At 35.8% G+C, this 104,323-nt stretch carries 79 protein-coding genes, 2 tRNA genes and 3 pseudogenes; 4 read left to right on the forward strand and 80 right to left on the reverse strand.

Annotation, left to right across the window (positions count from 1 at the left end; all coding sequences use genetic code 11):
• Positions 1 to 102: 102 nt before the first annotated feature.
• The 19 genes from HMPREF1495_RS02440 to HMPREF1495_RS02530 form a co-directional block, all read right to left on the reverse strand.
• Complete coding sequence (locus tag HMPREF1495_RS02440) at positions 103 to 1,164, reverse strand: radical SAM/SPASM domain-containing protein (RefSeq protein ID WP_034211755.1); 1,062 nt, start codon at positions 1,162 to 1,164, stop codon at positions 103 to 105.
• 41 nt (positions 1,165 to 1,205) lie between these two features.
• Positions 1,206 to 3,536: an ATP-binding cassette domain-containing protein gene (locus HMPREF1495_RS02445; protein WP_034211756.1), complete on the reverse strand. Its 2,331-nt coding sequence runs from the start codon at positions 3,534 to 3,536 to the stop codon at positions 1,206 to 1,208.
• Between the two features lie 50 nt (positions 3,537 to 3,586).
• Entirely contained in the window at positions 3,587 to 4,939 is a 1,353-nt protein-coding gene (locus tag HMPREF1495_RS02450; RefSeq protein WP_242832837.1) for a radical SAM protein, read from the reverse strand.
• 635 nt (positions 4,940 to 5,574) lie between these two features.
• Positions 5,575 to 7,284: an alpha-amylase family glycosyl hydrolase gene (locus HMPREF1495_RS02455; RefSeq protein ID WP_034211758.1), complete on the reverse strand. Its 1,710-nt coding sequence runs from the start codon at positions 7,282 to 7,284 to the stop codon at positions 5,575 to 5,577.
• 9 nt (positions 7,285 to 7,293) lie between these two features.
• Positions 7,294 to 8,217, reverse strand: a complete 924-nt coding sequence (locus HMPREF1495_RS02460) for an adenylyl-sulfate kinase (RefSeq protein ID WP_034211759.1) — start codon at positions 8,215 to 8,217, stop codon at positions 7,294 to 7,296.
• 137 nt (positions 8,218 to 8,354) lie between these two features.
• On the reverse strand, positions 8,355 to 9,230 hold the full coding sequence (locus HMPREF1495_RS02465; RefSeq protein ID WP_034211760.1) for an Rpn family recombination-promoting nuclease/putative transposase: 876 nt from the start codon (positions 9,228 to 9,230) through the stop codon (positions 8,355 to 8,357).
• A gap of 221 nt (positions 9,231 to 9,451) precedes the next feature.
• Entirely contained in the window at positions 9,452 to 13,192 is a 3,741-nt protein-coding gene (gene rpoC / locus HMPREF1495_RS02470) for a DNA-directed RNA polymerase subunit beta' (protein ID WP_034211762.1), read from the reverse strand.
• Positions 13,193 to 13,295: 103 nt separating this feature from the next.
• Positions 13,296 to 17,198 (reverse strand): DNA-directed RNA polymerase subunit beta, encoded by a 3,903-nt coding sequence (gene rpoB / locus HMPREF1495_RS02475; protein WP_034211764.1) that lies wholly within the window; start codon positions 17,196 to 17,198, stop codon positions 13,296 to 13,298.
• A 329-nt stretch (positions 17,199 to 17,527) separates the two neighbouring features.
• Positions 17,528 to 21,976 (reverse strand): hemoblobin-interacting domain-containing protein, encoded by a 4,449-nt coding sequence (locus tag HMPREF1495_RS02480; protein WP_034211766.1) that lies wholly within the window; start codon positions 21,974 to 21,976, stop codon positions 17,528 to 17,530.
• Positions 21,977 to 22,322: 346 nt separating this feature from the next.
• Positions 22,323 to 23,468: a cation diffusion facilitator family transporter gene (locus HMPREF1495_RS02485; RefSeq protein WP_034211768.1), complete on the reverse strand. Its 1,146-nt coding sequence runs from the start codon at positions 23,466 to 23,468 to the stop codon at positions 22,323 to 22,325.
• 160 nt (positions 23,469 to 23,628) lie between these two features.
• Positions 23,629 to 24,384, reverse strand: a complete 756-nt coding sequence (locus HMPREF1495_RS02490; protein WP_034211769.1) for an aminoglycoside phosphotransferase family protein — start codon at positions 24,382 to 24,384, stop codon at positions 23,629 to 23,631.
• A 73-nt stretch (positions 24,385 to 24,457) separates the two neighbouring features.
• Positions 24,458 to 27,058 carry a bifunctional acetaldehyde-CoA/alcohol dehydrogenase gene (gene adhE, locus HMPREF1495_RS02495; RefSeq protein WP_034211770.1) on the reverse strand — a complete coding sequence of 867 codons (2,601 nt, stop codon included), beginning with the start codon at positions 27,056 to 27,058 and terminating at the stop codon, positions 24,458 to 24,460.
• Positions 27,059 to 27,371: 313 nt separating this feature from the next.
• Positions 27,372 to 27,914, reverse strand: a complete 543-nt coding sequence (locus HMPREF1495_RS02500) for a ClbS/DfsB family four-helix bundle protein (RefSeq protein WP_007595900.1) — start codon at positions 27,912 to 27,914, stop codon at positions 27,372 to 27,374.
• A 12-nt stretch (positions 27,915 to 27,926) separates the two neighbouring features.
• Positions 27,927 to 28,541 (reverse strand): GyrI-like domain-containing protein, encoded by a 615-nt coding sequence (locus HMPREF1495_RS02505; protein WP_034211771.1) that lies wholly within the window; start codon positions 28,539 to 28,541, stop codon positions 27,927 to 27,929.
• A 63-nt stretch (positions 28,542 to 28,604) separates the two neighbouring features.
• A complete protein-coding gene (locus tag HMPREF1495_RS02510) occupies positions 28,605 to 29,504 on the reverse strand; it encodes a helix-turn-helix transcriptional regulator (protein WP_034211773.1) in 900 nt (299 codons plus the stop codon).
• A 271-nt stretch (positions 29,505 to 29,775) separates the two neighbouring features.
• Positions 29,776 to 30,807 (reverse strand): sugar kinase, encoded by a 1,032-nt coding sequence (locus tag HMPREF1495_RS02515; RefSeq protein WP_034211775.1) that lies wholly within the window; start codon positions 30,805 to 30,807, stop codon positions 29,776 to 29,778.
• Between the two features lie 24 nt (positions 30,808 to 30,831).
• Positions 30,832 to 31,482 (reverse strand): bifunctional 2-keto-4-hydroxyglutarate aldolase/2-keto-3-deoxy-6-phosphogluconate aldolase, encoded by a 651-nt coding sequence (locus HMPREF1495_RS02520; protein WP_009663817.1) that lies wholly within the window; start codon positions 31,480 to 31,482, stop codon positions 30,832 to 30,834.
• Between the two features lie 93 nt (positions 31,483 to 31,575).
• The gene (locus HMPREF1495_RS02525) at positions 31,576 to 32,331 is read right to left on the reverse strand and encodes an IclR family transcriptional regulator (protein WP_034211778.1); all 756 of its coding nucleotides are present in this window, start codon (positions 32,329 to 32,331) and stop codon (positions 31,576 to 31,578) included.
• Positions 32,331 to 33,809 carry a UxaA family hydrolase gene (locus tag HMPREF1495_RS02530; RefSeq protein ID WP_034211780.1) on the reverse strand — a complete coding sequence of 493 codons (1,479 nt, stop codon included), beginning with the start codon at positions 33,807 to 33,809 and terminating at the stop codon, positions 32,331 to 32,333. The genes HMPREF1495_RS02525 and HMPREF1495_RS02530 overlap by 1 nt, the downstream gene beginning before the upstream one ends.
• A 158-nt stretch (positions 33,810 to 33,967) precedes the next feature.
• On the opposite strand from HMPREF1495_RS02530, the gene HMPREF1495_RS02535 reads away from it, so the two are divergent.
• Both HMPREF1495_RS02535 and uxaC read left to right on the forward strand, forming a co-directional pair.
• The gene (locus HMPREF1495_RS02535; protein ID WP_034211782.1) at positions 33,968 to 34,975 is read left to right on the forward strand and encodes a LacI family DNA-binding transcriptional regulator; all 1,008 of its coding nucleotides are present in this window, start codon (positions 33,968 to 33,970) and stop codon (positions 34,973 to 34,975) included.
• 89 nt (positions 34,976 to 35,064) lie between these two features.
• A complete protein-coding gene (gene uxaC, locus HMPREF1495_RS02540; RefSeq protein ID WP_034211784.1) occupies positions 35,065 to 36,468 on the forward strand; it encodes a glucuronate isomerase in 1,404 nt (467 codons plus the stop codon).
• Between the two features lie 141 nt (positions 36,469 to 36,609).
• On the opposite strand, the gene HMPREF1495_RS02545 is transcribed toward uxaC, so the two are convergent.
• The 26 genes from HMPREF1495_RS02545 to HMPREF1495_RS02670 form a co-directional block, all read right to left on the reverse strand.
• Positions 36,610 to 36,683 (reverse strand) — tRNA-Met (locus tag HMPREF1495_RS02545).
• Positions 36,684 to 36,714: 31 nt separating this feature from the next.
• Positions 36,715 to 36,787: transfer RNA gene (locus tag HMPREF1495_RS02550), tRNA-Val, on the reverse strand.
• A gap of 122 nt (positions 36,788 to 36,909) precedes the next feature.
• On the reverse strand, positions 36,910 to 37,929 hold the full coding sequence (locus HMPREF1495_RS02555) for a glycosyltransferase family 2 protein (RefSeq protein ID WP_034211785.1): 1,020 nt from the start codon (positions 37,927 to 37,929) through the stop codon (positions 36,910 to 36,912).
• Positions 37,929 to 38,717 carry a CPBP family intramembrane glutamic endopeptidase gene (locus tag HMPREF1495_RS02560; protein WP_034211787.1) on the reverse strand — a complete coding sequence of 263 codons (789 nt, stop codon included), beginning with the start codon at positions 38,715 to 38,717 and terminating at the stop codon, positions 37,929 to 37,931. The genes HMPREF1495_RS02555 and HMPREF1495_RS02560 overlap by 1 nt, the downstream gene beginning before the upstream one ends.
• A gap of 105 nt (positions 38,718 to 38,822) precedes the next feature.
• Complete coding sequence (locus HMPREF1495_RS02565; protein ID WP_034211789.1) at positions 38,823 to 40,001, reverse strand: ABC transporter permease; 1,179 nt, start codon at positions 39,999 to 40,001, stop codon at positions 38,823 to 38,825.
• Positions 39,985 to 40,689, reverse strand: a complete 705-nt coding sequence (locus tag HMPREF1495_RS02570) for an ABC transporter ATP-binding protein (RefSeq protein ID WP_034211791.1) — start codon at positions 40,687 to 40,689, stop codon at positions 39,985 to 39,987. The genes HMPREF1495_RS02565 and HMPREF1495_RS02570 overlap by 17 nt, the downstream gene beginning before the upstream one ends.
• Entirely contained in the window at positions 40,689 to 42,425 is a 1,737-nt protein-coding gene (locus tag HMPREF1495_RS02575) for an efflux RND transporter periplasmic adaptor subunit (RefSeq protein ID WP_034211793.1), read from the reverse strand. The genes HMPREF1495_RS02570 and HMPREF1495_RS02575 overlap by 1 nt, the downstream gene beginning before the upstream one ends.
• Positions 42,426 to 42,436: 11 nt before the next feature.
• Positions 42,437 to 43,543 (reverse strand): S-layer homology domain-containing protein, encoded by a 1,107-nt coding sequence (locus HMPREF1495_RS02580; protein WP_034211795.1) that lies wholly within the window; start codon positions 43,541 to 43,543, stop codon positions 42,437 to 42,439.
• Between the two features lie 303 nt (positions 43,544 to 43,846).
• Positions 43,847 to 45,382: a 2,3-bisphosphoglycerate-independent phosphoglycerate mutase gene (gene gpmI, locus HMPREF1495_RS02585; protein WP_034211798.1), complete on the reverse strand. Its 1,536-nt coding sequence runs from the start codon at positions 45,380 to 45,382 to the stop codon at positions 43,847 to 43,849.
• Between the two features lie 230 nt (positions 45,383 to 45,612).
• Positions 45,613 to 46,443, reverse strand: a complete 831-nt coding sequence (locus HMPREF1495_RS02590) for a metal ABC transporter permease (RefSeq protein ID WP_034211799.1) — start codon at positions 46,441 to 46,443, stop codon at positions 45,613 to 45,615.
• Positions 46,440 to 47,111, reverse strand: coding sequence for a metal ABC transporter ATP-binding protein (locus tag HMPREF1495_RS02595; protein WP_034211801.1), 672 nt, complete (start codon positions 47,109 to 47,111; stop codon positions 46,440 to 46,442). Before HMPREF1495_RS02595 ends, HMPREF1495_RS02590 begins: the two co-directional genes overlap by 4 nt.
• Positions 47,112 to 47,122: 11 nt before the next feature.
• Positions 47,123 to 48,199, reverse strand: a complete 1,077-nt coding sequence (locus HMPREF1495_RS02600) for a metal ABC transporter substrate-binding protein (RefSeq protein WP_034211802.1) — start codon at positions 48,197 to 48,199, stop codon at positions 47,123 to 47,125.
• Positions 48,200 to 48,208: 9 nt separating this feature from the next.
• Entirely contained in the window at positions 48,209 to 48,616 is a 408-nt protein-coding gene (locus HMPREF1495_RS02605) for a Fur family transcriptional regulator (RefSeq protein ID WP_007595857.1), read from the reverse strand.
• 182 nt (positions 48,617 to 48,798) lie between these two features.
• Entirely contained in the window at positions 48,799 to 50,013 is a 1,215-nt protein-coding gene (locus tag HMPREF1495_RS02610) for an iron-containing alcohol dehydrogenase (RefSeq protein WP_034211803.1), read from the reverse strand.
• A gap of 132 nt (positions 50,014 to 50,145) precedes the next feature.
• Positions 50,146 to 50,943, reverse strand: coding sequence for a hypothetical protein (locus tag HMPREF1495_RS02615; RefSeq protein ID WP_034211804.1), 798 nt, complete (start codon positions 50,941 to 50,943; stop codon positions 50,146 to 50,148).
• Positions 50,930 to 51,403: a low molecular weight protein-tyrosine-phosphatase gene (locus HMPREF1495_RS02620; protein WP_007595835.1), complete on the reverse strand. Its 474-nt coding sequence runs from the start codon at positions 51,401 to 51,403 to the stop codon at positions 50,930 to 50,932. Before HMPREF1495_RS02620 ends, HMPREF1495_RS02615 begins: the two co-directional genes overlap by 14 nt.
• Before the next feature lie 225 nt (positions 51,404 to 51,628).
• On the reverse strand, positions 51,629 to 52,843 hold the full coding sequence (locus HMPREF1495_RS02625; RefSeq protein ID WP_034211805.1) for a site-specific integrase: 1,215 nt from the start codon (positions 52,841 to 52,843) through the stop codon (positions 51,629 to 51,631).
• Between the two features lie 101 nt (positions 52,844 to 52,944).
• Positions 52,945 to 53,175, reverse strand: coding sequence for an excisionase (locus tag HMPREF1495_RS02630; protein WP_034211806.1), 231 nt, complete (start codon positions 53,173 to 53,175; stop codon positions 52,945 to 52,947).
• 521 nt (positions 53,176 to 53,696) lie between these two features.
• Positions 53,697 to 54,026 carry a helix-turn-helix transcriptional regulator gene (locus HMPREF1495_RS02635; RefSeq protein WP_034211808.1) on the reverse strand — a complete coding sequence of 110 codons (330 nt, stop codon included), beginning with the start codon at positions 54,024 to 54,026 and terminating at the stop codon, positions 53,697 to 53,699.
• A gap of 427 nt (positions 54,027 to 54,453) precedes the next feature.
• On the reverse strand, positions 54,454 to 54,870 hold the full coding sequence (locus tag HMPREF1495_RS02640; RefSeq protein ID WP_034211810.1) for a sigma factor-like helix-turn-helix DNA-binding protein: 417 nt from the start codon (positions 54,868 to 54,870) through the stop codon (positions 54,454 to 54,456).
• Between the two features lie 243 nt (positions 54,871 to 55,113).
• Positions 55,114 to 56,850 (reverse strand): ABC transporter ATP-binding protein, encoded by a 1,737-nt coding sequence (locus HMPREF1495_RS02645; protein ID WP_034211812.1) that lies wholly within the window; start codon positions 56,848 to 56,850, stop codon positions 55,114 to 55,116.
• Positions 56,847 to 58,565 (reverse strand): ABC transporter ATP-binding protein, encoded by a 1,719-nt coding sequence (locus HMPREF1495_RS02650; RefSeq protein ID WP_034211814.1) that lies wholly within the window; start codon positions 58,563 to 58,565, stop codon positions 56,847 to 56,849. The genes HMPREF1495_RS02645 and HMPREF1495_RS02650 overlap by 4 nt, the downstream gene beginning before the upstream one ends.
• Positions 58,552 to 59,979, reverse strand: coding sequence for an ABC transporter ATP-binding protein (locus HMPREF1495_RS02655; protein ID WP_034211816.1), 1,428 nt, complete (start codon positions 59,977 to 59,979; stop codon positions 58,552 to 58,554). The genes HMPREF1495_RS02650 and HMPREF1495_RS02655 overlap by 14 nt, the downstream gene beginning before the upstream one ends.
• A 2-nt stretch (positions 59,980 to 59,981) precedes the next feature.
• Positions 59,982 to 60,650, reverse strand: coding sequence for an energy-coupling factor transporter transmembrane component T family protein (locus HMPREF1495_RS02660; protein WP_034211818.1), 669 nt, complete (start codon positions 60,648 to 60,650; stop codon positions 59,982 to 59,984).
• Positions 60,651 to 61,262 carry an MptD family putative ECF transporter S component gene (locus HMPREF1495_RS02665; protein ID WP_034211821.1) on the reverse strand — a complete coding sequence of 204 codons (612 nt, stop codon included), beginning with the start codon at positions 61,260 to 61,262 and terminating at the stop codon, positions 60,651 to 60,653.
• Positions 61,263 to 61,384: 122 nt separating this feature from the next.
• Positions 61,385 to 62,005 carry a TetR/AcrR family transcriptional regulator gene (locus HMPREF1495_RS02670; protein WP_034211872.1) on the reverse strand — a complete coding sequence of 207 codons (621 nt, stop codon included), beginning with the start codon at positions 62,003 to 62,005 and terminating at the stop codon, positions 61,385 to 61,387.
• Between the two features lie 298 nt (positions 62,006 to 62,303).
• Here HMPREF1495_RS02670 and HMPREF1495_RS02675 point away from each other — a divergent pair, with 298 nt between their 5' ends.
• Entirely contained in the window at positions 62,304 to 62,654 is a 351-nt protein-coding gene (locus HMPREF1495_RS02675; RefSeq protein WP_034211823.1) for a plasmid mobilization protein, read from the forward strand.
• A 5-nt stretch (positions 62,655 to 62,659) separates the two neighbouring features.
• Positions 62,660 to 63,991, forward strand: a complete 1,332-nt coding sequence (locus tag HMPREF1495_RS02680) for a relaxase/mobilization nuclease domain-containing protein (RefSeq protein WP_034211825.1) — start codon at positions 62,660 to 62,662, stop codon at positions 63,989 to 63,991.
• 12 nt (positions 63,992 to 64,003) lie between these two features.
• Here the strand turns inward: HMPREF1495_RS02680 and HMPREF1495_RS02685 are convergent, their stop codons facing one another.
• The 35 genes and pseudogenes from HMPREF1495_RS02685 to HMPREF1495_RS02845 form a co-directional block, all read right to left on the reverse strand.
• Positions 64,004 to 64,504 carry a TIR domain-containing protein gene (locus HMPREF1495_RS02685; RefSeq protein ID WP_051402799.1) on the reverse strand — a complete coding sequence of 167 codons (501 nt, stop codon included), beginning with the start codon at positions 64,502 to 64,504 and terminating at the stop codon, positions 64,004 to 64,006.
• Positions 64,505 to 65,911 carry an SIR2 family protein gene (locus HMPREF1495_RS02690; protein ID WP_034211827.1) on the reverse strand — a complete coding sequence of 469 codons (1,407 nt, stop codon included), beginning with the start codon at positions 65,909 to 65,911 and terminating at the stop codon, positions 64,505 to 64,507. It lies immediately after the preceding gene.
• A gap of 7 nt (positions 65,912 to 65,918) precedes the next feature.
• Entirely contained in the window at positions 65,919 to 66,839 is a 921-nt protein-coding gene (locus HMPREF1495_RS02695; RefSeq protein ID WP_034211829.1) for a BsuBI/PstI family type II restriction endonuclease, read from the reverse strand.
• Positions 66,832 to 68,325, reverse strand: coding sequence for an Eco57I restriction-modification methylase domain-containing protein (locus tag HMPREF1495_RS02700; RefSeq protein WP_008754300.1), 1,494 nt, complete (start codon positions 68,323 to 68,325; stop codon positions 66,832 to 66,834). The genes HMPREF1495_RS02695 and HMPREF1495_RS02700 overlap by 8 nt, the downstream gene beginning before the upstream one ends.
• Positions 68,312 to 68,527, reverse strand: coding sequence for a helix-turn-helix domain-containing protein (locus HMPREF1495_RS02705; RefSeq protein ID WP_034211834.1), 216 nt, complete (start codon positions 68,525 to 68,527; stop codon positions 68,312 to 68,314). The genes HMPREF1495_RS02700 and HMPREF1495_RS02705 overlap by 14 nt, the downstream gene beginning before the upstream one ends.
• Positions 68,528 to 68,677: 150 nt before the next feature.
• Entirely contained in the window at positions 68,678 to 69,496 is an 819-nt protein-coding gene (locus HMPREF1495_RS02710) for a single-stranded DNA-binding protein (protein ID WP_034211836.1), read from the reverse strand.
• 42 nt (positions 69,497 to 69,538) lie between these two features.
• A complete protein-coding gene (locus HMPREF1495_RS02715) occupies positions 69,539 to 78,658 on the reverse strand; it encodes a helicase-related protein (RefSeq protein WP_034211837.1) in 9,120 nt (3,039 codons plus the stop codon).
• A 76-nt stretch (positions 78,659 to 78,734) separates the two neighbouring features.
• On the reverse strand, positions 78,735 to 79,583 hold the full coding sequence (locus HMPREF1495_RS02720) for a hypothetical protein (protein ID WP_034211839.1): 849 nt from the start codon (positions 79,581 to 79,583) through the stop codon (positions 78,735 to 78,737).
• Positions 79,584 to 79,788: 205 nt separating this feature from the next.
• Positions 79,789 to 81,495, reverse strand: a complete 1,707-nt coding sequence (locus HMPREF1495_RS02725; protein ID WP_034211840.1) for a DNA topoisomerase 3 — start codon at positions 81,493 to 81,495, stop codon at positions 79,789 to 79,791.
• Between the two features lie 93 nt (positions 81,496 to 81,588).
• Positions 81,589 to 82,437, reverse strand: a complete 849-nt coding sequence (locus tag HMPREF1495_RS02730; protein ID WP_034211842.1) for a CD1107 family mobile element protein — start codon at positions 82,435 to 82,437, stop codon at positions 81,589 to 81,591.
• On the reverse strand, positions 82,415 to 82,651 hold the full coding sequence (locus HMPREF1495_RS02735; protein WP_034211844.1) for a hypothetical protein: 237 nt from the start codon (positions 82,649 to 82,651) through the stop codon (positions 82,415 to 82,417). Before HMPREF1495_RS02735 ends, HMPREF1495_RS02730 begins: the two co-directional genes overlap by 23 nt.
• A 17-nt stretch (positions 82,652 to 82,668) precedes the next feature.
• Complete coding sequence (locus tag HMPREF1495_RS02740) at positions 82,669 to 84,840, reverse strand: C40 family peptidase (protein WP_034211846.1); 2,172 nt, start codon at positions 84,838 to 84,840, stop codon at positions 82,669 to 82,671.
• Positions 84,841 to 84,844: 4 nt separating this feature from the next.
• Positions 84,845 to 87,295: a VirB4-like conjugal transfer ATPase, CD1110 family gene (locus HMPREF1495_RS02745; protein WP_034211848.1), complete on the reverse strand. Its 2,451-nt coding sequence runs from the start codon at positions 87,293 to 87,295 to the stop codon at positions 84,845 to 84,847.
• Positions 87,207 to 87,596, reverse strand: coding sequence for a PrgI family protein (locus tag HMPREF1495_RS02750; RefSeq protein ID WP_009526168.1), 390 nt, complete (start codon positions 87,594 to 87,596; stop codon positions 87,207 to 87,209). Before HMPREF1495_RS02750 ends, HMPREF1495_RS02745 begins: the two co-directional genes overlap by 89 nt.
• Before the next feature lie 3 nt (positions 87,597 to 87,599).
• The gene (locus tag HMPREF1495_RS02755; protein ID WP_021003069.1) at positions 87,600 to 87,872 is read right to left on the reverse strand and encodes a hypothetical protein; all 273 of its coding nucleotides are present in this window, start codon (positions 87,870 to 87,872) and stop codon (positions 87,600 to 87,602) included.
• A 10-nt stretch (positions 87,873 to 87,882) separates the two neighbouring features.
• Positions 87,883 to 88,746, reverse strand: a complete 864-nt coding sequence (locus HMPREF1495_RS02760; protein ID WP_034211851.1) for a VirB6/TrbL-like conjugal transfer protein, CD1112 family — start codon at positions 88,744 to 88,746, stop codon at positions 87,883 to 87,885.
• 10 nt (positions 88,747 to 88,756) lie between these two features.
• Entirely contained in the window at positions 88,757 to 88,972 is a 216-nt protein-coding gene (locus HMPREF1495_RS02765) for a Maff2 family mobile element protein (RefSeq protein ID WP_006268811.1), read from the reverse strand.
• 1 nt (position 88,973) lies between these two features.
• Complete coding sequence (locus tag HMPREF1495_RS02770) at positions 88,974 to 89,285, reverse strand: single-stranded DNA-binding protein (protein WP_034211853.1); 312 nt, start codon at positions 89,283 to 89,285, stop codon at positions 88,974 to 88,976.
• 225 nt (positions 89,286 to 89,510) lie between these two features.
• Positions 89,511 to 90,308, reverse strand: a complete 798-nt coding sequence (locus HMPREF1495_RS13425; protein ID WP_051402800.1) for a hypothetical protein — start codon at positions 90,306 to 90,308, stop codon at positions 89,511 to 89,513.
• Between the two features lie 86 nt (positions 90,309 to 90,394).
• Positions 90,395 to 91,981, reverse strand: a pseudogene (locus HMPREF1495_RS02780) (VirD4-like conjugal transfer protein, CD1115 family); the annotation flags it as partial.
• 191 nt (positions 91,982 to 92,172) lie between these two features.
• Entirely contained in the window at positions 92,173 to 92,658 is a 486-nt protein-coding gene (locus HMPREF1495_RS02785) for a PcfB family protein (RefSeq protein WP_034211877.1), read from the reverse strand.
• A 24-nt stretch (positions 92,659 to 92,682) separates the two neighbouring features.
• Positions 92,683 to 92,808, reverse strand: a pseudogene (locus HMPREF1495_RS13975) (DUF6017 domain-containing protein); the annotation flags it as partial.
• A 66-nt stretch (positions 92,809 to 92,874) separates the two neighbouring features.
• Complete coding sequence (locus HMPREF1495_RS02790; protein ID WP_034211856.1) at positions 92,875 to 93,156, reverse strand: CD1845 family protein; 282 nt, start codon at positions 93,154 to 93,156, stop codon at positions 92,875 to 92,877.
• Complete coding sequence (locus tag HMPREF1495_RS02795) at positions 93,153 to 93,422, reverse strand: hypothetical protein (protein WP_034211858.1); 270 nt, start codon at positions 93,420 to 93,422, stop codon at positions 93,153 to 93,155. The genes HMPREF1495_RS02790 and HMPREF1495_RS02795 overlap by 4 nt, the downstream gene beginning before the upstream one ends.
• A complete protein-coding gene (locus HMPREF1495_RS13980) occupies positions 93,403 to 94,536 on the reverse strand; it encodes a DUF6017 domain-containing protein (RefSeq protein WP_242832838.1) in 1,134 nt (377 codons plus the stop codon). The genes HMPREF1495_RS02795 and HMPREF1495_RS13980 overlap by 20 nt, the downstream gene beginning before the upstream one ends.
• Positions 94,537 to 94,538: 2 nt before the next feature.
• The gene (locus HMPREF1495_RS02805; protein WP_034211860.1) at positions 94,539 to 95,426 is read right to left on the reverse strand and encodes a ParB/RepB/Spo0J family partition protein; all 888 of its coding nucleotides are present in this window, start codon (positions 95,424 to 95,426) and stop codon (positions 94,539 to 94,541) included.
• Positions 95,419 to 96,198, reverse strand: a complete 780-nt coding sequence (locus tag HMPREF1495_RS02810; protein WP_034211862.1) for a ParA family protein — start codon at positions 96,196 to 96,198, stop codon at positions 95,419 to 95,421. Before HMPREF1495_RS02810 ends, HMPREF1495_RS02805 begins: the two co-directional genes overlap by 8 nt.
• Before the next feature lie 23 nt (positions 96,199 to 96,221).
• Positions 96,222 to 96,398 carry a hypothetical protein gene (locus tag HMPREF1495_RS13830; protein WP_008754293.1) on the reverse strand — a complete coding sequence of 59 codons (177 nt, stop codon included), beginning with the start codon at positions 96,396 to 96,398 and terminating at the stop codon, positions 96,222 to 96,224.
• Between the two features lie 29 nt (positions 96,399 to 96,427).
• A complete protein-coding gene (locus HMPREF1495_RS02815; RefSeq protein WP_034211864.1) occupies positions 96,428 to 96,871 on the reverse strand; it encodes a DUF6075 family protein in 444 nt (147 codons plus the stop codon).
• 491 nt (positions 96,872 to 97,362) lie between these two features.
• Complete coding sequence (locus HMPREF1495_RS02820) at positions 97,363 to 99,381, reverse strand: RNA-directed DNA polymerase (protein ID WP_034211866.1); 2,019 nt, start codon at positions 99,379 to 99,381, stop codon at positions 97,363 to 97,365.
• Between the two features lie 131 nt (positions 99,382 to 99,512).
• Positions 99,513 to 100,850, reverse strand: a complete 1,338-nt coding sequence (locus tag HMPREF1495_RS02825; RefSeq protein WP_034211867.1) for a hypothetical protein — start codon at positions 100,848 to 100,850, stop codon at positions 99,513 to 99,515.
• Positions 100,844 to 101,146 carry a type II toxin-antitoxin system RelE/ParE family toxin gene (locus tag HMPREF1495_RS02830; protein ID WP_156912974.1) on the reverse strand — a complete coding sequence of 101 codons (303 nt, stop codon included), beginning with the start codon at positions 101,144 to 101,146 and terminating at the stop codon, positions 100,844 to 100,846. The genes HMPREF1495_RS02825 and HMPREF1495_RS02830 overlap by 7 nt, the downstream gene beginning before the upstream one ends.
• Positions 101,136 to 101,423 (reverse strand): annotated as a pseudogene (locus HMPREF1495_RS14315) (type II toxin-antitoxin system RelB/DinJ family antitoxin). Before HMPREF1495_RS14315 ends, HMPREF1495_RS02830 begins: the two are co-directional and overlap by 11 nt.
• Positions 101,424 to 101,557: 134 nt before the next feature.
• The gene (locus HMPREF1495_RS02840; RefSeq protein ID WP_034211869.1) at positions 101,558 to 102,358 is read right to left on the reverse strand and encodes a nucleotidyltransferase domain-containing protein; all 801 of its coding nucleotides are present in this window, start codon (positions 102,356 to 102,358) and stop codon (positions 101,558 to 101,560) included.
• Positions 102,348 to 103,370, reverse strand: coding sequence for a nucleotidyltransferase domain-containing protein (locus HMPREF1495_RS02845; RefSeq protein ID WP_034211870.1), 1,023 nt, complete (start codon positions 103,368 to 103,370; stop codon positions 102,348 to 102,350). Before HMPREF1495_RS02845 ends, HMPREF1495_RS02840 begins: the two co-directional genes overlap by 11 nt.
• Positions 103,371 to 104,323: the final 953 nt, after the last annotated feature.

A 104,323-nucleotide genomic window follows, 5' to 3' on the forward strand; every position in this document is an offset into this window, starting at 1 on the left:
GAATTAAGTTTAAAGATTTATAGCACGGTACTTAATATAAATATTACACCGTAAATAATTCAGGATAAATAATATATATTTTTTCAGAGTATTAATCATGAATTAGTGATTACTTATATGCTTTTCTTTGAATTCTTTTAAAGCCTTAAATGAATAATTCTTCCAAAGTACGGGACATCCACCATAGCATATATCCAAATGTTCACAATTAACACAATCTTCAGATGGTAACTTACGTATTTTATTCATTGTTTTGCCATAGTTATCTTTTTCAATTAATTTTAAAAAGTCTCTATATGATGAAAAATCTCTACCAAATTTAGCCGTTTTTTCATATATGTACATATCACATGGTAATAATTCCATTTTTGTGTTGAATGTAACAGCATTCTTTAAATGTATTTGACATGGTGATGCAAGTCTACCCTTTAATATTTGTAATTGTTTTTCTGTATACATACATATAGGAAAACTATATTCTATCCACCACTCATCTGTAATGGCATTTAATTTATCAATCTGTAATATAAAATCGTTTATCATCTTTATTGGATTATTTTTTTCCAAATAAACTAAATCTTTTTCATTAACACCATAATCATTATCAATAATAAATGTAAATGAAAACTGTCTCGCACCATTATTTTTAGCTACTCTAACAGCTTCACAAATTGACTCAATATTACTTGATGTTATAACCATCGAACAAGTAAAATCAATCTCTAGTAATGACAAATTATGAATAGCCTGACATTGATCATCATATCCATCATACCCCGTAACTTCACGCCACTCCCAAGGTTTATTACCTTTCATAGATATATCTATGTATCCGATACCACTATCAATCAAATCTCTACATAAACTAACATCCTTAAGTAACACACCGTTTGTAGCAACTGCAGTTAATATTTTATGAGATTTTGATTTGATATATTTTAAAATATCTACAAGATATGGATATGTAAGAGGCTCACCTCCTGTAAAAAAAATATATTTAACTTCTGCTTCACAACAAAAATCGACAATCTTTTTTAGACTATCATACTGTATCATATCATTTTTTGCATAACCTGCACTCTTAGCATAACAAAAATTACATCTTAAATTACAATCTCTTGTTAATACAACAGAGCACTGATCAATATTACCTTCCGTATACATTCATCCTCCTATTATTACAAAGCTATAAAACTTCTAATTATTTATTTAATCAAATTATATAATGACGAATTTTTATTATTGAATACTTCATTTGGATAACCACTGACAACGATTTTTCCCCCCTCTTTACCACTCTTTAATCCAAAATCAATAATATAATCTGCAACTCTAGAAATAAACTCAATGTTATGTTCAATAATTATTATAGTATCTTGACCTTGTTGCAACGAATGTAAGACATTAATAAATTTATCTATATCTATATCATTTAATCCAGATGTAGGTTCATCCAAAACATATAATTTTCTCCCCCTACATGATGAACTTAATGCCTTTGCTAATTTTATTCTTTGCGCCTCTCCACCGGATAAGTTCATGGACATTTGTCCTAATTTCAAATATCCAAGTCCCAATTCAATCATATTTTTTAAAGTATTATAAATTTTTTTATTTTCAGCAAATATATTTATAATACTATAAACCGGTGTCTCTAAAATTTCATAAATATTTTTTCCACTATATCTAATAGAAAGGACTTCTTCATTAAATCTTTTTCCTTCACATTCAGGACATTTAATATATGAACTAGGCAGATAGTTTAATTCTATTTTTTGTAGACCTGTACCTTGACAGCATTCACAACGTCCACCCTTAATATTCATACTAAATTTATAGGCATCAATTTTCATATGTTTAGCCTCTTCCGTAGCTGCTAGTAATTTCCGAATCTCATCAAATATTTCCAAATAAGAAATTACTGTTGATCTAGGTGTCTTTCCTATAGGACTCTGATCAACTTGTATAACTTGTCTAATTCTATCATCTCCCTCAAGAATACCATAAGTATTTTCATCTTTTCTAGTAAAACATCTTACTACAGCATATGCCAACGTTGATTTACCGGAACCAGAAACGCCAGTTATACACGTTATCTTACCTATCGGAAAACTAGCATTTTGTTTATATATATTTCTAAAATTTATATTTTTAATATTGAAAAATTTTAGATTTTCAGATATCTGTTTAAATTCTAAATTATACCTGATATCCTGTGGAACACCCAACTTTTTAATCAAATATCCTCCATCTGGCCCTCCAACAGGACCAAGTTCAATTATATTATCTGAAGAACCTATGTATTGTTTATTATGTTCTATTGCAATTACCGTATTTTCACGATAAGTCAGATTCTTAGTTGCCGCTATAATCTTTGGTACATCTCTGTAGTGCAAGCCTTTACAAGGTTCATCTAAAATATATATTAAACTTTTTAATGAACATGTGAGTTGTGTAGCAATTCTAACTCTCTGTCTCTCACCATCTGATAAGGTTGGGATTGACCTCTTAAGACATAGATAGTCAACACCAAGTTCAATTAGTGTATCTAATTTAAAAAGAATGGTATCTTTGATTTGTTCAATTAAGTCAATTTTTGAACAAGTAATTCTATCATCTTTAAAGTTTCTAATCCACGAACTTAATGATATCAACTCCATACTCTCTACTTCATTGTAATCAAACTCACCAACCTTATACTCTAATATCTCCTTTCTAAATCTAGTACCACAGCATACATGGCATCGTACCTCTTCCATATATTTATTGTATGCTCCTGAAGATATAGACGGTTCTGAACCTGATAATCTACTCAATATATCAGGGATAACTCCTCTAAGTGTTACATGATGCTGCTTTCTCTTTTTTCCAACCTTGTACACTAATTTATGCCTAATCTGATCATCAGAATACATAAGATTATTAACTTCATCATTACTAAGTTCTGAAAATTTTTTATCTATGTCAATATTATAATATTCACATAAAGCTTGTAGAATTTTTTGTTCCTTTCCCTCTGATGTACCTTTAAAATAAAGAATCGCACCATCTCTTAATGTGACATTTCTGTCCGGAACTAAAAGAGATTCTGATACAACTGTCTCTACTCCTAATCCCATACATTTAGGGCAAAATGAATTAGGATTATTTGCAGAAAATACTTTTTCTGAAACTGTTGTAACCTGATTACTATTTACAATAGAAAATAATGACCTAATGTAATATGATATTTCTGTAGTTGTTCCAATTGTAGACCTTGGATTAACATTATAACAGTTTTGAGAGATATTTATAGTCGGTCGTAAATTTTCTATTGATTCCACATGTGGCTTATCCATCAATTTTTGTCCATAAATATTTCCAGTCATTCCTTCTAGAAAAGCTCTCTGGCTTTCTGCATATATTGTATCATATACTAATGATGATTTTCCACATCCTGAGCAACCAGTAACACAAGTAAACTTATTAAGTGGAATTTCCAGATCTAAATGCTTTAAGTTGTTTTCATATGCATTTTTTACTATTATTTTTTCCATAACACTTTATATAACCCCTATACTTTAAATATACAAATAACTAACTGTACTTAGAGTTCCCATTTATTGTACCCAAATAGAGCCTCCTTTACTCTCTCATGAGTTAATTCTGCTACCTTACAACGATACTCACTAATATCGAATGGATTTCCACTCAGGCTTTCATTTGAATTCCACATCATACAAACAGTGCAATAACCTCTATCTTTACAATAAGTACACTTCGAAAATTTCCCCCTACTTATACTCCTTAACTCTTGTACCTTTTTAGAATTTTCCCAAACTTCCTTAATGCTTTGGCAGCTTAAATCTCCTATTAAATTATTTTGCCACCCTTCACATGGATAAACATTTCCATTTGTATCCACACAAAAACTATATCTACAAACAGAACATATTGGGTCATTCGCTTTTAATTTCTCCTTATATTCAGCTGTCCTATATATTTCATTAGCATATCCCTCTTTCATTTGCATATTCAATATAATATCTATATCTTCTATTATTAATCTATTTTCAAGATTATTACCTGAATGATCATATGTAGCAAATATCATTGGTTCTATAGATACAGCAATATTATGTGACCAACCCCAATGTAGAACATCAACACAAGTTTCTCTATTCTGCTTAATAATAGGACAAGAAATTTGTACTGGTATTCCTTCATCACACAATCTAATAATTCCGGATTTTGTTTTTTCAAAGCTACCATTTAACTTTGTTATAGAATCATGCACTGAAGCATCCATCGAATAAAGTGACGCTTGAACTGAAAGAAGAGGGTTTTTTTTCATTTCTAGTATAATATCTTCTGTTAATAAAGTTAAATTTGATAATATATTTACAGATAAATCAGCTTCTCTGCATTTTTTCAAGAAATTTACTATATCCTTATGAATAAGAGGTTCACCACCAGATAATGTAATATGTATAATATTCATATCTAAACCTTCTTCTATTATTCTGTAAAATAAATTTGAGTCAATTGTACTATTTTTACATTCATTTGGAATATAACAATGAACACAACGTTCATTGCATTTATCAGCTACCTCAATGTGAATACTTCTAAGTAATTCATTTTGATTTGTATCTCCATTAATATGTTCTATTTGCGTATAACAATCTTTTAATTTATTACTTTTAAATTCATCAAAGTATTTATCGTTACAACTCTCTATAGTTTCTCCATATACTATAAATCCTTCATTTGCAAATATATTAAAAAATTCTATAGTATCTTTTTTTAACACCACATATTCTACTCCTATAAAAATTTGCACCAACTCATCAAGTATTTCCTCTATATGTCTAGGAACCTTTTTTAACATACTTAACATTACAGCTCCGCTAATAGAAACATACTTTTCACCTGGATATTTTCGCTTATCATCTAACATACGATATCCATATTCTGAATTATCTGTGATGTACCCATAACCATTATATTTTCTAAATAATATGTTATCTCTAATCTTATAATACATACAAATCAGCTCCACTTACATTATATATCTTTAATTTTGATATTGACTAAATAAAAAGGGTGTAAAAGCAATAGCGCTTTCCACCCTTAACTTAAATATCATAGTAATTTTTAAGACTTAACACCACTAGGTCTTCCACATGGACCACCACCACATTTTGCTGTATTTACAGCTATAGTGTTAATAACTGTTGGCTTATCATAATTCATAACCATACCTCCTTCCCATATTTTAATACATTTTATTTACTAAAAATATATATTTTATCTGTAGTTATGTTATCACAAGCAATAATAAAGTGTCAATGATTTTCTAGACTTCACTATGATGATTAAATCAATTATTTATGTACAATAATATTGATATTTTTTTAATTAATAATCATTATAATTTCAACAAATTAAAACTTTCAATTCTTCACAACTATACTTATAAAATATATTATTGATAACACTCTTTCTAAAACTTTACATATCTATGACACCAACTTCCATATCAAATATACAACATTCTTGCATGTCATCTAAAAAAATATTTCAATAAAATTATTATTTATATTGATAAATTTTCTCACCATTTTTTTCCGCAATAATATCAAAATTAAAATCTGATAGATCGGCTTTTAGTACCGCTCTTTCCTCTTTATTCTTCCATTCCATAAAAATCTTACTCCCGCTACATTTCATACTAAATTCACTCTCATTTGAAAATACAGGGAATGTATTGCGGAATCTAAGCATTTCAAGCTGCTTTAAAACGATATCTCTTTGTAATCCGGCTTCCATCTCTTTAGTAGTCAGATTTGTACGGTTGATTTCCTTATGTCCTCCGGCCCCTGCTCTCTTTACCGCTTCATGATCATTCTTTCCTGCAAAAAGATCCAAATACCACACTTGTGGCTTTCCTGGCATAAAGATTTGAATAGCTCTGGCAAGAAGCATTCTCTTATCCTCTTCGCCCAATGCACTGTAGTAAGTTGCATTTACCTGATAATATACATTCTTTTGACCATGCAGATCCTTTACATATCCGCCTCGTTTTACAACTGTATCTATGACGGATTGAATCCTTTCCTCACTGATAAGTCCCTTTAAATCAAGTAGAGGTATTCCGTCATGGCAACCGAGCATATTTACGACTTGTATCTTCTTTTCCACAAGTTCATCCGCCCATTTTTTTAAGACTTCACCTGATTGCTGTTCAAAAGCATCTATAATAAGTCCCGGAAGGAAGAAATCATAAGTCATATAACCCTTATTTGCTATCTTCTCATAGATTTTTTCCTCATAGCTTGCGTGAATCTCAGGTAGTAGTCTCACATTGTATTTATCAGCCAATTCTCTCACCTTTGTAAGTACATCCCAGGTGGCAGGCTCATTTAAGAAATTCTTCTCACCTACCTCTTTCGGAGCATAGGCAAAAGCATCCAATCTGACTATCTTAGCACCGTAATCTGCCAATGTCTTTAAAGTATTATCATAAAACTCCCAAACAAGAGGAGATTTTATATTAAGATCCATCTGTCCAAGATATTTTCTCTCACACTCCAGCTTCTCACAAAGTTCTTTCTTTTGATCATCACTAAGTTTATTGCTGTAGATATTTGACTCGTTTAAAATCTTTTCAGGTGATTTACCCTCACAAAGCCCCTTATTTAATAGATTTGCCAATCCGTCCGCTATACCGTACTGTACTCCTGTAATATTTCTGATATCCACAGCATCCAAAGTCGGATATCTTACTTCCTGATAAAATGTATTCCAATAAGGAACTTCTTTTCCGTCAGGAAATCTAACCATCAGTATGGGCATGCCCGGTTTTCTAAAGAACATATCCTTTATAAGCTCATGTTTTGGCTGTATATAACCTGACTCAGTCATCTCGCCGCAGCCATCCCAAAATTTATTCCAATCAATGAAAAAATCTCTGTACTTTGACTTCTCACCGTTTTTAATAATATCCTGAAACTGTTTGGAAAGCACCGAAGCATGATTCAGTATAAAATCAAGCTTTAAATCAACTCCAAGCTCATCAAGCTTTTCCAAATCCTCTTTTTTTGCAAAAAGCTCATTTAAAGAATAATCAATTACTGAAAAGCCTCTGTCAAGATCCGTATGGAAGAGACTTGGCAGTATGTAAAATGATGAAAATACATCCTTTAGCTCGTTTTTACTGAGGAAATTTACAATATCACTTAAGTTCCCACCAAGACTGTCAGGATATGCATTAAGCATCGGACCGTTATTATTTTTATTCACACTACCCACCTACATTCCTATATATTTACAATATTCTTCATAGCTTAGTCTGTCACCGCTTGGAGTAATAATTATCTTTGCCTTATGTGCCTGATTTATCAGTGATTCCTGCTCTATATCAAGTACCATGGTTGTAAACGGACTGTCAATTCCGCAGTCACGATTCCTTAAAAGTCTGTATTTCAAAGTTTCTGCCGGAGTATTGTGTATAAGTATTGGAATATCGACTCCATTGAAGCAATCACTGTTTCCATGTGTCCATTCAATTAAAAGGACACCTACATCCTTAAAATCCACATCATCATACCATATCTGTGTATTGCTTCTTCCCATTCTCTTTAACCAGATTTTTTCCGCTCCTGCTTTAAATTGGTCAACAACATCCTCAACTTCTTTAAATGCAAGCTCATTGCCTGTACCGAGATACTCCTTAAGTGCATTACGTCCACCGTTTATATATGACTTGTACCATGGATATTTTTTTATATTTTCAGGATCTGCATCATTACCCTCTTCTTGCAGTTTATGAACTGTTTGAAAACGTTCTTTATTGTACTCTTCGTCCTTTACCAGACCTTTTAATCCGCCTTCTCTAAAAATATGTAGGCGCTCTGCATCATTGTACTCAGGGATTCTTCGTGGATAATTGTCTCCACCCAAAATATAGCTTCCTATTCCTATATCATTTAAATAATAAGAAAGTACTGCAGCTATTCCTGATTTTCCCACACCTGAACAACCTGATACGGATACAACAACCTTTCCGTTACCGTTTTTACTCTTAACTTTTTCAATCTCCTCAAGCAAATCAGGGAAAATCCTGCCTGCTCTGTCAATATGATACTCTGTTATAACAACCTTGCTTCCCGGTACATCAGCCTGATCTATCTCCTTAGGCAGTACCGGAGGCTTCCAATTTTTAAACTCTTGCATAAGTATTCACCTCATATACTTAACTGTACTTATTTTGGGTTTTTATACTAATCTTTCCCCAAAAACAAGCACTCCATATGAAAACTGTTTCATATGGAGTGTAACATAATATTGAGCTATTTTCTATGTATTTATTTTTACATGTTTGTATACTTTTTAAATTCTGCAACGCTCATACCTGCTCTTTTTGCCGCATCCGAAATACTTAGAATTCCGTCCTTTACCAGAGAAATAAGTACATTTACAGTACCCTCTTTAATGCCTTCTTCTCTTCCTTTTGCTATTCCCCTTGCTTCTACTCTGTCTAGTACCTCACACATAGTTACATGCTCCTTTCCTTTCACCTCGTTTATGGTCTCTTCAAATCTGTAATCATTCGTCATCGCAGACATCAGCATTAACAGTTCATCTACATGCTCAATTACCATATCACCGGCTACATATTTTTTATTTACACGCATCTGATACAAATAATCGGCCAGTATCCGAAAATCACTTTTGAACATATCTATCTTTTCTCTGTCAAGATATGCTATTTCAAATAGATTTATTTTGAAATCATTAACATATGGTTTGATCCTTTCATCTATTTCCAAAAGTTCAAATAAGCTCTTTGGCTGATTCCATCTACTATTATACCCGAAATATAATACCAATGTAATCACAGGATAAAGTACTTCTTTGTTATTCTCTTTTTTGGCCTGCTTGACATACTCTGTTCCGTCATATCCAAAGACCCTAAGCGGCATTCTCTTTTCCGGTTTTGTCTGATTCTCCAATCCGAACATTGATAATTTTATCTTACTGTTATGCCAATATTTTGCAATATCCCTATACTGTGTCCTTATCCTGCCGTCCATCTTTAAAGTACTTCCCGGCAGTGCATCTGTCAAGCTGTCTTCCGTTACCACTCTCTCACCGTTAAACAGTAACACATTTATAATATCTGCAAACACATCATTATACCTTTCAAGTGTCTTTTGTGTAATATCTTTTTCTTTGTTGCCCTTCATACGACCTCCGTTAATGCGACTGATTTGATTTCATAGAAATTGTTTTAAGAAATAAAATTTGAAAATAAAAACAGAAATAAGTTCCTTTCACTTGGCTTTATTTTATGATGAATGTAAATATTTTTCAATAACAATATTCTTAAATCGTCCTTCCGGAACTTAAAGTATGACAACAAAGAACCAAAAAAGAGACCGCCACACCGGCAGTCTCCCTTCTATCTTTATTCTTCATCGCTCTGAGCATCCGCTTCTTCAGTATCAGAACTCTCTTCACCTTCTGTAACCTCTTCAGCATTCTCCATCTCAAGAGCCTTTTCTTCCGACTCCAAAGCTTCCTTTGCATCAGCTATCAGCTCTTCTTTTATATCAAGAAGTGCAGGATCGTCCTCACTTAAGATGATTTCATCATCATCCCCGATGAATTCGTCTGTATTCAGAGTTACACTTCTGTATCTCTTCATACCTGTACCTGCAGGTATCAGCTTACCTATAAGTACATTCTCCTTAAGTCCTATAAGATGATCCACTTTACCGTTGATAGCGGCTTCTGTAAGAACCTTTGTAGTCTCCTGGAATGATGCCGCTGAAAGGAATGAATCTGTAGCAAGAGATGCCTTTGTAATACCGAGCATTACCTGCTTACCTTCTGCAGGAGTCTTTCCTTCTTCAATAAGCTTTTCATTCATATCATTGTAATCCAGAACATCCATTGAATTTCCCGGAAGTACATCTGCATCATTGTTTTCTTCTATTCTTACCTTCTTAAGCATCTGACGAACGATAACCTCTATATGCTTATCGTTGATCTCAACACCCTGAAGTCTGTAAACTCTTTGAACTTCACGAAGCATGTAGTCCTGAACCGCACGAACACCTTTTATCTTAAGGATATCATGTGGGTTTACACTACCTTCTGTAAGCTCGTCACCGGCCTCCAAAACGTCTCCGTTTCCAACCTTTATTCTTGAGCCGTACGGAATCAAATATGTCTTTGATTCACCTGTTTCATTGTTTGTAACAATGATCTCACGCTTTTTCTTGGTATCCTTAAGTTCTACAACACCACCGAATTCTGTGATGATTGCAAGTCCCTTAGGTTTTCTTGCCTCGAAAAGCTCCTCGACTCTAGGAAGACCCTGTGTGATATCTCCACCGGCAACACCTCCGGTATGGAAAGTACGCATAGTAAGCTGTGTACCCGGCTCACCGATTGACTGAGCGGCAATAATACCTACGGCCTCACCTACCTGTACAGCCTGTCCTGTAGCCATGTTCGCGCCATAGCACTTAGCACAGATACCTGTATGTGATTTACATGAAAGTATTGTTCTTATCTTTACGCTGTCTCTTCCAAGCTTTTCAAGCACCTTCATTACCGCAGCGGCTCTCTTTGGAGTACACATATGATTTGCCTTAACTACAACTTCTCCCGTATCAGGATCTGTTATAGTCTCCGCAATATATCTTCCTGTAATTCTCTCCTCAAGACTCTCAATAACTTCCTTACCGTCTGAGAATGCTTTGATTTCCATAAACGGAATTTCCTTGCCTTCGCAGCAGTCCGTTTCTCGAACTATTAAGTCCTGTGAAACGTCTACAAGTCTTCTTGTAAGGTATCCTGAATCGGCTGTACGAAGAGCAGTATCTGAAAGTCCCTTTCTGGCACCGTGAGCTGAGATAAAGTACTCCAAAACGTCAAGACCCTCTCTGAAGTTTGACTTGATAGGAAGCTCGATAGTATGTCCTGTTGTATCCGCCATAAGACCACGCATACCTGCAAGCTGCTTTATCTGCTTATCAGAACCTCTCGCTCCGGAGTCGGCCATCATAAAGATGTTGTTATATGCATCCAGTCCGTCAAGCAGGTCTCTGGTAAGCTGCTTATCTGTCATATCCCAAGTCTTTATAACTTCTTTGTATCTCTCTTCTTCAGTAATAAATCCACGGGCATAGTTCTTTGCAATTCTGTCAACTGTGGCCTGCGCATTCTTTATAAGTTCAGGCTTACTCTCAGGTACTGTCATATCTGAAATGGAAACAGTCATAGATGCAATAGTTGAATACTTGTATCCGATTGCCTTTATATCATCCAGCACTTCCGCCGTTCTTGAAAGTCCGTGTACATTGATAACCTTCTCTAATATCTGCTTACACTGCTTTTTCTTTACAAGGAAATCAATCTCAGGCTTTAACTCATTTCCCGGAATACTTCTGTCTACAAATCCGAGATCCTGAGGTATTATTTCATTAAATAAAAGTCTACCCACTGTTGATTCAACAGTGTCTGATATAACTTCTCCGTTTTCAAGCTTTTTGCTTATTCTGACCTTGATTTTGGAATGTAATGTAACAATCTTGTTGTCATATGCAAGAATCGCCTCATTTACACTCTTAAAGAACTTACCTTCTCCCTTTGCTCCCGGTCTCTCCTGTGTAAGATAATATATTCCGAGAACCATATCCTGTGAAGGAACGGCAACAGGTCCACCGTCTGAAGGCTTAAGAAGGTTATTCGGTGAAAGAAGCAAGAATCTACACTCAGCCTGAGCCTCAACTGAAAGCGGCAAATGGACAGCCATCTGGTCACCGTCAAAGTCGGCATTAAACGCTGTACATACAAGCGGATGAAGCTTGATAGCCTTACCCTCTACAAGTACAGGCTCAAATGCCTGAATACCCAGTCTATGAAGTGTAGGCGCTCTGTTAAGCATTACAGGATGCTCTTTGATTACTTCCTCAAGAATATCCCACACGTCATTTTGCATTCTCTCTACCATCTTCTTGGCAGATTTTATATTATGAGCTGTTCCCTTTTCTACAAGCTCTTTCATTACGAAAGGCTTAAAGAGCTCTATAGCCATCTCCTTTGGAAGACCGCACTGATAAATCTTAAGCTCGGGTCCTACTACGATAACAGATCTTCCCGAATAGTCAACACGCTTTCCGAGAAGGTTCTGACGGAAACGTCCCTGCTTACCCTTTAACATATCTGAAAGTGATTTAAGCGCTCTGTTTCCCGGACCTGTAACAGGTCTTCCTCTTCTACCGTTATCTATAAGAGCATCTACAGCTTCCTGTAACATTCTCTTCTCGTTTCTGATAATGATATCGGGAGCACCAAGCTCCAAGAGTCTTGCCAAACGGTTGTTTCTGTTTATAATTCTTCTGTAAAGATCATTCAAATCACTGGTAGCGAATCTACCACCGTCAAGCTGTACCATAGGTCTGATATCAGGCGGTATGACAGGTACATTTGTGAGTATCATCCACTCAGGCTTATTTCCCGAACTTCTGAAAGCCTCTACAACATCAAGTCTTTTAATGATCTTTGCTCTCTTTTGTCCTGTAGCATCTACCAATGCTTCTTTTAATTCCACCGACTCTTTTTCAAGATCGATATTGCTTAATATTTCTAAAATGCTCTCTGCACCCATACCTGCTCTGAATGAACCGTAGCCATAGGTTTCGATTGCATCTCTATACTCTCTTTCTGAAAGCACCTGCTTATAGTTGAGGGCAGTGTCTCCACCGTCCAATACTATATATGATGCAAAGTATAATACTTTCTCCAAGATACGAGGTGCAATATCCATGATAAGACCCATTCTTGAAGGAATTCCTTTAAAGTACCAGATATGAGATACAGGCGCAGCCAGTTTGATATGGCCCATACGTTCTCTACGCACACTGGACTTTGTTACCTCTACTCCACATCTGTCACAGACAGTGCCTTTGTAGCGGATTTTCTTATATTTACCACAGTGACATTCCCAGTCCTTGCTCGGTCCGAATATTCTTTCACAGAAAAGACCGTCTCTCTCAGGCTTTAATGTCCTGTAGTTGATAGTCTCAGGCTTTGTAACCTCACCATGAGACCACTGCAGTATTTTTTCAGGAGAAGCCAAACCAATCTTAATTGCATCAAAAGAAATTGGCTGATAAGCATCATTGTTTTCAGGCATAAAATTTGCTCCCTTCTATATAAAACGATAAATCGACTTCATTGATTTTTTCGCAGATGCCAAAAAAGGCATCTGCTGTATAAGTATTCACTCCACTTTCAGATTATTCTTCAAAATTATCTGTGTCATCAAATGAATCTTCGTCATAGGAGGAATCATCCCCCGAATCTATATCACCATCATAGTCAGCATCGGCATTCTGCATATCGGCCACATCGTCCGAAACGGATACAAACTCCCCGTCCTTTACTTCCTGCTCACTATAACCTGCAGACTTGAAATCTTCTCTTCCATGGTGTCTGCTCTCACCCTCTATAATAGAGTGAATACTGAGATCTGCATATTCCGTATTCTCTTTAAGTTCCACTTCTCTTCCGTCTTCTCCAAGTACACTTATATCAAGTCCCAAAGACTGAAGCTCTTTTAAAAGTACTTTGAATGACTCAGGTATACCTGCATCAGGTATGTTTTCGCCCTTAATAACGGCCTCGTATGTCTTAACACGTCCTGTAACATCATCGGATTTTACTGTCAGGATCTCCTGCAATGTGTATGATGCACCATATGCCTCAAGAGCCCAAACCTCCATCTCTCCGAATCTCTGTCCACCGAACTGTGCTTTACCTCCAAGCGGCTGCTGAGTAACGAGTGAGTATGGTCCTGTCGATCTTGCATGAATCTTATCGTCTACCATGTGGTGGAGCTTCAAATAATGCATGTGACCTATGGTAACAGGGCTGTCAAAGTACTCTCCGGTTCTACCGTCACGAAGTCTTACCTTACCGTCTCTTGAAAGAGGAACACCTTCCCAAAGTTTTCTGTTCTCAAGATGTGAACCGAGATATTCTACAACTCCCGGATCGAGTACATCTTTATATTTATTCTCGAAGTCGTCCCAATCACCGTTTACATAGTCATTTGCAACCTCAAGCATATCCATAATGTCATTCTCGTTTGCACCGTCAAAGACAGGAGTAGCCACATTAAAGCCAAGTGCCTTTGCCGCAAGTGAGAGGTGAATCTCAAGTACCTGTCCGATGTTCATACGTGAAGGCACACCCAGAGGGTTAAGCACAATATCAAGCGGTCTTCCGTTTGGAAGGAATGGCATATCTTCTACAGGCAACACTCTGGAAACAACACCCTTGTTACCGTGACGACCGGCCATCTTATCACCGACTGAGATTTTTCTCTTTTGTGCTATATAAATTCTTACATTCTGTGTAACGCCCGGAGCCAATTCATCTCCGGCTTCTCTTGTAAATACCTTCGCATCAACAACAACACCGTAAGCACCATGTGGTACCTTAAGTGAAGTATCTCTTACCTCTCTTGCCTTCTCACCGAAGATTGCACGAAGAAGTCTTTCTTCCGCTGTAAGCTCCGTCTCTCCCTTTGGAGTAACCTTTCCTACAAGTATATCACCGGCCCTTACTTCCGCACCGATTCTGATAATACCTCTCTCATCAAGATCTTTAAGAGCATCATCACCGACTCCCGGTACATCTCTTGTAATCTCTTCAGGTCCGAGCTTAGTCTCTCTTGCCGCACATTCGTATTCCTCAATATGAATAGATGTATATACATCATATTCCACAAGTCTCTCGCTAAGGAGTACGGCATCCTCGTAGTTGTATCCTTCCCATGTCATGAAACCGATAAGCGGATTCTTTCCAAGGGCTATCTCACCATTGTATGTTGAAGCACCGTCTGCAATAACCTCACCGGCATTTACATGGTTGCCCTTAAATACTATAGGCTTTTGATTATATGAGTTTGACTGGTTACTTCTTGCAAACTTAATAAGCTTGTAAGTATCAAGTACCGCATCATCATCTCTTTTAATAACAATCTTATCTGATGAACACTCAATTACAGTTCCTGAATTCTTGGCAACAACGCAAACACCAGAGTCTACTGCCGCCTTGGTCTCCATACCCGTACCAACTACAGGTGCATCAGTGATCATAAGAGGCACTGCCTGTCTCTGCATGTTTGAACCCATCAGCGCACGGTTCGCATCGTCGTTTTCAAGGAAAGGAATCATACTTGTAGCCACTGAGAATACCATTCTCGGTGATACGTCCATCAAATCTATATTTTTCTTTTTAAACTCTGAAGTCTCATCACGGTAACGTCCTGAAACATTGTTGTTTACAAAATGTCCTTCGGCATCAAGCGGCTCGTTCGCCTGTGCTACAGTAAAATTATCCTCTTCATCGGCTGTTAAGTATACTACTTCTTCGGTAACTCTCGGATTCTCAGGGTCCTGTGACTTATCCACAACACGATAAGGCGCCTCTACAAATCCGTACTCATTTACTCTTGCAAAACTTGCAAGTGAGTTGATAAGTCCGATGTTAGGTCCTTCAGGTGTCTCGATAGGACACATTCTACCATAGTGGGTATAGTGAACGTCTCGAACCTCGAATCCGGCTCTTTCTCTTGAAAGACCTCCCGGTCCCAAAGCTGAAAGTCTTCTCTTATGTGTAAGCTCTGAAAGAGGGTTGTTTTGATCCATGAACTGGCTCAGCTGTGAACTTCCGAAGAACTCCTTAACAGCGGCAGTTACAGGCTTAATATTTATAAGTGATTGAGGTGTAATAGACTCAATGTCCTGAGTGGTCATTCTTTCTCTTACAACTCTCTCCATTCTTGTAAGACCGATACGGTACTGGTTTTGTAACAGCTCTCCTACCGCTCTTATTCTTCTGTTTCCTAAGTGGTCGATATCATCCTTGCTTCCGATATGCTCTTCTATATGCATATTGTAGTTTACTGTAGCGAAAATATCTTCCTTGGTGATATGCTTTGGAATAAGCTCATTGATATTCTTCTCAATAGCCTTTATAAGCTCTTCACCCTCATTTTCTTCCATTAACTTCTGAAGTACGGGATAATATACCTGCTCTGTAACTCCGATAGACTTAGGGTCCGTAAGCTCAGGTACATAGCTTTCGATATCTACCATCATATTTGAGAGAACTTTTACTTCACGTTCTACTCCTTTTATCCATACGGCAGGAATAGCTGCATTCTGTATTTCTGTTGCAGTCTGAGCATCAACTACGGTATCCGCCTGCGCCAATACTTCACCTGTATTCTCATCCACTACATCTCTTGCGAGAGTATGTCCCTTTATTCTGTTCTTAAAATGGAGTTTCTTGTTGAATTTGTATCTTCCTACTTTTGCCAAATCATATCTTCTGGCATCGAAGAACATTGCTTTAAGCAAACCTTCGGCACTGTCTACTGAAAGCGGCTCACCCGGTCTGATCTTCTTGTATAATTCAAGCAAACCGTCCTGGTAATTTTCAGACGGATCTTTTGCAAAACTCGCCATAATCTTCGGCTCCTCGTCGAACATATCTATAATCTGAGTATTTGTTCCAAGACCGAAAGCACGCAAAAGTACTGTGATAGGAACTTTTCTTGTTCTGTCCACTCTTGCATAAAAGATATCGTTAGAATCTGTTTCGTATTCAAGCCATGCACCTCTGTTAGGTATGACCTGAGACATAAATAGCTCTTTACCTATTTTATCGTGATCTATTGTATAATAAATACCCGGTGAACGGACCAACTGGCTGACTATAACTCTCTCCGCACCGTTTATTACAAACGATCCGGTATCTGTCATCAGTGGTAAATCTCCTAAAAAGATTTCATGCTCGTTTATCTCATCCTTATCCTTATTGGTAAGTCTGATTTTCACCTTTAACGGAGCTGCGTATGTTGTATCTCTATCCTTACACTCTTCTATGGAATATTTAACTTCATCTCTTGCCAATTTAAAATTGACAAAATCGAGGCTAAAATGTCCCGCAAAATCTTCTATAGGAAATATATCCCTAAAAACTTCTTTTAGGCCTGCATCCAGGAACCATTGATATGAGTCTTTTTGTATCTCTATCAGGTTAGGCATTTCCAGAACTTCTTTTTGTGTTTGGAAACTCATCCTCATGCTCTTTCCGGAAGTTATCGGATGCATCTTGCTTCTATCCATTGACGTTTCACCCCTGTATATTTTTTATTCTATGAATTTAGATTTTTCTATGTTATAATTAGAGCAATCTATTCAATTTGTTTAGCCGTTAGGCAAGTTACATTGGACATTTTCACGTCCAAACACCTCTAAAAGGGCACAAAAATCCCTACAATAGTGCAACTTTCATCTTACAAAAATAAAGTCAACATGTCAATACGGAACATATGTTCATTTATTTTCAATTTTCCACATATCTAAAATGCCTCCTTATAAAGTAATAAGTATTTTTCACTCATTTGCTCTAAAAGGAGGCATAATCAATCAAATATAATATTTAATTTTTAATCTTATCGTATTACCGCATTTGATGATGTAGCGGTTTCTACTGCACTTAAGTCTCTTCTTGATCTTGTTCTGCCTGCTGCGGAAGCATTTTCAGCTATCTCTACATTAAATCTGATAGTCTCAAAATTCTCAGAGCTTATTGCCACTTCATTATTTACCTGATTAAATCCGTCAAGTGAAAGGTCTATAAACTGAGTATATCCGAAAGCCATATTTGCTGTAAGCTTATATGTAGCGGCATTTCTGAGATTATATCCTTTATTGTAAGTAACACCGTTTACGGTAACTGTTGCCTTACCCGAACTTATAAGTTCTGTAAATCTCTTAAGCCCTACTCTATCCGTATCATCAAATGTCAATCTTACAAAATTATCATATCCCTTCTTAATCTCTGAACCTGTAATAGCAGGTGTAGCTATCTGTGAAGATGTAGTATAGACTAAATCATCCATACCCTCTCCCTTAAATACAAGTTTGTCTGCAAATCCCTTTATCTTTCTTGATTTTATGTAGATTACATTATCGTTGTCTACTGCAAATAAATCTCTGCTAAGTGTTGATATTCTACCTTCTTCAACCTTTACACCGTTTACTTCTACAGCATTAAGCTTCTCTATAAACTCATTAATCTTTGCAGTATCGCCTTTTAGTGTAACGGCATATACTTCGGCATTATTATACTTTTTAAATTCAACCTTATCAACTTCCACAGCATTAACTGTAGGAACTACCGGTGCCGGTGCAACACTTTCCGCTATACTTCCGTCTGCATTCATTGTAAATGTAAGGTCCTTATATCCATCCGCCTTTACAACAAAATCAAACTTATTATCTGTAAAGCTGCTTGCCTTTACAGATAACTGACTTATTTTGCCGCCATAAGTTGAATCATTATGCGCCCTAAATTCTTTTGTATTTCCATATCCGAAACCTATAATACCTGCTTTAGTATAATCCTCACCGTTTACAGTGACACTTGTAACCGCTTTAAGATATTTCTCAAGGTCGGAATCATTCATGCCCTCAAATTTCACTGTAAGCATATTGTAGAATAACAAATTCGACTTTTTGCCGGTCTTTGCCTTAGGTGCATCCTTGCCCTCTTCCACTGCAGGTGGGGTTACAGGAGTAACCGGTGTTACAGGTGTTACCGGAGTCACGGGTGTAACAGGAGTTACAGGTGCTGTATTTGCTTTCTCAGTTATATTTACTTTTATAGACTTAACAGCATAGTTTCTGTCGCTTGACTGCAGATAGATAATATATTCGCCTGCATTTTTAAACAATCCGCCGCGAAGTGTAACTTTTCCGTCCGCAACAGTATAAACCGAATTTGAAGTATAACCGCCTGCAGATGCGGATATTACGTCCCTGAGTGTACCGTCAGGATTTTGAACCATTACTCTGCCAAGCTTACTGAGGAAATCTCCCTTCTTGGCATCATCATCCTTAACAGCCTTTATAACTATCTCAGAATCTGTCTCATGCTTTTCACTTACATCACTAAGTTCCACTTCTTCCAAAGTATCTGTGATTGTAAGGTCAAGTTCTATCTTCTCAAAACCTATAGAATTAAGAGCAAGTTTATGTGTTCCTACTATAGGAGCAAGATATCTGTTGAATGCACTCTTATAAAGTGTGATACTCTTATAATCTGCACTTACTTCATACTGCTTCAAATATTTGTCGCCTCTAAGTGGTGATGAACCGTCAAGTATAACAGACTCAAGATTCTTTAAGAAATCTGCGTTATCGGTTGTTATTGTAAAGCTGTCAGCATTTGCCTGCACAAGACCTTCAAATGTAGGTGCAGCCTCTCCTACAAGATTACCGTAACGATAAATAGTTCCAAGCTTGCCGTTTTCAAGTACGTTCTTTACATTTCCGACAATATTTCTTGTTACTGCATCCTCAGACTTGATGTAGTCCTCAAATGTCAGAGCCTTTCCTTCAAGTCTTGCATCCTTATATGCATCTACAAAGTTGTTAAGAAGATATAATTTACTCTTATCTTCTCCAACAATCGCCTCAGGAGACTGCTCAAGCCACCAGTTCATTACGGCATCCGAATCCTTGCTTCTAAGTCCGATTTCATTTAAAATCATTGCATTTGCAAGCAGATCATAATCATACATAAGGTATGAATTTATCATCATGCTTCCGCTTGCACCGGATGTAGCATCAGCCTTACCGCCTGTCTTACCTGTAGCGCCTGATACAGAATCAGCCTTCTTTCCTGAGCCTGAAGATGCAGAACTTCCTCCACCTACAAGAACCTTTGTAATTGTTGAAGACTCTCTGTTTCCTGCATGATTTTTACCTACTGTAGGAGAAGATATAGCATCCACAGTCTTTGACTCATCACTGACAGGTGTTGTTGCTACGGATGAACCGTCACTCTTTAATACTTCAAACTTCTTTGTAAGAGTCTTATATCCCTTTGTATAGATTGTAGCTGTATAAACTCCGGCTACATCTGTATACACCTTACCTGAAGTACTGTCTGTTCCTGTAATCTGTACAATATCCGATATATTATGCCATCCTGAAATCTTCGGCAATTCAATAACACTACCGTCAGGCTTTGTAAGTGTAACTCTGTACATTACAACACCAATATCATTTCCAAAGCTCTGATTGTTTTTCGGATCAACTATCCTGAATCTGATATTTTCTCCAACCTTAGGATTTGGAGTTGTGCTGTCACGCATTACCTTAAAGTTTGTACTGCTTACAAGAGATATAGGAAGGCTTATTCTTTCGTTTCCGTTTGCAGAACCTACACTTACATAGTAATCGCCTCTGCTTCTTGCATTATTTTGAGGAAGAGGAATATTTATAACTCCCACTTTTGCATACTTTGTCTCTACAGACTTATTGTATACAAGGTTTGAGTTTATAATATTGTGGTCTTCATTTAAAAGTTTAATATTGTTAAGTCCTTCAAACCACTTCTCCTGCTCCTCATTTTCAAGCTGGAGCTTTATCTTTATGCTTCCGGTTCCTACATTATCTATCTCAGTTACAGGGATATAGTATTTTGAAGGAACTGCAGCTGCTGCTGAATCCACCTTCTTTGACTGTAATGTAAATGTGGTCTTTGAAGCATTCTTTCTTACCTTGCCGGCATTGTCAAATGTCTCAAGGAAATAGTCAAACTTTGTAATAGGACCGTTTGATAATACATACTTAGGTGCCTTTACATCAGTCTTTATTATATTCTTTCTCTCCCCGCCTGCAAGCGTGATGTCCTGAGTATCATTATCAGCTTTACTTACAATCTGTAATGCTGAAGGATTTGATACACTTGAAAGCCACTTAACAACATGACCGTCATCATCAACCTTGGTCATATTTGAAGTAACATCTACTCCGTCTACCAATACTTTATAGTTGTCAATAGTTCCGTATTTGAATGTAACTACAACATACTCTCCGAAATCTGTATTTACATTTTTTGTATAGTTTACATATGCAAACTTATCATTATTTGTTTCTTCAGTATTTGAAGCTGCATTATTTTCTGTATTACCTGTATTGTTGGTTCCCTCAGCGTTTGAGGTGTTCCCTGCGTTGTTTGAAGTCTCACCGTTTGAGGTGTTTCCTGTGTTGTTTGCAACTTCACTACCTGTATTGTTTCCTGTAGTTCCTGCGTTTTCATTGTTTGAAGCTGCGTTATTGCCTGCGTTATTTTCTGTGCCTGCCACATTATTACTTGCAGTATTGTTTTCTACTGTATTAGCACTGTGCTCTACATCACCAACAGAATATCCTCTATTTCCCGAATTTGTATCTGTACCTGCATTTTGATTTTGTGATTCGCCTCTTGAACTACTGCCTGATCCGGCTCTTCCTCTGGAGCTTCCGCCGCCTGAGCCGCCTCTTCCTCTGCTGCCGCCTCTGGAACTTCCGCCGCCTGAGCTTCCCTTAGAGCTTCCTGCGCTCTTTTTAGCCTCTCCTTGACCGGCATTACCTGCTGATGCACCTGCTGTAGAAGAAAGACCTTTGCCCTGTGAGAATACAACTTTTCCGTCTTTTTCCCACTTACCGTCGGCATTAACTTTGTAACCGTCAGGAGTTGTGGTATTTACAAGAAGTTTACCCTGATCAGGTCCGCTTTGAGGATTGAAATAATAGCAATAGCCGTCAATCCAATTCCATCCTGTGAGCATTATACCCTCAGCAGCTCCCTTTGCTGTATTAAGGAAATACCAATGTCCGGCCGCGTCCTTCTTCCAACCTGTATGCATAATACCGCTGTCGGTATCAAGATAATACCAGCCGCTTGGAGTCTGAGTCCAACCCAAAGCCTTGCTGCCGTTATCATTTATATAATTCCTTCCGCTCTGTGTGTTCTGCCATGAACCCGCAAAAGCCGGCGTAACCTGTGTTGCAGCCATCAAAATACTCAATGCTCCAACACCTACATTTAAAATTAGCTTTCTTTTCATAAATCTCCTATTACGTACACTTTAGTTAGTAGCCACTAACTTATAGACCTAAATAAAGGGAATGTTGCACTACAAAAAAGCATCAAAATCAGAATGTAGTAATACGTTTTGACCAAATACTCTTGCAAAAACACTTCCCTTTGCATTTAAGTTCTATTATATTACATCCGTTAGCATCTGCTAACTTTTGTCAGTATACTAAAAGGTTTTATTTATTTCAAGCTGTTTTTATGTACTTTTTTTGTATTTTAAGTACTTTATTAGATACAAGCCACAGAATAAAATTTTTACTTTTTCAATTTAATATACATTTGTCGATTTTTTGCTATATTAACTGATTACTATTCTATTCTCCGGCAAATTCCGTATCTATATTTACATGTATTTCATACTCCGGAAATTCCTCTTTCAAAATTATGTTCACGTTTTCTATAACGGTTTCGGATTTAATATCAAAGTCTCTTGTAATATCACAATAAATTGTACTGTCTTTTTCATCTATAACTATTCCATGATAGTTAATGATATGCCTCTCATTTTCCTTGTAGTTTTTCAGTATTGATTTTATCTTTATATATTTCTCATCATTTACATCTACAGAATAAAATCCGAATACAAGAAAAACATTATATTTATTGTAAATCTTTGTCTGAGCCTCATGTAAAATAGGATACATCTCACCTATACTTCTTTTATCTTCTATTTCCACATTTATAGAGCCTGTATAAAAATCAGGGCCATAGTCGTTTAGTATAAGATCGAAGCAATTTATAACACCTTCCGTATTTCTTGCTATCTCCTTTATCCCCCTTACCATCTCACCGTCAACTCTCTCTCCGAGTATTTTCTTTACTGTATCCGACAATACCTCATATGCAGTCTTTAAAATAAATATCGAAATAATAACACCGGCAATACCGTCTACAGAAATTTTTGTAAACATATATATAAATGTGGATATCAGAGTTACCAAAGACACTACAGCATCATTTTTTGCATCAGCACCTGATGCAATCAATGCACCCGAATTATATTTTTTACCGCTGTTTTCAGTGAAAGTACCAAGAACAATTTTAGCAACAATTGTTGTAATAATTATTATTGCAGTTACAATACTCGCATTCATCTCTTCTCTGTTAAAAACAGCCTTTATTGAACTTATAAGAGATTGAAAACCGGTAATAAATACGATACCTCCAATCAAAAGACTTGTCAGATACTCCGTTCTTCCATGTCCGAAAGGATGTTGCTTATCAGGTGCCTTACCTGCAAGTTTTGTACCTATTATAGTAATAAGTGATGATGATGAGTCCGTAATATTATTTAAAGCATCACTTACAAGAGCAATTGAGCCTGAAAGTATTCCAAGCACCGCCTTTAACGCTCCCAGTAACAGATTTGTTACTATACCTGTTATGGATACACCTATAATTCTTTTTCTTCTTTCATTTGCATCCATTTTGAAATTGGATGAATTTATATCTTCACTCATTTTTCTTAGATGTTTACACATCTTCTCCTTTCTTTATATGAAGGTACATTATACATTAAAAAAAGATTGTACGCAATTGTAAATTGTATACAATCTCTTTTTATATTGAATTTGGAACATCCTGTTATTATAACAGAATGGGGTTAGTATTGATTTTTACCTAAACATAATCTACAACATCAATGTATTGCATCAAGAGTTCCTTCTCCGCCTCTATATGCTTTGATAATCTCTGTGCAGCCACTATGGAGAGCCATCTTTGTACATACTGCTTTGCCGTATCCGACTTTTCACAGTAAATATCCATGTACATATCTGCAAGATTCTTATCTGTAAGAGCAAATAAGAGATAGGTATTTGCCGCATCTCCGGCAGCATTACCCTGAGTGGCATGTGACCAGTCAATTATTGAAACTTCACCGTCTTCTCCTATAAGCACATTACTTGGGTTGAAATCTCCATGACATATTTTTGTATGCTTTTTCATTCCGTCAAGCCTTGTTAAAAGCTCATACCTGATGGTTGCATTGAGATCCTTTAACTCATTTATCTGTCTGCCGAACTTAAGGTTCATTCTGTTAAGCAGCGGTGATGATTTTGAATGAATATCAAGCTGTATATCCACAAACATCTCCATATACTTTCTTGTATTTTCCTTGTCGGACTCCATGATCTCTTTTAAAGTCTTACCGTTTTTCTTAAGCATTACTATTGCCCATCCGCCGTCCATTTCTTCTACAGCGAGCACCTTCGGAACATTAAGACCTGTCTCTTCTATTCTTGCCTGATTCAGTGCCTCGTTAAATACATCAGATTTCGGATGGTCACCGCTGAACGCCTTAATAATGCAATCGTCGGTTTCATATACTTTCTTATGCGGTCTCTCTAAAATAAGCTTTTTATTTATCAAATCCATACTTTTTTACAGATGTATAATACATCCGTCTCCTTTCTAAAATTAAGTCTAATACAATACGCTCAAATTTATATTATCTACCGTAATAAGCGTCCAAATACAGCTCTTTGATCTCGCTTATAAGCGGATATCTCGGATTTGCCGGAGTACATTGATCATTAAATGCCTGCTCGCTCATCTCATCCAATGTGTCCAAGAAGTATTTTTCCTCTACACCATAAAGTGCTATAGTCTCTTTTACTCCTATAATTTTCTTTAATTCCTCTATTTTAATTATAAAGTTTTCAAATATCTCATCATCATTTTTTCCTGTTACGCCACAGTATTTAGCAGCCTCTACATATCTTGCTTTTGCCTTAGGATACTCATACTGTGAGAATGTTCCCATCTTTGTAGGTGCATCTACCGCATTATATCTCATTACTCTTGTAAGAATAACGGCATTTGCAAGACCGTGTGCTATATGGTGGAATGCACCGAGCTTATGTGCCATTGAATGGTTTATACCAAGGAATGCATTTGCAAAAGCCATACCTGCAAGACATGAAGCATCCGCCATCTTCTCTCTTGCAATCGGGTCTGCACTTCCGTTTTCATATGCTGAAGGAAGGTAATCAAACACAAGTTTCATCGCTCTTAATGCAAGTCCGTCTGTATAATCTGTAGCCATTATTGATACATATGCCTCAAGAGCATGTGTCAGTACGTCAATTCCTGATGCGGCTGTAAGTCCCTTAGGCTGATCCATCATATTGTCAACATCCACTATCGCCATATTCGGAAGAATCTCGTAGTCTGCTATAGGCCACTTTATTCCTGTATCCTTATCTGTAATTATGGCAAAAGGAGTAACCTCACTACCTGTACCTGATGATGTAGGAACAGCAACAAAGTATGCCTTCTCACCCATCTTAGGGAACTTATATACTCTCTTTCTGATATCCATAAAGTCCATTGCCATGTCTTCAAAGTTAACTTCAGGATGCTCATACATAACCCACATTATCTTTGCGGCATCCATAGCAGAACCTCCACCAAGCGCTATAATTACATCCGGCTCAAATGAAGCCATTGCCTTTACACCCTCTCTTGCACACTGAAGTGTAGGATCCGGTGTTACATCATAAAAGCAAGTATGTCTTATACCCATCTCATCAAGTTTCTTTGTAATAACATCTGTATATCCGTTCTTATAAAGGAATGTATCTGTTACTATAAACGCTCTTTTCTTATGCATTACATTTCCAAGCTCATCAAGCGCTACAGGCAGACAACCTCTCTTAAAGTATACCTTTTCAGGAGTTCTAAGCCACAACATGTTCTCTCTCCTTTGTGCTACAGTTTTTATATTTATAAGATGCTTTACGCCTACATTCTCTGAAACAGAGTTTCCACCCCATGAACCGCAACCTAAAGTAAGTGAAGGTGCAAGCTTGAAGTTATACAAATCACCGATACCGCCATGAGCCGCAGGAGTATTTACAAGTATTCTGCAAGTTTTCATTGCACTTTCATGAATAGCAAGTTTTTCCTTCTCATTTACATCTATATAAATAGCTGATGTATGTCCGTAACCACCGTCTGCAACAAGTCTTTCAGCCTTAGCTATAGCCTCATCAAATGTCTTTGCATTATACATTGCAAGTACAGGTGAAAGCTTTTCATGAGCAAACTCTTCGCTTATATCAACAGACTCCACCTCACCGATAAGTATCTTTGTACTTTCAGGTACGCTTACACCTGCCATTTCCGCAATTTTAAATGCAGACTGTCCAACGATCTTGGCATTTAGTGATCCGCCTACAATAATAGTCTTTCTTACCTTATTAAGCTCGTCCTTCTTCAGAAAATAACAACCTCTGTATGCAAACTCTTTTTTTACTTCATTATATATACTCTCCATTACGGTAACAGACTGCTCCGAAGCACAAATCATTCCGTTATCAAAAGTCTTTGAATGTATTATTGAGTTTACAGCCATCTTAATGTCAGCTGTTTCATCAATGATAACCGGAGTATTTCCCGCACCTACACCTATTGCAGGCTTACCTGATGAGTAAGCTGATTTAACCATTCCCGGACCGCCTGTCGCAAGTATAATATCAGCCTCATGCATTACTTCATTTGTAAGTTCAAGTGAAGGTACATCTATCCAACCTATAATGTTCTTTGGAGCGCCCGCTTTTACAGCTGTTTCCAACAGAAATTTAGCTGTATAGTTTGTGCAATCCTTTGCTCTTGGGTGTGGACTTATTATAATGGCATTTCTTGTCTTAAGTGCCAAAAGGATTTTAAATATAGCTGTCGATGTAGGGTTTGTTGTTGGAATAACAGCCGCTATAACACCTATAGGCTCGGCAATTTTTCTTATACCGAAAATATTGTCCTCTTCAATCACTCCGCATGTCTTAGTGTCCTTATATGCATTGTAAATATACTCTGCAGCATAGTGGTTTTTGATAACCTTATCTTCCAAAACTCCCATTCCGGTCTCTTCTACCGCCATCTTCGCAAGCGAGAATCTCTCTTTATTGGCAGCCATAGCTACCTCATAGAATATTTTATCAACCTGTTCCTGAGAATAGGTCGCAAATTCTCTCTGAGCTTCTCTCAGCTCTTTCATCCTGATACTTAAGTTATCGATATTATCCACAATAAAATTCTTATCTGCCATATTTCCTCCGACATAATAAAATGAATATTTCGTTATTTTTTTAACACAGTTAGATAATACTATATTGTTATTTTTTTGTCAATATGATATTTCAAACTTTTCGAAAAAAGCGAAGATGACTTTTCAAACGGTCATACATTAAGTTTTGAGGAGTCCATGAAACGTCTTCGAGAGGGATTAAATGATGGAACATTATAGACTTATTGTTTCAGAAAATTATCACCGTGATATAAAAAATATATTACATTATATTTCTGTATCATTTACATATAACTTTTACTTTTGTAAAATGCACTTTACTATCCTATTCCAATTATTTTTGATTCACATTTTTCTGGTGCGCTTTAATCTTTTTTATTGCCCAATCATAATGGCTTGCAGTTGCACTTACAAAGTATGAACCAAGCGCACTTCCCCCGACCCATTTATAAACACCTTTTGAAAAGAGTTCTTCATTTGTAAATTTTTCAGCTAACGCTAATACATCACTATGTGATTTATGAACCATTTTAATTGCGTCTTCAAGAGAAGTATTTTGATGTTTCTTCCAAAATTCCACATTCATATCTCCATAAGTTTTCCAGTTATACGGTTCAGGCAAAAATGGTTTTTCTTCTCCCTTTTGATTGGAATGTACCCAATTCAAAATAAGCTGATGCCATTCATAGAGATGGATTAAAACATCTCTTAAGTTTTTATCTCTTTTCCAATGAGCTTCTTTTTTCTTTTCATCTTTTGAAAAATCAAACGGTGTGTTTAACTCTTCCTCTGTCATCTTTGAAATAAGTAAATTTAGCTTTTCATAGTTTTCCTTAGCAGCAGTCATTAAATCATTTTTTGTCGTTGGTCTTGGCATAACAAATTCCCCCTATTTCACTGAATATCTTAATATGGTTTTTTGTTTTTCTTCTGTTGTTCTGTTTTTATTACTTAAGTATATTTCTTTATGAAAATCACCTATTCTTCTAAGATTAAGTTTTCTTGCAAATTCATTAAGCCGTTCAAATGATTTTGGCTCATCATCATAACTTCCGGCATGTAAAATCTGAATGGATTTACCTTCTTCTATTTCTCTAAAACTTATCTCATCATACAATGCATTAGTCTTTTTCTTTTTTATATTCTCAAGTGCCTTTGTGAATATTTCTTGTGTAATAAAATCAGGTTGTTTAATCATCAATGTGTATTCCAGTTTATTTTTATCAAGCTCTTCTCCATTTACTTTTTTCCAAAATCCCTCTAGTGGATATACCATAAAATCTGTAATCTTGTCATCAGTTTTATTTTTCATTGTATTTTTAAACAACATTTTAATGGCATAAGCAAGAGAATATAATGCGGATATTCTATCTGAAAAATCTACTTCATTCGGATTGCCTTTACCTTTTACCAAAACAAATTTTTGCTTTGGCACTTCTACAATGACAGGTTTTTGCTTTACGCCATAAAGATTCTTTTCTTGTTTTCTCCACTCATATTTCATTATCAGGTCCTCCCTTTACATCTGGTTAATTTTATTATACAGGAGGATACTTGACACCATTTGTCATATTATATATTTTTCTGCCATTTTATTTATCATTTCTTTAATCTGCATTCGTATCTCTTTCGGTTCTAATACTTCCGCTCCATCTCCGAAAGAAAAAATATAATTGTATAGGTTATAGTCATTCGTTATTTCTATTTCTGAATATAAATTTCCATCATTATCTTCTATGATTTCTCCGTTTATCTCATCATATACTCGAAAAGCAACTTTACGATCAAACTTAACTTTTATATGCACCGTGTTCTCGTGTGGCATTTCTTTCTTGAGAATTGTATCTTCAAAGCTGTCATCAAACTTTTCAGTATGGATTTCTAAATTCTTTATACGGGACAATTTGAAATATCTAAAATCATTTCTAAGTAAACAGAAAGCATATAGATACCAGTCCTGACTCTTGAAAAGTAGTCTAACGGGTTTAACTCTTCTACTTGTTTCTTTTTCATTACTGCTAAAATATGTGAATGAAATAATGTTTTTACTTAAAATTGCAGATTTAATATCATTAAACGTTTGTTCATACAGCTTATTGTTTTGCCAATTATTAAAATCAACCTCTATCCAACCGGTATTTTTCATTTTAAAGAGTGCGGAAAGTTTTGTTAAAAGCTCATTCTCATGCTGTATTGCGGTATTATCCAATCCTTGAAGAGCTGACATAATTTGTTGTTTCTCGTTTTCAGACAGTAGTGATTTACTAAGAACAAAATCCTCAGCAATTTCTATTCCACCACCCTTTCCTTGCAACGCATAAACGGGAATACCTGCACTACTGATAGAGTCAATATCTCTATAAATTGTTCTGACTGATACCTCAAATTTATCAGCAAGTTCGCTTGCTGTAACTTTTCCCTTTTCCAGAATATAATATAGTATCCTAAACAGCCTATTATCTTTCATCGTCTTAACATCTCCTATAATTATTATATCACAATAACCGGACATGTATTGTCATATTTTCATAAAAACTCTTAATCCTCCGAAGATATACTCTAACCACTTCTCCATTGATTACCTAATCATCATTAAGTAGTACTGAAACTGTAGGGAATATAGTTATTCAACATTAATATATGTCACAGAAGTGACACTAAAAAAGAGAAAGATCCAATAAAAACAGAGCCGGCCACTCGCCGGCTCCTTTTTATAGGAAAATACATATAAACTTTGATTATCTTTGCACTCTACCCGAGCCGTCTCCGCCTGCAAGGCTCTCAACATCTTCTCTTGTTACAAGGTTGAAATCTCCAGGGATTGTATGCTTAAGTGCTGAAGCGGCTACAGCAAATTCAAGTGCCGACTTAAAGTCTTTCTTATCGCAAAGTCCGCAGATAACTCCTGCTGCAAATGAATCACCGCCGCCGACTCTGTCTACGATCGGAGTTACATGGTATTTCTTTGAGTGATAGAACTCTCTTGTGCTTCCGTCCATGATACAAGCAGACCAGTCGTTGTTTGAAGCTGAGAAGCTCTCACGAAGTGAGCTTATAACATATTTAAACTTAAACTGATCACACATCTGATTGAAGATATCCACATATCCGTTAAGCTCAAGTTCTCCTGCTGTAACATCTGTGTTGCCCGGCTTAAATCCAAGAACCTTCTCGGCGTCCTCTTCATTACCGATACATACATCTACATACTGCATAAGATTTGTCATTATTTTCTTTGCTTTCTCTGATGACCAGAGTTTCTTTCTGAAGTTAAGGTCTACAGATACTGTAACTCCGGCCTTCTTGGCAGCCTTAAGAGCAGCCTCTGTAAGCTCTGCCGCACTGTCTGAAACTGCAGGTGTAATACCTGTAAAATGGAACCAATCCGCATCTTTGAAAATCTCATCAAAGTCAAACTCATCCACCTTAGCTGTAGAAATAGAAGAATGTGCTCTGTCATATACTACATTTGAAGCTCTCATCGCTGAACCTGTTTCAAGGAAGTAGATGCCCACTCTCTCACCGCTTCTTGAGATATGCTTTGTTCCGACATTGTACTTGCGAAGAGTTGCAATAGCCGCATCACCTATAGGATTCTTCGGTAATGCACTTACAAAATCCGCTTCATGACCATAGTTTGCAAGTGAAACGGCAACATTTGCCTCACCACCGCCATAATTGATATCAAACTCATCAGCCTGAATAAACTTCTCATTGTTTGGAGTTGATAATCTGAGCATTATCTCTCCCATTGTAACTATCTTTGCCATATTTTCTCCGTTCAAAATAAAATATTACTTTCTTGCCGCCGCTACCGCCTCAACAAACTCCTTTGCCTTTGCTGTTATAGCTGCGAAATCACCTGTAGCCGCACCCTTTGTAAGTGATGAACCTGTACCTACGGCGCATGCTCCGGCCTTTAACCACTTATCTACATTGTCAACGTCCACACCGCCGCTCGGCATGAAATCTCCCTGTGGAAGAGGTCCCTTAAATGAGCTGATCGCACCCGGTCCCACTACATTTCCCGGGAATACCTTTATGATATCACATCCTGCTTCAAGAGCTGTGATAGCCTCTGTAGGTGACATAACACCCGGAAGCATAGGAACTCTGTATCTGTTGCAAAGCTTAATTGTCTCTACATTAAGTCCCGGACTTACAACATAGTTTGCACCTGCCAAAATTACAGCTCTTGCTGTCTCAGGATCAAGTACAGTACCTGCACCGATAACTATCTTTTCATTATTTCTGTACTTTTCAGACATAAACTGTATAAACTCTACAGGATTTCCTTCGTCCATAGTCATAGTAATCTCAATAAAGTTGATTCCGCCTGCAACAATAGCATCTATGACCTTCTCACCCTGCTCTTTGTTCTTTGCACGAACAACGGCAACCAGACAATCTTCTTTCATTCTTGTAAGAACCTGTTCTTTTCTCATTTGAACCTCCATAAATAATATATCAATATTCGTATATACGAATAACAATTCATATTTGCGATATCTTGATTGTAATTAACTTTTTTATCATTGTCAAGGCATAAAACCTAAAGATTTTGATATTTCCAATCCACGTTTTTTTAATATCTCTCCAAGCGCAATATAGTCCTCATCTTTTCTGTAAAGGCTTGAAGCCGAGATAGCTCCTATACACTCTCTTTTTTCGTCAAATATCGGTACACCGACACATTCCATATGCTCCTCAAGTTCTCTCTCATCCAGTGCAAATCCCCTTGCTTTTGATATTTCAATATTCTTTACAAGAGCATCCGCATCTGTAAGAGTGAATCTTGTTACAGGTTTAAAATCAATTTCCTTTGCTATACTTCTTATTTTGTCTTCACTCATAGTAGAGAGTATGGCTTTTCCAAGAGAAGTATTATATACAGGATTCTTGGTACCTATAGTCGCCGTGGTTATTATAGGATTTTCCGGCTCACACTTTGATATATATACTATTTTATTACCTTCCATCACACCGAAAAAGCAGGTCTTTTGCAATTCCTTTGAAAGCTCCTTCAGTGCAGGGGCTATGATTTCAGAAATATTTCTGTTATTTGTATAGCTCATACCTATTCTGTAAGCATTTATACCTATCTTATAAATTCTTTTAACTCCGTCGATTGTTTCAAGCATTCCCATATGAACCAAAGTTACCAGTATGTCATAGCAACTGGTTCTCGGAATGGATAGCTTCTCACAAATCTCATCCATTTCAAGACCTTCTCCGGATTTAGCTATAAGCTGCATTATTTGTATACTTCTTTCAGTGGTCCGATTTATTTTCATTAAAGAGTTACTCCCTGTTTAAAGATTGCAAAATCATGGAATCCCGCAATTTCAGACTTTACTTTCTTTCCGCTTGCCACATCCAGCACCAATTTGAAAAGCTCGTTTGCAAGCTCTTCCTTGGTTTTATCCTCAACCATTCTTCCGGCATTAAAATCTATCCAATTTTCCTTGCCTTTTGCAAGTCTTGAGTTGGTAGCAATCTTTAATGTCGGAACCGGTGAGGCAAAAGGTGTTCCCCTTCCTGTGGTAAAGAGCACTATATGAGCTCCGCTCATTGCAAGCGCCGTAGCGGCAACAAGATCATTTCCCGGTGATGAAAGCAGATTAAGTCCCTTTGTTTTTACGGTATCTCCATAATCAAGTACATCTACCACTTTAGCACTTCCGGACTTCTGTGTACAGCCCAAAGACTTATCTTCCAGCGTGGATATACCTCCTGCCTTATTTCCCGGTGACGGATTCTCATAAATTGTCTGATTATGATTTTTAAAATACATTTTAAAATCATTTATAAGAGCTACAGTCTTTTCAAAAGTCTCCACATCCTTACATCTTTCCATCAAAAGAGTTTCCGCTCCGAACATCTCCGGTACTTCCGTAAGTATTGTGCTTCCTCCCTTTGATATAAGAATATCCGAAAACTCTCCTACTATAGGATTTGCTGTTATTCCGGAAAGTCCGTCAGATCCTCCGCATTTCATCCCGATTATAAGTTCGCTTGCATCTATTTCTTCTCTCTTTTCATCGGCTATATTATTTATAAGCTCTTCTATAAGGGAAAGTCCGGTTTCTATCTCATCTTCAACTTCCTGAGATACCAAAAATTTCACTCTGTTTTCATCTATATCACCGAGATAGTCTTTAAGCAAAGGAATATTTGAATTCTCACAGCCAAGCCCCAGTACAAGTACACCTCCCGCATTAGGATGATTTATCATATCCGCAAGTATATTTCTGGTATTTTCCTGATCGTCACCCATCTGTGAGCAGCCATATGGATGTACAAAAGCTATTACATCTTCCACACTTCCCTTTATAAGTGACTTTGCTCTTCTTTCAATTGCCTGTGCCACATTGTTGACACAGCCTACTGTCGGAATAATCCATATCTCATTTCTAACTCCCACCTTGCCGTTTTTTCTCTTAAATCCGAGGAAGGTTTCATGAGCGGTTTCTTTTATCTCTTTAACCTTTGGAATATATTTATATTCAAGTAAATCACCAAGTGCTGTTTTTATATTATGAGTATGTATCCAGTCACCGGCTTTTATATCCTCTTTTGCAATTCCGATTCTGTTTCCGTACTTTATAACATCCTCACCGGCTTTTATATCCTTAAGTGCCACCTTATGTCCGGCAGGAATTTCACTGTTTGTCTCTACACTTTCGCTTCCGATTGTGATTCTTTCTCCCTTTGGCAATGTATTCAATGCCACACATACATTATCCAAATCATTGATTTTGATATAATCCATTTCCTTTATCTCCTTGCCAAATACTCATATTGAGTTTATAATAAATGTAAGCGTTTACAATCGCATTATACATGGGATTTTTATTCCTTGTCAAGATGGATGTAGATTGTAACGAATGAATTTATAAAGCTTATATTTTTTTATATTACCGGTGAATTATGAATATTTATGATATTGCAAACAGGGCAAATGTCTCCATAGCTACAGTATCAAGAGTTATCAATGACAGCCCGAAGGTCAGTGAAAAGACCAGAAAAAAAATTCATGATATTATGGAGGAGCTTGGCTATACTCCGAATGTATTTGCCAGAGGGCTTGGACTGAACACTATGAAGACCATAGGAATATTATGTTCAAACCCTTCCGATATCTATGTGGCAAGAGCTCTGTCCTATTTTGAGAAAATGCTCAGGGAAAACGGCTATGACTCACTTTTATGTTGCAGCGGCTATGATACAAAGAATCTCAAAAAATATATAAATATACTTATCTCAAAAAGTGTGGATGCCGTTATTATGATAGGTTCAAAATATATATCCGCAAATGACAATAAAAATCTGATAAAAAGTACAGCAAAATCCTTGCCGATATTTTTAATAAACGGATTTTTAGAAGGTGAGAATATATATTGTTCTTATTATGATGATTTTAATGCTACAAAAATAAGCACAAGTATGTTATATAATAGTGGCAAAAGTAATTTGCTCTTTCTTTACAATTCAACATCTCAATCCGCCAAAAGAAAGCTGGACGGGTTTACAGCAGGATGTAAAGAACTGAAAATCAAAAGTGAAAACTATGCAACTCTTTTATGTGAGGAAAATTATATAGAAAATATTACTCTCTCGCTTGAAAAGTTTACCAAAGAGTTTTTTTTACCCGACGGTATAATTGCCTCAGATGATTTTCTAGCGATGACAGCATTAAAATTTGCAAAGCAAAACAGTATTTCGGTTCCTGATGAACTTTCAATAATAGGATATGACAATTCGATTTTTTCAAAAATATCATATCCCGAGCTTACCACTGTTGACTCAAGGCTTTTTGATTTGTGCAGTCACAGTGTAAAAACTCTTTTGGAGGTATTTGACGGACAATTCCCTGAAAACATCTGTATACTTGAGCCGTCTATTATAGAAAGAGATACTTTTAAATCAAAAAATTAATATTCTCAAACTTAATATGCATATGACTACTGTAAATGTAGTTATTTATAAATTTTACTTTATACAGCCGTTTGGCTAAGGAGGTTAACATGAAGAATTTTATGGATCAGGATTTCTTACTTGATACACAAACAGCAAAACATCTTTATCATGACTATGCCGGGAAGATGCCGATAGTTGACTATCACTGTCATATAAATCCACAGGAGATTTATGAGGATAAAAAATTTGATAATATCACTCAGGTATGGCTTGGCGGCGATCATTACAAGTGGCGTCAGATAAGATCAAACGGTGTGGATGAAAAGCTTATAACAGGTAGTGAATCATCTGACAGAGAAAAGTTTGATGCATGGGCCGCTACATTGCCGAAGCTTATAGGTAATCCGCTTTATCATTGGTCACATCTTGAGCTTCAAAAGTATTTCGGCTTTAAAGGTCATCTAAATCCTGAAAGCGCTGATGAGGTTTGGAATCTCACAAAAGAAAAACTTGCCACAGATGAATTAAGTGTAAGAAATATTATCAGAAATTCAAATGTTAAGGTTATATGTACTACAGACGATCCTATAGATTCTCTTGAATGGCATATCAAACTTAGAGAGATCAAAGACCTTGGATTTAAAGTGCTTCCGGCATGGAGACCTGATAAGGCTACAAATATTGAAAAGCCTGATTTTGCACAATATATTGCAAAGCTCTCCGAAGTAAGCGGTGTATCTGTAAAAGACTTTGCCTCTCTTAAGGAAGCATTGAAGAACAGATTGGAGTTTTTCCATAACAACGGTTGCTCCGTATCAGATCACGGTGTTGACTTTGTATACTATGCTCCTGCAAGTGAGAACGAAGTTGATGCTATATTAAAGAAAAGACTTGCAGGCGAGGACGTAAGTCTTACAGAGCAGTACAAGTTTAAAACTGCACTCTTACTGGCACTCGGAAAAGAATATCATAGATTGAACTGGGTAATGCAGCTTCACTTCGGTTGTAAGAGAAACAACAACACTGCAATGTTCAATAAACTCGGTCCTGATACAGGATTTGATGCTATAAGCGGATATGCTCCTGCAGATCAGCTGGCAGACTTCCTTAATGCTTTAAATGTAACAGGTGAACTTCCAAAGACAATACTTTATTCCCTTAATCCGAATGATGATGCCGCTATCGGTACAATAATCGGATGCTTCCAGGATTCAAGTATCGCAGGAAAAGTTCAGCAGGGTTCTGCATGGTGGTTCAACGATCACTACGAAGGCATGAGAGCTCAGATGAAGTCTTTGGCCGCACTTGGTTGCTTAGGAAACTTTAACGGTATGCTTACAGACTCACGTTCATTCCTTTCATATACAAGACATGAGTACTTCAGAAGAATACTCTGCCAGCTTATAGGTGAATGGGTTGAAAGCGGTCAGTATCCGAATGATGAGAAAGCTTTAAAAGAACTTGTAGAGAATATTTCATATAATAATGTAATGAGATATTTTGAGTTTTAATAATTGATTTTTATATAAAACAGTCCCAAACTCCCGTTCGTGAGTTCGGGACTGTTTTTTTCTGTGCCCTCAAAAATCAAGCCCACAACACTTGACATCAAAACAAATAAAAAAGTCTGACCGAAGTCAGACATAAGTAAATAGCGACGGGGAGATTCGAACTCTCGACACTACGGGTATGAACCGTATGCTCTAGCCAACTGAGCTACGTCGCCATATGATTGTATTCATGCTTAACATGAAAAATGGGACCTACAGGGCTCGAACCTGTGACCCTCTGCTTGTAAGGCAGATGCTCTCCCAGCTGAGCTAAGATCCCGTCACGTTTAACGCTATGTAAGTATATAAAATAATACTCCTAATGTCAAGCATTATTTTATTTTTTTATAAAAAAAATGCATCCGAATTTTAAAGCAACAATCCGGATGCAAGTTTTTATATTTAGTTAAATCCATACAGCTTATTTGCAATCTTATATCCGGCTACGGCAATACCTTTTCCCACTTTGCCTGGCAGATTCATAGTCTGACCGAGAACACCATATCGTATTCTCCTATAAAGTCTTGGATTGTGGTCCTTCAGATAATCCCAAAGCTCTTTCTTCTTTTGCATATTTTCCTCACTCTTTGAGCGTATTGCAAGTATGGAGGAAATAACCATCATTATCTCAAGATAGCTTATAAGATACTTTCTAAGCTTTTTATTTGCAACATCATAAGGATCGAATGAATCAAGCATGATTTTAGTAACTCTTATCTGCTGATCTATTCTTCCGATCATTACCTGCTCATTTACAGATTGATCCTCTCTTCCGATATAGTATCTGTAAAGATTTACATCCATATAATAAATATCCTTTACCGCCTTCAAAGGCTGATATACAAAGATATTATCCACATAGAATGTATGCTTCGGAAGGTCAAGTTTATTCTCTATAAGAAGCTCTCTTTTGTATATTACGGAGTGCATAAGAATATACTGCCCTGTATGGAAAGGCTTGATATCCTCCCATTCAAACTTCTTGTTTATAGGTAAGTTTCTCTTATAAGTCATTACCTTTTTCTTCTTTGCACCGTCTTTATCATAGACAAAGTTGCAAAGAAGCATATCAATATTTTCCTTATCTCTTATAAACTCTTTGAGCTTATTGAGTACTTCCAAAAATGACTTTTCATCCAAATAATCATCTGAATCCACCACTTTAAAAAACTCGCCTGTAGCGGCTCTAAGTCCAAACATCACGGCATCACCATGACCTCCGTTTTCCTTGTGGATTGCTTTGCAGATATTAGGATATTTTTTCTCATACTCATCCGCTATTTCAGCTGTATTGTCCTTAGATGAGCCGTCATTTACTATCAATATCTCTACATCTTCCTTACCTACCAGCAAAGAATCAATGCACTTTCTCATATATGCCGCCGAATTAAAGCATGGCACCGCTATACTCAAAACTTTCATTACTCAACCTTTCTGTTTATAAAATATATTGTACCTATTAAAGCAAATATTATACTGATTGCCACAGTTACCAACAAAATCCCTATATTTTCTTCATTCTCACCCAACTTGGCATAAATTGAAACAATTGTATTTCCACTCATATGTATGAATATAGGAATTAAAATACTCTTTGTTTTGTAATAGGCAAATCCGAGGAATATACCCAGAAGTGTAGCATATATACCCTGAACTATATTTCCATGGTAAATACCGAATAACAAAGATGATATAAGTAAACCTGCCACGAAATTATATTGATGTTTAATTCTGTTAAAAATCAAACCTCTGAATATTATTTCCTCAACTATCGGTATCAATATTCCGGCACATATTATTGTGACAATAAGCGGATTACTTGTAATCGTATCGCTGACTTCCACAAATGCCGTATCCTTACCTGCCATATTTGTCAATGCTATAACGATATTTAATGCAATTGAAACGCCTGCACCGCCTACAATGGCCATAACAAAATCCATTGCTTTAATTTGACCGCGCTTTTCAATTCTGCCGTTCTTAACATCAATATTGAAAAAGAGACTTAGAACTACAGAAGTAACCACTGCACATATCGCAGTAATAACAAGTGCATTTGCCTTTAAAACATCCATCATCGCATTAAAATCGCGAGCTCCCTCAAGGAAACCAAACAGTACTGCAAGAAACATTCCCAAAGAAGACTGAATGGCCGTATAAATAAGTATAGGATAAAAACTTATCCCAAATGTATAAAAAAATTTCTTCATTACCCTAGTATATCCTATATCAATTAATAATCCAATAAAAATTGTATTAAAATTAATTTATCACAAAAAATGTCCGATATTACCGGACATTTTAAAACAAAAATTTTATTCACTTCTTAGTGCATCTATCGGATTTAGGCTTGCCGCTCTCATAGCCGGCATATATCCGAATATAAGTCCAATTGCTACAGATACGCTGAATGAAATTATAACCGCATTTAAATTGGCAGGTGATGAAATATTCATAAATCTGCCTATAGTAGGGCTGGCAATACAACCCAATACAATTCCCAGCGAACCTCCCAGTGTACTCGTAACCAAAGCCTCTATGACAAACTGTTGCAGTATAACACCTCTTCTGGCTCCAAGCGCTTTTCTGATACCTATTTCTCTCGTTCTCTCAGTAACGGATACCAACATGATGTTCATAACTCCCACACCTGCAACAAGAAGTGAAATACCGGCAATAGCTCCTATAATAGTACTCATAAGTGCAAGCTGTGTATTAATTTCCCCAAGCATCTGACTCATAGATTGAACAAAATATGTTTCTTTTTGAGTATAGATAGTTTTTAGAAAATCCTTTAAAAGCTCCACCGCCTGATTGCTCACCTGAGTATTTACCGTAGCAAAAATATAATAATCAGGTACTGAAGTTCCGTTTAACTGTCCTGCTGTGGAATAAGGCATAAATGCAAAGTCATCACTTCCCCTTGCCGACAACTGTGTTTTATCCTGTCTTTGTACCACACCTACGACAGTAAATGCCGAACCGTTTATCTTTATAGTCTCACCTATCGCAGCTTTCGGTGAACCGAAAAGCTTGCTTGCAACATAATATCCGATTACAACAACTTTTTGTCTGGATACCATGTCCGCATATGATAGGAATCTTCCCTTTTCAAGTTTGTAATTCTTCAATTTACCATAGTATTCACTTACTCCGGAAACTGTAGTAGTGGTAGTTTTTGCACTTCCCACCTTTATTGTTCCGCTTACACTGACCTGTGGTGTCACCTCGGAAAAAATATCTCTATGTTCATTAAAAAAATCATACATCTGATCTACCGACGCCTGTCTTGCAGGCATATTGACCAAATTGACACTGATAGTATTGGCTCCCATGTCCATAAAGGACTTTACCATATTGTTCATATATCCCATCATTACACTGACCAGTATAACGACAGCAGATACACCTATGATAAGTCCGAGCATTGTCAAAAATGATCTCATTTTATTTGCAATAATACTCTTTATTGCCAGTTTAAATGACTGCAGCATACTCTTCACTACTTCCATCAAAATTTATTTTACCGTCAGCTATTCGAATAACTCTCTTTGCCTCAACTGCAATAGAATTGTCATGTGTAATCATAATAACCGTATTTCCCTCTTCATGGATTTTCTTAAAAAAATCCAAAACCTGACGGCTGGTCTTTGAATCCAGGGCACCTGTAGGCTCATCTGCCAAAATCAGTGAAGGATTTGCAGCCAGAGCTCTTGCAATACTCACTCTTTGCTGCTGTCCTCCTGAAAGCTGATTGGGCATCTGCTTTGCCTTTTCGGCAAGTCCCACCTTTTCAAGTGCCTCCATTGCCCTCTTTTCTCTTTCATGATTTGAAACATGCGCATATAAAAGCGGCAGTTCCACATTTTCCAAGAGATTCATTCTGGGCAAAAGATTGTATTGCTGAAAAACAAATCCTATCATCTTATTTCTGATATCGGCAAGTTGATTGTCACTAAGCTTTCCGACATCTTTTCCGCCCAAAAGATATTTACCTGATGTAGGCACGTCCAAAGCCCCTATAATATTCATAAGAGTGGATTTACCGGATCCCGACTTACCCACAATTGCAACAAACTCTCCCTTGTCTATATCAAGAGTTACACCGTCATTGGCACAAACAATCTCATCGCCCATTTTATATTCTTTTCGAATATCTGTCATTTGGATAAGTTTTTCCATTACTCTCCTCCGGCTCCTGCATCGGCACCGCCGGCATCGGCTCCGCCACCGTTCGCTCCTCCGGCTGTATCGGCTCCGCCTCCTTCTGCAGGTGCGCCTTCTCCGCCCATACCGTCCATTCCGTTTGTTCCCGTATCCATACTTGCGCTATCGTCCACATAGACCTCATCACCTTCATTAAGTCCTGATGTGATCTGTACAAAATCCGCATTTATAACTCCGGTAGTTACTGTAACCTCTTTAAAACCTGCGGGGATAAGACCGTCTCCACTTGAAGCCGCACCGCTTGCATCTGCACTTGCACTCTGTGTTGCCGATGTATCTCTTACATAGACCTTATTTCCTCTCATAAGAGCACCTGAAGGTATTGTAAGTGCATCCTTTGCAGACTCAAGTGTAATATATCCGTCCACATTCATTCCCGGTAAAAGATTATAAGTCTCATCAAGTGTTATTGTAACAGGATAGGTTGATACACCGTTTTGGCTTGTACTCTCAAGGCTGATATTGGTAACCGTTCCCGAATATTCCTGATCCGGGAAAGCATCCGACTTTATTCTTACCTTCTGTCCGTTTTGAACCTTTGTAATATCCTTCTCATCCACACTCATTTTAAATGTATATGAGCTCATATCGTAAATAACAGCCATATTGGTAGCCTTGTTGTTTCCGCTTGAGCCCACCTTATCTCCAACCTTATAGTTCTTTGATATAACTTTTCCGGAAATAGGTGATTTAATAGTATACTCGTCATAGGTTTTCTTTGCAGTGTCAACACCCTTTTGTGCCGCATCCACATTTCCCTGTGCGGTATCTACAGCATCCTTATAAGTTTTTAAAAGTTTCTCTGCGGACTCTGCAGTCATCTTAAAAATAGGTGTTCCAACTTCTACATAATCACCTACATTCACCAATACACTTTCTATCTGTACACCTTCAGCCAGGTCTGCACTCATATCAACATTTGTTGTAGCCTCAAAAGTACCGTCTCCTGTAGAAGTAATATTTCCGACTGTAGCATTTGCAGTTGTCTTATCTGTAAGTCCTCCCGGATTACTTACTTCGAACGTAACATTACGAACAAGTCTTCCACCGTCCATTGTCTGATCCATACTTGATACGGAAATTACTTTTCCCTCTATCTGCTCTCCTGTTTCCGTAAGAGTCAAAGTTCCTGTCATTCCCGCCTGAATATTCTGTGCCTCCATACTTAGGAAAGGAATACGAATATTCATCACAGTATCATTATATATGGTGGCAAGCTTTGTACCTCCGCTTATCTTATCTCCTGCCTGAATACTCAACTCCTTGATATAGCCCTTTCTTGTAGAGCGATACAGATTACCGGAAAAATCCGCCTTTGCTTTTGCAAGGTCTTTGTTGGCCGTAGCATATCCGGTATTTGCTTTACTAAGAGAATTATTTGAGGAATTTATATCAGATTCAAGACTTGACTTATCTATTTGATAGAGTACCTGGTCCTTATTAACCATATCACCTATCTCAAAGTCCGCCGAGATAATATCTCCAGATACAAGCGCAGTTATATTATAAGTGTCCTTAGGTGTTATAGTACCTGAAGAGGATATCTCTGAAGAGATATCCTGCTTTGATGCTATTGCTGTAGATACAAATGTACTCTTGTCAATATTTACAGCCTGCCTTGATTTCATAAAGAAAAATCCACCTACGCCAATGGCTATAATTGCAGGTATAATAATAAATTTTTTCTTCATTTTTCCCCTCACTAATCTGCTATATAATCAACTACCGTGTAGCTTACAGATCCATCTTCAGAATTATTTATATCTACGACTAAAGTAACATCATCATTAACCTTGATACTTCCGTAGATAGAGAATGCAAATTGCATATCGCTGTTTGCAATTTTGTATGTTTCTCCGTCTATGGTCACAGATGTAGGTGTAAGTGTAGATGTTGACTCATAGTATATACTCTCAACAGTACCATGTACCGCCTTCTTACCATTTGTAGCATCCGTATTCTCATCATATGCCCAGATAGTCTTTGCAGCTGCCGAATAGTATATTACAAGACCTACATCTGATGATACCATCAGACTCTTGAATCTGTCCGCACCTACGCTGCTTCCGTCAACAAAGAGATTCGCATCCTTATAGTCAAAAGGAACCGCCTGTATCAATTGATTTACAGACTTTACCACCTTAGGTCCCTTAAGTGAATTGTCGGCAAGCTTTAAAGGATTTACTTCCTTATCGCTGTTTAACTCACCTCCGAATACGGTTGCAATATATGCTCCGCCGTCTTTCATATTTGTTTTTAACATATTATAAAAGAGATTTATACAATCTCTTACCTTAAGATTTGAAGTAGGTGTAAGTGATGTAAGGTTCTCATTTAACTCAAGGAAACCGTACTTTGCCATTCTCTTATTGTTTGCATCACCTGCAAAATCACTTGCCTGATATCCGAGTAAAGCAAGTACTCCTCTTACAGCATCATTCAATGTTACATTATCATTAGGCTTGAAGTTTCCGCCTAGATATCCTGTCATATATCCCTGCTCCACAGCCATCTTTATAGCGGAAGCGTTCTCATTATCTTTCGGAACATCATTAAATACCGACACATTGCTTGTCTTTGTAAGTACGGAACGATATGATGAAGCCTGTACAAGCATCTTTGCAAACTCACCTCTTGTGACAAATCTGTCTATATTTCCGCTTACAAAGGTTATACCCGTAAGACCTATTACTTTTTTTCTTAAATCAAAATTTGAACTTTGTGCAAAAGCAGTACCTGCACCAATACTCTGTGTAGCCAATACAGAAGCCAATCCCAATGCTCCCATTTTCATTAATTTACTTCTCATATAACCTCCGTTATCTGCATATTAACGTGCTTAGTATTATATCGCAATCACTCCCATATTCAATAATAATCACGAAATCTTTATATATTTTTTTGCCAATCTTTATCAAGCCCATTGTATCAGCTTAATAATACACATAATACGCTATTTGTTTTTCAAAGTCAATTAACGCTATATGAATTATCTTTGTATATTATTTACGGTTTATTTAATAATGTTGAGAATGATTAGACATCTTATCAGTATTTCTTAAAATTATAAAAAATGCCCAAGGCAAAAACCTTGAGCATTAATAAGACCTATTTACTTTTCAACCAATAAACTCTTTCCTGTCATTACAGCCGGTTTTTGTAATCCCATAAGCTCAATCAGCGTAGGAACTATATCACAAAGTCTTCCGCCTTCTGCCAGAGTGTACTTAGGGTCTGCATTTACCAGAATGAAAGGTACAGGATTTGTAGTATGAGCTGTATGTGGTTCACCTGTCTCTTCATCAACTAAAGTCTCACAGTTTCCGTGGTCCGCACAGATAAACATAACTCCGTTAACTTCCTTGATAGCCTCTACAGTCTTTCCTATACACTCATCAACTGTCTCTACAGCCTTTATAGCCGCACTTTCAACAGCTGTATGACCTACCATGTCAGGGTTTGCAAAGTTGATTATAATAACATCATACTTACCGCTCTTTATAGCGTCTACAAGCTTATCACATACCTCATATGCGCTCATCTGCGGCTTCAAATCATATGTAGCAACATCCTTTGGCGAGTTTACAAGAATTCTGTCTTCACCCTCATTAGGCTCTTCCTTGCCTCCGTTAAAGAAGAATGTAACATGAGCATATTTCTCCGTCTCGGCAATTCTTACCTGCTTCATACCATGCTCCGCTATGAACTCTCCGAATGTATCCTTTATCTCTTCCTTCTCAAAAGCAACAAGCTTGTTACCTATGCTCTCATCATAATCTGTAAAGCATACAAATGTGGTATCAAGTCTCTTTCCTCTGTTAAAGCCGTCAAAATCGTCTACACAGAATACTCTTGTCATTTCTCTTGCTCTGTCAGGTCTGAAGTTAAAGAAGATAACCGAATCTTTATCCTTAATAGTCTTTGCACCGTCATTATCTACAGAGAAAGGTACCACAAACTCATCATTCTTACCTTCATCATATGACTCCTGTATTCCCTCTGTAGCACTCTTTTTTAAGTTTCCACCCTTAGTCATAATAGAATAAGCGGCTTCAACTCTGTCCCATCTGTTATCTCTATCCATTGCGTAGAAACGTCCCATTACGGAAGCTACCTTTCCTACACCGATTTTAGCCATCTCTTTTTCAAGCTCGGCTACAAATTCCTTTCCTGATGTAGGAGGTGTATCTCTACCGTCAAGGAAGGCATGAACATAAACTTCTTTTAATCCGTTTCTCTTTGCAAGCTCCAACAATCCGTAAATATGTGTATTATGGCTGTGAACACCTCCGCTTGAAACAAGTCCCATTAAATGAAGTGCGCTGTTATTCTTCTTTGCATTGTCAACTGCCGCAAGAAGCGCCTTGTTCTCAAAGAAATCCCCATCCTCTATAGCCTTTGATATTCTTGTAAGCTCCTGATATATAATTCTTCCTGCACCCATATTCATATGGCCTACCTCAGAGTTGCCCATCTGACCGTCAGGAAGACCTACAAAAAGTCCGCTTGCCTGTCCTTCTACAAAAGGATACTCCTTCATCAGACTGCACAGATTAGGTGTATTTGCCTCAAACACCGCATTGTGATCATGTCCTTTTCTAAGTCCTAAACCGTCCATTATACATAATACTACAGGTCTTTTTTCCATATATACCTCGTTTTCTATCAAACAGTTTATATCTGTTTGAATAAATGCTATTAATCAGGCAGCCCGGCACCATACCGAAACTGCGTATTATTTTCAAATTCGATTTGATTTTACATTAATTCCAAAACATAATCAAGATAAAAAAATAACAAAGCTTACTAAAAATAAAATCCGTGTCCTAATTCAGGCAACAAATTTTACCTTTGCCTAAACTATAACACAGATTCTAATCAATGTCCCATTTTACCTATCAAATAAAATATAAAAAATGCCAATATATCAATGCATACAATAGTTGCACCTACAGGTGAACCGCCAAGTATTGAAATGACAAGTCCCAGAGAGGTACAAACCACTGAAAATATCGCTGATGATACGGTCACTGAGAGGAAACTCTTAAACACACACATGGATGCCAATGCAGGGAATACCACAAGTGCCGAAATAAGGAGTGAACCGACTAAATTCATAGCCAATACTACAATTATTGCAATGATTATCGCTATCAAGAGATTATATTTTTGTGTGTCTATACCTGTAGCACTTGCAAAATTCTCATCAAATGTTACTGCAAATATTTTATTATAAAACAGTACAAATGCAGATATTACAAATATTGAAAGTATGACACAAAGAATCACTTTTTCCTTTGTTAAGGTAAGTATTGAAGTGGATCCGAACAAGGTGGTACATACATCTCCGGCAAGATTTGATCCGCTTGAAAACACATTCATAACCAGATATCCGAAGGCCATCGCCCCGACAGACATCATCGTTATTGACGCATCTCCCTTTATCTTTCCGTTACTTCCGCCCTTTAAAAGCAGAATTGCGGCAATTATAGTCACAGGCAACACAAGCACCATATTGTCTGTAAGATTAAATACCGTCGATACCGCCACTGCACCGAATGCCACATGCGAAAGTCCGTCTCCAATAAATGAAAAGCGTTTCAATACCAGAATAACACCAAGCAGTGAAGAGCACAGTGCTATAAGTATGCCTACTATTATTGCATACCTTACAAAAGGATAGCTTAAATATACATGTATGTCTTTCATGCCATCCCCCTGCTCTTTTTATATTCCGAAGTTGTACCGAAAAATATATGTTCTCCAATATATAAAACCTTGGTAGCATATTCAAGTGCCACTTTTATATCATGAGATATCATAATAATGGTCATATTACTTTTATTCAGCTCATTGATAATATCATACATGTTCTGACTCGCCTCAGGATCAAGACCTGTAACAGGCTCATCAAGTATCATAAGTCTTTGTCCCGCCATCAACGCTCTGGCTAAAAGCACCCTTTGTTGCTGACCGCCGGAGAGTTCACTGAAACTTCTTGTCATAAGATCAAGAAGTCCCAGTTTTTCTATCTTCTCCTTTGCGGTCTGCTTTTCTTCTTTTTTATAAAATGGTCTGATTCCCACCTTTGACTGACATCCTGACAGCACAATTTCAAAAACTGATGCCGGAAAGTCTTTTAATAATTGTTGCTGCTGTGATAAATATCCTATCTCCGTAGGCAACAAATTTTCATTATATATAACCTCTCCTGAGATCGGTTTTATAAGTTTTAAAAGCGTCTTTATAAGTGTAGACTTTCCCACACCGTTTTCCCCAATTACGCATAGATAATCTCCATCCGAAACTTCAAAATTAAGATTATCCACTATGGCTTTTCCGTCATATCCAAGTGACAATTTTTCACATTTTATCATAAAACTCCAGTCTATAATACCTCTTTAAGCACTTCCAAATTCTTCTTCATTATATCCAGATAGCTTGCATTATCACTGCTCTTTGTAGACTGCATAGAGTCAAGCACCAAAACCTTGGCATTTTTATCCTTGGTATTATCAACTATTGTTTTTGCCAAATCCCCTTTTGAACCGTCAATTATAAAAATATCCGACATATTAAGTTCATCCATCTTATTTGCCAAAAACTTTACAGTCTCAAAAGATGCTTCACTTCCCGCATCACAGCCCTTAAATGCTGCATAATACTTTATTCCGTATTCATTTACCAGATATCTGAACGGGAATCTGTCTCCGACTATTATAGTTTTGTTTTGAATACTTGAAAGTGTATCCTTATACTCTTTATCAAGTTCATCAAGTTTAGCCAAATAGTCATTTGCGTTTTTCTCATATTCAGCCTTATTGTCAGGATCAATTTCGGCCAACTTTGCTTCTATAGCACTTACTATAGTTTCAGCATTCTTAATTGAAAGCCATACATGCTCATCTATCTCTTCCTCTCCGTCTTCATGCTCACCTTCTTCATGTGCATGCTCGCCCTCTTCATTTGCATGTTCTTCGCCTTCATGGTCATGCTCTTCTTCATCCTGCATCCCCTCTACAAGTTCCTCTGCTAATGCAGCTTCACCGATACTGTCTACCATATTGATATACTTCAAATTAGGATTCTCTTTTATAATATCCTCAGCCCAACCGTCAGATTCTCCGCCTACATATACAAACAAATCACTGTCTGTTATTTTTGCAATATCTGCCGCAGATGCCTGATAGCTGTGTAAATCCACACCCTTATCTATAAGGAAGGAAATCTCTACATTCTTATTATCACCTACTACCTGTTTTACCCAGTCATAGGCAGGGAAAATAGTAGTAACAATGCTCAGCTTCTTAGTTTCCTCACTGTTACTTTCAGCTACACTGCTGCTCTCCATAACACTGCTGCCGCTCTCAGTCTCACTGCTGCCGGTACTTTCCTTTTTTGCACAGCCCAAAACCATCATAATAGCCACAAGGATACTTAGTCCTATTCCAATATACTTCTTCATAGTCTCCCTCTATTCTCTACATTCATTACAAGTTCCATAAAAAACTGTTCTGGCATGATCTATAGAAAAGCCGTGTTCTTCTCTCAAGTGTTCGCCGATTAAAGATAATTCAGTACACTCCAAATGGATAAGCTTTCCGCATTTTTCGCATTTACAATGAAAACATACCGGATGAACGTCTTCACCCTCTACATATTCAAAGCAGGCACTGTCTCCTGTTTCCAACATATATTTATGTACTGTCCCATCGCTTACCATTCTGTCCAAATGTCTGTAAACAGTAGCTTTCCCGATATTCTTTCCCTGCTGTTTGAAAAAGAGAATAATATCATTCACGGTGACATGCTTATTCTCATTGTTTTTCAGGAAATCCTCTATTTCAAGCAATTGTCTTGTTTTATACTGAGCTTTCTTCAAACCACACCTCCAATTTGATTACTGAGATTTAAACTCAATTTGAAACTCGATATCATATTACAACTTTTTATTTCATTTTTCAAGCAAATTTGATAACGAGTTTTAATTTTTTTATCAAAAAAACACATCAACAATCTAAAAATAAATCAGATGTTGATGTGTTCATTTATACTATAAAATTTTTAGAAATCTACTTCCGTATCATAGTAGCAACATTTTAAGAGCTTCTCCATCTCTTCAACACTTGGCTGTCTCGGGTTTGAACCTGTACATGCATCTCCAACAGCATTTACAGCTATATCATGAAGTCTTTCCAAGAAAACTTTCTCAGGTACAAATCCGTTCTCTGTAGGATATGAATCCGCACCGTAGTTCTTGATACAATGTGGAATATTTAAAGCATCATTTAAACCTCTAAGGTACTTGATAAGCTCTTTTATCTTCTCATCTTCGCTACTGCCCGGCAATCCAAGCACATCAGCTATCTTAGCATATCTCTTTGCAGCTTCCTTATCCTCTGCATTGAAAGCGATAACCTTTGGAAGGTACATAGCATTTGCCGCACCGTGAATAATGTGAGCACCCAAATCTCCAAATACGGCACCTGTCTTATGCGCCATAGAATGTACTATTCCAAGTAAAGCATTTGAGAATGCCATACCTGCAAGACATTGTGCATTGTGCATTGCATCTCTGGCCGTCTTATCTTCATTGTATGACTTTACAAGGTACTTGTCTATCATTTCTATAGAGTGAAGTGCAAGTGGATCTGTAAAGTCACAGTTGGCTGTAGATACATACGCCTCTATAGCATGTGTCATAGCATCCATACCTGTATGTGCAACAAGCTTCTTTGGCATTGTCTGTGCAAGTGCAGGGTCTACAATTGCAACATCAGGTGTTATCTCAAAGTCGGCTATAGGATATTTGATACCCTTTTCATAGTCTGTTATAATTGAAAAAGCTGTTACTTCCGTAGCTGTTCCCGATGTGGAAGAAATAGCACAGAATTTTGCTTTTTTTCTAAGTGTAGGAATACCGAATACCTTACACATATCCTCAAAAGTACAATCAGGATACTCATACTTGATCCACATAGCCTTTGCCGCATCGATAGGTGAACCTCCACCGATAGCAACTATCCAGTCCGGTCCGAACTCAAGCATCTCCTTAGCACCACGCATTACGGTGTCTACAGAAGGATCAGACTCAATTCCCTCAAAAAGTCTTACTTCCATACCTGCTTCTTCCAAATAAGCGATTGTCTTATCTAAGAATCCGAACCTTTTCATTGATCCACCGCCTACACAGACAAAAGCCTTCTTTCCTGTGAAGCTCTTTAAAGCCTCAAGTGAATCTTTTCCATGATAAATGTCTCTTGGTAATGTAAATCTCATATACAGCCTCCATTTTTTGAGCATCGGTTCTTAAATATTAAGAACCTAAGTGTTACTAAAATTACATGCTTATATATTATAACTTAATGTTATTATTGTCAACATTTTAACGATATTTTTTTAACAACTTGTTTACTCTCTTCTGATAAAGCTGAAATTATTTACATCTATTGAGAAAAGAAGCTTCACCAACCATAAGAAGAATAAAAGCACTCCTATCGGTATAAGGCATGATGTTACAATAAGTACAGCAATAGCCTCTATAAAGGAACTGAGGGTATTCTCAAACTTCTTTAAAAGTTCATTTACATTCCCTGTAATATTATTTACTATTTTTTCAAGTGCACTGCTGTTTTTATTTTCTTCCTCGGCGCTCTTTGTTACCGTATCCGTATTTTCCTTGGCATTATTAAGAGTTGTCTCTATCGAGGCGGCATAATTACTCTCAATCATTCTCGCAATATTTACACTCACAGGAATAGTAAATGATATAACCAGGCTGAATAAAAATAATTTAGTCGCAATCTTTGCAAATATCTTTTCATTTGAAGCGATAAATACTATGAACAGCACACATGCCACAGGAATAACATACTTAAATGCCACAAAGCCTGTTACGGTGAGCAAGAACTTCTCAAGGTAGATTGCGCAAAGCACAATCAGAAAATACTTGCTCATATCCGCAAGTTCCTGTGCAATAGGAGTACCTACATCTCCCGGCAAAAGTGTAATAGCCGATGAAGATGCCACAGCCGCAGCAGCAAGCTCCATAACCTTACTTCTGCTCTTGTCAAGAGCATTTATCGTATCCGCATGAAAATCCACATTCCCCAGCTTATCGGCTATCAGAAAGAATGATACCACTCCTACCGCAATACAAAAGATTGCTGCAATTACCTTTATTATCAATACCTTTTTAATTGATGACATTTTTCTCCTCCAAATACTTCAAAAATCCGTCTATACCTCTGTTTATATCCTCAAAGGCAACATCAAATCTGTCGGTGTACCATGGGTCCGATACCGAATCATCGCTTCCTGCGAAGCTTAAAAGTTTGAATATCTTATCTCCGTCACCGAACAAATTTTTCATATTTTTTATATTAGCATCATCCATACCTATAAGATAGTCATATTCTTCATAGTCGGACTTTACCATCTGCCTTGCCTTCTTACCTGCACAGGCTATTCCATGTTTCTGAAGTTCGTCTTTTGCAGACGGAAACATAGGATTTCCCACGCCGTTCCATATCTCTTCCGAGCTTGTTGCGGCTGAGGCTATCTCAAACATATCCTCCAGCCCAAGCTTTTTCACTTTGTCTTTCATTATAAACTCCGCCATAGGCGAACGGCAGATATTGCCGTGGCAGATGAAAAGTATTTTTATCATACCTTTAAAACTCCTTGAAAATACTGATTTTACCTGATTTTATGCCACTTTTTAAGGTTTGTCCTGATAGAGTGTTTTATGCATTTTTGTCGCATATTGTGGCATAAATTCGTATATTTTGTCATCCAAATTTAGTAAAAATCTTAGTAAAATGTTTCAATTTTTCATTTTACTAAAGACTTTTTTCACTTAGGTTTTCTTTTAGTTGTCTCAATTTCTTAATATTTAAGCCATCTTAACATATTTGCCAAGTTCTTCCTTGGCATCCTCTACTCCCAGATGCGTATATGTATTTAACGTAACCCCGATATCAGCATGTCCCATAAGATACTGAAGCGTTTTCGGATTCATACCGCTTTTCGCCATATTGCTACAATAGGTATGCCTGCAAACATGCGGTGTGATTTTGGGCAACTGTTCTTTAAAGATTCGATTATATTTAGCCAATGCCCATTTAAAATGCTTTTCCCAATGCAAAGCAACTTCCGGCATATCCTTCTTATCTAAAAACAGAAATCCCTTGTATCCATCAATAACAGGCTCTTTCTTGGGCTTTTTACGGTTTTCAACAATACGCTTAAAACATGCATACACTTCCTCAGTCATAGGAATGATTCTAGTTCCACTTAATGTTTTAGTATCTTCAATAACATACTTCATGTCTCTGGTTCTTTGAAGCTGATGAGTTACATTGATTTGCTTTTCTTCAAAATCAATGTCAGAAAGTGTCAGTCCACAGAACTCCGAAATACGAAGCCCTGTTTTAAAAAAAATAAACATGCCATCATAGTATCGTTTGTAATGTTCATCATTCCTAATGAATTCCAAGAACTTTCTCTCTTGTTTTCTGGTTATAGCTTCTCTGGTTGCACTATTGTTTACAACCACTGTACATAATTGAAACTCGAACGGATTCTTGCGAATCAAATCATCATCTACAGCCATTTGAAAAGCAGGTCTTACAACTCCACGCACTGAGTGAATGGTACTATACCCCCTTCCATCTGCCTGAAGTTTAATCAACCATGCTTTTGCATCTGACAGCTTCACTTTGTCAATCCTTGTTGTCCCAAATTTTTCTTTCTTAATTATGTTGATAACAAAGTTATAATTTGCTGCTGTGTTATGACGAACTCCCGTCTTCTGAGCAATATACTTTTTTACCAACTCAAGAACTGTCAAATTATCACCATAAGGAGTAATGCCATCATTTATATCTCTTAATATGGCTTTTTCCTTTTCTCTAAGTGATTGGCATGTTCTTCTTCCTGCCGGCAGGAAATCTGTCGGTTCTAGCTTCCAACTGTAAATGAATTTCTGTTTCCCAAAGCAGTCTGTATAAACAAATGCATATCTTCCATCCGCTCGCTGGCTTTCTCCGTTTCGTAAAATACGCCCTTTTTTATCACGTCTTTTCTTATTGCGATTTTTTTCGCTCAAACATCTTGCTCCTTTCTACGAAGAAGTCCTAGCACGATAAGTTTATTATACCATACTAAGACTTTGTTTGCCACTTTAAAGCGACAAAGTCTTTTATTTTCCTATAAAGCTGTTGTCTGATTAAGAAATTTTTCAAATTTTTGTCTATTGACTAACGATTTATTTCCTACCTGAACAGTAAAACAATAATCAGACTCAGCATTTTCGGCAATCAACATTCTTATTTTCTTTTCTCCGATTCCAAAATATTGAGCAGCCTCATCAACAGTTAGCATATATTTTTCCCAAATTGGAACCGTATTTCCTTTTATTCCTGTTCCTACTTTATCCATTATGTACTCCTCCAAATTTTCAAAATAGCAGCACTTTATCTGCCAATGACAACCCACAATCCCCTTGCCGGCTCTCATAGGCAGATAAACATACAATACAGGTGGCAGGTCATTACTCTGCCCACATCGGTATTACACCGTCATTCAAGTGACCGGACATATCCGGAAGTATCATTATTAAAAATATATATCTTCGCCTCACACAACTGCTGTATATTTTGCCAGACATCTATCGCTCCCCACCTTACTTCAACACACTATTTCAGTATTCCATCGCTTACACTTCCTACTAATATAGAAGAAAGCAGGTTTCTCTTGGCGTGCCCGCATAGTGGCTCCACATATTCCACACGTCCTGTACGTATTTACATATTTAGTTATCAAGGAACAATGGACTGATCACTCCGTCCAGTTTTGGATAAAATCTGTTCTTGATTTATCAATCCGAAAAGCACATAATTACACTCCTGTCTGCTATGAACAATCTTTCATTGATTATGTGCTTTATAAGAATGACAAAATTACAGAACCAAATTCTCCGGTCCGTATTTATGTAAAATCTGGAACAGGATTCTCTTATGTATTCCATCTGCCTGCTCATACATTTCTTTTAAAACTTTTAACTCATAAGGTGTCAATGTATTCATATATGGCTTATAATATTCCCCTATAAAAATTCCACCTTCACTCCCCTGCTTCGTATATATTGGAAATCCAAAGGACAAAGCCTGTATATCGTTATGTATTGTACGCACTGTGACATTAAATTCTACTGCCAGCTCTTTTGCTGTAATATGACGTTTTGCCAGCAAAATGCTGATTATCTCAACTCTGCGATCTGCCGTATTCATGCTCTGCCCCTTTCTTAAAAATTTCCAATCTAATTGTAAAAAACAAACCGGAAAAAACCTTTCATATTCGCACATATTATTTCAAGATTTTTGTTTCCACTATCAGCTTTTCCCTTATCAAAACAACATCCTCATTCTCCTCCATTTTTCATTGACTTCGCTATATGCTCTTGTCAAAATTTTCTTGGTTTAGCCAGTATTCATAAAGCCAAAATCTCTCAGCAGAAAGGTCTTGGCGTAAGTCATAATCCTCCACAAGCAGATAAAGTCCTACCTTGGTCTATTCAGTTGTCAAAGAACAAATGCCTAACGGCTTTTAAGAAAGACTCCTTTTTATTATTTGATGTCAAGCTCCTTCTTGGCAAAAATAAAAGGACAGATTTTCCTCTACTTTATAAAGGAAAATCTGCCCTTATCTACAAGGCGATTACTTCAAAATTTCTTCCAACAGTAACTTCAGTTTCTTCAATATGCTGTTCTTACGCCATTGTATAGCTTGGTAACTTACGTTCTTTTTTCTTGCAATGCTTGAAAGAGTTTCATCATGAAAATACAGACGCTCTATGATGTCATTTTCTTCTGCATTGAGCCTTGATATAGCGTTTCTGACCGCTTCTATCATCATCTGTATTTCCACAATCTTTTCTACATCAATGCCTTCATCAACAATGTTTTCATAAAAATGTCCATCATGGTCTAATGATGAAAAAAGGAGCAAGTGGTTTTTCCTGTCCACCTGCTCCAAATATTTTTCATGCTCTTTCTCACGCCAGTAGACCTTATATATCTCCTCACTGACTTTTACCTTTTTCCCATTGACATAAAGGTAATATTCTTTTTTCATTTCAAGTCCTCCATTCTTTTTTTGCCTGCTTGTTTTCAGGCAAAAAAAGGAGGACTCCTGCACTTAAGCATAAGAAGTCCTCGAAAATGGAAGAAACCCGTTCTTCCAAAATGTTTTAAATTTAATTGTTTATAATAATTACTGGTATCAAAAAGGTCTATTATTATTTTCTATATAAATAACAGACCTTACATACCACATAGCAATTACCTCCATCGTTTAGTTAATTCATGCTTTCTCCTTCTAATTATTTAAACTCCATTTTTCTGACATAGATTTGGCATTTACAAAGTCTTTATAAATTCCATCTTGCCTCATCAATTCATCATGTGTACCACGCTGTTCAATGCAGCCTTTATTCAAAACCAATATTTGATTTGCATTTCTAATCGTCTTTAACCTGTGTGCAATCATAATAACTGTTTTATTCTTGGTAAGTGACTCTATAGCCAGTTTTAATTTATCTTCATTTTCAGGATCAACATTCGCCGTTGCTTCATCGAAAATAATAATAGGAGCATCTTTTAGCATCGCTCTTGCAATTGAAATTCTCTGCTTTTCACCACCTGATAATGAAGCCCCGCCTTCCCCTATTGAAGTGTTATAACCTTGTGGAAGTGAAACTATAAAATCGTGGCATTGAGCTTTTTTAGCTGCATTAACCACTTCCTCTCTCGTTGCATTTTGATTGCCAAACTTTATATTATTTTCAATAGTATCTTCAAATAAATATACACTTTGAAAAACCATAGAAATATTATCCATAAGATTTTCAACTGTATAATCTTTAATATTATTTCCACCTATTTTTATTTCGCCTTCGTTAACATCCCAAAATCTTGCAATTAGATTACATAATGTAGTTTTCCCCGAACCTGATATGCCGACAATGGCAGTCATCTCATTCTCTTTAATAATGCATGTAACATTATCTAAAACTCTTCTATTGTCATAAGAAAACCCTATACTTTTAATATCAATATTATGATTTTGTATCAAAGAACTTATATTGCCTTCATTAATATCAGGCATGTGGTTAACATATTCATATGAATCAATAGCATTCTCTGCAATTCGTAAAATCGCCATATTAGAGCCCGCTCCAATCAATCCATCAAAAATCGTGAAGCTTGCTATCATCAGTACAACCGTATCTGCAATACTCAAATTTCCAGAAAGATTTAATTTAACGCAAAATAATAACATCACTACAATTGTCATTCCTATTACTATTCTTTGAATTATGGTATACGGAATAATCATCTTTTCAAGCGACAGTGTAGTTTTGTAACTATCATCAATCGCATCGTTTAAACTTTTGTTATTTCCCCCACTCAAATTATATGATTTAATAACCTGCATTCCTTGAATTGTTGATAGTACATTTTTAGTCAAACGTGTCTGAATATTAGACATATCGGCTGCATTTTTTCTTGAACGTTTTTCCATTAGAAAAGTAACAAATAAAAATACTATCATACCAATTAGTGCCACAAAACCTATTTCAAAATTTATGATGAATATTGACAAAACAAATATGAATGTATTTAAAAATCCTCCCAATACATTAACAAGTAATACTGGTATCCAAGACTCAATTTGTGTGAGATTTGTAGTTGCTAAAGTAGTTAACTTGCCTAAACTAAAATTATTGAAGAATCCCATTGGAACTCTTTTTATTTTTTCTCCCAACTCTATTCTTTTATTTGCTGCCATAAAATATCCCGCATGTGTTTGATTCATTTGAGATACATTTTGTGTGATAATCTTGCCTATTAAACTAATTATTAGTACTACTAATACTACAATAATATCCTTTTTCACAACATTTTGCTTGAACAGGCATTTCAACATATAATAGATTGCCACAAATTGAAATGCATTAAATGCAGCATGAAAAAATGCTGCTACTATTGACCTCGTCAAATTATTTCTTTCCTTGCCGGAGAATAACCAGATTTTTTTAAATACGCTTATCATGCTTCATCCTCCTTATTTGATGCCATACACATAGCGCAATATAATTTTGACTTTTCTAAGAGTTCTTCATGTTTCCCACTGTTTTCAAGCATTCCATTATTAATTACAAATATTTTGTCGGCTCCTTTTATTGTGTTTAGCCTGTGAGCTATAACAATTAAAGTTTTTCCCTTTACTAATTTGGAAATCGCTGCTTGAATAATATTTTCATTCTCTGGATCTATGTATGATGTAGCCTCATCTAAAATTATAATTGGCGAATTTTTAAGCATTGCCCTGGCAATGGATATTCTTTGCTTTTCTCCTCCTGATAGATGCCCGCCACCTTCTCCCACGATAGTATCGTAACCATGAGAAAGTTCTTTTATAAACCTGTCGCATCCCGCTTTAATTGCGATTTGCTCAACTTCGTCATCTGTTGCATTAGGATTGCCAAGTCTAATATTTTCTTTAACCGAAAAGTCAAACAGGTAATTATCTTGTGACACATAAGATATTAATTTTGAAAGTTGTTTTAATGGAATATTATTTACGTCTATTCCACCAATTTTAATATGACCACTTTCAACATTCCAAAAGCCTGCTAAAAGTTTCGCTATTGTCGATTTACCACTTCCCGATTCACCCACTAATGCATTAAATGTTCCTTCATCAAATTTAAAATTTAAATTCTTAATTACTTGTTTTTTCCCATTGTATGAAAAACTAACATCTATAAATTCAACATTGAAGTTTTCAACTGTTTGTACAGTTGTCCCACATTTTAGTTTTTTTGAAGCCAAAAGGCTTTCCACTCCACTCGATATAGTCCCAATTCTAGCCAAATCATCTGTATAATTTAATGCTTTAAGTAGATTTGATACTGTAGCAAAAGATAGTATTACTATTGTTATCAATGTTTCTATTTCAATACTACCATTTTTGTAAAAAATCATTCCAAATGGTATAACTGTTAAAATTCCCATTGGCGATAGTATGCGACCAATAGAAACTCTTTTCATACATCTCCCCATCCAATCATAATAAAATTGTGCATTGTCATTGACAGAATCACTATATTTTTGATAAGAAGTATTACTTTGATTAAACGCTTTAATAACTTCAATACCACCAATATATTCAACCAATGCGTTATTCATTTTTTGACCTAAGACTACAGATTCCTTGTAATTTTTCGAATATTCTTCATTCATCACTGATTTCATAAAACTAATACCAACAATGAAAGGAATAAGGGACACCAAACCTAATCGCCAGTCCAAAGTAAGCATATATATTATAAGTAATACTGGTCCTACTACATTGGCTGTCATCTCTGGTAATATATGCGATAAAGTTGTTTCCATGCTGTCAACTTTATCGACAATTATGTCTTTCAAAGTTCCAGAACTAATACCAGTAATATCACCCAATGGCATTTCAAATAACTTATTTGAAATTTCCTTTCGTATATCTCTTAAAGATTGAAATGTTGCAGTATGAGAGATGGTTGTAGATATTCCTGCTGATATTTCTTTGATTAAAAACAGTCCTGTAATAATCAATAATTTATTTGAGTACAATTCCCAATTTGAATTCCCGTTAATTAACTCTGCTATAAGACTTGCAAGGATCATATATGAGATTAAGCCAGCTACTACACCTAAAATAGCAAACAAGATAGAACAAGAGAATTGAATCTTTCGTTTTTTTATATACTGCCTAATTATATTCATATAACACTTTCTTCCCTTCTTTTATTTGTTTTCCCTCTTCCAAATATAGAAACTTATCACTTGTAGCTGCGGCCAAAAGTGAATCATGTGTAATAATAACTACTATTTTCCCCTTCTCAGAAAGAAGTTTTACCCACTTTATAATTGAGTGTAATCCATCGCCATCCATTCCACTTGTTGGCTCGTCTAATATATAAACATCTGCATCTGAACAATATGCTGCAGCTAATATTACTCTTTGTTTTTCTCCTCCTGACAATGATGCAGGATGTCTATCTTTTAGTTCGTTCAAACTAAAAGCATCCAAACTATCCACCATATCTTTTTTAAATTTTTCAGTTATTTTTTTACCAATTGAAATTTCACTTACAACGGAATCTGAATACAGTTGATAATCTGCATCTTGCATAACAAAATAGCAAAATTTATTTCTTAAATTTCTGTTTGCTACTTTTCCTCTATATTTGATTGATCCTCCGTTTTCTTTTAGTAGCCCACTTATAACTTTACACAAAGTAGTTTTTCCTGCTCCATTGTTTCCTAACAGTGAAACAACCTCCCCTTTATATAACTTTAGATTAATGTCATCAATTCCTAATTTTGTTTTCTTATAGTGAAAGGATAACGATTCAATATCTAAAATTAAGTCGTTTGATTTTTTATTCTTAGTGCTTTTATTTATCGTCTTTGGTCTAAGTCCAAGTTTTGATAGACTTTCATTATCAAGACGTTCAAAATCTTCCTTTGACCAAACTTCCCTTAACATACCTCTATCAATATATAAAAATCTATTTACTACTTCATTGAACGGTTCAAGCCTGTGCTCACTTATAATAATAGAGATCCCTCTATCTTTAATTTTTTTAATTATTTTTATTAAAACCTTGACTCCATCTGCATCTAAATTTGATGTTGGCTCATCGAGGATCAAAACTTTAGGTTGTAAAATTAAAGAAGCGGCAATTGCAACTTTTTGTTTTTGACCACTGGACAAGTCATCTATGTCTTTCGAAAGTAAATCTTCAATCCCAACAAATCCTACAATCTCATCAAGTTTTTGTCTTATTTCATGCGCAGAAAGTCCTATATTTTCTGCCGCAAAGCAAATCTCATCTTGAACACTATTCATAAAAAATTGACTTCTTGGATCTTGAAAAACAACGCCAAATAATTTAGCACGTTCTTCTGAATCCAATTCAGCCGGAATTTGTTTATCTATTTCAACTTTTCCTTTCAGCTCTCCCTCATAAAAAACAGGAGCCAAACCACTGATAGTTCGTAAAATTGTGCTTTTTCCTGACCCTGATTTACCACAAATTACAACACATTCTCCTGATTTTATAGAAAAAGTAATATCTTTGATAGAAGGATCTCCATCACTATAAGAAAAAAATACATTCTGAACTTTTATCATCTTCACACTCCAAAATATATTAATCCTATTGCAGCTCCATATATGGCAAGTGCACATATATCCTTTAATCCAAAATACACTTCATATATGCACGTTCTTTTTTTATCCGCATTTAGTCCTCTTAATTCTGCGGTAGCCCCCAACTCATCTGATAATTTTATGCATCTGATGATTAGTGGTACCATAAAACACTCATATACCAAAAAAGGATTTCTCATAAAATCTTTCCAGTTGCTAAATAACCCCCTAGCTTTCATTCCATTTCTAATTGCTATATTTTCTTTACTTAATACCGGAAAAAATCTTATAAGAATGCAAATCATTACAATAATGGGCTTAGGAACTTTTATTTTCTGTAAACCTAACATAAGTTTACTTGAGTTTCCCACAATAATACATGTAACTACCATTACTAAAGGAATTGAACGTGCTAACATATTCAAAATAATGTACATTAAGGCTATCTTGTTCGCAAACAACCCAGCCAATATAACCATAGTCAGGTAAGTTATAACGAATTTAATAGCCTTATTATGTTCTTTTATATAAACTAAAAGTAGCGCATTTAGTGCAACACTCAAATGTATTTGAATGTTCTTGTTAAACAAGAACCAGAATATTGTTGATACTGCTAATAAGATAATATATGTTCTATTATCTAATTTTCTCATCTACACCAACTTTGCCTTTTCTATATGTTTTTTCATAAGTTTTTTTCCTACAATAAATCCTATAGCAGACAACACAATTGTTATCACTGCAATCAATAAAAGCATATCCCAAGAACCATAAAATCTAACCAATGTCTTTATGCCCTCTTCCGTATAACTTTCTTTTAGGCTATTTAAATATTGTTCTTTAAAGAAAAACATAGGAATTGCACTACCCAGAGCATACAATGCCCAATATACCGAGTATGCGATACCATTTCTCTTTGGATTTCTATAAGTGTCTTGTCCTATCATAATAATTTCGCATACAATACCTACTACAATCATTACTGGAAGAAACCATGGAGAACCCATTACAGTTATAAATAATCCTCCAAAAATCCCAGTAATCAAATACGTTCCTCTTTTCGCAACCTTATTTGACATTACTACGAACACTGGAGCGCAAAGCAATCCCATAATTCCTACATAAAATAAGTAATCAAACGCTGGTGTTGTCAGCATCATTATACACATTTTTGTAACAAGCATTATTATAATCATCGCCACATTGAATATAGATAATGTAATAATGTCCCTCATCTTCAATTTGTTCTTTTTTTCATTATTCATTTTTATCTCCTCCTAAATATTGTAGATTGAATATTAAATCCAAGTTTGCTAAACAGTGCAAAACAGGTTATGATAACATCGTATGCTAACTCCGTTATCTTTTGACTAAAAAAATATCTCTTCTAATACCCTCTAATATTTTTCCAGCCTCCTGAAAAAAAGCAAGAAACAAGTCGCGCATTTTCTAACAGTTCTTGTTTATTTTCGGAATGCAATACAGCCTCAGTCAATGCTAAAAAATGAGCATGATTAATAATATGAAAGCCTTTATCACTAATCCTTTCTGAGGAAATATCCGCTTCTAAAGAAATCTCCTGCATTTTAATTCTTGCATCATCCTCCATCACTGTTAATTTTTCGAGAAAATTCGCATAAGATGTTCCGTATGACCCATTAATGATCAGCGAGTATATTTCTTTGTTATCAAACAAAAACATCGCAGTTTCAATTGTTCCGTCAACATGAACCTGAGCAACCTTTTCATTCTGTTTTTTCTTAACACTATCAATCGACACTTTCTCATAATCGAAAAAATTTGAAAATATTTTATCTGCAACTGGTGAAACAATCGCTTCAAACAATTCATTTTTATCATTAAAATGACGATAAAAAGCGCCTGTAGTCACACATGCATCTTTACATATATCTCTCAAACTAGATTTCTCAAACCCATACTCAATAAAATGCCTTTTTCCACATTCTAGTATTTTTTCATGAGTATCATCATAATTATTTCTAGCCAACAAAATTCGCCTCCTTCCTCTTTTGATAACGCCGTTATCAGTTTACCTTTATTTTTGCTTTTTGTCAAGTTAGATATCGCAAACTAAAAACTTTTATGATATAATTTTGTTATAAATTTAAAATTTGCTTAATGCTTGCTGCCCTAATCATTCTTTTGTAGCAAGCACAGTAAGTGTACGGACACTTACGGAAAAATTGATGAAGCAGCCCTTCGGGATCTGCTTCTTTTTTTATCAATTTTTAGCTTGTTAGGGAGACCCTAATACCCCTGAAATTCACACAAAGGAGGAAATACCTATGGCAAATAGGATACGAAATGAACGACTTGAAATTAAGTTGACCAAAGAAGAAAAAGCTCTTTTTGAGGAGAAAAAAAAACTTGCGAAGTGCAGAAATATGAGCCACTTTATCCGCAAATGCGTTTTGGAAAAGGAAATTTATCAGATAGATTTAGAGCCTTTTAGAGATTTACAAGGCTTGCTTTCCAATGCTACAAATAATATCAACCAGATTGCAAAGCGAGTAAATTCGACCGGTGTTATCTACAAAGAGGACATCCATGATATAAAGAAAGAGATTGAATATTTCTCAAAAGAACTGTGGCAAATTCATTCCTTGCTTCTTAACAGGGCTTCGGGAGGTGATTAAAATTTATGGCTATTACAAAAATACACCCTATAAAATCAACCCTTCATCTTGCTATTGGCTATATTGTCAATGAAGAAAAGACCGATGAACAGCTTTTGGTCAGCACGCATAAATGCCACGAATCTTCCGCTCATACTCAGTTTTTACGAACAAGAGAGGCGTCGGGAACTAATGGAACTGTCCTTGCAAGACATCTCATTCAATCTTTCCTACCCGGAGAAGCCACGCCTGAAATGGCACACCAAATTGGTCTTGAGTTATGTAAAAAGATACTCAAAGATGAGTATGAGTTTGTGTTATCGACGCACATAGATAAAGGACATATCCATAATCATATCATCTTCAACAATGTGAATATGGTTACCGGCAAGTGCTATCAGTCCAATAAGAAAAGCTATCATAAAATTCGTTATCAGAGTGATAAGCTGTGCAAAGAAAACAACCTTTCCGTCATTGATGAACACTACGAAAGCTACAAGAAAAAATATAAGACTAACGGTAAATCTTGGTATGAAAATGAACAGGCAAAGAAAGGTACTTCTTGGAAAAGTAAACTTCAATTTGATATTGATCGCATGATAAAACAGTCTAAGAATTGGGACGAATTTCTAAAGAAAATGGCTGAGCTTGGCTATGAAATCAAGCATGGCAAGCACATCGCTTTTAAGCCGAAAGATAAGTCGAGATTTACAAGAGCTAAGACCATTGGAGAAGATTATACCGAAGAACGCTTAAAAGAACGCATAGCAGAAAGAGCAACGATTAAGACTCTTCCTGTTAAAAAACGCATCGGAAATATCATTGATATGAATACCAATGCTAAAGTCAAAGAGAGTAAAGGCTATGAATACTGGGCAACGAAACATAACCTTAATACAATGGCGGAATCCGTTATCTTTATCAGAGAACATGGCATAAAATCCGTTCAGCAGCTTGATGAATTTATCAAGAAAAGTGCTGATGAAAGACAAAATTTACAGGATAAAATCAAATCCATTGATAAGGAAATGGAACAATTATCCACTACTATGGAGCAAGTTCATATTGTCAAAAAATATCGTGCCTATTACAAGGAATATAAGGCGAATCCGTCTGATAGGGCATTTTTCGAGGAATACAAAGCTCAGATTACCCTCTATGAAAATGCTCTTTCCGAGCTTAAAAAGTCCTATTCCAAACTTCCAAATTCAAAGGATATTTTATACAGACTTGATAAATTGCAAGAAAAAAAGAATACCCTTATGCAGGAATATTCTTCCTCAAAATCGACTATGGACGAGCTTTATCAGATACGAAAGAACTATGGAATTTATATGGGCAAGGAGATGGAGAGATGATCTCTTCATCTCTTAATTGCAACCCTTCAAAATTGAGTTGCTTTTATTTCCCTTTTTTCTCGCAGCCGATTCAATCCATGTCCCCATATTTGAATAACCATTTTCTGATACATAATCATAAAATCCATCAATAATCTCATCAAACCAAACCCCGTTTATCTGTGTGTATTTACTTTGGGACTGGCTCGTGTTTTGATATTGATTCTTTATACCACCTATTGTAACTCCAATAATAGCATTGCCTCTTCTTCGGCTTGCCTCTATTTCATACTGAACAAAAGGTCTATCCAAAGTTTCGCTACCGATAAGCACAACCGTAACACTTGTACCTATAAGTTGTTCATCTATCCAGTTCTTAACTGCTCTATCGCCTGTTCGTCTAATTTTTTCAAACTCAGCTTTATCTATAAATCCTGCAGCTTCCTTTCCCTGAGTTACCCAGCTATTTCTAACGGTATTTGCTCTCCAAACATCGTTATCATAGTGAAAACTAAAAAATACTCTTCTTGCCATTTAATTGTCCTCCTTGTTCATTAAATTAACAGCTTTTATGATATTTTCTGCAGTTGAAGATATATCTCCATCAACCTTTTCATTAGCAATAATCACTGCTTCTGAATTATCATTTGAAGATAAGCTTTCAAAGATTTCTTTGGCAGCACCCTCAGTATATCCTATTGGCAAACACACCAAGCCTTTTTCTTTAGAAATTGAAAACTCCTCCAATACTCCATTTGCAATTTTGCCATTCTTGTTTCCAAAAACGAAGATGGCAATTCCGCATTTTTCAATCATCTGTTTCCTATTCTCTTTATAAAGCTTTCCAATGTCAATATGCGAGATATTGCTTTGTGGAAACGGCATAACGGTAAGATAATCTAAAATATTTTTACCGTTTATCAGGCAATATTCCGCAACACCTGATAGCAAGTATTCTCCAACACCTCTACCGTACCCATTGATGATATGATAGCCTTTTTCGGATAATCGCATTGATAGAGTATGAAGAAAGATTTTACCTTCTTCATCTGAAAAATCGCCGTAATTATCAGCACTTCCCGATATGAATATTGTCTTTCGTCTGTATCTATCCACAAGTATACTTAATATTTCAGTAATTTCATTATAGTCGTTAACCAAGCAAGTAAAAATACCATACCTATTCAAATCTTCAATTTGTAGTTCTTGCTTTGCTTTTTTATACTCTGAATTCTCTACGGTATTCTGAACTTTTTTCATAATACAATAATGCTTTCTTGTATTTTTTTCGTCAAGTAATACCCTTAACCTTCCAATTACATAGTTAAAATTTGGATCTTCAAAGCTAAATCCCAAAAATAGAAATGTTTTAGTAAGCAAGTCTCCCTCTAAAACCTCTCTAAATAATTTTCTTTTGTTATATCCAAACTCTTCATAATCACTTCTTGTGATTACTGCATCTTCAGGATTTTCTACATCACCATGCAGCTTATATACTATCGCATCAAAATTATGATTTGTACCTCTTAATTGTTCATCCTTTGTTTTTACATAAGGCTTTTTCATATTATTTTCTAAAGCTTTTTCTATTAACTTATCATAATTTGTTGTCCAAAAAGTTGAAATGGGCAGCTGCGATAATAGTTTATGATTTTCAGTAGGCTTTACTAATTGAGAAAATTGACCCTTGATTAAATCATCTATCGATGTTCTCTTTTTTGAATTAGAATAATACTGTGCCAAGTTAACCAAATCACTTTCTTTTTCAACATCTAATCCAATTTCTTCTGCAGGTTCTCTTAGAAGTTCTTTCCAACTACAAAATCCAGCAGGAATTGATAATCCTGCTCCAATAAATGCTCCTAATTCATCACTTTTAATAGCTTTTTCAATTTCTCTAATCAAATTTTTTTTTGATACTTCACCTTTAATAGTAAACACCTCCCTCCTATTTTCTCGGTCCTAAGAATTTATCACCATTTAAATGAATCATATGGTCTGGCATATCCGCAATCCATACTTCAGTTTCCCACGCTAAAGACTCTGAGAATTTTTTAAATGTTTTAAAATCCAAAAATGCTGTTACATATATTTTCCCAGCTGAAACATTTTCTGTCATTTCTTCAATTTCTTTTATTCGCTTTGGCTCCATTGCACCTACAGAAGTTACGGACTCAACAAAGTAAATCCAGTTCTTATCTTCTGAATATAATACAACATCCGGCATTTTATCATGGAGTGTTATCTCAAAGCCAAGTTCTTTTAGTTTTTCCTCATTTTTCACCAAATCCTTTTGAATTGTATCGCCAACATACAAACATTCAGAGTTCTCAGCAAATCGTGGAGCAAATTCTTCAATAATAAATTTCTGTAATTGATTGTGCTTGCCCGGAGAAAATGTGAAATCACTTCCATTTATTTTAACAGGCATTTTTCTAACTGCCTTTTTAGAACTATATAAATCAATTAAGTTCTGATGAGATTTCAAAAAATTATTTTTCTGTTTTTCCCACAGATTTGATTGAATTGTTTTTACTAATAGCAACATTTCATCAGTTAATCGATACCTATAATTAGGACTATTCGTTGCTTTTCCATTATCTTCAATAAACGCTGCATTCCTAAAATGATGCATTGCCTGCTTACGGAATGTTTCTCTACTATTCTCTGCATATGAAACTTCATAAAACTCTCTAATAAAAGCAATAACATCATGTATTCTTATCCATTTGTTAGTTGCATTAGCCCATTTATCATCCTTTTTAATATCTGCCATTGCTAAAATAACATATCCACATAAATCTGACTGTTGTTTTAGCGGAACTTTCAATTCTCTCAAAATCCTCTTTGCTTCTTCTAACTTAGACATACATAAATCTCCTTAATATTTCATCACAATTTTCTTCAGACATATCCTTTAATTTAATCAGTTCTTTTCCCATATTCTCAATACAAGCCAGTGGTGGGACTGGCATCGAGTTAATTTCAGTAGCATTAACTTGAGTTGATCCATTTAAAATTCTGTAATAATTATCGTAAAGTGTAGAGTTCAATACAACATATAACCCATAAACCAAACAATCTGATAGTCCTTGTAAGCCTGTAATAAAATTTATCTTATTCTGTGTACTGATTGCTTTGTATTTGGGATATTTTTTTGATAAATAAACGCCGCATTGTAATCTACGCTTTTCTTCCTTAGCCGTAAATCTTTTTACAAACAAATAATTTGTGTTCTCCTGCAATAGTCCCTTTTGCTCCGTTAATATATACTCATTATCTCTTCCAACAGGAAAAATCACTTTACCATCTTTTATATGTTGTGAATAAAATAAAGGAACTGCTTTTTCATATGCATCATCTCTCAGAGCTTCTCTATTTCTAAAATCAACTGTCAATCCGGTTTTCATTTTTAAACCAAGAGTTGGTAAGGTATCTTTCCATTCATTTACCTTTTCAATCGTATCGGCTTCTCCTTTATCAGTTATCAAAAAAACATATTTATGTTCTCCAGAAATAACCATATCATAAGGAGCTTCAAAAACAGTCTTGCTATCAAAATCAAAATTAGCGTTCGTTGTTGTTATAGTAATATTCTTAGGCTTATTTGTTTCTTTCTTAGCCTTAATAATTATGGTTTCTTGCAAAACAGACTCTTTATCAAAGACTTTGTCCCTGCTTACAAATAAATGAATATGTTTCAAAGCTACTTCGCTTAAAAACTTCTCACGAAATTTTTTAAAATAAGCTCCAGAAGTCCATGATCTCGGAACAATAAACACCAATTCGCCATTATTAACTAAATTAAAACTTGCCATCTCCATAAAAAGAAAATATAAGTTCGGTGCTCCATAGCAAATGTCAGGCATAGATAAAGCTTCCTTATCTATTTTCCCAATCTTTAGATAAGGCGGATTCCCTATAATCACATCGTATTTTTTAGGTTCAGCACACGCTCCCAGCATATTGTTGTATTCAAGTGTTTGGCTTGTTATGTAATTATCTTTAATCACTTTGTATTCAATTTTTAGCGATGAATTATCACTTATCCACGATAAATTTGCATTTAAAAGCTCTAAAATGTCATCATTGGTTTCATAACAAGTTATTTTTACATTTTTAATCTTGTCAGTATCAACAATTCTTTGAATAAATGCTGCAGTAAGTATGCCTGAGCCTGCTCCCGGATCAAGTATAGAAATTTCTTTTGAAAATGGTGATAAATCAAATAAGGATGCCATAAAAAGAGCCGTTTCTTTGCTTGTGAAAAATTGTCCATTTTTCTTACGTATTTCTTTTGGCATCTGTTCAATGTATTTATTTGTCGATTCTATTACATAATCAATTATTTTCATCATCCACCAACTCCATAATTTCATTTATACCACAATTCAAACTATCGCATATTCTGATAATCGCATCAGTAGTAATATTTTCACTGTTCTTCATTTTATAAAAAGTACTTCGGCTAATTTCTGCCTTTTCCATTAGCTCGGAATTTTTCATATCTAAATCTATCATTTTTTTAAATAGCTTTTTATAACTTATTTTCGACACGATTACTCTCCCATCTGTATAACCTTATTTTTGTTATTATATCATATATATTCACTTTTTTCATCATAAACTTCCTTTTACACAAACATTTATCTTTTTTGAAGGCAAAAAAATAGCCGGTGCAGTCCTAAGACCACACCGACCATAAATTTATCTCTCAGCTACTTTTGATGCTTCTTTCTTTTCTTTCGGCTTTTCCTTATCTTCCGCCTGATATTCTTTAATCGCACCAAGTATGGATTTTTTACCGTTTTCTTTCCCTTTTTCAGAGCCAGTTAAAGCATTTAACTTAGATTTCATTCTTTCAATATCTGCTCTAATCTGTCCTGATTGTTCCCAAGAATCTGCATAAAATAAGTCTTTTTCTCTTTCTTCTATTTCACTTTTCAGTTTGGCAATCTCCTTACTCTTATCCTGTCCTTTTATCTGTTCTTTTGCCTTTAAGAGCTTTGAGGAAAGTATCCGTACATTACTATGCTCCTTACCGTTATCATCAATAGAGGTTCTAACCTGTCCGAATAATTTTACGAAATCTCCTTGCTTAAAGACCTTTGGAATCTCTCCTTTTTCTCCGTATGCGGAGCAGTTATGATAGACCTTATTTCCCTCATCATCTTTGGACACAACAGAGAAATTTGCCACCTTAAAGGCTTCTCCGTTCTTATTTTCCCTTTCGATTACATCGACATCTCCAACAATATTTCCGACAATATTTACAAGGTCATCTTTTTCCTCCTGAACATAAGGCAGGTCTTTTATCTGTCCCTGTTCCCTTAAATCTTCAATCATATAGTCAAAATCTTCATGAAGCAGATTGATGGTATCATTTGCCATATAAGCTTCATAAAGCTTATCCAAGGCACTCTCATCATTGATGCCTTTTTCCATACTGATAACCGCCTTCACAAAATCTTTGTGGTTATCCTTTGCCATATCTTCAATCCTATCCCTTATTGTTTTGTAATCCATGTTTTTATCTCCTTTCATGGTAAAAGGGAGCTGTTTGCTCCCTTATCTTGCATATTCCTGTTCTTTTGTAGTTTGTTTCTCTTCCGTTTTGCTTTCACTTTGATAAGCTCTGATCTGTCCTAAAATAGACGGTTTGTCTTCTGTTCTTTGAGAAGTTTCCTCTTTTGTATGGAGATTATCTTCCACATCATAGGTTGATTCAAAGTAATCACTGTCCCTGAAATCATTGTCATATCGGTCAGGAATTCCGTCATTATCCATATCTTTGCCAAGCGGATCATAAAAGTTTCCTTCATCATCAATATCAAGTCCCGTTGCTGCTCTTAAATCTTCGGAATCCACATAGATCAAATCTTCAAAAGAGGATAGCTCAATCTCATTTTTCATGTTCTTTAGAGCTTCATTTTCTCCTTTGTTCTCATAATCAAAGCTCTCGGTTTTGATTGGTATATCATCAATGTACTGTGTCCATGTCTTATCCTCTAAGTTCAGTTCATACTGAATCCCATATCTTTCATCAGGAGTATTGGTATAGGCAATCCCGATATGCTTTAAATCAGGGTATAACTTATCAAACTCATCATAACTGTGGTTTTCTTCATACTCTCTGTTACAGAAGTCAATAATCGCTCGTTTTACATCTTCCAAAAGGGGATTGTCATTTCTCTTTTCTTCTACCTCTCCCATATCGAGCAGCTTATTCAGTTCGGCAAGCCTTAATACTTTAGTTTTCAGTTCATCTGCCTTTTCAAACGGCTTTTTAAGTTCTTCTTTGGCATTTTCAAGCTGTTCTTTGGTGCTTATGAGCTTTTCTTCAAGTCTATTTAATTTCTCAGGCATTTTCTCAATGGCATTATCCAATCTTATGATATTACCGTCTGCACTTGTGCCAAGCTCTCCTGAATGCTTTGCAGCACCGTTTAAGCTGAAGTTATGCTCATTGGTAAAGAAGTTGTAACTGACCTCTAAATCCATATTTCTATACTTGCCTATCATCTTACTTTCATTGATTTTTATAGTCTTGATAGCTTCAAGTAGCTTCTCACCTGCAACCTTTTTATCAAATATTTTCTCGCCTTTTATGGTTATGGAAGTAAATTTATTTTCGCCTTCTCCTTGCGGCTCTACATCAGCTATATCTTTCCTTACAGCTTCAATCAGCTTTTCCGTTCTTGTGATTTCTTCCAGATAATTTTTAGCAACCTTATCCTCTAATCTATAACGGTTGGACTTATAGTTTGCTTCCAGCATTTTAAGTTTTGTAACCTCATTGTCCAAATCCATCTTTTCTTTAATCTTCGGATCACCTGTTGCAAGAGCTTTAATCTCCGCATAATTTAGGCTGCTTTCGTCCACATCTTCCGCAACTCTAACAGGTGTTTTACTTGTCATAATCTGAGAAATGAATTTCTGCTTATTTTCTATGGTCTGCCAAAGGTACGCATCAAAGGTATTCTCCGTTACATAACGATAGATATTAACCTCTTTATTTTCATTTCCCTGTCTTACAATTCTTCCTGCTCTCTGCTCTAAATCCGCAGGACGCCAAGGCACATCCAAATCATGAAGTGCAATCAGCTTGTTCTGCACATTTGTACCGGCTCCCATTTTCTGAGTAGAGCCGAGTAATATTCTTACATCTCCCTTACGCACCTTTGCAAAGAGTTCATCTTTTTGTTTATCTGAATTAGCTTCATGGATAAAGGCGATTTCTTCTTTCGGTATTCCCATTGCAGCGAGTTTTTCTCTGATGTCATCGTAAATATTAAATTCTCCATCGCCTTTCGGTGTGGACATATCGGAAAATAGAAGCTGTGTGGATTTATTTTCTTTGGTCTTATCCCAAATACTAAAGACATTTTTCACACATACGTTGACTTTGCTGTCAGGATTATCAGGAAGTAGGGGATTGATCAGTCTTTGGTCAAGGGCAAGTTTCTTACCATCATTAGTAATATTTAACATATTATCCTCATCAGGTTCTACCACTCTATTTCTAACCTTATCCGCTCTTTCAGATAATCCCTTTAGGATTTCTTTTTGTTCCTCGCTCGGCAAGGTTTTAATTACTTCATAGTGTGCTTCAGGTGTTGGAAGATTTAGCATATCTGCGGTCTGAATGTCAGCGACTTCCTTAAACATGGACATCAATTCAGGTAGGTTATAAAACTTTGAAAATCTTGTTTTCACCCTGTATCCTGTTCCTTCAGGAGCAAGTTCAAAGGCGGACTGAGTTTCCCCGAAGGTACTTGCCCAAGCATCAAAATGCTCCAAGTGATTCTTCTTTAGGTTTTCATACTGAAGATAACGCTGCATGGTGTAAAGCTCCGTCATAGAATTACTTACTGGTGTTCCTGTGGCAAAGACTATCCCTTTCCCGTTTGTCATCTCGTCCATATATCTACATTTCATAAACATATCGGATGACTTAAAGGCTTCACTTTGCCCAATCCCTGCAACATTACGCATTTTTGTATGAAGATACAAATTCTTAAATCCATGTGCTTCGTCCACAAAAAGCTTATCTACACCCAGTTCCTCGAAAGTAATGACATCGTCTTTCTTAAAATCATCGTTTAGTTTCTCAAGCCTTGCTTCCAGTTTTTTCTTGGTCTTTTCAAGTTGCTTAACCGTAAAATTTTGGTTTCTGTCATGCTTATATTCCTCAATATAATTTATGATTTCATCAATCTGATCCTGAATATGTTTCTCCTGATACTCTTTGCTCATTGGGATTTTTTCAAACTGCGTATGCCCGATCACAACCGCATCATATTCGCCGGTAGCAATCTTTCCGATAAACCTCTTTCTGTTTCTTGGCTCAAAGTCTTTCTTATCAGCCACCATAATATTTGCACTTGGATATAGCTGCATAAACTCTCTGCCTATTTGACCTGTTAAGTGATTCGGCACAACAAATAAAGACTTACTGCACATTCCAAGCCTTTTTGATTCCATTGCGGAAGCTACCATTTCAAAAGTCTTGCCACTACCTACCACATGGGCAAGTAAGGTATTTCCACCATACAAACTTCTTGCAATGGCATTTCTTTGATGAGGTCTAAGCTCTATTTCCGTATTCATTCCCTCAAAAGAGAGGTTGCTTCCGTCATACTCTCGATTTCGTATTGAATTAAAACGCTCATTATACAGTTTTACAAGCCTGTTTCTTCTTTCCTGATCGCTAAATATCCAGTTCTTAAATTCTTCTTTTAGAAGCTCCTGCTTTTGTCCCGCAAGGAGAGTTTCCTTTTTATTTAGTACAGAACTTTTTGAGCCGTCCGGATTTTCAATCTGGTCAAAGACCTTTGTTTCTTTAAGGTTTAAGGCATCTTCAATCAGCTTATATCCGTTTACCCTTGATGTTCCGTAGGTCATTTCTGCAAGATCGTTACCCTTATCTCTGCTCTTTCCTTCAATATTCCATTCACTTGTAAGATTTGAAAATTTAACCTTAATATCCCATTTGGCATAACCCGGAGTTTTAAGTGTTTCAAAGATAAACTTTTCTATATCTTTTATCGGTATCCAAGTTGCACCAATACGAACGCTTATTTCACTTGCTTCAAGTTCTTTTGGTAAAACTTTTGTAAGCTCAGCTTTTTGATACTCCAAACGATTCATCTCATAACTTATCAGTTCTTTTTCTTTTCCATCTTCCGCATACCCAAGATGAGGTAATTCTCTTTCCGTCTGTCTTAACTTTGAAAGGTAACTGTCAACAATGGCAATCTTATCCCTGATATTTCCTGAAAGATATTCGTCTTTTGTAACATAGCCATATTTATAGGAATTGCTGCCGTTTGCACAGGCGAAAGGTAAATCTCCATCTTCCAAGTTAAAAGACAGCGGTCTGTAAAAGTTCTGTTCTTCCCTGATACTTAGATAAATCTCTCCTCTAAGCTCCTCAATCAAAGTAGGTCGCTCTTTTCCTGTCAGGCTTTCCATATAGTCAAAGTCCACATAACCCTTTTCGGACATAGATAACACAAGAGCTTCTAAAGAAGTATCTACATAGTCGATTGTTTTTGCCTTTGTGATAGTTCTTTTTGAAAAAATATCACCTTTTTCCTTAAAGTTTTCTTCTTCATCAAGGATTTCAATGGAGGAAACAAGAGGAAAGTTACTATCTTCTTTTAAGGCTCTGGTATTGGAAAGGTTATTTACAAAGCCATGTTTCTTTGAAAAACCATCATAGACTTCATTCAGCTTTTCCTGAGCTTTCCTTACCTCATCATCAGAAAAATCTTCTTTTTGCTTATAGATAACATCTTTAAGAGCAGTATTCAGCTCAAGGTAATCCTTAATCTTTTCCTTGTTTTTATCCGTTATTTCTTTCTTTACGAAAAGTGAGTTTTCTCTGTAATACACTTCATCCTCAATAATGGTATAGGAAAAGTTCTTGACATCATCTGTTGCAGGTATTGTGCTGATTTCATCATCAAGTAGCTCTATTTCTTCATACTTTACGTTCTTTGATATTTCTGTACCTGCTTTTGTAAGAAGTTCCTTTAGGTCTGTATTTTCTTTTGGCAAACAAGCAAGGGTATTTCCAAATCTTCCTGATACTTCACGCATTGTGCCGAGTACCTGTTCAGGATGATCTACAAAATATTTGTTATATACAAGTTCCTTTTCATCTTCAGATAGATGTATCCAGTCCTCATCCCTTTCTCTGATACTGTCCCTTTTCTTTAGGAATATAATATCTGAGGTTACTTCTGTTCCGGCTACGCCCTTAAAGGTATCGTTTGGAAGTCTGATGGCTCCTAAAAACTCCGCTCTTGCTGCAAGGTAGCGTCTGACGCTTTCATCCTTTTTATCCATTGTTCCTGAAGATGTAATAAAGGCGATAATACCGCCATTTCTAACTTTATCAATGGATTTCGCAAAGAAATAATCGTGGATAAGGAAATTATTTTTGTTATACTCCCTGTCATTTACCTTATATTCTCCAAAAGGTACATTCCCGATAACCACATCAAAGAAGTTATTGGAAAAGCTCGTTTCTTCAAATCCTTTAATCTGTATATCACTTTCAGGATATAAAAGTTTTCCAATTCGACCGCTTACGGAGTCAAGCTCCACACCATAAAACTTGGACTTTTTCATTTCATCAGGAAGATTGCCGATAAAGTTTCCGATGCCCATTGACGGCTCTAAGATATTACCACTCTTAAAGCCCATTCCTGACAGGGTAGAGTAGATACTGTCAATTACTGTTTTCGGTGTGTAAAAGCTCGTTAAGGTAGATTCTTTTGCAGAGTCATATTCATCCTGCGATAAGTTCTCCTTTAGAAAAGCTCTTGCTTCTTTCCACTGACCTTCCTTGCTCTCGTCAAAGACTTCGGATAGTCCGCCCCAACCGACATATTTTGCCAAGACTTCCTGAGCGGTGCTGTCAGGCTCTCGTTCTCCTCTTTCCACTCGGTTAAGCATGGAAATTGCTTCCAAGTTATTATTTAACCTTTCACTTGGCGTTAATTTTTCAGGGAGGATTTCTTCGGTAATCTTAAAGTTATGAGCTTCTATTTTAGCTTTTTCTGCCTTTTCATCAATGTCTTGAATCGTATCTTTAGCTTTCTTGTATGTCAGATTTTCAAATATTCGATCAAGATCTCTTTCTAAACGATAGGGAATGACATCTGAGCCTGTTATCATACCGCCGAGATATTCGATATTGTCCATAACCGTTACGGTCTTTAGGTTGTTTCCCATATTGTCAAAGCGGGTAATGGTACAGTCCTTATCCTTGTATTTCACTTCATCTCCAACTAAAAAGCTCGGTCTTTCAAGGCTTATCTTTCTTAATAGCTCCTCATTATTCATATACGGTACGATTGCAATTTGCCTATTTCCATCTCTTGCCGGATAAAGCCATACCTCCGGCTTTCCGTTTACTTTATTTTTTTCAATATCCCTTGCGATATATGCTTCATGGTCAAAATAGACTGTATCACCTTGTTTCACTGCAAATTGTTCTGTAAGACTTTCTTCTTTTTCATTCAGTTCTACTTCTTCTTTTTGCTGAATGTAGTCAAATAGGGTAGGTTGAACAGGACTTTTCTCAAGTGTTTCTTCCATTTCTTCAAAGTTTTCATAATTTTTATACTCGGCTGTATCTATTCTTAAATGTTCTTTTAGTTCATACGCTGTATAGCCGTAGCTGTCTATCAGTTCATCAACCTTTTTGCTATCTTCATAGCTTTCTCCATAAAACAGCTTGTACTTTACACCGCCAAGAGCCACGCTATTTTTCGCTTCGGATAAATTGATATGGGCTACATCAGACTTATCTGCCAAAATAAACTCTGTACCGACCTTAATGGCAATTTTTTCATCAGGGGAAGTCCCTTTGTTGTCTGTATCCTCTGTACTAACACCTGACAATTTGTTCCTATCGTTGATAATACTCTCTGCTTCTTCTAATGAAATTCCCATTTCATCGCTAAGATAAAAGATGTCCTGTTCCTTTTGCTTATCTTTTGAGGAAAGCTGTCCGTTAAATACTCGGTCTATTTCTTCCTCGCTCATCTGTTTTACAAGCTCTGTGTCTTTAATCTCTCGAAAAGTCTTTGGAAAATCTTCTAAAATGAGCCTCTGAGCGTTTAATTCCTTTAGCTCCTCAAGATTGAAATATCCCCATTCAGGTTCAATCCCTAAAACAAGACCAAAAGCATCACCGCTTTCTCTGTCGTACTCCGTCATATACCAAGTCCAGTTAGAACGGAAAGGAATGATATATGCAGCATGAACTTCCTTATCCGCTAACTCAACATCTTCCTGTGCATAAAGCTCCGGTACTCTTTCAAGCATTTCCTTTGTCATCAGATTTTCAGGTTCATCTTTAGAATAATATTGTGATTTTTGTGGCTCTTTTTCTTCTTCTCTTTCTTCCTTACTTTCTATTTTCTTTTCTTCATAAAGATTTTTAGAAAGCAGTTCATCAATATGCTTTGCTACGCTTGACCAAGTAAGAAACACGTCATTACAATCATTCTTTTCCAGTTTTATTCCTGTGGCATCGTGCCATTCTCCACTGCCTGTCAAACCTGATACCGCATGGCTTCTTCCTCCTGTTCCGTATTCATCTTTTAAGAAGTCGGCTTTTTCCTGTAAAGTGTGGTTTTCTTTGAAAAACTTTGTAATTCGCTCTTTTCCTCTATCGATTCCGCTTCCCCTTGAAAGAGTAGCAAGGACTTCATCTTCTGTAATAAATGCTTTTACTTTTGGAAGTTCGGTTAGATTGGTACTGTATTCTTTTCTTGGCAATTCAAGTTCTTGCAATCTTTTATAAAGGCTGTCCACCTTATGATAGTGAAACCTTAGTACATCTCTATCTTCTCTATATGCTTCTAAAAATCGTCCATACTCTTTGATGACATCCCCAAGGTGTTTAGGATTTTTCAGTGCCTCGGATAATCGTTTTGTTTCATCCGGAAAGCCACCTCCCTTTTCGAGAAATTCAAAATATCCTTGCTCTTTTCCTTCTTCGCTTAAATCATGTGTTAGATACCATAGGGATTCTAAAATTCTGTCCCTTTCATAATCCAAGGCTTCTGAAATCTCCACATTGGTAGCAAACTCTCCGTTTTCCAAAAGTTCAGCAATTCTGTTGGCAGCATCACTCCAGCTTAAAACTTGTGTGTCATCTTCTCTTGCCGATGTTCCGGAAGCAAAATGAATCCCCTTATCCGAATACCAAGCCGATATTTCATTTCCGTCAATGATATAGCCGTTTCCCCCTTGAAAAGTGTTTTTAAGGTATTCTCCTAATTCTTCATTGCTTTTTCCTTTGGAAAACTCGGCAATAACAGGAAGTCTGCCCCCATCGTGATTTCCTCCGTTAATAAGGACAGTGTCTATATCTTTCTGAGCAAGAGGGATGCTAAGCCTTATCTGTCCGTAAGAGTTTTCAGGCAAAGAAAAAGAAGCCTTGTCAGCTTCTCTTATCTCTACTTTAGTATTTTCTTTTAGATTTCCACTACTTCCTTGATGGTCATTTCCTTCAAGGCTGAAATCATCGCCCCATACTGTGGATCGCTCTCGCTCTTGATCTTCCAAGCTGCCATCAGTTTCGGTTTCTCTGTCCTCATAAATGCTATCGCCTGTTTTTGAATATCCATCAAGTGTTCTGTCAGCTTCTTCTCCTTGTATAAATCTACTAACATCTCGAAATGGCTCTGCTCCTCGCTCTGTGAAAGATAATCCAGCCTCATCACTGCGTAAGTCGGATTCGGATATTCTCCCATAAAGTCCGTCTGTTCCTCCAAGCTGTTTAGCGTATTCTCCCTGATTTTCTCTATTATCTCGTCCGTACTCTCCATTTCTGAAAACTCGCTCGGTTTCACTAATTCTTTCCTTATCATCTCGTCGAAGTACATGGTTTTCTCCTTCCTCAATTTCTTCTTTAATCTTATTATATCCTGCTTCTTTGTTTCTTAAAACTTCTTTTTGAATTTTAAGCTCTTTGCTCTTTTGAATGGTTGTATCTATGATATTTCCGCTAATATCCGATACGGTTTCACCAAGACTCATAAGGGATATGCTGTCCAGTCTTTTGAAATTTTCTCTTAACAGCTCCTTATCCATCGGATAATCCACCTTAAACCTTGAAGCTACCGCATAGCTGATGGAATCCCTTACAAATTTGACAAAAGATATTCTGTCCTCATCAGCTATTCTAAGCTCATTCATCAGGCTGTCTATCTTTTCATCGCCATAAATTCTGCTTAAGGAAAAGATATTTTCAAGATTACTTTCGCTTTCTTCATAGCCTTCACTTGCTATCATTTCCTTTAAGACCTCTTGATGAGCTTCTTTATCAAATCGCCAAAGATTGACCTCATTGACATTTCTGTTTCTTGAAACGGTCTGGCTTACATCAAAGATATAGTCAACCTTTTTATATGTTCCGTAGTCCTCTAAAATCGGAATCCCTTTCTGTCCTCGCATAACTGTTCGATGAAAGCGTTCACGCCAATAGTCGAACTTGGCACAAGCTGTTGCTTCAGGATTTTTATCATAGATACTTAATTGACTTCTAAAGTCATATCTTTGATTGTTCCCGACAACCTTTAGGAGCTTTAAATATTCCGCTTCGCTATGCAGAATATCTTGTTTTACAAGCTCCAAAATGTTATGAAAATCATTGATTCGCATTTTTACCTCCTTCTTTAGTCACGCAAAAAAGACGATGTTCCCCATCGCCTCATGCATTATATACCAAAATTTTGTATCATATTAAATCAAATAAGTTTTTTTCATTGTTTAAAACAATTAATTGAAATTCTGGACATGCTTCAAGAACTGTTTGATAAATTTTATCATTAGATATAAACTTATCGTCCTTATTCAAATAAAGCAAGTGAAGTAAATCACTCGCATTATTACTATTTTGCGTATTGCCATTGATGAAATAAACTTTCGCAAACACCACCGCTTGACCTACTATAAATAATTTAAAATTATATTTACAAAATAGACTCTCTGCCTCTTGGTAAATTTTCTCCACTTCGCTCAGTCCAATAAAAGCTTCTGCATGTGATATTCTATCTTTATCAACACGATTATTATAAAATTTATTCCAAAAGTGTTTGGCAAGTGCAGAAATTCCATCTTTTTTATATATACTCTTTATATATACCTTATCTTCATCTTCAAAAAGAGGGTTCAAATTTTTAGTTATAGTTAAAATATTATTATCCCAATTTTTTAACCATGTTAAAGCATGCATAGGTTTCATGTTTTTTGTGTTTTCATAACCCATTAACAAATGAATATCATTCAAACAAGAAAAGCTATCCACTTTTAATACAGCTTCGTATATATCCATAATCATCTTATCTGCGAATTTATTATATTCATTTATTCCCAACAAATCCATAAATAATTTATCAATCATGGGGCTCCTTATTTCTATTTTTTGTTCCTTAATACGCTTCAAACAAGCTTTTCGTATTTTAAAATCTTCTTCAGTAATTCCAGATAGCAGTTCGAAAATAGAAAAAATAGAAGTGTATACTGGTTCTTTACATGTATAATTTGTTAATTTCCTAAGTGCATTTGTTTCCAAATAAATAGACATATTTTATCTCCCAATCACAAAATTTAAGTTTATCATTGGTATATTATATCATTTTGGATAACATAATTCTATTATCACCTTAGTTATAAAAATTAAAATTAAATCCTATGTTATCTATCAAAATATCTCCTTTTACCACACTTGAAGCACTTATACAAATCATGTCCAAATAAAATAAGGGAACAAAATTTTTCTTATTCCCTTATTATTTGCTACACTTTACTATTACATTTTTTATTTCCGCCTCTATACCCTCTAAAAATTCTTTTTTGGAAGATTTGCCCTGTGCTATTTCAGACAATTCCATTTCCCACTGTGCCGTCATTTCTACTGATTTGAAGTTATCTGCAACAATCTCAATCAGGCTTTTTCCTTTCGGTGTTGCAATCAGATTCTTCTTATCTCGTTCAATAAATTCTTTGTAAATCAAATTTTCTATAATTCCCGCCCTTGTTGCCGGTGTTCCAAGTCCTTCTCTTTCCACTTCAACACCTTTTTCCAATGCATCATTACCTGCAAGCTCCATAGCCTTTAAGAGTGTATCCTCTGTAAAGTGTTTCGGAGGCTGAGTGTATTTTTCTTTAATCTCTTTATTTTCAATGGTAATAACATCTCCAATGCTTACATCAGGAAGCTCCAAGTCCTCATTCTTCTTGGACTTGTATTCTTTCAAATACTTTGTAAAGCCCTCCTCTTTAATTACCTTGCCGGTACTTGTAAATTCAAAACCGTCAAATTCAGCTACAATTTTAGTAGTATTTTGGGTGAGTGGATAGCCTACACTTGCGTGAAACTTATTAAAAATAAGTCGATATACTTTTGCTTCACTTTCAGGAAGTTTTGATATATCTTCACTGAGCGATGATACGGTCGGGATAATCGCATGATGATCCGTAACTTTTTTAGAGTTGAATACTATCTTAATAAGACCTGTATCAAAGTCATTTTTTCCTAAGATATTGTTAACTGTGCTTGTAATCATATCTTCGGTTAAACATCTGCTGTCCGTTCTTGGATAGGTAATCAGCTTTTTTTCATACAGGCTTTGTGCATAATCAAGGGTTTGTTTTGCACTGTATCCGAAATACTTGTTGCACTCTCTTTGAAGTGTTGTTAAGTCAAATGGCAAGTCAGGCTTAATAACTTTTTCTTTCTGAATCACATCCGTAATTTCTATTCTGTTTTCGAGTAAATTTTTAAGCTGTTCTGCCACTTCCAAGCTGTCAATTCGTTCTGTCGAAAGAGTAAAACCGTCAAGTTCAAGTTCTACCGTATAGTATTTTTCTTTCTTAAAGTTTGCTATCTCGTCATCTCTTTTAACAATCATGGAAAGGGTAGGTGTCTGAACTCTCCCAACACTGTAATTTTGCTTATACAGGCAAGAGTATAGCCTGCTGATATTCATTCCGACAAGCCAGTCTGCTATCATCCTTGCCTGTGCCGATTCAAAGAGATTGTCATAGTATTTTCCGTCTTTTATATTATCAAAGCCGTCTTTAATTGCAGAATCTTCCATTGATGAAATCCAAAGGCGTTTCATCTTCTTTTTGCATTTAGCTTCGTTATATACAAGTCTAAAGATAGCTTCTCCCTCCCGCCCTGCATCACAGGCATTGATAACAGTATCAACCTCCTTATCATTCATCAGCTTTTTCAGAATGGTAAACTGCTTTTTCGTTGCCTTTACCACATCATACTGATACTCACTTGGAATAATCGGCAAGTCATCAATATTCCACTTGGCATACTTTTCATCGTAAGCATCGGGATTTGCCATTTGAATTAAATGCCCGACACACCAGCTTACCTTGTATCCGTTACCCTCATAGTATCCGTCTTTTTTATTCTTTGCTCCAATCACTTTGGCTATGGATAGGGCAACACTCGGTTTTTCTGCTATCACTAACTTCATTTTTCGCTTTTCCTCCTTTTTCCATAAAGTAGGGCGAAAGATTTTCTCTCGCCCTGTGTTATGTTCTGAATATTATATGTTTTTCGTGAAGAATTATTCTTCTAATTCATCTTTACTGTCATCTGTTTCTGTTTCATTTTCCATTTCTTCGCTGCCTTCCGCTTCCGAGAAGAAATCATCTTCTTCCTCCTCAAAGGCTTCCAGTTCCTTATCTTCTTTCTTCTTTGCTACCTTAAAATAATAGCCTGCTCCTAATGCCCCGAAAGTTACAAGAGCAAGCAGGATATATGTTCCGGTGCTACTTTTTTCTTCCTTTTTTTCAGGCTTTACTTCTTCTTTCGGTTCGTCCTTTATGGGTTCTTCCTTAACTACTTCTTTCGGTTTTTCCTTGATTTCTACCATATTGAGTAGGTCATCTTCTGAAACTTCCGTAAGGAGCATTACATTTTCTCCCTGTTCATCATGATTAATGATGAGGTGAAAAGTCTTTCCGTTCTTGGTCTGAAAAGTAATAAACTGTCTGGCATCCGCAGAATATTTATCCGTTTCTTTGTTATCGCTACTATCTCCATGATGAATGGGATACTCCTGATTGGCATTATTTACATTCTCCGTAACACTTGCCCTTGATTTGGTAGGCTCGGTCGGAATCCCTTTATTGGTATTTTGTGTCCCTCCATTTGAAGCTGTTTGGTTTTGCTTTAAATTCTCCGGCTCTTTTGCAGTCAATTTATTGGGATAACGCACTTCTTTTTCTTCTTCCTTTTTAATAACTGTAATTTCCGGCTTTTTCGGTTCTTCTTTTACTGTTTCCTGTGCCGCTTCTTTTTCATCAACCTGTGCATAGGCTACCGATGGGTAAGCTACTATCATGACCATAACTGCAAGAAGCAAAGCTGTCATTAACCTTGCAAATACCTTATTTTTCATAACTGTTCTCATCTGTTTTCTCCTTTTTCATTTCCGTTTGTTCTCTTTTTACCTTTGCCATTAAATCTGTAATCGTGATATTGTTTTTTCTGCAAATGGCAATAATCTCCTCATTTTCAAGTTCTTCTTCACGAATCAACAAAGGCTCCAATTCTTCATCGATCAGAGCCTTCTTATCCCTTAACTTTTGAATTTTGTTTTTCACTGCTGTAAGTTCTTTTTTCACATTTTACCGTCCTTTCTTTATTTAACTCTGCCGAAGCCGTAGAAATGCTCCCTCCAGTAAGGTGTATTGATACTGACAAAGCGAATTGGATCACCGGCGTGTATCATCATTCCGTTCCCTGCGTAAATGCCTACGTGAGATATTGGACTTCCACTGTTATAGGTGTTTTTGAAAAAGATTATATCTCCCGCCTTTGCTTCCGATGGAGATACAGGATTGCAGTAAGTTTTGTAAATTCCCCAAGCGGTCGTTCGTGGCATATTTTTTACTCCCGAATGGGTAAAGCTCCAACACACAAAGGACGAACAGTCGAAGTTATTCGGCCCGTTCGCCCCAAATACATATCTCTTTCCGATATGCTTTTCCGCTTCGTTAAACAATGCCTTCACCGTTACATCATCAAAAGCAATTCCCGGATTTGAAAAGTCGGGATTCTCTACAATCTCCGATAAATTTCCGTTTCCGCTTCCAAAGACAGTTTCCATATTTCCTTTAGAGGCAAGCAGTGCTTCATAGTGAAGAACATTATCAGGATACTCTGCAAAGATTTCTCTTACAACACTGTCCATTTCTCTTTTCTTCAGCGTTACTACGAGCTTCTTATACTCATAGGCTTCTTCATGGCTTTCGGTATGCTCATTGCCATCTTCATCGGTATATGTTTCCGTAACTGTCCTGTATCTGATTTCAATTTCTTCCCGATAAGATAAATCATACATCTTTGTAAAAAGGTCATTGATAATGCTTTGAACTTCCTTTGAATCCTTAATTTCTCCACATCTTGAAGTGATATAGGATAAAAGTTCATGGGTGTTATGTCCGATTTCCCACTCTTTATTTACAATATACTCATCATAGCCGGGATAATTTCCCTCTACGGAATCTATCTCGTCCTGTAGTCCTTCCTCCAATCCCGAAAACTGCTGATTGATTTCATTTAGCACAGTTTGGTTGGAAAGATAGGTTGTGGTTAATACTCCGCTTGTAGAGTTCATCATTCCAGTCATAGATGTGCCTGCAAAGTTGGTAAAGAAAGTCAGTAAAATAATAAGACCTATGACAATCATCATAAGTCCCTTTGCTTTTCGTACAATCATTTCCTTTGAACTCTTTAAGGTGTTAATAACTCCTTCCTTAATCCTGTCCCTAAGCCTTGATTTATTCTGCTTTCTTATAGTATCTTTCATTTGCTTACGCTTTTGAAATCTCTTAAAGGTATCAGCTTTCTTGTACTCATCCGTTTTCTTTAATTCCTCTTTGGCTTCCCGAAACTCCAGCTTTGATTTACGCTTTCGTATCTTGTAATCTTTTTTGCTGAGATCATAGCTTTTCTTAGTCTTTTTCTTATTGGCATAATTTTTTATCCCATGAAGTAATTTTGAGTTTACATCTGCAATCTTTTCTCCTGTTTCCACACCCTGATTTTCATCACTGCCATGGGAAAGATAATCCCTTACCGTTTCACTTCCTTTTGCAAGTCCTGATAGAGCAGACACCTTTGCGACCTTATTTTTCAGTGCTTTTTTTTGCTCTTTGGAAAGCCTGTTCTTTTTTTCTTTGTCATAGACAGTTTCTTTACCGGTATTTTTGCTTTCAGCCTTGTCTTTAGCATTTTCTTCTTTTAAAGTGCTTTCCTTACTTCTTGTATAGAGCTTATCTGAATAGTTTTTCTTCTTATACTTTTCCTTTTGAGCCTTATGTTTTTTGGAGGAATTTCCTATCATATCTTCCTTTGTATGAAGATTATCTTCCACATCATAAGTAGACTCAAAATAATCGCTGTCCCTAAAGTCATTGTCATACCTGTCGATGATACCGTCATTATCAAGGTCTTTGCCTAAATGATCATAGACTTGTCCGTCTTTCACATCGGTATAGTAGCCTGATTTTATATCAGCATTTTCTTTGTCGCCACTTCCTTTACTGTCATTCATCTTAACAGATTTTCTATACCTTGCATTTTTCTTGGAACTTCCCTGAGTAAGCTCATTCTTAGAAATTCTCTTGCTTATCTTTTCATGTATCTTATCCTGAAATCTGTCTTTGTCATGAATAATCTTCCCTCTATAATCATCCCCATGCTTTAGCTTACTACTTTCGTCAATATCAAAACTATCTTTCCCTAAAAGTTTTGCTTCTTCCTTTATTTTTTGTCTTTCGGTAAAATCTTTTTTCAGTTTTTTATTCATAAGCCTACCTCACTTCTTCGGGTTTCGTTGTCATCTTCTTATATAAAATGGTGCCTTTTGGGAACTTGTCGATAAATGGAACTATGGTATTTCCAAAGAATAGCAGTCCCTCACCCTCATTGGAGTTGGTAACATATTTAAGCTGAGGTTTTGAGATTTTAAGCTTTCTTGCAAGTATTTCTCTATCGCCTGACGCTTGATTAAGCATTAGCACAAAGTCTGTATTATCAAAGATGTTTTCTATTTCCTTACTCATGAGTAGGTCTTTGACATTTTGCGTGATACCTGTCGGGATACCTCCCCATTTTCTGAAACGCTTCCATATCTCTACTGAGTAGGAGGCGGTCTGCTCATCTTTTAACAGTAGATGGAACTCGTCTATATAGTATCTTGTCGCCTTATTCCCTCTGTTTAAAGATACCTTATTCCACACCTGATCCTGTATCACAAGCATGCCTATTTTCTTTAACTGACTTCCAAGCTCTTTAATGTCAAAACAAAGCAGTTTCTTATTCAAATCCACATTTGACCGATGGTTAAATACATTAAGAGAGCCTGTTACATAAATCTCCATCTCTGTTGCAAGTTTCTTACCGACCTTTTCTTCCTGATTTTTAAGCATATCGTATAAATCCTGAAGTATCGGCATATTTTCTTTTATCGGATTGTCAAAATACTTCTCATAAATCTTAGGCAAACACCTGTCTATTACCGACTTTTCTTCCGCTGTAAGTCCGCTACCGCCAACTACAAGTTCAAGCATACTCATTATGAAGTTTGCCTTGTCTTTAAGCGGTGCGTCCCCATCTCCGTAGTTCATATTTATATCAAGGGGATTGAGGTAGTCCTTTGACTTACTGCTTACTTTAATGACTTCTCCGTCAAACTGTCTTACAAGGTTTCCGTACTCTCCTTCGGGATCGCAGATAATGACATCATCATCCGTTACAATAATAGCATTTGCCATTTCTCTTTTTGCTGAGAATGACTTACCGCTACCCGGTGTACCAAGTATCAAACCGTTCGGATTTTTGAGCCTTTTCCTGTCTGCCATAATCAGGTTATGACTGAGGGCATTTAATCCGTAATACAAACTGTTGCTTGAGTTGATGAAAAGTTCTTCCGTTGTAAAGGGCATAAAGACTGCCGTAGATGAGGAAGTAAGTCCTCTGTTAATCTCAAGCTTATTTACTCCAAGAGGAAGTACACTTACAAGTCCCTGTTCCTGTGTGTGGTCAAGCCTTTTTATCTTACAGTTATGCTTATTGGCAATGGAGCTTATCTGTGCAATAGAGTTTTCAAGTTTTTGTATTGTCCTTGCAAAATTCATAAAGACAATGGTTACAACAAACATTCTCTCATCTCTTGTCTGCAAGTCTTTTAACAGGCTTTTTACATCTTCCCCATAGGTGATTAAGTCTGACGGTAAGATGTCCATATCATAACCCGATCTTACCGCCTTTTTATTTTCTTCAATCCTCATCTTATCAATGTCCGTATTCTTCCTTTTTACCATCTTAATGGCTTCGCTCTGTTCTATCGCTCTGATGTGAAATGAGATATTGATGTTGTCATCAATGTCTAAAAACTCTGAAAGCATACGGTCTGAAAGCTCACTTGCAAGGATTTGGAAATGACTTGTCGCTCCAATGAATTTACCGAACTTAAAGTATCTGCTTGGTGTAAAGTTAAACTCATCAGGTGTAATATATGTCTTTGTACTTTCTTTTCTTTGCAAGTCCTTATATGAAAAGTAAAATGTCTTACTTGGATTTAATATATCATGAAGAATCTTTAACCTTTCTTCGCCGGTAAGGCTTTCCGCCCTTACTCCCATATTTTTAAGATTGGATAAGATGTCTATCTCCAGTCTTTCAAGTTTTGAGATTGCCTGTTCCATATTGTCTGCATCTACTGTAAATGTTACATACTTTGATTTTTTCAGTCCGTTATTTCCCTTTACTATCTGGCTTTTTAGCATTTCTCTAAACTCTAATCGTATCTCGTCAAAGCCGTCCTTTTTATCCGGTATTTGTATTGCCGATTGCATTTCTTCATTCCTTCCAAGCTGATTGATATATGAAAGCTCTATACTTACACTCGGATCAAAGGAGTTTAGAAAGTTTGCAAACTGATTAAAAATCAAGTCCCTATCTTCATCTAAGGCAAGCTGATAGTTAATGTCCTCAAAGACGATACTTTTATTAAAGTGCCTTTCATCTGTTTGGCATATACCGCTTTTTAACATTCTAAGATATGGGATAGTATCTTCTACCGTATATCGTTTTGACTCTTTCTTTAAGATTAAATCAAAGACTGATGTTTTCCTATTTCCATTATTTGTCTTGTCTTTTTTCATCTTTACTTTATCTTGCTTTAGTTCCTGTTTCCCCCTTTTTAGTGCCTTTTTGTTTCTTTCTAACTTTATCTGCTGAATTTTTCTTTTGCTGTTCAAGGTAAACCTCCTTTCTCACACGCTTCATAGGCTGATAAAACTTGTGTAAATATATATGCTTAAAATACTTTTCAAAGGGCAGTCCGTCTTTTTCAAAAAGAGTTGCGAAAAATATAGGAAGTGTTGATACGATAAGAAGTATGACCGCTATATCATTTGGTACAAATTTCCTTGTAAAGATATATACGGGGATTCCTATCAGTCCTGCAACGCTGAATCCTATGAGCTGTCTTTTGGTAAGATTAAAAGCAACTTTTGTTTTAACTTTATTTAAATCTTTTGGAATGGGTACATACGCCATAAGCTACCTCCCATCTTCCTTTATTCTCAAAAGTTCCTCTATATGTCCATATACGCTTGAAACTTCGTCCCTTACTTCTTCGATTTCTCTTTCCATCTCATTATTTTTCTCACTTTGAAACATCAAAATGGAATTGCTGTCTCTTTTGACAGTATCAATCTTTTTCTCCAGTCTGCTTAGTTTTCTCCTGTTTAGTGCAGTAAAAGCTACTGCAAATCCTGCAAGGAAAACTTCCACAGATAAAAAGAGTCTTTCTTTATTTTCTGTTGTTTTCATCTTATCCTCCTTAATGCGAGTTCATCACGCTTTTTGCAAGCGTTCCGCTCTTTAACATCATCAGTCCCAGTAATACGGCATATCCGAGTACCATAAATATGCTCGTGTGTATGTCCGTAAAGTTTATCGTTTTAACCAATACTGCATAAATTCCAAGACAAACCATTAGAATCAATCCCTGAAGCCCTAAAGCAAACAGTCCTTTGATATAGTTTGTTCCTATCTGCCCCCATTCTTTGTTTCCCATCGTCGCAAAAGGAATGGCTGAAACAGATGAGTACACATAGATTTCAAACATTCTTCCATAAACTACAAGCATAATCACGATGGATATTGCCTGTATTGCAACTTTTACAAGTGAGATTTCAAACAGAATCATTAAAAGCTCACCCAGTTCTTTATCCTTTATGGAGTCCACCATCTGAACAATCTGATCTCCGGAAACGGTGGCAGAGGTATTGATTACCCCTGCCGCTTTGTTTACCATACTTTGTGCAACATCAAAAACCGCCATTGAAAACTCAAAGGCATGGGAAACCAACCATACAGCTATCCACATCTTGATGATGTATTTGAAAAACTCAAAGGTGTCCGTATCGTGCATATTGTTCTTTTGCATAACCATATTGATAAGCTCGATACAAAGGACTGCCGTTATGATTAGTCCCGCTATGGGAATAATAACGGAGTCATTGATACTTTTGATAAAGTTAAATACTTCTCCGTTCCACCCCATAGGTGTCTTTCCTACATCTGTCGCAACGCTGTTTACCTGATTGTTTATGTCAAGAAACATTGACTCTAAGTTTGCCTTGATACCTCCGAGCAGAAGTTCTCTGAAAAATTCTTCTATCTTATCGAAAATACCAAACATAGATTTCTCCTTACTTCAAAAGATTTGCAAGCAACGGAATAAGCTTTAAGCCGATAAGGACAATGCCGCCTCCAGCCATAAGCTGCTTTATACCCTGTGATTTTGCTCCGGGATTGTCATTACCGTACCCTTCCATCAGGTTGATAACTCCCCATGCACCAAGTCCTGCACCTACCGCCATAACTAATATTTTTAATACATCTACCGCCTGTGTAAAAAATTCCATTTTATTCTTCCTCCCTATTTTCTTTCTTCTCAATTTTGTTGTATGACTTTACTACAAAGTTTTTGTAAGTCTTACCGTCTTTTTCACGCTCTTTGAAATATCCAAAGATATGAATGAGATCGCCTTTTTCAAAGTCTTTTGCTGTTTCTGTCTTCTCGCCATAGGCTGCACAGTTGATATATTCTTTGCCTTTTCCGTATTTTTTTACAAGAGTAAAGTTTGCAACTTCTACTGTTTCCTCATCTTTTTCAAAACTTGAAAAAGTAGGCTCTGCAACCAAGTTGGCATTGATGTTAATCATTTCCTGCTTCATTTGTCTTTATCTCCTTTTTCTTTTCAATAAAAAAACGACTGAAAGTTTTATTTTCCAATCGCTGATAATTTTGATATTTAATTTTCCTCGATTTATATATGTCGGACTTCTTATCCTTATCATATCTTCTCCTTTTTAAGCATAAAAAAGACGATAGCGATTTACTTTCTACCGTCTTAATGTGTTTATAAATAAATATTTTGTATTAAACTAACTGAAACATCATTATTTTTGTTTTTTTATTCTACTTTCTATAATTTTAATTTGTTTTTCAGATATCTTTTCTTGTGCCTTAAAATATTCATTATAATGATTGTTTTCTAATAAAAAAGAGAGACTTTTAGGCAATTCGCTTTTATGTGGCTTTATTATTTTTCCTAACTTATATTGCTTCATACCATTAGTTTCTCCCCATACAGTTGTAATAAAAATAAAATATGGAACTTGAACAAAAGTAAATGCAAATTTAAATGCATCTTCCTTATCAAATGTCTTAAAATCTATTCCTATATTATCCCATATTCGCATTTTAATATTTTCAAAAAATTTTATTTTTTTTGTAGGAATAATAAATTGTTGTATTTTACGAATTTCGTCCATATTTTCAGTATCAAGTATCACTCTCCATTTTTCAATAATTTTGTAAACTTCATTTTTTTCATTGACTGTTAATGTAGTTTTATCATTTTCCAATGTATAAAGCATAACACGCCAAGCAATAGAAAGTAAAAAATATGACACATTATCATCCCTTGAATTAAAACAAATTTCACCCTCTTTTTTAACTGTTTCTAAATATATATTATTTGAAAAATATGTTTCATACTTACTAAATAATTCTTCGCATCTTCCACATAACAAAGATGTTTTCAGTCCATCCTGAACACCTTTATTAGGATTAATATTCTGCCTCATTATTCCTGTCAAAGATTTCTTTTTTATAGTATTATAAAACATTTTTGATACTATATGACTTTCCTTTAGTGGCATTTTTTCACAATTACAAAGTCTGCAATTTTCCATTTATTTTATCTCCTAAAAAGTTAAATTTATCTAAGTTTAATAATTATATCAGAGATACCCAGTCATATACAATCCTAATTATAGTTTTATAATTTCATAATAACTGTATCCTTATTTAGTTTAGCCTTGCCCCTTCTTTTCATATAGCTTTCTATATCAAACAGGTTCTTTTTATCGTAATCCTCCAAGAGTTTGTAATTCTTATGCTTTGTAATATCAATTTTATCTGAAAGAAAAGGTCTTACCCCTCTTAGCTGAAAAATACACTTACCTCCATCCATAACAGTTATCTCATCTTGGCTCATCAGTTCTTTTCCGGTCTTTTGGTAATTTAGTCCGAAAGATTTTTGATTTGACCTTGTTTCTGATGTGTTATACAGGTCTATGGTTTCCTTGCCAAGTGTTTCAGATAGCTCTTTAAGTGTTGTTTTCTCTTTGCCACCTAAGAATAGGGTACTATCACAGTTGCCCACGATTGTATCGGCGTTATCCTTGTAGATTGCCTTTAGCTGAGATTGTGCTTGAAGAATTATACTTGCAGATATTTCTCTACTTCTGATGGTTGCAATCAGCTTTTCAAACTTTGGAATTAATCCAATATTAGCAAACTCATCCAAAAGACACCTTACATGGATAGGTAATCTTCCACCATAAACATCATCCGCCTTATCACAAAGTAGGTTAAATAACTGTGAGTACATAATGGACACTACAAAGTTAAAAGTATCATCGGTATCGGAGATGATGACAAATAGGGCTGTCCTTCTATCACCTAATGTATCAAGCTCCAGCTCGTCCTCTTTCATCAAGTCCCGTAGTTCCTGAATATCAAATGGAGCAAGTCTTGCACCACAAGATATAAGGATAGATTTCGCAGTTTTTCCCGCAGCAAGTTTGTACTTTTTATATTGTTTCACCGCAAAGTGTGTAGGTTCTTTCTTTTCCAATGCTTCAAAGAGTCTGTCAATCGGATTCATATAGGTTTCATCATCTTCTCTGACTTCTGAAGCGTCTATCATATCAAGGAGAGTAGCGAAGTTTTTTTCTTCCTTTGGAGCTTCATAGAAGATATATCCGATAAGGGCTGTATAGTAGAGTTTTTCGGCTTTCACCCAAAAATCCTCACCTGCTTTTTCTCCCTCACCTTTGGTATTTGCGATGATTGTCTGAACCAATTTTAAAATATCTTTCTCAGAACGAATATAGGCAAAGGGATTGTATTTCATAGACTTTTTGAAGTTAATGGTATTTAAGATTTTTATCTCATACCCATTATCTTCAAGCATTTTGCCACACTCAAGGACTATTGTTCCTTTCGGATCGGTTACACAATAACTACTGTGCATTTGCATTAGGTTCGGTTTCACATAAAATCGAGTTTTTCCACTTCCAGATCCACCGATTACAAGTACATTTTTATTTCTTGCATACTTTGGATTTGCCGGTCTGCCATTCATGGTTAATCGTTCTGTTTGTGTTAGCAAGATGTTGTTTTGAAACTTCTCATCTACATACGGCTCGATGTCTTTTTTATTTCCCCATCTTGCCGAGCCATACTCTTTTCCTTGTCTGAACTTTTTCGCATTTTTCCCTTTGGTATAGACGATGAATTTAATTAAAGCTGCTATTCCCATCCCCATTAAAATATCCGTAGGATGAATACTTGGGAGAAAACTCATCGTATTAAGCTCAAGTATTCCTTGAAATATCCTGTCAATCACATCTCCACCGGTATAGCTTCTCACATGATGAGAGAAAATATTTCCTAAACAGAAAAATACAAGATAGGGAATATTGTGTTTAACAAACTTTACCTTATCATGCACCTTGAATAAGCCTTTTATGTCTTTTAGTATCTTTTCTATCATAGGCTTTGCTCCTTTTGCTTATTTTTAATCTTTTCTTTGGAAACAGTATTTTTTGCCATCTCCTTAAACTTCTCAATATTTTTATGAATGGACTCTTTCCTCTCAGCCTTTCTTTCTGATGTTGCAAGGGCATTTTTAAAGGATTTCTCCATAATTTTCATATCTTTTGCCTGAAAAAATACGGAGTATTTTCCTGTTTCCTTGTCTTTCATCACTGAAAACTTAACACCGTATTTGTTAAGCTCTTTTTTCAGTTCTTTCAGCTCTGCTTCTTCTACCGGTATTTCCTCAAGCTGTCCTTTTTTCGCCATATCTTTGAGCTTGACTTCATTTCCGTTTACTTTGACAAGTTTTTCAAGTCCTCCCAGTTTCTCTGCTTCTTTTATCAGTTTTTTCAACAAATTCAAAAGAAGTTTTCCTGTTACTTTGACAGCCTTAACTTCAAGGCTTAGTGTCTTTCTTGCAATTTCTTCGTTAATCACATTCAATATCCTCCTCATATCATAACTTACAATGGCAGAGTAATGTGCATCTATCCCACTTGGTACATTATATGCTGCTGTTAGGACAAATGCTCTGATATTCCTAATCTTGTATTCATTTTTCTTAATAACATCTGACAGATACTCCAAATGCTCTTATGATATTTTTCACCAAAAAAGACGATAGTTTTTATCTATCGCCTTTTGTAACTATTTTTACAAAATTTTTATAGCTTCATTGATTCCCTGTATAAAAGCTATGATTGCAGCTCCTATCATCGGTATTCCGTAAGGACTCAGCAAAAACCCTAAAACCAATGCTTCTATAGCGATTGCAGTTTTACCTTGAATAAATGAGCCTACTGCTGCAAATACACACATCAGCATTAACAAATACAGTATTGCTGTCCCTATGCTAAGTAAGAATGTCAGAAAGGCAGTTAAAATACTTAACATTATGCTGATTGGAAACACTATTATTTTTAATATCCATCTCATTTATTCTCCACCACCTTTACTGATGAAATAACCGGCATAATGGTTTGAAATACTTTTTTACATATCATAAAAGCCTCCTTTTCTGACACTATAAGAGCCACCCTGTCCTGACTGCACCACATTCTGACAAAATGTCCAGAAGTTATATATTTCTTCTTTTGGACTTTTTGTCCAAAAGTTTCCTGATACAATGCAGATAAGCTCTCTATTACGATACTGATTATTTTTAAAATCAACATAATAACTTTAAACAATGCCCTTTTCATGCCATCCCCCTCCATACATATCGTGCTGTACCTCTTGCTGATAGTAATGATTAATTGTGTTAGGCGCATTGTAAAGTGCTGTTACCATATATGCCTTAATATTGGTAATCTTGGTTGTGGTATTCTTCATACAATAAATAACATAATTCAAATGGGAACTGTTTAACTTTAGGTATTTTGCTTTTACGAGTTCATACGGATACTCGTCCCCACCAATTCTTACTGTTTTATGCTTAACACAAACTACTTCACAGATGATCCCAAAAAGTTCATCATACAGTTCCCTGTCCTGATTCTCACTATATTGCATATAGTGATCGTATTCTATCTTCTCTTTAATGATATCTATGTATGTGTTGACATCAATCACATCAACCGTTTTCTCCATTTCATCATCAGATTGATTGATAGGATGGAATTCTTCGTCAGAAATATCTGTAGAAGTATATGAATATGTATATCCATTTTGGGATATACCTGTATCCCACTTTGTAGGGATGGTATGATCCTTTTCGTCATAACCTGCCTCCAAATTTGTAGATACCTGTTTCCCTTTTTGGATACCCCTCCCTCCCAAAATTTCCATAGGGCTATCTGATTTTACAGGAAGGCTCCCTCCCATTTTGTTATCAGATACATCTGCATATGAATTGTTCGTCCCCTTCATAGCAGGTATTTTATCTGGGAATGTCAGCTGGTAAAGTATATCCGGTTTTAGTTCCACATACATCACATTATTGCATACAAGCCCGTCTCCATAACTAATTGTCCGAAATTCTCTCTTAATTACCTGTAATTTTTCCAGTTTGTCCATTGCGGTCTTTACTGTTTTCTTAGATTCTCCAAACAAATCCGCATAATACTGATAGCTCTGTCTTAAAATATCCTCCGAAAATTTCTTTTTCCAACCAAGAATCTGTCCTGTTCCCTGATCCCGCACCTCTGAGGGACGATACCAGTAAACAATATCTGCCAAAATTACAATCGCAAGAAGATATGGTTTACCATTCTCCTTTGTAATTGTACTGTACCATATAGCCGGAACAATGTTTCCAGAGATATTTATAGAACCCATTGCATCAACAATTATATTACCGCTGGTTAAATATCCCATAATCAAGCACCCACTTCCTGTTTCCATTTATCAAGAAGTGAAATGATAATATTTTCAATCTCCTCATTGGAATAACTCTCTGAAAAATATTTGCATATCTTATCAGATTTCATTGTAAATTTTCTTTCATTTAGCTTCTCTTCTGTCAATATCAGCCTCACCATGGCAGGTGTCAGTTCTCCACTCTTTCCATACTTCTTTAATTTTCCGGATTGTGCTGTGCTGACATTGCAGAACTGTTCTTCTAAAACTGTCTCTATCCATTTCTGTGCTTCTTCTGACAAAAAAGATATATCTACGCCCTGTGAAAACCCTATTTTTTTGCTATCCACCATCTCAAGAATCCTATCAGACAGCCTTGCCAGCCAAATATAACGCTGTACCTTTTTAGCATTTTCTCCAGCAGCTTCCCCTACTTTATCAAGCGTATTCTCATCTGATTTTTTCCCCTGATGCTTCATGGCTTCATATTTCATCTTATAAGCTTTTGCCTTTTCACTTGGTAAAATATCCTCTCTTTGGATATTTGAATCCACCATGATAATTGTAGCTTCATCATCGGAATAGTTTCTTACAATAATCGGCATTTCTGATTTTCCAGCTCTCTGTGAAGCACATTTTCTACGATGTCCGGAAATCAGCTCATATCCTCCACCGGTTCTCGGTCTTGCAATTCCCGGTACAAGTACACCATATTGAAGAATACTTTCTGTGGTTTCCTCCATCTTTTCATCATCAGCCACATGGAAAGGATGATTTTTAAAATCATGCAATTCAGTTAATGGAACATTGATGACCTGTTCTGTACCTGCCATCCGCATATCACTACTGCCAAATAAATCATCAAAACTGTTCAGCTTTACCTTTGTGGCACTTCCATTCTTACTCATCACCAATCACCTCCTCCGTCAGTGATTGGTAGGCACTCGCTACCTTACCATTCGGATCATGCTTATAAATACTCACACCTTCAGCAGAAATCTCCGCAGCCCTTACCGACATTGGAATACTGTTTTCAAATATCCGCACTCTGTTTCCATAATTTTCAATCAATAAATTGCTAATGTCCTTGGCATAGTTGGTACGGTTATCAACCATTGTAAGTAAAATCCCCTCAATCTTAAGCTTTGGATTTATCTGTCGCTTTACCTTTCCAATAGTTTTAATAAGCTGTTCCAGACCTTTTACCGGCAGATATGCTGCCTGTACCGGAATTAAGATACTGTCAGCACAAGTAAACGCATTTATTGTAATCATACCAAGTGATGGCATACAGTCAATCAGAATGTAATCATAATTGGCTTTCTGCTGTTCTATGTAAGTTCGCAGTACCGTTTCTCTGCTCATAACATTCACAAGCGAGGTTTCCAAGCCAGAGAGCTCAATATTTCCCGGCATGAAGTCTACACCTTCCTCATGCTTTAAAATGCCTGGCTCTGGGCTTTCTTCATCATTTATTATATTTGACATAATAGTTGCAAGCGTAATTTCCAGTCTGTCCGGCTCCTGAATACCAAGGCTTGCCGTAAGACTTCCCTGCGCATCTGCATCTATCAATAAAACTTTCTTTCCCTGCTTTGCCAGACCGATTCCAAGGTTACTTGTTGTTGTGGTTTTACCCACTCCACCCTTCTGATTTGCAATTGCTATAACTTTACACATGATAAAATTCTCCTTATTCTCTACTATTGTTTTTTCACATTGCTTTTCTTCACTTCCGCATAAGCTCTGTAATATTTGCTTGTTCCTTTATTGCTATAAAGCTCCGATATCTCTAATACTTCAATTTTTGGATGACGTTGTAAGATTTTCTGAAACCATACAATGTCATTCTTTGTTCCCATAAATCTAACTTTTAACATTAATCTGTTCCTCCAAATAAGGCATACAGTTACAGGTTATAAGTTGTATACTCCGGATAGCGTATCTGTATCGCCTGCCAAAAGAAAGGTGCATAGGCACAGCAGAACAAATCCTCCACTGTATACCGCCTGCACTCGTTTACCTGTTCCTCTGTTTCTGTGTAATCATCTACACTCGGTGTGCTGTTGCAATACAGGTTAAATGCCATTCTTACCACCTTCATACTGCCACTGGTCTGCCAGCCTTCATGCAGACACTCTGTTTTTACACATCCTGTCTTAAAATCATAAATGTTATTGATATTTCTTCTTGTATCATCACTGATACCGAGGCAATAGCAAAGTGCTTTGTGGTACACATCCTGATACTGCACCTTTTTTAATTTTTCGTAGTAGAATTTTTCATGTGCTTCGCTGATAAAATTGATTGTCTGTTCCTTTTTGTTTTCTGCTCCTAACGCTGTGTTGTTCATGCTCTGATCCTCCTTTAGATAAATAAAAAGGACTTCACTAATTGTTTTCACAACTAATAAAGTCCTAAGTTTCATATTCATTTCTAAATTCGTGCTAGGGATTTCTTACTAATTTATTGTTTTAGTAAATTCTTAGTAAATTCTCCTCTTAGAGTCCAAAATATACGATAAATTCAAGGTTTTCAGGATTTGGGGAAAATGTTGCCGTGGCAGATGAAAAGTATCTTAATCATATTTGAAGTGCCTCCTAAAATGCTGTATCTTACTCCGATTTATCCCGATTTGTCAAGTATATCAGAGCCTATTTTTATACCCCTACTCTATCATAAAAATATGAATTTTTCATCTCCTATTTCCCGAATAGAAAAACGGACAGAAAAACGCCCTGCCGCAGCAGAGCGTCCATCGTACGTCATTATTAGTTTCATATTCCAAGAACGGGTTGCGGTCATCAGCATCTCCTTAATACATACTGCCGCTGCCTTTATTAATTATATGCTACTCCAGTATAATGATTCCAAATTTTCTTGATAGTTTTTAAAAATACTTCTCTGACGAGTTTTAAATGTAATACTTCGTAAAAAATCTCTTTTATTTATATCCCATTCAAAAAATTGGTCGGTATTATTCTTCAAAAAATCCAAGAATATATTTCCTAGAATATCTCCTGGGTTTTGAGCTGTATTACTTGCAATATTAGAAATAACCCCATTAATTTTATTTTGCTCAGTAGGTAATATATGTGGTGACTTATTAAAAATAAGCACCCACCAAAATTCTCTATATGTATAAATGCTCTCTGTTTTTACTATAGCGTCTATTCTTTCAAGCAAAGTTTCAATAATAATATTTCTAATTTCATTGTAATATTTACCGTTATATTGAGAATACAATAAATATGATGCCCACAATATTGGATCATCCTTAACAATAAGTTGTTCGACTATCTTTGCTTCCTGTCGATAAGGAATCTCTATCTTTGCTTGATGACAAAATAGAATAAGATTCACAATATCATTAAGATTGGATTTTTCAAAAATAAAAGAATACCTTTCAAAAAGATTTTGTAATTTATCCCTCATTTCAAAGATATCAAATTCGTCCTTAACATAACTTATTATCGACAAAAGTCTCTGAGTATTATTGTAATTAGGAAAAAATGAATACACATACAATACCAATTCAAGAAAATTAAATACTACAGTTTCTGAAATATCATCTTTAAAAATACGAACATTTTTCTTGTTTTTTCCAACTTTGTTTAATAAGGTCCCTAAAAAATAAGCAACTATTGTTTTATCCTTACTTTCATACTTACAGATCAATTCATTAAACTGATTCATAATAATCCTCTTGATGACTGAAAGACTTTCTGATTTCAATAAATATGGTAAAAAATCTTCTTCAGTATTATCAGATTGATGTTCCATAACATATTTTTTTCTTTCATCTTTAGAATTAAACAACAATGTAACCGCTCTATTGGTAAATAGATTTGTTTCATTTAACCATTGTTCCAATACAAATGGCACTTTGTTTCTATATATCTTGGCATCATTCAATCTTAGCAAATACTTTCTTGATGCTTCTGAATATAATTCCACTATTTCATTTGCAAGCTTTTCGGAATCCGCAAATATAAAGACATCATCAACATAACGATAGATATTGTAATTTTCATCAACCACAATACTCTTATTAAGTAGCATGCTGAATACATCCCTATCAATGGTCTGTAAAAGCATTTCTGCAACCATACGCGAAAACTCCGGTCCAACTACTATTCCATTGGATGTCCTAGCGTTTATATTCATTAATACACGATCGATTGCAGAATAAATACTTCCATTTTTAAAGTTTTTAGTATCATTTACATCTTTGCCAATTATCCAATTAAATGTGTGGGTATATATGCTGTCAAAACAGGCTTTATAATCTGTTCTGATAAAATACTTGTATTTACTATTTAATACAAGCCACTCTTCTGAAGAAGTAAATGCGGCTATCGACTTATACGGACCAATATTAAAATAAATTCCCGTTTGTTCTATTATTCCTTTTCCTGTATTATCTGATAAATCTGCAAAGTATTTTGTTACAGATTTATTCTTATTTTTATAATATAAATCATTATTCTTTTTATGATATCGTAACGAATATATAGAGTTTTTTTGCAACAGAGTAAGCATCTCCTTTTGATAAGCGCTGATAAACAAAAACAATTGTAATGCTCCTAATGGTTGCAACAAGCTAATTAAACGTTCAGAATGAAGTTGCTTCATAATAGTATAACCCAATGGCATAGTTACCCAATTCCTATTACCACTAAAAACTTCTTTGTTTTCATTTTTTAATTTAATAATCAATTTGATCATCTCATTTGTTTCATCATTCTTAGTAACTAAATATTCATAAAAATAGTGATACGAAAACTGCTCTGATAATTCTGAAGGCAATACATCTGTTAATATGTAATCCAACTGATTTCTTTCAATATTATCTAAATTCATTGACTTTTCACCTATCCAGTTTTAATATAAACAATGAGTGGTATACCACTCACGTAATATTTATATTACACACGTAAGCGGTACAATGTTAACACGTTGTGCTGAGTAACACCATACTTCCTAGTATGGTGCTACTCTATTTTTATCGTTTCTAAATATTTCACTAATATACTATAATAGCTATCCCCTGAACCAGAATATGATGGTTCTAATTTTTTTAACCACTTAATCAGCGTGCTCCTTGACACTCCTATGTTATACTGAAATACAATACTTCTATTTCTTTTCATTGTTGAAAACATGTTATATATACTCTCACGATTAGATGCTTGCTTCAAAAAATATGGCATTATTTTTAAATTGTGTTTATTCATCAAATCCGTATATAAGTCTTTTAAGAACTTTTCAGTAGTTGGTATTAGCGCATCAATATGGTATTGTAATTCGTTATAGTTGGCTACAATACCTTTTGTTAACCAATCAAATGTATGGCCACCAATAGTCCTTCCAATTACAACTCTTGATGAGTATATTTTAATTCTTTGTCTTAGTAATTCCTCATTCTTATCTTTCGAATACTGTATTATGGCTCGCTCAATAATTCCACTATATTTTCTTCTTTTCTTTTCAGTAATTCCATATTTGAAAGTAATTTCATCTCTACCTCTATTATTTATTTTAAAATTCAACTCAAATTCATATCCCAAAAAAGATATCACCTCACTGGGATTTGCTATCATATTTCTTTTAGCAATATATGAGAACTTACCTGGTGATGTTGCTAACTTAACAGGCGAATCACCAAATACCTCATGAATTGTTGAATCTATAAGTTTTAAGAATTTATCTTTAGAAATATATTTATTCATTATTAGCAAAATGTCGTCCACATATCTCTCATAAAAAAAGATACCATGTTGAGATAGTTTTGCCTTTATTCGTTCATCAAAATCTCTACATACAATTTCTGTCATTCCATTGGATAAGCAAAGCCCTGCATAACAATACTTAAATTCATTTGTATATAGTTCAAGTAACTCTTTATCATACCTTTTAAGTACTGAATTCTGAATATAATTATCATAAACATGCTTAACCAAAACACTATCAAAAAATGATTTAAAATCAGCTCGTATTATTACAAAATCATTCATATCCTTAACTACAGGAAGTATATTAAAAAGTATATTCATTATTCTTCTACGACTTGAATATTTTACATGAAATACTGAATCCATCTGTTTTTTTAAATATTGACAAAGAATATCTTCACAAGACAATTTCGAATAACTGAATACAACCCTTCTCTTCCCTTGCTGTGTAAACACTTCTCTCTTATATGATGAAAAGTCAAATTCTCTTTTTTCAATGTGTTCCAAAAGTTCTGTAGATTTTTTATCTACTTGAGCATCTGTAAGTGAGAAATCTCTTTGCCTCACTAAATATTCTATTTGCTGTTTACTTACCATATATAGTTCCTTTCAACGACAAAGGTTATATCCATAAACAGTATCGTCCTCAATACGATGAAGCATAAAATATATATTAGAAAAAAATTTATTCTTCTATATCCTAATTCCCTTAGCTTTGGATTATCACAAATTTTTATGCTTCTGGCAACATTTGGCAAACTTACCTTTGTTGCTTCAAAATCATTTAATAAACTTATTGCAGCCTGCTCACTTTTCTTTTTAAACAAAAGATATGTGATGAAACTATCACAATCATTCTCTGCATTCTGCATCAATATAATCTTATAATCCATACTTTGACCTCATATCTGAAATCGCATCATCTGCATCTCTAAACTTTTTTCTGTTCTCTATATCTTTTATGTTTTTCCAGCAGCTCTTTCTCATTCAAAGGTAGATATGAGTTTGATTATATCTGTCTTTTTATTTCAAAAGTAAATCAATTTGTGGCAACAGCTTGTGTTAAAAAATCCTAATCGCCGTTGTTGTATCTGTACCTAAATCCCTAAATAGAACATCAGATTTACTCTTTAGCCCCTCTTCAACCCTTGCCTGAATTGTACTGGCCATGTTTTGTGCCTCACTTTCATCTACTTATATAAAGTATAATGCTAAAACATTGCTATTTCAATATATATACATTATTTTTACATAGACAATCATTGATTATATTTCATCTCAAAACAATTATATTCTAGCTACATTTAGGATTTTATTCCAAAAATATCTACAACCCATCTAAACTCCTCTTCCAGCGCATCCCAGTCGGTGTTCCTGTCATCCTCCATTGTTTCCACAATCGAATTATAATATTCCAACTTCTCTTCTATATAATTATTTATCGCTTCAACCCTTGGGCCTTTTTCGGATTCAGGCATTTTCACCTTCTTTGCAAGTAAATCCTCTACCGCTGTCTTCATGTCTTCCTCAAGAACGGTATTAACCAATTCATCAAAAAGTACCGGCGGTGGGCATTTCTTTTCTTCAATCCATTTACAGGCAAGAATAGGTCTCAGCACGTAAAAATACTTTTTATAATTTACCATATCATCACATAGATAATCGTAGTAGTTCTTTTTTGCCGTACCGTAGTAATGATAAAGTGCCGATTTACATGCAAAGTATTTGCATGCCGTTCTCTCGTAAAGCTCTTTCCACTCATCCGTTGTATAATACACAATAGGAGAATTGCTCCACTCAAATAATGTGGCATTGGACTTGTGAAAGTGCTTCAACGCCTTTTTTAAATCCCATCCGTTGATATCAAGTACCTCGTTTAATTCCCAATCGATAAAGTCCTTGTTCTCTCTAAGGGATAAATAAAAGTTTTTATTGCGAACATAGATAAATCTCACATCATAATCGCTGTCGGGCGAGGCAAATCCCCAAGCTCTGCTTCCAGATTCAATAGCGTGTAGCACTTTTATATTCTCTTTTTCTTCTATTTCTCTGATTTTAGAAAGAATCTGTTCTTCTATATTCTCTTTATAATTATCATATCTCATCACGAATCACCCTTTCATTTATTGTCATAACCAATTCCTGCACACTTTTAAAATCCGGTTCATCCGGTAATTGCGTATGCTTGGAAGCGTAATACAGTTTCTTTTCATACTCTCTCATCATATCATAGAAGCTGTCCGAAAAAGTTCCCTCATCTGTTTGATATTTTCCAAAACGGATATCCATCAACAATTCATGTTCTTTTTCTCTGTATGTATTGATTTCTCCCTTTTCCAGTATATCAATGGCCATCATAAATAATCTCATAAGATGCATGGCGTGCTTATTTAAATGAAGATCATCTTTCTTTTTATTTCTCTTGCCTATTTTATCATAGTCTTTTACAACATTTGACATTGTATTCCACATACTTACATAATCTCTTAGCGGATAGTGACTCAACTTGGCATTGACAAATATCTCAGTTTCAAGTTCCGGATTAACCGCCTTGTCTATAAAAATTTCCAGACTTCCGTTTTCAAAGTTCTTATAACTTGAGTTAAAACTGTACATTGCATTCTTTACAGAATTAAAAATATGCTGCTCCTTTTCACTTTGTGGAAATGTGTCTCTGGCAAGTGCATTCTGTAATCTTCTAAGTTGCGCATCCGCATACCCTCCAAATGACTGAATAGCTCTTTTTGATAAAAACAATCTTTTATTATCAAGAAGCATTTTCCCGATATCATTAAGATAGAGATAATTATCCGGTGCAAGTCCAAGCAAATCTATTGTATTCGGATTACAACTCAAAAGTAAATTCACCATTTTATTGAATGCATAGATAACGGTATCCGTATTATCGTCCACATACTGTTCAAACTGTGTAAGTCCTATAAGATCCGATTTTTGATTGAGTGTAATTCCTCTTATATCTATATCGCTGCTTTCTATATTTGTCCCATATGCATAGCTTCCTGCAAGCCCAAGCAAAATCACATGCTTTCCAAGATGCTCATTAGTATTTATAAAATCATATTCCGGTTTATTTAAAATTGCTCTGTAGTCGGTCATAATACCTCTATTCCTTATCAAAAGCCATCAGAATCATTTAATTATAAAATCAGATTTTACATTGAAAGCTTATCTACTTTAAAAATTATCTATTTGACTTTAAAATTCTTTGTACATATTAACAGTTAAAAAAAAAGAACCCGACGCATCAGGTTCTTCTAGGTGTAATCCAAAGATGTCCACCGCAATTCTTCATCCCATTATACTAGCTTTTTATAACATATGCAAGGGATTCATGATTTACTAATAAATTTTTTCAAAGCATTTTTTCAAAGCACTCATATTATTTCTGTGTTGTGTTCCGACTACTTGACTATATATATTTATAGGAAGTTCATTCCTCAAATATTCTGTCTGCTGTTGGTATTAAGTTAAAAACTGCTTACGGGTCTTCAACAGTTTGTTACATGCCATACTACATGTTTATTGGAAAATGCATGTTTTTAGCTTTTTGTATTGTAAGTAATTAAAAAAGTCAAAAATGAATAACCCATTTCTGACTTTCTTAATGCTATATTGATTTTACACACACCTATTTTTCAGACATAGTGCCCTTCTACAGAGAATCTAATAAGAAAGCAAACCTTTCAGTACCGTAGCACATCCGTCAATTACAGGAGTCGAACTATCTAACATAATATTATAATTATTGTAATCATTCCATTTTCGTGCAATATTGGCATAATAATACCCAGCTCTTCTCTTATCGAACCGTTTTCGAACGCATTCCACCACCTCTAATTCCTACTTTCTTATACCCCTATACAATAATCACATGCTTTACTTGTACTAATCTTGCCGTCTTCTTTTATCTATCTCCAACGCTACCTTGGCAGCTACATAAAAATCATCTTTCCGGAGAATATTTCTTTTATCCAATTCATAAAACAACCTCTCATATCCAAAATAATTTCTCGGTATTTTTAATATTCTCTTTCCTCCTGAATAGATTT

Origin of the sequence: Lachnoanaerobaculum sp. MSX33 (genome assembly GCF_000512995.1) — a bacterium.
In the GTDB taxonomy this organism is placed as follows: domain Bacteria; phylum Bacillota; class Clostridia; order Lachnospirales; family Lachnospiraceae; genus Lachnoanaerobaculum.

Excerpts from the sequence above, each read along its gene's own strand:
- HMPREF1495_RS02845 (WP_034211870.1), bottom strand. The coding sequence starts at position 103,370 with ATGACCGACTACAGAGCAATTTTAAATAAACCGGAATATGATTTTATA.
- HMPREF1495_RS02730 (WP_034211842.1), bottom strand. The coding sequence starts at position 82,437 with ATGAGAACAGTTATGAAAAATAAGGTATTTGCAAGGTTAATGACAGCT.
- rpoB (WP_034211764.1), bottom strand. The coding sequence starts at position 17,198 with ATGGATAGAAGCAAGATGCATCCGATAACTTCCGGAAAGAGCATGAGG.
- HMPREF1495_RS02650 (WP_034211814.1), bottom strand. The coding sequence starts at position 58,565 with ATGAATATAATTAGGCAGTATATAAAAAAACGAAAGATTCAATTCTCT.
- HMPREF1495_RS02590 (WP_034211799.1), bottom strand. The coding sequence starts at position 46,443 with ATGAAAGACATACATGTATATTTAAGCTATCCTTTTGTAAGGTATGCA.
- HMPREF1495_RS02615 (WP_034211804.1), bottom strand. The coding sequence starts at position 50,943 with ATGTCATCAATTAAAAAGGTATTGATAATAAAGGTAATTGCAGCAATC.
- HMPREF1495_RS13425 (WP_051402800.1), bottom strand. The coding sequence starts at position 90,308 with ATGGAAAATTGCAGACTTTGTAATTGTGAAAAAATGCCACTAAAGGAA.
- HMPREF1495_RS02485 (WP_034211768.1), bottom strand. The coding sequence starts at position 23,468 with ATGAGTGAAGATATAAATTCATCCAATTTCAAAATGGATGCAAATGAA.
- HMPREF1495_RS02460 (WP_034211759.1), bottom strand. The coding sequence starts at position 8,217 with ATGCAAGAGTTTAAAAATTGGAAGCCTCCGGTACTGCCTAAGGAGATA.
- gpmI (WP_034211798.1), bottom strand. The coding sequence starts at position 45,382 with ATGGAAAAAAGACCTGTAGTATTATGTATAATGGACGGTTTAGGACTT.
- HMPREF1495_RS02840 (WP_034211869.1), bottom strand. The coding sequence starts at position 102,358 with ATGAGATATGATAATTATAAAGAGAATATAGAAGAACAGATTCTTTCT.
- HMPREF1495_RS02685 (WP_051402799.1), bottom strand. The coding sequence starts at position 64,504 with ATGGCAAGAAGAGTATTTTTTAGTTTTCACTATGATAACGATGTTTGG.
- HMPREF1495_RS02555 (WP_034211785.1), bottom strand. The coding sequence starts at position 37,929 with ATGAAAGTTTTGAGTATAGCGGTGCCATGCTTTAATTCGGCGGCATAT.
- HMPREF1495_RS02815 (WP_034211864.1), bottom strand. The coding sequence starts at position 96,871 with ATGAACAACACAGCGTTAGGAGCAGAAAACAAAAAGGAACAGACAATC.
- HMPREF1495_RS02755 (WP_021003069.1), bottom strand. The coding sequence starts at position 87,872 with ATGAAAACAACAGAAAATAAAGAAAGACTCTTTTTATCTGTGGAAGTT.
- HMPREF1495_RS02790 (WP_034211856.1), bottom strand. The coding sequence starts at position 93,156 with ATGAGATGGATATTAAAAATAATAGTGTTTCCAATCAGCATAATGTTA.
- HMPREF1495_RS02445 (WP_034211756.1), bottom strand. The coding sequence starts at position 3,536 with ATGGAAAAAATAATAGTAAAAAATGCATATGAAAACAACTTAAAGCAT.
- HMPREF1495_RS02680 (WP_034211825.1), top strand. The coding sequence starts at position 62,660 with ATGGCTATTACAAAAATACACCCTATAAAATCAACCCTTCATCTTGCT.
- HMPREF1495_RS02610 (WP_034211803.1), bottom strand. The coding sequence starts at position 50,013 with ATGAGATTTACATTACCAAGAGACATTTATCATGGAAAAGATTCACTT.
- HMPREF1495_RS02760 (WP_034211851.1), bottom strand. The coding sequence starts at position 88,746 with ATGTTTGGTATTTTCGATAAGATAGAAGAATTTTTCAGAGAACTTCTG.
- HMPREF1495_RS02805 (WP_034211860.1), bottom strand. The coding sequence starts at position 95,426 with ATGAGTAAGAATGGAAGTGCCACAAAGGTAAAGCTGAACAGTTTTGAT.
- HMPREF1495_RS02600 (WP_034211802.1), bottom strand. The coding sequence starts at position 48,199 with ATGAAGAAGTATATTGGAATAGGACTAAGTATCCTTGTGGCTATTATG.
- HMPREF1495_RS02710 (WP_034211836.1), bottom strand. The coding sequence starts at position 69,496 with ATGGATTACAAAACAATAAGGGATAGGATTGAAGATATGGCAAAGGAT.
- HMPREF1495_RS02655 (WP_034211816.1), bottom strand. The coding sequence starts at position 59,979 with ATGATAAAAGTTCAGAATGTATTTTTTTCTTATAGTGATGGAGATCCT.
- HMPREF1495_RS02645 (WP_034211812.1), bottom strand. The coding sequence starts at position 56,850 with ATGATAAGCGTATTTAAAAAAATCTGGTTATTCTCCGGCAAGGAAAGA.
- HMPREF1495_RS02630 (WP_034211806.1), bottom strand. The coding sequence starts at position 53,175 with ATGGATAAAGTAGGAACAGGAATAAAAGGAAATACGGTTCCAATTTGG.
- HMPREF1495_RS02660 (WP_034211818.1), bottom strand. The coding sequence starts at position 60,650 with ATGAGAAAATTAGATAATAGAACATATATTATCTTATTAGCAGTATCA.
- HMPREF1495_RS02580 (WP_034211795.1), bottom strand. The coding sequence starts at position 43,543 with ATGAGAAGTAAATTAATGAAAATGGGAGCATTGGGATTGGCTTCTGTA.
- HMPREF1495_RS02720 (WP_034211839.1), bottom strand. The coding sequence starts at position 79,583 with ATGTCTATTTATTTGGAAACAAATGCACTTAGGAAATTAACAAATTAT.
- adhE (WP_034211770.1), bottom strand. The coding sequence starts at position 27,058 with ATGGCAGATAAGAATTTTATTGTGGATAATATCGATAACTTAAGTATC.
- HMPREF1495_RS13830 (WP_008754293.1), bottom strand. The coding sequence starts at position 96,398 with ATGTTAAAAGTTAGATTTATGGGAACAAAGAATGACATTGTATGGTTT.
- rpoC (WP_034211762.1), bottom strand. The coding sequence starts at position 13,192 with ATGCCTGAAAACAATGATGCTTATCAGCCAATTTCTTTTGATGCAATT.
- HMPREF1495_RS02480 (WP_034211766.1), bottom strand. The coding sequence starts at position 21,976 with ATGAAAAGAAAGCTAATTTTAAATGTAGGTGTTGGAGCATTGAGTATT.
- HMPREF1495_RS02665 (WP_034211821.1), bottom strand. The coding sequence starts at position 61,262 with ATGAATAATGAAAAAAAGAACAAATTGAAGATGAGGGACATTATTACA.
- HMPREF1495_RS02715 (WP_034211837.1), bottom strand. The coding sequence starts at position 78,658 with ATGCGAATCAATGATTTTCATAACATTTTGGAGCTTGTAAAACAAGAT.
- HMPREF1495_RS02525 (WP_034211778.1), bottom strand. The coding sequence starts at position 32,331 with ATGAAAATAAATCGGACCACTGAAAGAAGTATACAAATAATGCAGCTT.
- HMPREF1495_RS02530 (WP_034211780.1), bottom strand. The coding sequence starts at position 33,809 with ATGGATTATATCAAAATCAATGATTTGGATAATGTATGTGTGGCATTG.
- HMPREF1495_RS02570 (WP_034211791.1), bottom strand. The coding sequence starts at position 40,689 with ATGGAAAAACTTATCCAAATGACAGATATTCGAAAAGAATATAAAATG.
- HMPREF1495_RS02810 (WP_034211862.1), bottom strand. The coding sequence starts at position 96,198 with ATGTGTAAAGTTATAGCAATTGCAAATCAGAAGGGTGGAGTGGGTAAA.
- HMPREF1495_RS02490 (WP_034211769.1), bottom strand. The coding sequence starts at position 24,384 with ATGGATTTGATAAATAAAAAGCTTATTTTAGAGAGACCGCATAAGAAA.
- HMPREF1495_RS02505 (WP_034211771.1), bottom strand. The coding sequence starts at position 28,541 with ATGAAATATGAGTGGAGAAAACAAGAAAAGAATCTTTATGGCGTAAAG.
- HMPREF1495_RS02695 (WP_034211829.1), bottom strand. The coding sequence starts at position 66,839 with ATGTCTAAGTTAGAAGAAGCAAAGAGGATTTTGAGAGAATTGAAAGTT.
- HMPREF1495_RS02725 (WP_034211840.1), bottom strand. The coding sequence starts at position 81,495 with ATGAAGTTAGTGATAGCAGAAAAACCGAGTGTTGCCCTATCCATAGCC.
- HMPREF1495_RS02575 (WP_034211793.1), bottom strand. The coding sequence starts at position 42,425 with ATGAAGAAAAAATTTATTATTATACCTGCAATTATAGCCATTGGCGTA.
- HMPREF1495_RS02465 (WP_034211760.1), bottom strand. The coding sequence starts at position 9,230 with ATGAAGGGCAACAAAGAAAAAGATATTACACAAAAGACACTTGAAAGG.
- HMPREF1495_RS02750 (WP_009526168.1), bottom strand. The coding sequence starts at position 87,596 with ATGGCGTATGTACCCATTCCAAAAGATTTAAATAAAGTTAAAACAAAA.
- HMPREF1495_RS02535 (WP_034211782.1), top strand. The coding sequence starts at position 33,968 with ATGAATATTTATGATATTGCAAACAGGGCAAATGTCTCCATAGCTACA.
- HMPREF1495_RS02620 (WP_007595835.1), bottom strand. The coding sequence starts at position 51,403 with ATGATAAAAATACTTTTCATCTGCCACGGCAATATCTGCCGTTCGCCT.
- HMPREF1495_RS02510 (WP_034211773.1), bottom strand. The coding sequence starts at position 29,504 with ATGAAAGATAATAGGCTGTTTAGGATACTATATTATATTCTGGAAAAG.
- HMPREF1495_RS02830 (WP_156912974.1), bottom strand. The coding sequence starts at position 101,146 with ATGGATTATAAGATTATATTGATGCAGAATGCAGAGAATGATTGTGAT.
- HMPREF1495_RS02565 (WP_034211789.1), bottom strand. The coding sequence starts at position 40,001 with ATGCTGCAGTCATTTAAACTGGCAATAAAGAGTATTATTGCAAATAAA.
- HMPREF1495_RS02595 (WP_034211801.1), bottom strand. The coding sequence starts at position 47,111 with ATGATAAAATGTGAAAAATTGTCACTTGGATATGACGGAAAAGCCATA.
- HMPREF1495_RS02515 (WP_034211775.1), bottom strand. The coding sequence starts at position 30,807 with ATGGCAAAGATAGTTACAATGGGAGAGATAATGCTCAGATTATCAACT.
- HMPREF1495_RS02825 (WP_034211867.1), bottom strand. The coding sequence starts at position 100,850 with ATGGTAAGTAAACAGCAAATAGAATATTTAGTGAGGCAAAGAGATTTC.
- HMPREF1495_RS02640 (WP_034211810.1), bottom strand. The coding sequence starts at position 54,870 with ATGAAAAAAGAATATTACCTTTATGTCAATGGGAAAAAGGTAAAAGTC.
- HMPREF1495_RS13980 (WP_242832838.1), bottom strand. The coding sequence starts at position 94,536 with ATGGGATATTTAACCAGCGGTAATATAATTGTTGATGCAATGGGTTCT.
- HMPREF1495_RS02440 (WP_034211755.1), bottom strand. The coding sequence starts at position 1,164 with ATGTATACGGAAGGTAATATTGATCAGTGCTCTGTTGTATTAACAAGA.
- HMPREF1495_RS02795 (WP_034211858.1), bottom strand. The coding sequence starts at position 93,422 with ATGAAAAGGGCATTGTTTAAAGTTATTATGTTGATTTTAAAAATAATC.
- HMPREF1495_RS02560 (WP_034211787.1), bottom strand. The coding sequence starts at position 38,717 with ATGAAGAAATTTTTTTATACATTTGGGATAAGTTTTTATCCTATACTT.
- HMPREF1495_RS02740 (WP_034211846.1), bottom strand. The coding sequence starts at position 84,840 with ATGAATAAAAAACTGAAAAAAGATTTTACCGAAAGACAAAAAATAAAG.
- HMPREF1495_RS02520 (WP_009663817.1), bottom strand. The coding sequence starts at position 31,482 with ATGAGAAAAGAACAGGTTCTTACAAGAATGAAAGAAGATTGTCTGGTT.
- uxaC (WP_034211784.1), top strand. The coding sequence starts at position 35,065 with ATGAAGAATTTTATGGATCAGGATTTCTTACTTGATACACAAACAGCA.
- HMPREF1495_RS02450 (WP_242832837.1), bottom strand. The coding sequence starts at position 4,939 with ATGTTAGATGATAAGCGAAAATATCCAGGTGAAAAGTATGTTTCTATT.
- HMPREF1495_RS02500 (WP_007595900.1), bottom strand. The coding sequence starts at position 27,914 with ATGCCAAGACCAACGACAAAAAATGATTTAATGACTGCTGCTAAGGAA.
- HMPREF1495_RS02635 (WP_034211808.1), bottom strand. The coding sequence starts at position 54,026 with ATGAATACGGCAGATCGCAGAGTTGAGATAATCAGCATTTTGCTGGCA.
- HMPREF1495_RS02675 (WP_034211823.1), top strand. The coding sequence starts at position 62,304 with ATGGCAAATAGGATACGAAATGAACGACTTGAAATTAAGTTGACCAAA.
- HMPREF1495_RS02820 (WP_034211866.1), bottom strand. The coding sequence starts at position 99,381 with ATGAATTTAGATAATATTGAAAGAAATCAGTTGGATTACATATTAACA.
- HMPREF1495_RS02770 (WP_034211853.1), bottom strand. The coding sequence starts at position 89,285 with ATGAAGCAGGAAATGATTAACATCAATGCCAACTTGGTTGCAGAGCCT.
- HMPREF1495_RS02765 (WP_006268811.1), bottom strand. The coding sequence starts at position 88,972 with ATGGAATTTTTTACACAGGCGGTAGATGTATTAAAAATATTAGTTATG.
- HMPREF1495_RS02700 (WP_008754300.1), bottom strand. The coding sequence starts at position 68,325 with ATGAAAATAATTGATTATGTAATAGAATCGACAAATAAATACATTGAA.